Annotated in this window: 93 protein-coding genes and 1 tRNA gene (1 of these 94 running past the window's edge); 40 read left to right on the top strand and 54 right to left on the bottom strand. The window is 35.9% G+C overall.

Features of this window, described 5'->3' with window-relative positions; genetic code table 11:
* Window positions 1–17 precede the first annotated feature (17 nt).
* Window positions 18–90 (top strand) — tRNA-Met (locus ACL9RH_RS07105).
* Window positions 91–205: 115 nt separating this feature from the next.
* Here the strand turns inward: ACL9RH_RS07105 and ACL9RH_RS07100 are convergent.
* Complete coding sequence (locus ACL9RH_RS07100; RefSeq protein ID WP_422692641.1) at window positions 206–457, bottom strand: Ada metal-binding domain-containing protein; 252 nt, start codon at window positions 455–457, stop codon at window positions 206–208.
* 39 nt (window positions 458–496) lie between these two features.
* Window positions 497–1210: a 2OG-Fe(II) oxygenase gene (locus ACL9RH_RS07095; RefSeq protein ID WP_422692640.1), complete on the bottom strand. Its 714-nt coding sequence runs from the start codon at window positions 1208–1210 to the stop codon at window positions 497–499.
* 179 nt (window positions 1211–1389) lie between these two features.
* Here ACL9RH_RS07095 and ACL9RH_RS07090 point away from each other — a divergent pair, with 179 nt between their 5' ends.
* Window positions 1390–1836 (top strand): GNAT family N-acetyltransferase, encoded by a 447-nt coding sequence (locus ACL9RH_RS07090; protein ID WP_422692639.1) that lies wholly within the window; start codon window positions 1390–1392, stop codon window positions 1834–1836.
* Window positions 1837–2152: 316 nt separating this feature from the next.
* On the opposite strand, the gene ACL9RH_RS07085 is transcribed toward ACL9RH_RS07090, so the two are convergent.
* Complete coding sequence (locus ACL9RH_RS07085; protein WP_422692638.1) at window positions 2153–2737, bottom strand: hypothetical protein; 585 nt, start codon at window positions 2735–2737, stop codon at window positions 2153–2155.
* Between the two features lie 333 nt (window positions 2738–3070).
* Between ACL9RH_RS07085 and ACL9RH_RS07080 the strand changes: the two genes are divergently transcribed.
* The 5 genes from ACL9RH_RS07080 to ACL9RH_RS07060 all read left to right on the top strand — a co-directional run bounded on the left by ACL9RH_RS07080 (window position 3071) and on the right by ACL9RH_RS07060 (window position 7958).
* Window positions 3071–3436 (top strand): BlaI/MecI/CopY family transcriptional regulator, encoded by a 366-nt coding sequence (locus ACL9RH_RS07080; RefSeq protein ID WP_089692384.1) that lies wholly within the window; start codon window positions 3071–3073, stop codon window positions 3434–3436.
* A 6-nt stretch (window positions 3437–3442) separates the two neighbouring features.
* On the top strand, window positions 3443–5380 hold the full coding sequence (locus tag ACL9RH_RS07075; protein ID WP_422692637.1) for a M56 family metallopeptidase: 1938 nt from the start codon (window positions 3443–3445) through the stop codon (window positions 5378–5380).
* Window positions 5381–5435: 55 nt separating this feature from the next.
* Window positions 5436–6338, top strand: coding sequence for a GLPGLI family protein (locus tag ACL9RH_RS07070; protein ID WP_422692636.1), 903 nt, complete (start codon window positions 5436–5438; stop codon window positions 6336–6338).
* Window positions 6339–6507: 169 nt separating this feature from the next.
* Window positions 6508–7074, top strand: coding sequence for a sugar O-acetyltransferase (locus tag ACL9RH_RS07065; protein WP_422692635.1), 567 nt, complete (start codon window positions 6508–6510; stop codon window positions 7072–7074).
* Window positions 7075–7094: 20 nt separating this feature from the next.
* Window positions 7095–7958: a GLPGLI family protein gene (locus tag ACL9RH_RS07060; RefSeq protein ID WP_422692634.1), complete on the top strand. Its 864-nt coding sequence runs from the start codon at window positions 7095–7097 to the stop codon at window positions 7956–7958.
* Between the two features lie 60 nt (window positions 7959–8018).
* Here the strand turns inward: ACL9RH_RS07060 and ACL9RH_RS07055 are convergent, their stop codons facing one another.
* Window positions 8019–9011: a serine hydrolase domain-containing protein gene (locus ACL9RH_RS07055; RefSeq protein ID WP_422692633.1), complete on the bottom strand. Its 993-nt coding sequence runs from the start codon at window positions 9009–9011 to the stop codon at window positions 8019–8021.
* A gap of 147 nt (window positions 9012–9158) precedes the next feature.
* A complete protein-coding gene (fsa, locus tag ACL9RH_RS07050) occupies window positions 9159–9812 on the bottom strand; it encodes a fructose-6-phosphate aldolase (RefSeq protein ID WP_047374243.1) in 654 nt (217 codons plus the stop codon).
* Window positions 9813–10032: 220 nt separating this feature from the next.
* Here fsa and ACL9RH_RS07045 point away from each other — a divergent pair, with 220 nt between their 5' ends.
* On the top strand, window positions 10033–10521 hold the full coding sequence (locus ACL9RH_RS07045; protein WP_422692632.1) for a YdeI/OmpD-associated family protein: 489 nt from the start codon (window positions 10033–10035) through the stop codon (window positions 10519–10521).
* A 69-nt stretch (window positions 10522–10590) separates the two neighbouring features.
* Here ACL9RH_RS07045 and ACL9RH_RS07040 read toward each other — a convergent pair whose 3' ends face one another.
* Window positions 10591–11133 carry a tetratricopeptide repeat protein gene (locus tag ACL9RH_RS07040; RefSeq protein ID WP_422692631.1) on the bottom strand — a complete coding sequence of 181 codons (543 nt, stop codon included), beginning with the start codon at window positions 11131–11133 and terminating at the stop codon, window positions 10591–10593.
* 197 nt (window positions 11134–11330) lie between these two features.
* On the opposite strand from ACL9RH_RS07040, the gene pepE reads away from it, so the two are divergent.
* The 4 genes from pepE to ACL9RH_RS07020 all read left to right on the top strand — a co-directional run bounded on the left by pepE (window position 11331) and on the right by ACL9RH_RS07020 (window position 15545).
* Window positions 11331–12023: a dipeptidase PepE gene (gene pepE / locus ACL9RH_RS07035; RefSeq protein ID WP_422692630.1), complete on the top strand. Its 693-nt coding sequence runs from the start codon at window positions 11331–11333 to the stop codon at window positions 12021–12023.
* A gap of 89 nt (window positions 12024–12112) precedes the next feature.
* Window positions 12113–12889 (top strand): hypothetical protein, encoded by a 777-nt coding sequence (locus ACL9RH_RS07030; RefSeq protein ID WP_422692629.1) that lies wholly within the window; start codon window positions 12113–12115, stop codon window positions 12887–12889.
* Between the two features lie 109 nt (window positions 12890–12998).
* Window positions 12999–14372, top strand: a complete 1374-nt coding sequence (dacB, locus tag ACL9RH_RS07025; RefSeq protein WP_422692628.1) for a D-alanyl-D-alanine carboxypeptidase/D-alanyl-D-alanine endopeptidase — start codon at window positions 12999–13001, stop codon at window positions 14370–14372.
* A 6-nt stretch (window positions 14373–14378) separates the two neighbouring features.
* Complete coding sequence (locus ACL9RH_RS07020; protein ID WP_422692626.1) at window positions 14379–15545, top strand: sensor histidine kinase; 1167 nt, start codon at window positions 14379–14381, stop codon at window positions 15543–15545.
* A 123-nt stretch (window positions 15546–15668) separates the two neighbouring features.
* Here ACL9RH_RS07020 and ACL9RH_RS07015 read toward each other — a convergent pair whose 3' ends face one another.
* The 4 genes from ACL9RH_RS07015 to ACL9RH_RS07000 form a co-directional block, all read right to left on the bottom strand.
* On the bottom strand, window positions 15669–17525 hold the full coding sequence (locus ACL9RH_RS07015) for a PDZ domain-containing protein (protein WP_422692624.1): 1857 nt from the start codon (window positions 17523–17525) through the stop codon (window positions 15669–15671).
* 86 nt (window positions 17526–17611) lie between these two features.
* Window positions 17612–19243, bottom strand: coding sequence for a M1 family metallopeptidase (locus tag ACL9RH_RS07010; RefSeq protein WP_422692623.1), 1632 nt, complete (start codon window positions 19241–19243; stop codon window positions 17612–17614).
* A 183-nt stretch (window positions 19244–19426) separates the two neighbouring features.
* Window positions 19427–20254, bottom strand: coding sequence for a twin-arginine translocase subunit TatC (gene tatC / locus ACL9RH_RS07005; RefSeq protein ID WP_422692622.1), 828 nt, complete (start codon window positions 20252–20254; stop codon window positions 19427–19429).
* A 268-nt stretch (window positions 20255–20522) separates the two neighbouring features.
* Window positions 20523–21482, bottom strand: a complete 960-nt coding sequence (locus ACL9RH_RS07000; RefSeq protein WP_422692621.1) for a KpsF/GutQ family sugar-phosphate isomerase — start codon at window positions 21480–21482, stop codon at window positions 20523–20525.
* 158 nt (window positions 21483–21640) lie between these two features.
* On the opposite strand from ACL9RH_RS07000, the gene recQ reads away from it, so the two are divergent.
* From recQ to ACL9RH_RS06950, 10 genes are all read left to right on the top strand, one after another.
* Window positions 21641–23845 (top strand): DNA helicase RecQ, encoded by a 2205-nt coding sequence (recQ, locus tag ACL9RH_RS06995; RefSeq protein ID WP_422692620.1) that lies wholly within the window; start codon window positions 21641–21643, stop codon window positions 23843–23845.
* A gap of 187 nt (window positions 23846–24032) precedes the next feature.
* On the top strand, window positions 24033–25121 hold the full coding sequence (locus tag ACL9RH_RS06990) for a glycosyltransferase (RefSeq protein ID WP_422692619.1): 1089 nt from the start codon (window positions 24033–24035) through the stop codon (window positions 25119–25121).
* 183 nt (window positions 25122–25304) lie between these two features.
* Window positions 25305–25655: a hypothetical protein gene (locus ACL9RH_RS06985; RefSeq protein WP_422692617.1), complete on the top strand. Its 351-nt coding sequence runs from the start codon at window positions 25305–25307 to the stop codon at window positions 25653–25655.
* Window positions 25656–25778: 123 nt separating this feature from the next.
* Window positions 25779–27182, top strand: a complete 1404-nt coding sequence (gene lpdA, locus ACL9RH_RS06980) for a dihydrolipoyl dehydrogenase (RefSeq protein WP_422692616.1) — start codon at window positions 25779–25781, stop codon at window positions 27180–27182.
* A gap of 266 nt (window positions 27183–27448) precedes the next feature.
* Window positions 27449–29677 carry a reprolysin-like metallopeptidase gene (locus ACL9RH_RS06975; RefSeq protein WP_422692615.1) on the top strand — a complete coding sequence of 743 codons (2229 nt, stop codon included), beginning with the start codon at window positions 27449–27451 and terminating at the stop codon, window positions 29675–29677.
* Between the two features lie 194 nt (window positions 29678–29871).
* On the top strand, window positions 29872–30699 hold the full coding sequence (locus ACL9RH_RS06970) for a CvfB family protein (protein WP_422692614.1): 828 nt from the start codon (window positions 29872–29874) through the stop codon (window positions 30697–30699).
* Window positions 30700–30982: 283 nt separating this feature from the next.
* Complete coding sequence (locus ACL9RH_RS06965; RefSeq protein WP_422692613.1) at window positions 30983–31576, top strand: TetR/AcrR family transcriptional regulator; 594 nt, start codon at window positions 30983–30985, stop codon at window positions 31574–31576.
* A 91-nt stretch (window positions 31577–31667) separates the two neighbouring features.
* Entirely contained in the window at window positions 31668–33035 is a 1368-nt protein-coding gene (locus tag ACL9RH_RS06960; RefSeq protein ID WP_422692612.1) for a TolC family protein, read from the top strand.
* A 6-nt stretch (window positions 33036–33041) separates the two neighbouring features.
* Entirely contained in the window at window positions 33042–34103 is a 1062-nt protein-coding gene (locus tag ACL9RH_RS06955; RefSeq protein WP_422692611.1) for an efflux RND transporter periplasmic adaptor subunit, read from the top strand.
* A 7-nt stretch (window positions 34104–34110) separates the two neighbouring features.
* Window positions 34111–37296, top strand: a complete 3186-nt coding sequence (locus ACL9RH_RS06950; protein ID WP_422692610.1) for an efflux RND transporter permease subunit — start codon at window positions 34111–34113, stop codon at window positions 37294–37296.
* Window positions 37297–37719: 423 nt separating this feature from the next.
* On the opposite strand, the gene ACL9RH_RS06945 is transcribed toward ACL9RH_RS06950, so the two are convergent.
* The 18 genes from ACL9RH_RS06945 to ACL9RH_RS06860 all read right to left on the bottom strand — a co-directional run bounded on the left by ACL9RH_RS06945 (window position 37720) and on the right by ACL9RH_RS06860 (window position 52045).
* Window positions 37720–38166, bottom strand: coding sequence for a KTSC domain-containing protein (locus ACL9RH_RS06945; protein WP_422692609.1), 447 nt, complete (start codon window positions 38164–38166; stop codon window positions 37720–37722).
* Window positions 38167–38310: 144 nt separating this feature from the next.
* Window positions 38311–39360, bottom strand: coding sequence for a hypothetical protein (locus ACL9RH_RS06940; protein ID WP_422692608.1), 1050 nt, complete (start codon window positions 39358–39360; stop codon window positions 38311–38313).
* 109 nt (window positions 39361–39469) lie between these two features.
* Window positions 39470–40366: a retropepsin-like aspartic protease gene (locus tag ACL9RH_RS06935; protein ID WP_422692607.1), complete on the bottom strand. Its 897-nt coding sequence runs from the start codon at window positions 40364–40366 to the stop codon at window positions 39470–39472.
* 244 nt (window positions 40367–40610) lie between these two features.
* On the bottom strand, window positions 40611–41375 hold the full coding sequence (locus ACL9RH_RS06930) for a hypothetical protein (RefSeq protein ID WP_422692606.1): 765 nt from the start codon (window positions 41373–41375) through the stop codon (window positions 40611–40613).
* Between the two features lie 394 nt (window positions 41376–41769).
* The gene (locus ACL9RH_RS06925) at window positions 41770–42153 is read right to left on the bottom strand and encodes a VOC family protein (protein WP_422692605.1); all 384 of its coding nucleotides are present in this window, start codon (window positions 42151–42153) and stop codon (window positions 41770–41772) included.
* 536 nt (window positions 42154–42689) lie between these two features.
* Entirely contained in the window at window positions 42690–43370 is a 681-nt protein-coding gene (locus tag ACL9RH_RS06920; RefSeq protein ID WP_422692604.1) for a DUF2306 domain-containing protein, read from the bottom strand.
* A gap of 11 nt (window positions 43371–43381) precedes the next feature.
* Window positions 43382–43840 (bottom strand): DUF2750 domain-containing protein, encoded by a 459-nt coding sequence (locus ACL9RH_RS06915; protein ID WP_422692603.1) that lies wholly within the window; start codon window positions 43838–43840, stop codon window positions 43382–43384.
* 39 nt (window positions 43841–43879) lie between these two features.
* The gene (locus ACL9RH_RS06910) at window positions 43880–44527 is read right to left on the bottom strand and encodes a DUF4279 domain-containing protein (RefSeq protein WP_422692602.1); all 648 of its coding nucleotides are present in this window, start codon (window positions 44525–44527) and stop codon (window positions 43880–43882) included.
* A gap of 39 nt (window positions 44528–44566) precedes the next feature.
* The gene (gene nudK, locus ACL9RH_RS06905; protein ID WP_422692601.1) at window positions 44567–45148 is read right to left on the bottom strand and encodes a GDP-mannose pyrophosphatase NudK; all 582 of its coding nucleotides are present in this window, start codon (window positions 45146–45148) and stop codon (window positions 44567–44569) included.
* Window positions 45141–45494 (bottom strand): DUF4406 domain-containing protein, encoded by a 354-nt coding sequence (locus tag ACL9RH_RS06900; RefSeq protein WP_422692600.1) that lies wholly within the window; start codon window positions 45492–45494, stop codon window positions 45141–45143. The genes nudK and ACL9RH_RS06900 overlap by 8 nt, the downstream gene beginning before the upstream one ends.
* 53 nt (window positions 45495–45547) lie before the next feature.
* The gene (locus ACL9RH_RS06895; RefSeq protein WP_422692599.1) at window positions 45548–46135 is read right to left on the bottom strand and encodes a Crp/Fnr family transcriptional regulator; all 588 of its coding nucleotides are present in this window, start codon (window positions 46133–46135) and stop codon (window positions 45548–45550) included.
* 28 nt (window positions 46136–46163) lie between these two features.
* Window positions 46164–47069: a TIGR01777 family oxidoreductase gene (locus tag ACL9RH_RS06890; RefSeq protein WP_422692598.1), complete on the bottom strand. Its 906-nt coding sequence runs from the start codon at window positions 47067–47069 to the stop codon at window positions 46164–46166.
* A gap of 28 nt (window positions 47070–47097) precedes the next feature.
* The gene (locus ACL9RH_RS06885) at window positions 47098–47445 is read right to left on the bottom strand and encodes a hypothetical protein (protein ID WP_422692660.1); all 348 of its coding nucleotides are present in this window, start codon (window positions 47443–47445) and stop codon (window positions 47098–47100) included.
* Window positions 47446–47449: 4 nt separating this feature from the next.
* A complete protein-coding gene (locus ACL9RH_RS06880) occupies window positions 47450–48043 on the bottom strand; it encodes an HPP family protein (RefSeq protein ID WP_422692597.1) in 594 nt (197 codons plus the stop codon).
* On the bottom strand, window positions 48044–48946 hold the full coding sequence (locus ACL9RH_RS06875; protein WP_422692596.1) for an arginase family protein: 903 nt from the start codon (window positions 48944–48946) through the stop codon (window positions 48044–48046). It lies immediately after the preceding gene.
* 103 nt (window positions 48947–49049) lie between these two features.
* Window positions 49050–49775, bottom strand: coding sequence for a polysaccharide lyase family 7 protein (locus ACL9RH_RS06870; protein ID WP_422692595.1), 726 nt, complete (start codon window positions 49773–49775; stop codon window positions 49050–49052).
* Window positions 49776–49935: 160 nt separating this feature from the next.
* On the bottom strand, window positions 49936–51102 hold the full coding sequence (locus ACL9RH_RS06865; RefSeq protein WP_422692594.1) for an iron-containing alcohol dehydrogenase: 1167 nt from the start codon (window positions 51100–51102) through the stop codon (window positions 49936–49938).
* Window positions 51103–51169: 67 nt separating this feature from the next.
* Window positions 51170–52045, bottom strand: coding sequence for an AraC family transcriptional regulator (locus ACL9RH_RS06860; RefSeq protein ID WP_422692593.1), 876 nt, complete (start codon window positions 52043–52045; stop codon window positions 51170–51172).
* A 352-nt stretch (window positions 52046–52397) separates the two neighbouring features.
* Here ACL9RH_RS06860 and ACL9RH_RS06855 point away from each other — a divergent pair, with 352 nt between their 5' ends.
* From ACL9RH_RS06855 to ACL9RH_RS06820, 8 genes are all read left to right on the top strand, one after another.
* A complete protein-coding gene (locus tag ACL9RH_RS06855) occupies window positions 52398–52730 on the top strand; it encodes a single-stranded DNA-binding protein (protein ID WP_422692592.1) in 333 nt (110 codons plus the stop codon).
* Window positions 52731–52744: 14 nt separating this feature from the next.
* On the top strand, window positions 52745–53200 hold the full coding sequence (locus ACL9RH_RS06850) for an HRDC domain-containing protein (RefSeq protein ID WP_422692591.1): 456 nt from the start codon (window positions 52745–52747) through the stop codon (window positions 53198–53200).
* Window positions 53201–53326: 126 nt separating this feature from the next.
* Complete coding sequence (hisS, locus tag ACL9RH_RS06845) at window positions 53327–54676, top strand: histidine--tRNA ligase (protein ID WP_422692590.1); 1350 nt, start codon at window positions 53327–53329, stop codon at window positions 54674–54676.
* Window positions 54677–54870: 194 nt separating this feature from the next.
* Entirely contained in the window at window positions 54871–55731 is an 861-nt protein-coding gene (locus ACL9RH_RS06840) for a PH domain-containing protein (protein ID WP_422692589.1), read from the top strand.
* A gap of 27 nt (window positions 55732–55758) precedes the next feature.
* The gene (locus ACL9RH_RS06835) at window positions 55759–56637 is read left to right on the top strand and encodes a PH domain-containing protein (protein ID WP_422692588.1); all 879 of its coding nucleotides are present in this window, start codon (window positions 55759–55761) and stop codon (window positions 56635–56637) included.
* Between the two features lie 53 nt (window positions 56638–56690).
* A complete protein-coding gene (locus ACL9RH_RS06830; RefSeq protein ID WP_422692587.1) occupies window positions 56691–57488 on the top strand; it encodes a PH domain-containing protein in 798 nt (265 codons plus the stop codon).
* 116 nt (window positions 57489–57604) lie between these two features.
* Window positions 57605–58345: a hypothetical protein gene (locus ACL9RH_RS06825; RefSeq protein ID WP_422692586.1), complete on the top strand. Its 741-nt coding sequence runs from the start codon at window positions 57605–57607 to the stop codon at window positions 58343–58345.
* Window positions 58346–58365: 20 nt separating this feature from the next.
* On the top strand, window positions 58366–59154 hold the full coding sequence (locus ACL9RH_RS06820; protein ID WP_422692585.1) for a class I SAM-dependent methyltransferase: 789 nt from the start codon (window positions 58366–58368) through the stop codon (window positions 59152–59154).
* Between the two features lie 95 nt (window positions 59155–59249).
* Here ACL9RH_RS06820 and ACL9RH_RS06815 read toward each other — a convergent pair whose 3' ends face one another.
* The 3 genes from ACL9RH_RS06815 to ACL9RH_RS06805 all read right to left on the bottom strand — a co-directional run bounded on the left by ACL9RH_RS06815 (window position 59250) and on the right by ACL9RH_RS06805 (window position 61484).
* On the bottom strand, window positions 59250–59486 hold the full coding sequence (locus ACL9RH_RS06815; RefSeq protein WP_047095751.1) for a YtxH domain-containing protein: 237 nt from the start codon (window positions 59484–59486) through the stop codon (window positions 59250–59252).
* A 100-nt stretch (window positions 59487–59586) separates the two neighbouring features.
* The gene (locus ACL9RH_RS06810) at window positions 59587–60429 is read right to left on the bottom strand and encodes an isoaspartyl peptidase/L-asparaginase (protein WP_422692584.1); all 843 of its coding nucleotides are present in this window, start codon (window positions 60427–60429) and stop codon (window positions 59587–59589) included.
* Between the two features lie 164 nt (window positions 60430–60593).
* Window positions 60594–61484 carry a cyanophycinase gene (locus ACL9RH_RS06805; RefSeq protein ID WP_422692583.1) on the bottom strand — a complete coding sequence of 297 codons (891 nt, stop codon included), beginning with the start codon at window positions 61482–61484 and terminating at the stop codon, window positions 60594–60596.
* 198 nt (window positions 61485–61682) lie between these two features.
* Here ACL9RH_RS06805 and cphA point away from each other — a divergent pair, with 198 nt between their 5' ends.
* Window positions 61683–64313, top strand: a complete 2631-nt coding sequence (gene cphA, locus ACL9RH_RS06800; protein WP_422692582.1) for a cyanophycin synthetase — start codon at window positions 61683–61685, stop codon at window positions 64311–64313.
* A 69-nt stretch (window positions 64314–64382) separates the two neighbouring features.
* Here the strand turns inward: cphA and ACL9RH_RS06795 are convergent, their stop codons facing one another.
* The 9 genes from ACL9RH_RS06795 to ACL9RH_RS06755 form a co-directional block, all read right to left on the bottom strand.
* Window positions 64383–64841, bottom strand: coding sequence for a hypothetical protein (locus tag ACL9RH_RS06795; protein ID WP_422692581.1), 459 nt, complete (start codon window positions 64839–64841; stop codon window positions 64383–64385).
* Between the two features lie 38 nt (window positions 64842–64879).
* Window positions 64880–66064 carry a hypothetical protein gene (locus ACL9RH_RS06790; RefSeq protein ID WP_422692580.1) on the bottom strand — a complete coding sequence of 395 codons (1185 nt, stop codon included), beginning with the start codon at window positions 66062–66064 and terminating at the stop codon, window positions 64880–64882.
* A 185-nt stretch (window positions 66065–66249) separates the two neighbouring features.
* The gene (locus ACL9RH_RS06785) at window positions 66250–67083 is read right to left on the bottom strand and encodes a type 1 glutamine amidotransferase (protein ID WP_422692579.1); all 834 of its coding nucleotides are present in this window, start codon (window positions 67081–67083) and stop codon (window positions 66250–66252) included.
* Window positions 67084–67116: 33 nt separating this feature from the next.
* Window positions 67117–68235, bottom strand: coding sequence for a carboxylate-amine ligase (locus ACL9RH_RS06780; RefSeq protein ID WP_422692578.1), 1119 nt, complete (start codon window positions 68233–68235; stop codon window positions 67117–67119).
* A 32-nt stretch (window positions 68236–68267) separates the two neighbouring features.
* On the bottom strand, window positions 68268–69221 hold the full coding sequence (locus ACL9RH_RS06775; protein ID WP_422692577.1) for an ATP-grasp domain-containing protein: 954 nt from the start codon (window positions 69219–69221) through the stop codon (window positions 68268–68270).
* Window positions 69222–69297: 76 nt separating this feature from the next.
* Window positions 69298–70011: an alpha/beta hydrolase-fold protein gene (locus ACL9RH_RS06770; protein ID WP_422692576.1), complete on the bottom strand. Its 714-nt coding sequence runs from the start codon at window positions 70009–70011 to the stop codon at window positions 69298–69300.
* Between the two features lie 29 nt (window positions 70012–70040).
* Window positions 70041–71255 carry an ATP-grasp domain-containing protein gene (locus tag ACL9RH_RS06765; RefSeq protein WP_422692575.1) on the bottom strand — a complete coding sequence of 405 codons (1215 nt, stop codon included), beginning with the start codon at window positions 71253–71255 and terminating at the stop codon, window positions 70041–70043.
* A 141-nt stretch (window positions 71256–71396) separates the two neighbouring features.
* Window positions 71397–72812, bottom strand: a complete 1416-nt coding sequence (locus ACL9RH_RS06760; RefSeq protein ID WP_422692574.1) for a M17 family metallopeptidase — start codon at window positions 72810–72812, stop codon at window positions 71397–71399.
* Window positions 72813–72817: 5 nt separating this feature from the next.
* Window positions 72818–73939: an alpha/beta hydrolase gene (locus ACL9RH_RS06755; protein ID WP_422692573.1), complete on the bottom strand. Its 1122-nt coding sequence runs from the start codon at window positions 73937–73939 to the stop codon at window positions 72818–72820.
* 198 nt (window positions 73940–74137) lie between these two features.
* Between ACL9RH_RS06755 and glgB the strand changes: the two genes are divergently transcribed.
* The 7 genes from glgB to apaG all read left to right on the top strand — a co-directional run bounded on the left by glgB (window position 74138) and on the right by apaG (window position 84727).
* Complete coding sequence (gene glgB, locus ACL9RH_RS06750) at window positions 74138–76084, top strand: 1,4-alpha-glucan branching protein GlgB (protein WP_422692572.1); 1947 nt, start codon at window positions 74138–74140, stop codon at window positions 76082–76084.
* Between the two features lie 3 nt (window positions 76085–76087).
* Window positions 76088–77494 carry a glycogen synthase gene (locus tag ACL9RH_RS06745; protein ID WP_422692571.1) on the top strand — a complete coding sequence of 469 codons (1407 nt, stop codon included), beginning with the start codon at window positions 76088–76090 and terminating at the stop codon, window positions 77492–77494.
* 139 nt (window positions 77495–77633) lie between these two features.
* Complete coding sequence (locus ACL9RH_RS06740) at window positions 77634–78902, top strand: glucose-1-phosphate adenylyltransferase (protein ID WP_422692570.1); 1269 nt, start codon at window positions 77634–77636, stop codon at window positions 78900–78902.
* A gap of 82 nt (window positions 78903–78984) precedes the next feature.
* A complete protein-coding gene (locus ACL9RH_RS06735; RefSeq protein ID WP_422692569.1) occupies window positions 78985–80025 on the top strand; it encodes an SRPBCC domain-containing protein in 1041 nt (346 codons plus the stop codon).
* 125 nt (window positions 80026–80150) lie between these two features.
* Window positions 80151–82964: a 2-oxoglutarate dehydrogenase E1 component gene (locus tag ACL9RH_RS06730; RefSeq protein WP_422692568.1), complete on the top strand. Its 2814-nt coding sequence runs from the start codon at window positions 80151–80153 to the stop codon at window positions 82962–82964.
* 39 nt (window positions 82965–83003) lie between these two features.
* Complete coding sequence (gene odhB / locus ACL9RH_RS06725) at window positions 83004–84257, top strand: 2-oxoglutarate dehydrogenase complex dihydrolipoyllysine-residue succinyltransferase (RefSeq protein WP_422692567.1); 1254 nt, start codon at window positions 83004–83006, stop codon at window positions 84255–84257.
* An 80-nt stretch (window positions 84258–84337) separates the two neighbouring features.
* Complete coding sequence (apaG, locus tag ACL9RH_RS06720) at window positions 84338–84727, top strand: Co2+/Mg2+ efflux protein ApaG (protein WP_422692566.1); 390 nt, start codon at window positions 84338–84340, stop codon at window positions 84725–84727.
* A 107-nt stretch (window positions 84728–84834) separates the two neighbouring features.
* On the opposite strand, the gene ACL9RH_RS06715 is transcribed toward apaG, so the two are convergent.
* The 3 genes from ACL9RH_RS06715 to ACL9RH_RS06705 all read right to left on the bottom strand — a co-directional run bounded on the left by ACL9RH_RS06715 (window position 84835) and on the right by ACL9RH_RS06705 (window position 87427).
* Window positions 84835–85389: a 3'-5' exonuclease gene (locus tag ACL9RH_RS06715; protein WP_422692565.1), complete on the bottom strand. Its 555-nt coding sequence runs from the start codon at window positions 85387–85389 to the stop codon at window positions 84835–84837.
* A gap of 169 nt (window positions 85390–85558) precedes the next feature.
* A complete protein-coding gene (locus tag ACL9RH_RS06710; RefSeq protein WP_422692564.1) occupies window positions 85559–86536 on the bottom strand; it encodes a glycosyltransferase family 2 protein in 978 nt (325 codons plus the stop codon).
* Between the two features lie 6 nt (window positions 86537–86542).
* Window positions 86543–87427: a lysophospholipid acyltransferase family protein gene (locus tag ACL9RH_RS06705; RefSeq protein WP_422692563.1), complete on the bottom strand. Its 885-nt coding sequence runs from the start codon at window positions 87425–87427 to the stop codon at window positions 86543–86545.
* A gap of 80 nt (window positions 87428–87507) precedes the next feature.
* On the opposite strand from ACL9RH_RS06705, the gene ACL9RH_RS06700 reads away from it, so the two are divergent.
* Window positions 87508–88071, top strand: coding sequence for a thioredoxin family protein (locus ACL9RH_RS06700; RefSeq protein WP_422692562.1), 564 nt, complete (start codon window positions 87508–87510; stop codon window positions 88069–88071).
* 47 nt (window positions 88072–88118) lie between these two features.
* Here ACL9RH_RS06700 and ACL9RH_RS06695 read toward each other — a convergent pair whose 3' ends face one another.
* From ACL9RH_RS06695 to ACL9RH_RS06675, 5 genes are all read right to left on the bottom strand, one after another.
* Window positions 88119–88310, bottom strand: a complete 192-nt coding sequence (locus tag ACL9RH_RS06695; protein ID WP_422692561.1) for a bacteriocin-like protein — start codon at window positions 88308–88310, stop codon at window positions 88119–88121.
* 70 nt (window positions 88311–88380) lie between these two features.
* Window positions 88381–89742, bottom strand: a complete 1362-nt coding sequence (locus ACL9RH_RS06690) for an aldehyde dehydrogenase (protein ID WP_422692560.1) — start codon at window positions 89740–89742, stop codon at window positions 88381–88383.
* Between the two features lie 98 nt (window positions 89743–89840).
* The gene (locus ACL9RH_RS06685) at window positions 89841–91403 is read right to left on the bottom strand and encodes a hypothetical protein (protein ID WP_422692559.1); all 1563 of its coding nucleotides are present in this window, start codon (window positions 91401–91403) and stop codon (window positions 89841–89843) included.
* A 268-nt stretch (window positions 91404–91671) separates the two neighbouring features.
* Window positions 91672–92718, bottom strand: a complete 1047-nt coding sequence (locus ACL9RH_RS06680) for an HlyD family secretion protein (protein WP_422692558.1) — start codon at window positions 92716–92718, stop codon at window positions 91672–91674.
* 5 nt (window positions 92719–92723) lie between these two features.
* Complete coding sequence (locus ACL9RH_RS06675; protein WP_422692557.1) at window positions 92724–94058, bottom strand: TolC family protein; 1335 nt, start codon at window positions 94056–94058, stop codon at window positions 92724–92726.
* A gap of 136 nt (window positions 94059–94194) precedes the next feature.
* Between ACL9RH_RS06675 and ACL9RH_RS06670 the strand changes: the two genes are divergently transcribed.
* The gene (locus ACL9RH_RS06670; protein ID WP_422692556.1) at window positions 94195–94998 is read left to right on the top strand and encodes a helix-turn-helix domain-containing protein; all 804 of its coding nucleotides are present in this window, start codon (window positions 94195–94197) and stop codon (window positions 94996–94998) included.
* A 321-nt stretch (window positions 94999–95319) separates the two neighbouring features.
* Here the strand turns inward: ACL9RH_RS06670 and rplI are convergent, their stop codons facing one another.
* From rplI to ACL9RH_RS06640, 6 genes are all read right to left on the bottom strand, one after another.
* The gene (rplI, locus tag ACL9RH_RS06665; protein WP_422692555.1) at window positions 95320–95817 is read right to left on the bottom strand and encodes a 50S ribosomal protein L9; all 498 of its coding nucleotides are present in this window, start codon (window positions 95815–95817) and stop codon (window positions 95320–95322) included.
* Between the two features lie 112 nt (window positions 95818–95929).
* Window positions 95930–96232 (bottom strand): 30S ribosomal protein S18, encoded by a 303-nt coding sequence (gene rpsR / locus ACL9RH_RS06660; RefSeq protein ID WP_002979091.1) that lies wholly within the window; start codon window positions 96230–96232, stop codon window positions 95930–95932.
* A 32-nt stretch (window positions 96233–96264) separates the two neighbouring features.
* Window positions 96265–96606, bottom strand: a complete 342-nt coding sequence (gene rpsF / locus ACL9RH_RS06655) for a 30S ribosomal protein S6 (RefSeq protein ID WP_047429790.1) — start codon at window positions 96604–96606, stop codon at window positions 96265–96267.
* Window positions 96607–96807: 201 nt separating this feature from the next.
* On the bottom strand, window positions 96808–98163 hold the full coding sequence (locus tag ACL9RH_RS06650; protein WP_422692554.1) for a chloride channel protein: 1356 nt from the start codon (window positions 98161–98163) through the stop codon (window positions 96808–96810).
* A 42-nt stretch (window positions 98164–98205) separates the two neighbouring features.
* Window positions 98206–98814: a hypothetical protein gene (locus tag ACL9RH_RS06645; RefSeq protein WP_422692553.1), complete on the bottom strand. Its 609-nt coding sequence runs from the start codon at window positions 98812–98814 to the stop codon at window positions 98206–98208.
* A gap of 260 nt (window positions 98815–99074) precedes the next feature.
* Window positions 99075–99705, bottom strand: the 3' end of a protein-coding gene (locus tag ACL9RH_RS06640; protein ID WP_422692552.1) for a serine hydrolase. Its footprint extends 803 nt past the window's final position; 631 of the gene's 1434 nt are visible here — the last part of the coding sequence; the start codon falls outside the window, past its right edge — the gene reads right to left on this strand; it ends in the stop codon at window positions 99075–99077.

Below are 99705 nucleotides of genomic sequence, written 5' to 3'. Positions count from 1 at the left end.
GCACTCTAAAAATACACCGCGGGATGGAGCAGTAGGTAGCTCGTCGGGCTCATAACCCGAAGGTCATCGGTTCGAGTCCGGTTCCCGCTACTCAACGAGAGAAGCAATATTATATTGCTTCTCTTTTTTTATTGAATAAACTTTATAAAAATATTGGATCAGGTAAAGTTTTTTATTTCCCACCAGCTTTTGAGACTGATCCTTTCTAGCCTTTCTGCTGCATATTTTTCCATTGTTTATAGGCTTCTTTCATACAATGCCCACAAGGACGGTAATTATTCTGCAAGGCTTCTTTTTCATTTTTAAAAAATATTCTGTTTTCTATGTTCATTCTCTTTCCAGAGCAGCAGTTGAGCAATCCATAGATTTTCAGTTTTTTATTACCTCCCAATAATAAGGTTTGATGGTGGATTTCAGACCTTAGCTGTTCGGGTGATATTTGGGAATGAAGTATCATATTTAATGATTAAAAATGTAACAAAATTTGAATCTATTTTTAGCTTATTGCATCATGAAAGATAATCCCTAAGGCATAGCGGTTTCCTGTTTTTACTTCACTTACCCCGTGTTTCATATTGACTCTGTAATATCCTTTGGTGCCTTTTTCGGGTTTGAAATGAGTGGTGAAAATAAGAACATCCCCTTTTCTAGGTTGTAGAACAATCGCTTTTGATTGGGCTCTCGGAACATGTTGGGTAAGAACAAACTCTCCTCCTGTAAAATCCTGATCCGGCTCACTGAGCATTAAAACAATTTGAATGGGAAAATAAAGATCTCCATACAAATCCTGATGTAACGTATTGAAACCTCCTTTTCCATATTTTAAGATTAAAGGAGTTGCTTTTTGTTGCCCATTAAAATGACATTGCTTTAAAAATTCTGAATGATCTAAAGGGAAATTAATATCAGTATGTAACGCTTTGAACCATGCATTTGCAATGGGAGCCAAATTCGGATAAATATGCGTTCGTACTGACTCAATCAATGAGGGAAGTGGATAATTGAAATATTTGTATTCTCCTAAGCCAAATCGATGACGGGCCATGACGACTGTTTTGCGATACAGATCAGTATTGTTGTATGTTGATTTCAGGCTCTCGCATTCATCATTGGATAGTAACTGTAGAATTACAGCGTATCCTTTTTGATGCATTTCTTCTGTAATATTCTGCCAGTCAAGGTTTTTTATCTTTTTAATTAAATCTATCATTACTTTCAATTTTATTCTACAAAGTTCCAAAGCCTTATATACATATGAAATCCGAAACGTGTGGTATTTTATTTTTATGAGGAAGAAGATATCTCTGGACCATCTGTATAACTGGAATCTGGATGATATGTACAGTTCTGTTTAAAGGTAATTTTGCGCTGTTAATAAAAAATAGAACAATGAATTACACAATTAAAAAAGCAAGCCTTGAGGATCTTGATGAAACAGCCGTATTATTTAATCTTTACCGAATTTTTTACAGACAGGAATCTGATCTCGAAAAAGGGAAAGCATTTCTTAAAGAAAGATTTCTCAACAGTGAGTCAGATATTTTTCTTGCTTTGGCAGATGGGAAAGCAGTGGGTTTTGTACAGCTTTACAAACTGTTTCATTATACTAAATTACAGAAACAATGGCTGCTAAGTGATTTGTTCGTTCATCCCGATTATAGAGGAAAAGGACTTTCTGTAGCTTTAATAGACCGCAGCAAACAATGGTGTGAAGAAACAGGGGCCTGTGGACTGATGCTTGAAACAGAGAAGACAAACGATATAGGAAATACTTTATACCCTCGTTGTGGATTTGAATATGATGGATTGCACAACTATTACCATTGGTGGAAGTAAAAAAAGTACTTTAGAATAACCATTTTTAGTTTTCTGAGTAGAATTATTTCTACAATTCTTACTATTTAATTCTACAATGATTCTTTTACAGGAGAACCGCATACCTTTATTTTTGTAAAGCTCTTATAGGTCAAGGGTAGGACAAATTGTTCCTATAGAGTGTTGCAATAAAATCTCCGTCTTAATTTTCTACTTTTTCCCCTCAAGTTTTATGATTAGTACCACAAAACTGTTTTTTCCGACGGAGATTTTTTGCTTTAAATAAAAAGAGAACTGCATTTGCAGTTCTCTTTTTTATATTTTAAATGTCGTTCAATTATTGAGCCAGTTGAGCGTAAGGAGTCAGTTTGTTGTCATCATCCATTGTTTGCCCTAGGAAATCTCTCTTTTGATCAGCTTTCATTCTTCCTGCTGCATCATTAGCATTAGAATATGCTTCACTAAGTTTAGTCGCAATTTCTGCAGGTTTAAAATCAAATTTCGTGTCACCTTCTACGCCCAGATATCCATTTTTTCTGGTAAGGTTAGAGATGTAGTTCCCGTAATTGATAAGGGTATTTCTCAGATATTGAGTATGGTACTCCATACATTTTTTAGCTTTCTTTGAAGAATTGTTCAGAATGCAGTTTTTCATGTTATTTCTGTACAGAAACCATTCAGATTCCAGAATGCCATATTCTTTACCTACTGCAATTTTCCCATTGTTTACAATATTATTGTCACCTTCTTTTGTGGCAATAGTCTGCAAATGTTGGATTACCAATGGAACTGTTGCTTCAATTTTTGATTTTGTATCTTTTAATATACTAAGGTCAGCAGCAGGAGACTTACTTTTTTTTTGCGCTGTCGTAATGTTAAAAACAAGCAGTAATAGTACAATCAATAAATTATATCTTTTCATGAGAAATTTTTAAGGCACTAAAATAAATATATTTTCCCGGTTAATACAAATTCATTTTAATTTTATTTAATAAAATTTAACAAGTTTTAAGAATTTACTGCGGAAACACCTCTTTTTCTGTTAATTAAATAGGTGATAATTTCCCATCGTTAAAAAATTAATATATTTGATTTAATTTTATATATTTGATTTACAGTGTATTATGTTTAAATTATGTTTTATCACTAAAAAAATAGTTGTTATAATCAATTTTATTTCTACATTTGTATAACTAATTTCTTAGTGATATAAGATTAAACTCTTTTTATTGCTTAATAAGTAAACGTACATCATATGAAAATTCAGACCTTAACAAAAGCAGAGGAGCAGGTAATGCAGTATCTATGGAAACTTGAAAAAGGATTTCTTAAAGACGTTCTTGATCTTTTTCCGGAGCCCAAGCCACACACCAATACTGTTTCCACCATTTTAAAAGTATTGAAGGACAAAGAATTTGTAGACTATCATGTACACGGAAGGCAACATGAGTATTTTCCTCTGGTTTCCAAGGAACAGTATTCCGGGAAAACGATGAAAAGCCTTGTGAAAAATTATTTTAAAGGATCTTACAAAAGCGCCGTTTCTTTTCTGGTAGAAAAAAATGAGATGACTGTAGAAGATCTTGAAATGCTTTTAGATGAACTTAAAAAGAAAGACTAAACGCCTATGGAAGCTATACTTTTATATTTTGGAAAAATAATTTTGTGTTCCGGTGTAATGTTTCTGTATTATCAGTTGTCTTTAAAAGACAAGACATTTCATCATTATAACCGATTTTATTTATTGTCTGCCATTCTGATACCGCTGCTGCTGCCGCTTATCAAAGTAGAAGATTTTACAATAGAAGTAAGTCATGAGATGTATCTGCTTCTTGATAAAGTTCAAAATTTTAATACAGAAAAAAACATCAACAATGGTAACCTTTATTTTAACATTATTTTTTCAGCTCTGGGACTGGTTTCTTTCTATTTTTTAGGAAAGCTAGCCATAGGGATTTTTAGAATCCAACAGTTTAAAAAAAAGTTTCAGAAAGAAAGTTTTGACGGGATCAACTTTTACCGTACAGACCTTACCGAAGCCCCTTTTTCATATTTTAAGAACCTTTTCTGGAAGAATACAATTACTTTGAATTCAGAAATTGGAAAGCAAATCTTAAAGCATGAAATGGTACATATTGAGCAGAAACACTCGTTTGATAAGATTCTTATCGAAATTGTGACCTCTATTTTCTGGTTCAATCCGTTTTTTCATCTCATTAAAAAAGAAATTAATCTAATCCACGAATATCTGGCTGATAAAAAAGCCGTGAAGCATTCGGACACCAAAGCATTTGCGCAGATGCTTTTAGCAAGCCACTTTTCCGGAACACAGTTGCCTGCTGCCAGTCCGTTTCTAAGTTCAAACCTTAAAAAAAGACTTAAGATGTTACAAAAACCTAAAACCAAGTTCGGATATGCGCGAAGAATTTTTGCACTGCCGGTTCTATTCTCAGTGGCGTTTGCTTACCTAGTCAATGCAAAGAACAGAGAAATTGAAGAAACCAATCTTACAATTAAAAAAGCCGTTTCTCAAATTCAGAGAGATACCGTACGTCCTGAAAAAACACAACAGCCTGAAAAAACAGAATTATCCAACTTTAATAATGATGAATCTAATAAGAAGCTGGCTGAACTTCAAAAGAAGATAAATAAAAAACAAAAGGAATTGGGTAAACTGGATCCTGGAAGTAAAGCCTTCGAAAAGAAGATGGATGAAATAAACGATCTGGTTTCTAGCATGACTGAAATTACAGACGAAACGACCCAAAAGATGAATGAATATTTCAATTCTCCAGCATGGAAACGCCAGATGAGCGAATTAGAGAACATGGAAATTGAAATTCCTGAAATTCCCGAAGCGCCTGAAGCCCCAGAGCTTAATACAGAGTCTCCTAAAGCTCCATCTGCAGCTCCAAAAGTTCCAAAAGCACCTAAGAATGCTATCTATATAAGAAATAATAGGGTAGAATATAAAGATCTGAGTCCTGAAGATAAAGCAGAAGTGCGTAAAGCTTTAAAAGAAGCTCAAAAAGCTATTAGAGAAGGAGCCAAGGCAAGAATGGAGGGTGAAAAAGCCAGAATACAGGGCGAGGTAGCCAGAGCTATAGGAGCGAAAGCAAGAATAGAAGGTGAAACAGCCAGAATTATAGGAGATAAAGCCAGACTGGAAGGAGAGAGAATGCGAAAAGAAGGGGAAAGAATCCGAATAGATGGCGACAGGATAAGAAAACAAGCAGATATAGCCCGTGCAGAAGCTGAAAAAAGAGCGCTAAGTTTTAAAGATGGCACTTTTATCAAAATTACCAACGCCTCACCTGATGTTATCGTAATGAACGCAGATTTTATTAAAAAAGACGGCAACGGAAACATAGTAATGAACGGAGTGAAAAAGTTCAGAGTAAGCGGTAATGATGATGTAAATTACAAATATTATATTGATGGTAAAGAAGCTTCTAAGAATGATGTGAATTCATTGGATACCAAGGATATCTCAAGAGTGAATGTCAACACTCAGAAAAAAGGAGATGTTAAGCAGGGAGAAGTAAGAATCGAAACCAAGAAATAAAGTTTAATCAGGCTTTGTTAATTATAGATTGGCAAAGCCTTTTTTATGATATATTATGAAAAGCAAAATTCTATTTTTTATATTGATCGGAGTGCTTACCAATGCTCAGGTCAACAGGTTCTTTTATGAATATAAATTCATTCCCGATTCCAACAATAAAGAAGATGTGAAAAAAGAAATGATGCTGTTGGATATAGACAAAAGTGGCTCTAGCTATTACAGCCACGATAAATTTGTTTCAGATTCCATTGGAAGAGCAGAACTTGAAAAACAACTGAAAGCCGGAGGAGGAAATATCAGCATCAGCAGAAGAGAAAAACCAGGACAGGTTTCTTTTAAAGTAACCAAAGAGTATCCGGATTTTAAAACCTATCTTTTCAGAAGTATTTCTACAGATAAATATAAAATAAAAGAAGACAAAAAGCCGGAGTGGAAAATATTACCGGAAAAACAAAAAATCGGAAACTATGATGCTCAAAAAGCGGTTACCAGCTTTGGCGGAAGAGAATGGACAGCCTGGTTTACAACAGATTTGCCTTTTCAGGATGGTCCTTATATTTTTTATGGACTGCCAGGTCTTATTGTAAAGCTTGAGGACGCCACAGGATCTCATAGTATGACCATGATAGGAAATAAAACAATTAATGCTTCGGCTGCAGAAACAGAAATGCAGTTGCCGGATAACGTTAGAGTTTTGGGACTGGGCGGAAAAGAGCTGGAAGTTACAAAAGATCAGTTCAAGAAGGTGTGGAAAGCTTATGCAAATGATCCTACCAAAAATATGAGAGAAATGATGATGAAAAATGGGGATGGTAATACCAAGGTAAGTTTCAAATTTAAAACCGGCGATGGTAAAGAAATTTCAGATCCTAATCAAGTATTCAGAGAAATGGAGAAATCTACAAAAGAAGCCCTTAAAAAAGATAACAATCCGATAGAACCGGATTTGTTGAATTAATCTTATATATTTTCTAATATTAACGGGATGGCAAGAGTGTCATCCCGTTTTGTTTTTTAGCTGTATCCAAATACCATAGGCTCCGGTGAATGATAAATATCAATTAACTTATCAAAACATATTTCTTATCTTTCAATAAACAATAAGTAATCACGATTAACGTTATCTCATGACAGAAAAAGAAAAATGTGCAGCCGGACTTTTATACAATGCCAATTATGATAAAGAATTAATTCAGGAACGGATACAATGTAAAGATCTGTGCCAAGAGTATAACGGATTGAAAAACTCTGATGCAGAAAACAGATACAGACTTCTTCAGAAAATTTTGAGCAGTACAAAAGAAAATATTTGCATAGAACCCAATTTCTGGTGCGATTACGGCTATAATATAACAGTAGGAGAGAATTTCTATGCCAATCATAACCTTGTTATTTTAGACTGCGCCAAAGTGAGCTTTGGAGATAACGTCTTTATTGGCCCTAACTGTAGCTTTTACACAGCGGGACATCCACTGGATGTACAACAGAGAAACGAAGGATTGGAATATGCCCATCCTATTACCATAGGAGATAATGTATGGCTGGGAGGTAATGTAGTGGTTCTTCCGGGAGTTTCTATAGGAAATAATTCCGTAATTGGAGCAGGAAGTGTAGTTACTAAAGATATTCCGGAGAATGTAGTCGCGGTAGGCAATCCGTGTAGGGTTGTTAAAAACATTGATCAAAAAAATTAAAGCAAACAATAAAAAAACTAATGAACAAACTAATTACCATGACCCTTGCTTTATTGCTAGGGGCCTTTATGCAAGCTCAGAATCAACGCTTTATTTATGAATACAAATACATTATAGATTCTACAGCTAAAGACAAAATTGAGACTGAAATTATGCTGCTGGATGTTGCCCCAAAAGGTTCTAAATTTTATAGCAAAGATTATTTCGAATCAGACTCTACCATGAGAGCAATTATAGAGAAACAGTCTAAAGCCGGGGATTTAAACTTTACAGGAATTAAATTTAAAGGAAAAATACGTTATAGCATTGAAAAAATGTACCCAGAGTATTCCGTCAATTTCTTTACAACTCTTTCTTCCGAAGAATATCATGTACAGGAAAGCCGAAAACAGGATTGGAAAATACTTTCTGAAAAAGAAAAGATAGGAGAATTTAATGCCCAAAAAGCCGTTTGTGATTTTGCTGGTAGAAGATGGACCGCATGGTTTACAACAGATCTTCCGATTCAGGATGGTCCGTATAAATTTCATGGACTCCCAGGGTTGATCGTCAAACTGGAAGACAGTACCCATTCTCATATATTTGAGCTAAAAGGAAGTAAAAAGCTTCCTGACGGATATGAATGGACAAGTACCAAAGAGAAACATCGGTACAACCCTCTTATTGCCCTTAATGAAACAAAGTATAAAAAAGCATTTAAAGACTATCGTAATGACCCTATGAAGAGCGAAAGACAGATGATGGCACAAGGAACTATTATAGAAATGAGAGATGATTCCGGAAAAGTTATTGATCCGGAAAAAGCCAGAAAAGAACAGGAAGCCAGAATGAAAGCCAATATTAAAAAGCAAAATAATATTCTTGAATTGGATATGCTGAAATAATCTGATAATTGACTAAGAACGGTCTCAAAAATGTAATTCCTTTACTTTTGAGACCGTTTTTTATTTCAGAATTTTCTCCCATAACTCTCTGTGAAATTTCATCATATTGCTATATACACCAGGGTTTTCTCCCATTCTGAGAATGATAAGGGTTTGACTGGGAACAATGTCGAGTATCTGTCCGTTTTTGCCCAATGCACAAAACATATCTTTAGGAGCATCAGGAACTAATGATTGATTGGAAGTGGCTTCAAACCCAGGAACTTTTATACTGTTTTTTCCGTTCAGCCACCATAAGTAACCATAGGAAAGGTTGAGATCCTGTGAAGTATTGGTCATCTGCTGAAAATAATCATCATATTGATAGTAGGCTTTTCCATTCAGGCTTCCTTTACTTAAAATAAGTTTCCCGAATTGTAAAAAACTCTCGGCTATACTTGAGAATACCAGACCGTTTTCATAAGGAACCCATTTCCCTGAAATTCCTGAACCGGAAAGCTTTTCAGCAGTATATTGATCTATACTTTTACCACTTGCTTTTTCAATTACTTTTGCCAGTTGAGAATAGGCCGAAGTGTCATAATACCAGAAACTTCCTGCAGCATTTTTTAAAGCAAAGCAATCACCGGATTTACATTGTTGATCCTTCTGATAATCAAGTCCAGAGGTCATTGTCAGTAGATTTTTGATCGTTATCTTATTCTCCTCTTTCTGATCCATTCCCGTCCATTTTCCTAAATACTTTGATACAGGATCATTTATATTCAGTAAATTTTCCTGTTGAGCGATTCCAATCAGAGTGGCTGTCAAGGATTTTCCTGCAGAAGCCCAATACCAAGTTGAGTTTTTATCAAAAGGCTGTTTATCAATGATTTTTGTTCCGAAATATTTTTCATTGATGACTTTTCCATCCTGATAAATAATAAAAGCGCGGCTCTTATTTTCGAGATTGAACTGATTCAGCAAATCAAGCTTTTCCTTTGAAAAAACGATATTTTGGGCCAATCCAAAAACAAAGGAAAATAGTGCGATGAAAAGAATAGTACGTTTCATGATCTTTTATTTTTTTGATTCAAATAAGATCATAGAGTTAAATGAAAAAATGATGATCGAGGTGAATACTATTCAGGAATCAGGAATTTAGAAATAAAAAGCCCCCGGAAAGAATTTCCGAGGGCGTATTTTAATAAAAGCCGGTTATTATGCTAATTTCTGAGAATCTGCAATAAACTGAGCTAATCCGCTGTCTGTTAATGGGTGCTTCAATAAGCTCAAGATTGGAGGAAGTGGAGATGTAATAACATCAGCACCAATCTTAGCACAGTCAATAATATGCATTGAATGACGGATAGAAGCCGCTAAGATTTCAGTTTCAAACATATAGTTATCGAAAATCAATCTGATTTCCTGGATAAGGTTCAGACCGTCTGTAGAAATATCATCTAGTCTTCCTAAGAACGGAGAAACATAAGTTGCTCCTGCTTTTGCTGCCAAAAGAGCCTGTCCTGCAGAGAAGATAAGAGTACAGTTGGTTTTGATTCCTTTATCAGAAAAATATTTTAAAGCCTTGATCCCGTCTTTAATCATTGGGATCTTTACAACGATATTGGGATGGATAGCAGCCAATTCGTCACCTTCTTTGATCATTTCCTCATAAGTAGTAGAAAGTACTTCTGCAGAAATATCTCCATCTACAAGCTCGCAGATCGTTTTGTAGTGGTTTTTGATCGCTTCTGCTCCCTGGATACCTTCTTTAGCCATTAACGAAGGGTTAGTGGTAACACCATCTAAAATTCCAAGGTCTCTTGCTTCTTTGATTTGCTCTAAATTAGCTGTGTCAATAAAAAATTTCATTGTGATAAATAGATTTATTCTGACAAAGATAGGGAATTAATGTAGGAGTTGAAAGATGAAAAGAGAAAGTTCAGCATTGAAAATGTAAGTTGAAGAAGAAGGCGAGAGCAGCAGGGAGTCGTTGGGTGTATTATCATGAATTAAAAAAAGAAATTGAAACAGATTTAGAATCTAATAAGTAATTTTGTTATCAATTGTCAATCTCTAATTCCAGTCTTTCATGAAAAAAGAATCTTTCAGTACAACGTTAGAAATTATTGGGATCAATCCGTTTGTTTTTATTCCTGAAGAAATTTTAAGCAACATTTTTAACGATTCTGGTAAAAATAAAAGCCCAATTCCTGTAAAAGGAACGATAAACGGAAAAGAATATCAGCAGAATTTAATGAAATATTTAGGAGAATGGAGATTGTACATCAATTTTACAATGCTTAAGAATTCTCCTAAAAGAATAGGAGAGACCATTGAGGTTACTGTGGAATATGATGCTTCCGACAGAAGTATAACCATTCATCCTCAATTGGAAAAAGCCATCAGTGAAAGTAGTATTGCTTTGGCGAATTTTGAAAATCTTACTCCTTCAAGAAAAAATGAATTAATCCGTTACATCAATAACCTGAAAACACAGACAAGCATCCAACGGAATATTGAGAAGATCATACGTCACCTGCATGGAGAAACCGATTTTTTTGGAAAAATGATAGAATAGAACATAAAGATATAACGATCAATAGAATCAATACAGCAAAAAGGCCGGAAATATTTCCGACCTTTATTATTAAGAATTTAATGCTTTACTCAATTTTACAGCATCCTGGTTGCTTGGGTCATATTGTATTGATTTTGCAATATGTTCTTTCGCTTTGGCAGGATCACTTTGCTGTTCTGCAAAGGCGATGTAAAAGTAAGCATATGCCAGATTTTTCTTATTCTGTTCCACTTCCTCAGGCTTTACAGTGGCAATATACTTTTCATAAGCCATCTTTGCATTGGCATCATCCTTAGCAGATTGATAAGCGTAGGCCTGACTGTAATATGACGGAGCCCAGTCCGGTAATAAAGCAGAAATCTTTTTCCATGTATCAACCGCATTAGGCCAGTCTGAAGCTTCCTGATAAGCTGCCGCTAGTTTTGCCAGTGATTCGGTATCCTTTGGATTTGCCTCAATTTGTTTTTTAAGACCTTCAATAGAGTTGTCTGCCTGACTTGTAGCTGTCGTATTGGCAGTGGTGCCCGACTGTGTAGTCTGAGCGTTTGCAAAACTTACACCTCCTACAAGTATTAAACCTAAAAATAGATTTTTAATTTTAATCTTAGCCATTTTCATAATCTTATATTTTAAAGTTCTGTAGTCTAAAATTCAATAATAATTCCATAAAAGCCCAAATTTTAGAAGCTTTAAGCTTTTTTAGAAAATATTAACGGGTTCAAGTATTTTTTTAGTTTAATTTTTGATTCGTTGATCTTTGAGTTTATCTTTGTATTCAATTATTTTTTTAATACCTATAATTTTCTCGTATGAATATCATATTAGCCTCAACGTCCACTATTTTCAGTGGAGAATATCTGGAATACCTAAGAGAAGAATTGATTCAGCTATATAAAGGAATTGACGAAATCGTATTTATTCCCTTTGCCAGACCTGGCGGTATTTCTCATGATGAATATACAGCCAAGGCACGTTCTTTCTTTGAAACCATCAATATCAAAGTAAAAGGACTTCATGAATTTCAGGATAAACTGGAAGCAATACAGCAGGCAAAAGGATATTTTACAGGAGGTGGAAATACATTCTTATTGGTAAAAACACTTCACGAAGAAGGGCTTATGTATGTCTTAAAAGATAACATATCTAACGGAAAAGCTTACCTTGGCTGCAGTGCCGGAAGTAATATCGGAGGACAGAATATGAAAACAACGAATGATATGCCTATTGTATATCCTCCAAGTTTTGACTGTATGGGACTTGTTCCTTTCAATCTCAATCCGCATTACCTGGATCCGAATCCGGAGCTGAAACATAACGGTGAAACCAGAGAAACCCGCATCAAAGAATTTCTTACTCAAAATGATATTAAAGTAGTAGGATTACGAGAAGGGAACTGGATCCGAAGAATTGGCGAAAATATTACTGTGGAAGGAAGCGAACTGACCCGAATTTTTGAAAAAGGTAAAGAACCTTACGAAATAGAATCAGGAAGCTCATTATAATGCATCAAGATGATATTAACCGTTTTATAGAACGTAATCTTAAAAATTTTTCTGTTAGCAGCACTGGTTGGAATGAAATAATCCGCCAGATGCTGTTTGAATTGGCTATCGCTGGCTGGAATCTCGAAAAAGATGTTTTCGGAACAGAAAAAAACGGAGAACTGAGATGTCATATCTACTCCGAAAATCCGGAACTTAATGCAGTTATTAAAACGATTACCGGTAAATATATGGCTTTATCTGCCACCATTTGTGAGATTTGTGGAAGCGAAGGTAAAAAAAGAGAAGAAGATTCCTGGGAAACAACTTTATGTCTGAATCATTATTTGGAAAGAAAACCCGTTATTAATATTGATAACGGACTGAATATTAAACTGAAAAATAAAATCATTCTTAATATCAGAGAAATTGCCAAAGCAGAAGCGGATCACGACCTTCAGACTTTATGGTTATTTAGAAATGAAGAATCTTCGGACAAAATGGAAGCCGATTGTTTTTCATGGCAGCAGCCTAATTACTATCTTCTTTTGAAAACCATTCCTCTTTATTTGTTTCCCGAGGATCAACAGCAGGGAATTTTTGATTTGTTTGAACATCTTGAAGGTTGTGAGATCTGTGGGAACCGATCTGTTTACAGAAAATGGTGTCTGAGATGCCATCATGAACCATGGAATGAATCCAAAATCAATCTGGAAGGCTATCAAGATAAGTCCGAATATATAAAATACTGTCAGATGGATCGGTTTCTGGATGAGGATGATTACGAAAAATACTTTAAGCATGACATCTCCTTCGAAAGAGTTAAAGACCATAAAATTCTTTTTAATCATCATGATCTCAGAGAATATGAAAAGTTACATTTTTAACTATCTTTGATAAGCTGTAAAGAATTTTATCTACTAAAAAGGCATTAATACTTTAGAACGTGTAAGAAGATAAACTCTTTAGTAAGGTCACGAACCCAAATACAATATAATGAAAAAAACACTCGCGGTACTCACGCTGACTATACAAATGATCTCTGCCCAGAATATGACTCAAAAACTGGACAAAGCCACTAAAGATCTTATGGATTCCTCGGGGGCGATCTCTTCGGGATTATCGTTTTATGTTTCCGATGAAAATGGGAGCCTTATCTACGAATATCAGGGAAATAAAGGTCTTTCTACCGCTTCTACACAGAAAATTTTCACTGCCGGGGCTGCTCTGGAAACTCTCGGTAAAAACTATACTTTTACAACTACTTCAAGCTATTCCGGGAAGATTACAGGAGGAACTTTAAATGGAAATCTTTTCATTTCTTCCAATGGAGATCCTACTTTGGGAAGCTGGAGGTATGACGCTTATAAACCCGAAAACTTTAAAAAGAAATTAATAGAAGCGATTAAAAATTCTGGGATTACGAAAATATCAGGTGATCTGGTGATTGATGATTCTTATTTTGATCATCAGACCATTCCGGGAGGATGGCCTTGGGATGATTTGGGAAACTATTACGGAGCCGGGGTCTGGGGAGTCAATTGGAAGGAAAATCAGTTTGATATTAATATCAGCGGAACCGATTTTAAAAGTTTCTCTTATCCACTGGAAGGGGTACAATGGCTGAATGACCTTAAAGCAGGTGGAAGTTCAGACCAAAGTCTGATTTTCACAGCGCCACATTCCAATGTTGCTTTGATTAACGGGATGCTGCCGGCTGGAAAAACGGTTACTGTTTCCGGTGCTACTCCCAATCCGCCTTTACAATTGGCAGCTGAAGTGAAACAATGGCTGAAGGAATCCGGAATTGAACTTTCGGGAAAAGCGGTGACCAACTCCCAACTTGAAATTGAAGGTAAAAAGGCGATAGAAGCCCCAAAAAATAATACTATTCTGACATACCAGTCTCCAAGTTTAGATAAAATCGTTTATTGGTTTTTACGAAAAAGTATCAATCTTTATGGGGAAACGCTGATTAAAACTTTAGGAAAAGAGAAAAAAGGAGATCCGAGCTTCAAGAGCGGAGTTACTTATCTGAAAGAATTCTGGAAGTCTAAAGGCATCAACCCGAATATGATCAACTTTGCAGACGGAAGTGGATTGTCTCCTCAAAATTATGTAGCGGCGAAGGCTGAAGTACAGGCTTTATTATATGCTAAAAAGCAGCCCTGGTTTGAATTCTACTATGATGGTTTTCCAATGCAGGATAATGGCATGAAGATAAAAAGCGGAACAATGAGAGATACCAAGTCTTTTGCAGGATACCATACTGCCAAAGATGGTAAAAAATATGTATTTTCGATTATTATTAACAATTATCAGGGAAGCGGAAGCGCGGAGCTGCAGAAAATTCTGAATGTTTTAAAATAGAAAAGCTTGAGAAAATCAATACTCACCAGACTGAATAACTGGATCATCTTTGTTGTGATGACTACTTTGGTTATTGCGATCGTCGTAGCATCAACATCGCTTATTAATTTTCTCAGAAAAGAGGAGATCAAAAGGATCAGTCTGCTTTCCAAGGCGATACGTATACAACAGGAAGTGAAGACACCGGATACGGATGTTCTGGATCTTCTGCCGGATATTTTGAATATCAACAATACCATTCCGTTTATTGTAACGGATAAGTATAAAAATCCAATTCTTGATCTTGGTTATTACAGGAATATTCCGGAAAGCACAATAAAAGATCCCGCGAAGCTTAATGATTTGATTATCAATATGGAAAAGAACTACGATCCGATAGAGATCAAAGTTCCGGATGGCAATAATCAGTTTGTGTATTATGATAATTCCCGTCTACTCAATAATTTACGGTATTCTCCCTATATTCTAGGACTTTTCATTTTGCTGTATTTTGGTTTTACCTTTTGGTTTTTTCGAACCATCAAAAAGACTGATGAAGGATATCTTTGGGCAGGTTTGGCTAAAGAAACAGCCCATCAGATCGGAACTCCACTGTCTTCAATGATCGGCTGGATGGAGATCATGAAACTGGATAATCCCGAATCTGAAGGCGTACACGAAATTGAAAAAGATATTGAAAGGCTAAGAACGATTTCCGAACGATTTTCAAAAATAGGTTCTATTCCTGAGCTGAATGATATGAACCTTAATGAAACGATTAAGGAGAATTTTGATTATTTGAAGACCAGAATCTCCAGAAAGGTAGATTTTACCCTGCATCTGCCAACGTACACTCTTTTGGTTCCGCATAATAAGATCCTGATGAGCTGGGTGATTGAAAACCTCGTGAAAAATGCTGTGGATGCCATGAAAGGAGCAGGAGCCATTACGATGTCTGTATTTGAAAGGAATAAAAATATTCTGATTGAAGTAAAAGATAACGGAAGCGGAATGACAAAACAACAAGCCAGAAATGCTTTTAATCCTGGATATTCTACTAAAAAAAGAGGTTGGGGACTAGGATTGTCACTGGCCAGAAGGGTGATCCACGAATATCATAATGGCGACATTAAAATTTCTCAGACCGAAGTAGGTAAGGGAAGTACTTTTAGAATAACCATTAAGAAATCGTAATGATGTTTCTCAGTCAAGTCAATTGAAGTTAGAAATACTTTAATCTATAGAAATAATAAAGCACGAATATTATATTCGTGCTTTATTGTTATAAAAAGGCTGGATTATACAGCTGTTTATTTTCTATTTTTTACCCGTTAGCCATTGGGTTTGTAATTTCAGCTCCTCAGGAGTTGGATTAGCCTTAAATGTAGGAGTTTCCATCGTCATTTTATCAAGGATGGCTTTTCCTGAAAGCGTCATTTTTTCCTTTTTCCCGGCGTTGTCTCTCAAAATAGTTACAGTAACCGGTTGACCTTCCTTAATGGTTTGGGTATAGCTGATGAAATCCTGAATCTTTTTAACATCTACAGTTTTTCCGTCTAACGCAAGAATCTGGTCTGTGATTTTAAATCCTATACTTTTTGCAAAAGGTGAAAGCGCTGAGTTTTCATCAAAAGCGAAAGCATTGTTTTTTTCGTCAAAACCAGTTTGGTTCGGATCTTTGATAAACCAGAATAGAGGTCGGCTTTCCTGTTTCTTTACATCTACACCTACCATTTTCAGGTATTCTGCATAAGGAGTAGGCTGGTTTCCTGCAATATATTTGTTATAAAAATCTTTTACCTGAGGATATCCGGTTACAGTAACCAGTTCGTCAATAAGTTTATCATCTTTGAAAGGTTTATTTTCCCCGAATCTTTGTGATAATTTTCTGATCATATCACGATATCCCATTTCTCCGTTGGAAAGTTTTCTCAATTCAATATCCAGACACATCGCCAAAAGAGCTCCTTTTTCATATACATTTCTGTACTGATCTTTGTAAGGCTCCTTCAATATGTTTTTACTCATTACCGTAAAAGGCATTGTATCGTCATAGTTCTTGGAGTTTGCGATTTTCTCTCCAATTCTTTGAAGGAAATGTTCCTTGTCGATAAGACCTTCCTGAACCTGGAATAGATTGGCGAAATATTCTGTTCCCCCTTCATACATCCATAAGTGTTGAGACATTTTAGGATCTGCATAGTCGAAATAGTGAATTTCTTCAGAATGAGTCTTCAAAGGATTCACAGTATGGAAAAACTCGTGGGAAACTACATCTGTAATGGTATTGTCGATCGCGTCTTTTGGCATTGCCTCAGGAAGTACTACGCTGGTAGATTCATGATGTTCTAATGCTCCAAATCCTTTGATCTTTGGTCCGTCGCCACCTGCAAGATAAAGCATGATCGCATACTTTTTATTGGTATTCATATCTCCCAGAAATTTCTTTTGGGCAATCACCATTTTCTCCAGATTATCTTTGAAGTCTGCAGCTTTGTACTTTCCTGTTGGGGAATATACTCCAAGAACCAATTCCATTCCTCCTGCATTGAAAGTGATGAAATCAGGCTTTGTATACATTAATGGAGAATCTGTTACTTTCGCATAATTGGCAAGGGTATAGGTATCTGTAGCATCAGATTTGTCCTGATCTACCAATGCGGTTGTACCGTAAAAATCTGTTGGCTTTTTAATAACCAGCTGATAAGGGACATCCTGCATATTGTCGATATATCCAATAAATCCGTGGGTATTGATCATATACACTTTTCCTTCTTCAATATCTGTTCCCGATGGAGAAAATACCGCTTTATGCTTTGAGGTATCCATTTCATCATCAAAACTGTCGTTGACCAGATAGGAAATTTTACTCAGACCCTGCGCATTTTTCAGGGAATATGTATTGTCGCCTACTTTGGTATAGGTAAGTTCTTTGCCTTTGTTGTCGTAGAATTTGATTCCTTCTATAAACCTTCCGTAATCATCTTCAGAATAGGTACCGGGAACTGTTTTAGGAAAATGGAATTTTACATCGCCAGACTTCATTTTTGGCAATTCCATGGTCACCGCAACCTTGTCGTCTTTTACATTCACAAGGTCGATGGTGGTTTTTATAGATTGTGCATTCGCCAAAAAAGCAACGAAAAGCCCCAAACTTAGTGTTATTTTTTTCATTATGCTTATAAATTGTAATTAATAAATAGTAGCATTTTTTTTCATTATGTTACGAACCAAAGTCTTAAACTTTTCTTAAATTTAATTTATTGAACATTGTTATAATGAATATAATAGTTGGGATTAAACTCAACCGGAGTATTTTTCTTAAGCGTTACGGTCTGCCAGTTTTCAGTAGGAGTGATGGTTTGATTTCCATTGATGATGACAGGCAATTTCAGATTTTTTACAACATCTGTATAACGGTATTTTAATGTATTTCCGTTTTGAGAATACTCAAGCGTAGGGATCATTATCGTTCTAAGATACTGGTCAAAAACGGTTGAAAAGTCAATTCCGGATTTTGAAGAGATATAATTTTCAATCTGTTGGGTGGTAACCGTCTGATGGTAAAAATCTTTCCCCAATCCTCTTAAGATCTTTCTGAATTTCTCATCATTGTTGATGACCTGTCTTATAGTATGGATCATGCTTGCTCCTTTCGGATACATATCTCCACTTCCTTCATTTCTTACTCCATATTTTCCAATAATGGGCACATCGTTCTGGATTTTTGAGCGAATTCCTATAGCGTAGGTATCAGCCGATTTTTTATCCATATACTTTTCGGTAAACAGAACTTCAGAATACATGGTGAAACTTTCATGAATCCACATATCCGCCTGATCTTTTGCGGTAATATTATTGGCAAACCACTCATGACCACTTTCATGAATAATAATGTAATCCCAGTTTAAACCTACTCCTGTTCCCGAAAAATCGGTTCCGCGATAACCGTTCTGGTAACCGTTTCCATAAGCCACATTACTCTGATGCTCCATTCCTAAATAAGGCGAGTCCACCAGTTTATAAGAATCCTCATAGAAAGGATAGGGGCCGAACCAATATTCAAAAGCAGAAAGCATCGGTTTTACCTGTTGAAACTGTTTCTTGGCTTTTTCCAAATTATAATCCAATACCCAGTAATCTAGATCCAACTTCCCTTTTTCGCCATTGAAAGTATCTTTAAAATTGACATACTTTCCAATATTTGGAATAATAGAATACGCATTGATTGGGTTTTTTACCTGCCAGGTATAAGTAGTTTTGCCGCCCTCGGTTTTCTTGTCAATCAGTCTTCCGTTTCCTACGCCTACGAGATCGTTGGGTGTAATGATTTTCATAATGATTCCATTATCAGGCTCATCACTCCAAATATCTTTGGTTGGAAGCCAGATCGAAGCGCCAATTCCTTCATCGGCAACACTCATCCACGGATTTCCATTGTTATCTTTGGTAAAAACCCATCCGCCATCCCAAGGGGCATTTTTAGCGATTGTTGGTTTTCCGGAATAGGTAACATCTATGGTGTATTTTTCTCCTTTTTTAAACTTTTTATTGGTAGTAATAAAGATAAAATCACCGTTCTGTTTGTAGTTGGCTATAGGGAAATCAGCCGTTACCTGGTCCGCTTTCATCGGTTGCTGCAAATCGATCTGGAACACAGGATTGGTTGCATCTTTAATAATTTCAAAGCTTATTTTGTTAGTGCCCTTAATACTTTTCTCTTTAAAATCCGGCTCTACAGAAAGGTCGTATTTCTTTACATCCCAAAAATCCCGGAATGCGGTGTTGGAACCTTTTAAAGTATCCTGTTTGGTGAAGACTTTATCTTTTTCGAAGAACTGGCCGAAAGCCAATCCTGATGCAAATAGAAGGGTATATGATAGCTTTTTCATTTTTAGCTTTATTAATATCTATTCAAAAATATAAAATTAAATTCAATGCGGCGGGGTAAATAAAAATTCCATACCTGATGTTCAAAAGACATACCAAAAACTGAGCATTGATCGTATACGAAAAGAAAACAGGCGTATTTTCATCAATGAAAATACGCCTGTTTATTTATCTTGAAGTGAAACTTACTTCTGTACTGCCGGAAGATTTCCGTTGCTTTTCTGTACCTTTTTATACGTGAAGGTACACATCATAATACTGAATTCGTATAAGATAAGTAATGGGAATGCTGCCATCATCATACTCAAAACATCTGCCGGAGTGATAATTGCCGCAACCACCATGATTAAAACAATCGCATGGCGACGGTAAGTCTTCATGAAGGTTGGAGTCAGAATTCCTATGCTTGTAAGGAAATAGATCAGAATAGGGAAAAGGAAAATAACACCCATTCCCAAAACCACCTGTAAAAATAAAGTGGTATAATCACTCAAATCATACAGAGGAACAATGATATCTGAAATTTTGAAAATGACTCCAAAATTAACCGCAAACGGAAGAATTAAAAAATACCCACATAAAACACCGGTCATAAAAAGCATCCAAACTGCATTGATGATATAAATAGAATTCTTTCTCTCTTTAGGATGTAATGCAGGACCAATAAAACGCCACAATTCCCATACAATATACGGAAATGCCACTACCATCCCTCCAAAAACAGAAACTGCCATCATCACATTAAATTGTTGATATAACCTCTGTACACGAACCGGGAAGTCTTTAGGAAGATGAATACTGTCTTCTCCTAAAATCATTCTCGAAAAATGGTTAACAACCTTAAACGTAGGGAAATCATTTCTTGTAGGACCAAAAAAGATATGGTCCATAATCCAGTTAATATTGAAACCCACTATAAAAGCAGCAACAACGATAGCAATCATCGAACGGATCAGATGTCCTCTTAGCTCTCCAATATGCCCGAGAAAGGACATGTCTTTTTTATTGTCCATATAATAGAATCTATCAAAATGCCACCGTATGAGGATAGCAGATTAAGTCTGCGAAATTATGAAATAATAATCAGTATTTAGAATTTATTAGTCATGATTTTGTTCAAGTTTATAAACGGGATCACTGATGCTATTTTAAAACGATTGTTTATATGATAAAAACATCAACAATTACAAATTTTGGCAACTTCTGCTGCGTTCTGCTTCTTGAAATAACATTGTTTTAAATACATTCTGAATATCTGGTTAAAAAAATGACTCAATATCATTAGTTTATTCCCTCATCAAGTAACTTGTGAAGATCAATAATTCCAAAATATTTTCCGTTTTCGGTAACCACAAGCTGCCCGATATTGTTTTCTTTAAGAATTTTCATTGCTTCTTTAGCCAGAGCTTCTTTCTCAATAGTTCTTGGATGGGCAGACATGATGTCTTTCGCCAATACTTTAGTGATATCTTCTCCTTTCATCAGCATTCTTCTTAAATCTCCATCCGTAATCACTCCAATGATCTGGTTTTCGTTTGTAACCACTGTAATTCCGTGGCTTGAGGCACTGATAGAAATAATAACATCTCTTATCGGAGCATCTTCAGCAACCTGAGGTTTTTGTGAAGATAAAAACTGTTCTACCTTAGCTGTAAGGTTTTTACCTAAACTTCCTCCTGGATGGAATTTGGCAAAATCATTCGCTTTGAAATCATTAAGTTCCATTAAAGCAACAGCCAGCGCATCACCCAGTGCCATTTGAATGGTTGTAGAACTGGTGGGCGCCAGTTTATTAGGGCAGGCTTCTACATCTACATGGGTGTCCAGAATTACTTCAGAAAACTCAGCCAGTTTGCTGGATCTGTTTCCTGTCATTCCTATTAAAGCAGAAGAATAATCCTTTAAATAAGGAACAAGATTGGCTATTTCAGGAGAGTTTCCGGAATTGGAAATGCATAATACCACATCCTGTTTCTGGATAACTCCCAAATCTCCATGGATAGCCTCCGAAGCATGTAAAAACTGAGATGGTGTACCAGTAGAATTCAATGTTGCAACAATTTTATTACCGACATGGGCAGATTTTCCTATTCCTACTACAATAAGTTTACCTTTTGCGGAATGAATAATCTCTACTGCCTGGGCAAATTCTTCATCAATTCTGTTTTTTAATTTTTCAAGTTCAGAAATTTCTATTTCTAAAGTGCTTTTAGCAATTGATATAATGTTGGTTCTATCCATTTTATGATGATAAGGTATACAAAAAAGTTCTTAAAAAACGTTATATTTTAAAAAGAATATTTAATATAAATTTTATTTTTTATAAATTCGTTCGCTTTTATTTTAAGCAGAATTTTTATAACTTTGGGTGACATGCAAATTTAGCAATAGAAAATTAGATGAGCGCAAAAAAAGCCAATTTATCAGGCGAATTGAAAAAGTATTTTGGGTTTTCTACATTTAAGGGACAGCAGGAACAGATTATAGACAACCTATTGAATGGAAAGGATATATTTGTTTTGATGCCTACTGGAGGTGGAAAATCATTATGTTATCAGCTTCCGGCACTTATTTCGGAAGGTACGGCAATAGTCGTTTCGCCCCTAATCGCGTTGATGAAAAACCAGGTAGATGCCGTTAATGGTCTTTCATCCGATGATGGAGTAGCACACGTACTGAATTCATCATTAAACAAAACGCAGACCAAACAGGTTTTTGACGATATTAAAAACGGAAAAACCAAGCTTCTGTATGTAGCTCCTGAATCATTGATCAAAGATGATTATCTGGACTTTTTAAAAGATGTGAAGATCTCCTTCTTCGCTATCGATGAGGCACACTGTATTTCAGAATGGGGACATGATTTCAGACCGGAATACAGAAATCTTAAACAGATTATAGACAAGATCGCGAATGTACCGGTGATTGCTTTAACGGCAACAGCAACGCCTAAAGTTCAGGACGATATCCAGAAAACTTTAGGAATGACCAATGCATTGGTGTTTAAAGAAAGTTTTAACCGTCCTAATCTCTATTATGAGGTATGTCCGAAGATCAATGTAGATAAGGAAATCGTTAAATTTATCAATCAGCATAAAGGAAAATCGGGGATTGTATATTGTCTTAGCCGAAGAAAAGTTGAAGAATTTGCTCAGCTTTTACAGGTAAACGGCATCAATGCCCTTCCTTATCATGCGGGTCTTGATCAAAAAATAAGGGTCGCCAATCAGGATAAATTCCTGATGGAAGAAGTAGATGTGATTGTTGCAACCATTGCCTTTGGAATGGGAATTGACAAGCCGGACGTTCGTTTTGTTATTCATTACGACTTTCCAAAATCTCTTGAAAGCTACTACCAGGAAACGGGGAGAGCGGGAAGAGATGGTGGAGAAGGGCATTGTTTGGCATTTTACGATCCGAAAGACATCGAGAAACTGGAGAAATTCCTGGCACAGAAACCTGTTTCAGAAAGAGAAATTGGGTTACAGCTTTTGAACGAAGTCGTAGGATACGCTGAAACGTCTATGAGCCGAAGACAGTATATTTTGTACTATTTTGGAGAAAATTTTGATCCTGTAAAAGGAGATGGAGCCAATATGTGCGATAATTCGTCCAATCCTCCAAAACTAAAAGATGCTACTGCGGATCTGAAAAAATCTCTGGAACTGATTAATGATACCGGAGAGAAATTCAAAGCTAAAGATTTGATTTCTGTAATCGTTGGAAAAGAAACAGCTGTTACAAAATCATATAAACTGGAACAGTCTTCTCATTTTGCCTTCGGAAAAGATGAAAAAGATAATTACTGGAAAACGATTCTAAGACAGGCAACGGTTCAGAACTTCCTACAAAAAGATATTGAAACCTACGGTGTTTTAAAAATTACCGAAAAGGGAAGAAAAGTACTGAGTGGCAAATCTAAAGAAACCTTCTTAATAGCTGAAGATAGAGAATTTGATCTTACTCAGGCAAAAGCAGAAAGCGACCAGGTACAGCAACAGGCTAGTGGAGGTCTGGATCAAAACCTTTTTAATCTCTTAAAAGAATTAAGAAAAAAAGTAGCCAAAAAACATGGCATTCCACCATATACGGTCTTTATGGATCCAAGTTTGGAAGATATGACCGTTCAGTATCCGATCTCAGTAGATGAAATCAATAAAATCTATGGAGTAGGAGAAGGAAAAGCAAAAAAATACGGGAAAGAGTTTGCCGATTATATCAAAACATATGTTGAAGATAATAATATAGAACGCACTCAGGATATGGTATTGAAACAGGTGGCCAACAAGTCGAGCCATAAAGTTTTCATTATCCAGAGTACCGATAAAAAAATTGACCTTGAAGACATTGCTAGAGCCAAAAATCTTTCAATGGACGAACTTCTCAAAGAAATGGAGAGAATCGTTTATCAGGGAACAAAATTGAATATTGATTATTATATCGAAGATAATTTTGATGAAGATATCGTAGACGGATTCATGGAGTTTATGAATGAATCGGAAAGTGACAGCATGAAAGTTTTACTGGATGAATTCGGGGACGAACTCTCTGACGAAGAAGTAAGAATGCTGAGAATCAAATTTATAAGTGACGTAGCGAATTAATTTTTCAAAACATAAAAAATAGAAAGTAAGTTCTTTTACAAAAGAGCTTACTTTTTTATTAGATAAGTCCTGCAAAAGTTCAATATATTTTAAAGGATAGTTAATTTCTGTTAATAACCATCATTACAGTAATCTTCAGCGTACCAATATTTGACACGTAACGAAACTTTTTAGTAACTTTGATAAGATGAAAAAAATATCTGTCATATTTATTCTGCCGGACTTAGAAACCGGGGGCGCAGAAAGAATAGTTACTACTATAGCGAATCATCTCTCCAGAGATAGGTTTGAACCTAAGATTTTGCTTTTACGTAAACAGGGCGGATATCTTAATTTTCTGAAAAAAGATGTCGAAATTATCGATATCAATACCGAAAGAATAAGACATTCTTTAAAACCTATTTTAGGAGAAATCTACAGAAGAAAACCTGACATTGTGTTCTCCGGTTTTGGAGAAGTAAATGCTTATTTGTCTTTGTTTATCAAACTTTTTCCAAGAACTAAATTTATTGCGAGAGAAACTAATGTGGTTACCGAGCACGTTACCCGAAAAGAAATAAAATTCTTCTATAACTTTTACAATAACTATCAGAAAATTATTGCTCAGAGTGATGATATGATGAAAGACCTTGTCAATAATTTTAATATTAAAAAGAAGAAAATTGTCAAGATCAACAATCCTGTAGATTTTGATTTTATTGATGATAAACTTGCTATTTCTCTGAAACCCGAATGTTTTAAATACAACTATAAAAACGTTGTTGCCATTGGAAATCTATCAGCCAGAAAAGGGTTTGACAATCTGTTGAAAGTTTTTTCAAGACTTAAAAATGATAATATTCTGCTCCATATTCTGGGAGATGGAAAAGACAAAGATGTTTTGCTTCAGACAAAAGAGTTTTTAGGACTCAAAAATGTTATTTTTCATGGCAGACAGGAAAATCCTTATCAGTTTTTGAAATATGCGGATCTTTTTATTCTTTCCTCAAGATATGAAGGCTTTCCAAACGTTCTTTTGGAGGCAGGCGCTTGTGGAACTTATTCACTGGCCAATAACTGCCCCGGAGGGATTAACGAGATTATCCAGCATAACGTGAATGGAGAAGTTTCTAATATTGAAAACTATGAAAACTTTGCCCAGCAAATTGTAAAAGTATTGCACAGTCAATATAATCGGGATGCTATTAAAAATTCTATCAGATCAAGATTTTCAAAAAATATTATTCTTGATGAATATGAAAGAGTTTTATTAGAGCTTGTAAAACGAGACCGATAGAAGACCATCATGAGAAATTTTCATCCGGAAATATCATAAATACTTTTTTTAATCATTACATTGTAATGTATTCTTATTGCCTATTCCTCCAAAAAAGAAAAAGACATTTGGATTATTCTCTCATGTTCCTATGAAGAGAAAAAGCACTAATTTCGCGTAAAATATTATTTAAAATTAAAATTTATGAAAATTATCCATAGAATAGGATGTGCTTGTGAAAAACCTGACGCCAGCTATACGGAATTTAGAAGCTCGGAATTGGGGATAGATCATACTAACGGAAGATATGGAGAAGTGAAGATCCAACAATGCAAACTATGCCAAAGAATATGGATTCATTATTTTGTTGAATACGAGGCCTTTTCCAAATCAGGAAGATGGTATAAAGGTATTGTTTCAAAAAAAGACCGCTCACAGATAACCCCGGAAAATGCAGTAGAATATCTGGAAAGTTTGGAATGGTATGTATATGGCGGTTCTTATTTTGAAAGCACCGGTACTATCGGAAGCGGTAAAGTGAACGTAGATTTGTAAAGGCTATAATTTATTTAAAATTTTTCGATTGTAAAATTGATAAAACTCACTTTGGTGCTTGGTAATTTATACGTAAATTTGTGAGAATAAAGATAGATAATAATAAAAAATTCATAAAATAACATGAGTCAATTCGATGTTACCGTAATAGGTTCTGGTCCTGGAGGATATGTAGCTGCGATCCGTGCAGCTCAGTTAGGTTTCAAAACAGCAATTATTGAAAAATATTCAACTTTAGGCGGAACTTGTCTTAACGTTGGATGTATTCCGTCAAAAGCGCTTCTTGACAGCTCTGAGCATTTCGAAAATGCAAAACACAATTTTGCAGGTCACGGAATTATCATCAACGAGCCTCAGGCAGATATTGCCAGAATGATTGAGCGTAAAAACGAAGTGGTAAAACAGAATACAGACGGGATCAATTACCTGATGAACAAAAACAAAATCACTGTTTTTGAAGGATTAGGAAGCTTTGAGTCTGCTACTCAGATCAAAATTACAAAAAATGATGGTTCTTCAGAAACCATAGAATCTAAATATACAATCATTGCGACAGGTTCTAAGCCGTCTTCTTTACCTTTCATCTCTTTAGACAAAGAAAGAGTGATTACTTCTACAGAAGCTTTAAATCTTAAAGAAATTCCTAAGCATTTAGTAGTAATCGGAGGTGGAGTAATCGGTCTTGAGCTAGGTTCAGTATACCTAAGACTAGGAGCTCAGGTAACTGTTGTTGAATTTATGGATAAAATCATCCCTGGAATGGATGGAGCTTTAAGCAAGGAATTGACTAAAGTTCTTAAAAAACAAGGTATGAAATTTATGCTTTCTACCGCTGTTTCTGCTGTTGAAAGAAATGGAGATACTGTAAAGATCACTGCAAAAGATAAAAAAGGAGAAGAAGTAGTAGTTGAAGGTGACTATTGTTTAGTTTCTGTAGGAAGAAGACCTTATACAGATGGTTTAGCTCTCGAAAAAGCAGGCGTTGAACTTGATGAAAGAGGAAGAGTAAAAGTAAACGATCACTTACAGACTAATGTTTCAAACATTTACGCGATCGGAGACGTTATCAAAGGAGCAATGTTAGCTCACAAAGCGGAAGAAGAAGGAGTTCTTGTTGCTGAAATATTAGCAGGACAAAAACCACATATCAACTATAACCTAATCCCAGGTGTAGTGTATACATGGCCGGAAGTTGCAGGAGTTGGTAAAACTGAAGAGCAGCTGAAGGAAGAAGGTGTAGCTTACAAAGTAGGTTCTTTCCCAATGAGAGCATTAGGAAGAAGCCGTGCAAGTGGTGATATCGATGGTCTTGTTAAGATTATTGCAGACGAAAAAACAGATGAAGTTCTTGGTATGCACATCATCGGTGCAAGGGCAGCCGACCTTATTGCTGAAGGGGTAATTGCAATGGAATTCCGTGCAAGTGCTGAAGATATTGCAAGAAGCTCTCACGCTCACCCAACTTACGCTGAAGCAATCAAAGAAGCAGCGTTGGATGCTACTGCGAAGAGACCTATCCACATGTAAGATAAAAATATCTGAAGTTTATCTTTATAAGGTTTTAAACTTCTAATAATAAATATAAGCGCCATACTTTAAGTGTGGTGCTTTTTTATTTTTAAAAACTTTTTATTATATTTGTGAAGTGGTTTAACTGTCAGTAAATCAGTAAGTTGAAATTATTATTCAAACTATTCGAAAAGAAATAAAAAAATCAAATAGATTGTTAAATTGATATAATTCAACCTGAAATATTTTGATTATGTAGAAAATTATTTTAAACACATATTATGATGAAAACACGTTTATTGTATTCAGCGTTGTTTGTTCTCTCTTTTTCCTTAGGGAAAGCTCAGGATTTCTTTACAGAAGCTAATGAAAGAAGTATTAAAACTGAACTTACGAAGAGAACGGTACAACCTGAAAAATTTCTTACTTACACATTGAACGTAGGTAAAATGAAAAGCTATTTTAATTCTGTTCCTGAATTAAAAGACAATGATTCCAAAGATAACGCTCGAATTATTATTCTCCCGATGCCTGATGGAACAAAAGCCAAATTCAAAATCTGGAAATCTTCTATAATGGATAGCGAACTGGCTGCAAAATTTCCAGAGCTCGTAACATTTACAGGGCAAGGAATTGATGATAAATACGCTACTGTAAAGCTGGATTTCACAGAATTAGGGTTTCACGCTCAGATACAGTCTGCGGTAACAGGTGACTTGTATATTGATCCTTATGCAAAAGGTGATATTGATAATTATGTAGTGTACAGAAAAGAAGACTTAATTAACAATAAGATAACAAGTTGTGGACTGGGAAATACATTGCCAACAGAAGCAAAAGCTGCACAAAAAAGTGTAACTGCCAGTATCGGTAATCAAATCAGAATTTTCAGATTGGCAGTAGCTTGCACCGGTGAATATGCTGTTGCGGCCACTGGCTCTTCTTCACCTACTGTTGCTCAGACTCTTTCTGCTATTGTAACTACTGTAAACAGGGTAAATGGTATATATGAGAAAGAACTGGCCGTAAGACTGGTACTTATAGCAAATGAAAACAGCATTATTTTTACAAATGCTTCTACAGATCCTTTTAGTGGTAATAATAATTCTGATGTATTAATTGACGAAAGTCAATCCGAGATTAACACCAGAATAGGTGCTGCAAACTATGATGTAGGGCATACATTCAGTACTGGTGGCGGCGGATTGGCAGATATAGGTGGAATATGTATAAATAAAAGAAAAGCCAGCGGAATTACGGGCTCATCCAATCCTGTTGGAGATCCTTATGATGTAGATTATGTAGCCCATGAGCTGGGGCATCAATTCGGAGGGCCTCATACCTTTAATGCTACAACTGGTGATTGTAATGGTAATCGCGAAGCAGATAATGCTGTAGAGCCAGGAAGTGGTATTACTATTATGGGATATGCGGGAATTTGTGATAGTGTAAATGATTTGGCATCAAACAGTATTGCGATGTTTCATACCAATTCTTTTGAGTCTATAACTTCAACAGTGAAGTCTAAAATATGCCAAACGACTACGAATGTCTCCAATACAGCACCTGTTGTTAATGCTGGGAATAATTATACCATTCCTCTAAATACTCCTTTTAAACTAACGGGTTCCGCTACAGATGCACAAGGAAATGCACTTACTTACTCTTGGGAACAAAATGATATTGGTCCTGCCGGAGATTGGAATGCAGCAACAGGTAATGCCCCTTTATTCAGATCATATTTACCGGTAACGGTTCCTTATAGATATTTTCCGAGACTTCAGGATGTATTAAGTAATAGTGTAACGAAAGGTGAAGTTTGGCCTACCTATGCCAGAACTTTAAATTTTAGACTAACCGTAAGAGACAACAATGCAGGTTGTGGAGGAGTTGCCAATGATGATGTTGCCATAACAGTAAATGGAGGTTCGGGGCCATTCAGAGTAACAGCACCTGCTTCAGCAGTTACATGGGTTGGAGGCAGTACGCAGACCGTAAGCTGGAATGTTGCCAATACAACGGCTTCACCTGTAAGTTGTGCCAATGTAAGTATTTTACTTTCTACAGACGGAGGTCTTACTTATCCAACTACACTTTTAGCATCTACTCCCAATGACGGTTCGCAAGTGATAACAGTTCCTAATGTTACGACTTCAAAAGCAAGAATTATGGTCGCGAGTGTAGGAAATGTTTTCTATCATATCAATCCATCAGATTTTAATATTGCTGGTCAAACGTTAGCAGTAAATGAATTAACTAAAGATAATGATGCATTTTTAATCTATCCTAATCCCGGTAAAGGTATATTGAATATTAAATTTACTAAGGCAAATAATACACATGATATTAGGATCTATGATGCCAGTGGAAGATTAGTATTCAGCAAACTTAACAATAAACTGGATGGTGGAAAAGTGACTTCTCATAATGTAGAACAACTGATTAGAGGAGAATATTTGATTCATATTAAATCTGAAACTATAGATAAAACGATTAAATGGATTAAAGAATAATAGCTTTTATTAAGATGAATATTGATCTCATAGATTAATAATTCCCATAAAACTACTCATAATAGAGTCTGTCTTACAACAAATATAAAGACAGGCTCTATTTGTTTTTTCACGATACCCGAAATCTGATTTTTATGATGCCTTTCTGAATCTTGACTTTATTTCCGTACCTTTGTCAGCTAATTTTATCATCAATGCAACTCGGAAAAACTCAGACTTTAAAAATTTCAGAAAAAATTAACTCAGGATGGATCTTAACAGATGAAGAATCCGCTGAAAAAGCTTTTCTTCCTAAAATCTTCATTCGTGATGAGCAGGAAGTGGGAGAATATGTTGAGGTTTTTGTATATCAGGATGATGATAAATTAAAAGCGACTACCGAAATTCCTTTGGCAGAAGTTGGCGAATTTGCTGTTATGAGCTGCGTACAGAGTCTTCCAAGTGGAGCATTTATGGATTGGGGAATCATTAAAGATTTATTTATTCCTTACAAGCAGCAGAAAACAAAAATTATTGAAGGGAAAAGATATCTGGTTCATGTATACGTTGAAGAAGATATGGAACTGATCACCGGAACTACAAAATTCAAGAGAAATCCACAATATCAGGATCTTCCATTTAAAAAAGGAGATAAAGTAGACCTGATCATGATGAATGAAAGTGAATTGGGCTGGAATGTAATCATCAATAAAAAATATATCGGACTGATCTACACTTCCGATGTTTTCAAAAAACTATATCCATTATCTGAAGAAACAGGTTATATCAAAGCAATTCGTGAGGATGGTAAAATAGATGTTTCTCTGCAACTGGAAGGTTTTGAAAATATTGATGAATTCAAACAGAAAATCCTGAACAAACTGGAAGAAAATTACGGTCTTCTATATGTATCAGACAAATCCACTCCTGAAGAGATTAAAGATGAACTTCAGATGAGTAAGAAAAATTTCAAAAAAGCGATCGGCGGACTTTATAAAGATAAGATTATCGATATTGAGGAAGATAAGATCAAATTACTATAAAATACAAAACGGGCAGAATTTTCTGCCCGTTTTTTTTGCTTTTCATTGACCATTTTTTTAGGAATGGTCTTTTTTGTATAATAGTTTCAGTTTCTATTAAAGTTCTAATTTTCTATCATTATTTCTTAAAGGATGTACTTTCAATCAATTATAAAGTAGAATTTCATTTGTTTTCTTTTCAAAAATATGATGGATGTCATAACAATTCTGTTTAATTTTTTTGTTTAACAATTTTGTCAAAAATATTTTTTACTATAAATTTGCACAAATTTGTTTAACAAAAATGTCAAATCAAGCAAAAAAAGACCAAACACAGGAATTGATCAAGGAGACAGCGAAGAATTTATTCTTTGTGAAAGGAAAATTTGATGCTACTACGCAGGAGATTGCCGATGCCGCAGGAGTAAACAGAACCTTAATTAACTATTACTTCAGATCAAGAGATAAGCTGTTACAGATCATCTTTGATGAAGCTCAGAAAGTAGAGCAGGAGAAATCAAAGATTATTCAGAATGCAGATCTGCCTTTTAAAGAGAAGATCAGTAAATTCATAGAAAGTAGCCTTGCTACAAGCCTTCAATACCCTTATCTGGAAACTTACATCGTTTCACAGATCAATAAAGGAACCTGTCATCAGAGAGAAATTGAAGAAGATGTTCTGAACCAGATGTATAGCGACATCGAAAAAGAAATGGAATTGGGAAATATTGAAAAAATGGCTCCCGTTCAGTTTATCCTGAATATGGTATCTCTATTGGTTTTCCCAAGTGCCATAAGACCATTATTTATGGAGAATCTTATGATAAACGACGAAGAATATGATAAGATTATTTCTGAACGTAAAGAGATTATTATCAATATGTTGTTTAAAAATTAAAAAAATCTAAAGTATTTCCCACAATGGTTCGTCCTTTAGAAATAAAATAATGATTGAAAATTAAATTAAAAAATAAACGAAGTATAAAATTATGAAAAGAAAACGTATAACTGCTAAAAAGCTAAAGATTGGGATAGCTGCAGCATTTATGATTTTCGGCTTTTCATCCGTGTCTGCCCAACAGCAGGTTTCTCTGCAGGAAGCAATAAAGCAGGCACTCCAAAATAAGGCAGAAGCTAAAAAAGCTGCTTTGCAGGTCAAAAAAGCCGAATATAAAATTGATGAGGCCAGAGCCGGAGCTTTACCCCAGATCAGTGCAACGATAAACAATACCTACAATCCAATTTTGCAGAAATCTGTGCTTCCAGGAGAGATTTTAGGCAGACCAGGAGAACTTATTCCGGTAGCTTTTGGAACAAAATGGCAATCTGTAAACGTAGTAACCCTGAATCAGAATATTTTTGATCAAAGAGTTTTTATCGGTCTTAAAGCGGCAAAATCTACAAGAGAATTCTATCTTCTGAATTCTGAACTGACAAATGAGCAGATCATCGAAAATGTTGCTACAGCATATTATCAGGTATTTGTTCAGGAAGAGAACCTAAAAACGGTAGAAGAAAGCTACGCTAATACAGAGCGTACAAGAAACGTCATCAAAAGTTTAGTGGATAACGGATTGGCAAAACCAATTGATTTGGATCGTACCAACGTTCAGCTTACCAATATCAAATCTAATAAACAACAGTTGATCAACTCTGTTGAGGTTTCGAAAAACTCATTGAAGTTCTACATGGGAATTCCTATTGATAACGCGATTGAGCTTGAAGAAAAAACGATAGTGCCGAATCCTCAACTTCTGGAAACTAACGTTAACCTGGAAACCCGTTCTGAAATAAAAGTTTTAAATAAACAAAAAGAGCTTTTACAATTCAGCAAAAAAGCAACAGAGGCTAATCTTTATCCTACTGTAGGCCTTTCAGCAAACTATGGTTGGCAAGGGCTGGGAAATAAATTTCCTTACGCTACAGGATCTAGTCAGGGAACCAATTGGGGAGACTATGCTTCAATAGGGGTGGCTATCAAAATTCCAATTTTTATGGGTGGAGCTACCAAAGCTCAGATCCAACAGGCGGAAATTGATATTCAGGATCTGGATCAGGATATTCAAAACAAGAAACTGAATTTGAGTTTAGATTATAAAAACGCAATTACCAATATGGAGAATGCGATAATCAATATTCAAAGCATGAAAGATAATGTGGACCTGGCAGAAAAAGTACAGAAAAATACTCAGTCTAACTACCAATACGGTTTAGCAACACTTACTGAAGTACTGGATACAGAAAATGCTCTTACACAGGCCAAACAAAACTATGCAAATGCATTGCTTGACTATAAACAGGCTGAGATAAAAGTAATAAAAGCAAAAGGAGAGTTAAACACATTACAAAACCCATAATAAACAATGAAAAAAACTTTAATATATATCATCGTAGCAGCTGTACTCGTAGGTTTAGCCGCTTATAAGATTGCCGGGAACAAAGAAAAACAGACGAAAGAAGTAGCAGAGGTTGCCAAGCAGGTAGATAAAGTCAATGTTAATATCGTTACCGTAGCAAGAGAAAATATTGATACAGATTACTCTGCCAACGGAACTTTCCTTCCTAAGCAGGAAATGAATCAGTCTTCTGAAATTTCAGGACGTATCGTTAATGTGTTGGTAAAAGAAGGATCAAGAGTAGGAGCAGGACAGGTTTTAGCTACCATTAAAAGAGATGCTATCGAAGTAGACGTTACTCAGGCTCAGAATAACCTTCAAAATGCCATTATCGATAACCAACGTTATGAAAATGCATACAAAACAGGAGGAGTAACCAAACAACAGCTTGATAACTCAAGATTACAGCTGAAAAACATGCAGGCTGCCGTTAAAGCGCAGAGTGTAAAAGTAAATGATACAAGCATCCGTGCAGGAATCAGCGGTACTATTAACAAGAAAATGGTAGAACCGGGAACTGTAGTTTCTCCAGGAACAGCTATGTTTGAGATTGTTAATATCAACAGCTTAAAACTTTCAGTTTTAGTAGACGAAAGCCAGATCGGAAAAATCCAGTTAGGTCAGGAAGTTCCTATTAAAGTAAACGTTTTACCGGAAGATTCTTTCGTAGGAAGAATTACATTCATTGCTCCTAAAAGTGATGCTTCTTTGAACTTCCCAGTAGAAATTGAAGTACAGAATAGAGGAAACCTAAAAGCAGGGATGTACGCAACCGCTAAATTCAGTACAAACAATGGGGCTGAAACCAAAAATATGCTGACAGTTCCTGCAGAAGCCTTTGTAAATGGAGTAAGTTCAGGACAATTATTCGTTGTTCAGAATGGTGTTGCTAAATTGATTAAAGTAACCATCGGAAAAGTTTACGGAGATAAAGTTCAGGTATTAAGCGGATTGAATGGAGGAGAGCAGGTAGTAACAAGCGGACAGATCAACCTGGACAACGGATCTAAAGTGAACATTATAAAGTAGCAGATCTATGAAGTTAGCAGAAATATCGATTAAAAGACCCTCGCTGGTAATTGTATTATTTACAATTCTGACGTTGGGAGGTATCCTGAGTTATACGCTCATGGGATACGAATTGATTCCGAAGTTTGAAACCAACATGGTAACCATTTCCACGGTATATCCGGGAGCTTCACCGGCAGAGGTGGAAACCTCCGTTACCCGGAAGATTGAGGATGCCGTAGGATCTTTGGAAAACGTAAAAAAAGTAGAATCTTCCTCATACGAAAGTTTATCCATCATCATGGTTCAGCTGAACGATGGAGCAGATGTAAACTATGCTTTGAACGATGCACAGCGTAAGGTAAATGCAATCTTGGCAGACCTTCCGGATGACGTAAAAGCACCGTCCCTGAATAAATTCTCCTTAGATGATTTACCCATTATTACCATGAGTATCTCATCAGATAAACTGAACAGTAAGGACCTTTATGACCTTTTAGATAAAAAAATAGAACCTATCTTCTCCCGTGTAAACGGTGTGGCTCAGGTAGATCTTGTAGGAGGCCAGGAAAGAGAAATTCAGGTAAACCTTGATGAGAAAAAACTACAGGGGTATGGCCTTTCAATAGCAGATGTACAACAGTCTATCTTATCTTCCAACCTGGATTTCCCAACAGGAAGTCTGAAAACGAGAACCACAAAATCTACGATCAGACTATCAGGAAAATATAAATCGATTGAAGATATGAACAACCTTGTCGTTTCCAATAAAAATGGAGCTCAGGTTCGTTTATCAGACATTGCCACTGTTTTTGACTCTCAGAAGGATGTTGAAAAAGTAGCAAGATTCAATCAGTTTCCAACCATCTTAATGCAGGTTAAAAAACAGTCGGATGCCAACGCGGTGGCTGTATCGGAAAGCGTTCAGAAAACCATTAAATCAGTAGAAGAAGCCTATAAAGTTCAGGGTATAAAAGTGAAAGTTGTAAACGACACTACAGAATTTACCCTTGAATCTGCCAACCACGTTATTTTCGACTTGTTCTTGGCGATTATCCTCGTAGCTATTGTAATGCTACTATTCCTTCACAGTATCAGAAACGCATTTATCGTAATGGTTTCTATCCCGGCTTCCCTTGTGGCAGCGTTCATTGGGATGAACTTGATGGGATATACTTTGAACTTGATGAGTTTACTTGGGCTATCGCTCGTGGTAGGTATCTTGGTGGATGATGCGATCGTAGTACTGGAGAATATTTACCGTCACATGGAGATGGGGAAAAGCAAGATCAGAGCTGCCTATGATGGAGCTTCTGAGATTGGATTTACCGTTGCAGCAATTACCCTGGTAATCGTTGTGGTATTCTTACCTATTGCCATGAGTTCAGGACTTGTAGCAAACATTCTGGCACAGTTTTGCGTCACGGTAGTTATTGCGACCTTACTGTCATTATTGGCTTCATTTACCATCATTCCTTGGTTATCATCAAGATTCGGTAAACTGGAACATTTAACAGGTAAAAACTGGTTTGAGAAATTCATCCTTTGGTTTGAAGGGCTGATCGACAAATTCACGCACTGGATCACAGGAGTTCTTGAATGGTGTCTTAAAACTACGTTAAGAAGAATCTCAACTGTAGTGATCACATTCGTCCTTCTAATAAGTTCATTCATGTTGGCTAAATTCGGTTTCATCGGAACTGAATTCTTCCCACCGATTGACCGTGGTCAGTTCTTAGTACAAATGGAACTTTCAAAAGATGCAACCGTTGAGAAAACCAACCAATTGACATTAGACGTTGAGAAGTTCCTAAGAAACGACCATGATGTTGTAGACCTTATTACTACAGTAGGGCAACAGTCTACCGGTTTTGGTGGGGCTCAGGCAACAACATACCAGTCGGAAGTTCAGGTAAACTTAACAGACAAATCTAACCGTTCTGAAAGTACCAACATCAAAGCAGCGAAAATAAAAAGACAGCTGGAAGAGAAATTCACAGGGGTTGAATTCAAAACTGCTCCAATCGGTATCATGGGGGCTGAAAATGCTCCAATCGAAATGGTAGTAACCGGACCGGATAACGCGACTGCTGTAAAAGAAGCAACCCGACTTCTTGAATTATTGAAGAAGGTTCCAGGAGCCGTAGACGCAGAATTATCTACAGATACAGGAAGCCCGGAAGTTCAGGTAAGCATCGACAGAGATAAAATGTCTTCTTTAGGATTGAATCTTTCCAGTGTAGGACAAACGATGCAGACTGCATTCAATGGAAATACAGATGGAAAATTCAGAGCTGGAGAATATGAATATGATATTAATATCCGTTTTGGAGACGTCAACAGACAATCTATTGATGATGTTAAAAACCTAATGTTTACAAACCCTCAGGGGCAGCAGATTCGTCTGAGCCAGTTTGCAGATGTAAAAATGGGTTCAGGGCCAAGCTTACTTGAGCGTAGAGACAAATCTCCTTCTGTAAAAGTAAGAGCAAAAGCAGTAGGGAGACCAGTAGGAGACGTTGCCGATGAATGGTCTAAACAGTTCATGGATGGTAAGAATAAACCTGTAGGGGTAGATTACATCTGGAGTGGTGATATGGAGAACCAGCAGGAAGGTTTCGGTACGTTGGGAATTGCCTTATTGGCAGCTATCGTATTGGTATACCTGGTAATGGTTTCATTGTATGACAGTTTCGTGTATCCGTTTGTGGTATTGTTCTCAATTCCGTTGGCGATGATCGGGGTAATGGTAATTCTTGCCTTAACAGCCAACTCATTGAACATCTTCACCATGCTAGGGATGATCATGTTGATTGGTTTGGTTGCGAAGAATGCGATCCTTATCGTTGACTTTACGAATGCCAGAAAAGCTGCGGGAGCTAATACTCACGACGCGTTAGTACAGGCAAACCACGCACGTCTTCGTCCGATCCTGATGACTACCATTGCGATGATTTTCGGTATGTTACCGATCGCATTGGCAACAGGAGCGGGAGCTGAAATGAACAAAGGTCTTGCATGGGTAGTAATCGGTGGTTTGACATCGTCACTATTCCTTACCTTGATCATTGTACCGGTAGTATACTCTCTATTCGATTCGATCTTAAGAAGAATGGGTAAAGATACCAAAGTAGACTATGAAGCTGAAATGAAGGCCGATTATGAGCACAGAGAACTAAGTGAAGACGGATATACTCCTAAACACTTAGATTAATATAACACAACCTTTAATTAACCAAAAGCGCCTCAGAATTTCTGAGGCGCTTTTTTATTTTAAATCATCTGATAAGATCCTGAAGCCTAATAAACCTTTATTATACCTATCCTATAAGGTTCTGAACTGGTCTGACGGGGTAAAAGACCTCTCCGGATAGGTTCCCAGACCCCAAAAATGATGTTCAGAACCGAAAATTTGGTATTTGGAACCCCAAGCTTGGGCTTACGAACCCCGTGCTTTAGATACATAACGGCGGCAGATGGGTAAAGGGACCGGGATGGAGTACTTAATAACCGCAAAAGATCATTATAAAAGGGTGAGGGGCATATGGAAAGCTGCTCATATAATGGTATACGCTGGTCAGAAAAAAAGACCTTCGAAATTATTCGAAGGTTCTTTTATATATCGTTACTGAAAAAATTAGTCTGCCATAGCCTCTCCGGACTTTCTGTAAACGAAATTCCCATAGATGTGTCTTCTTGCAAAACGGCTTGGTGAATCGGCATTGATCATCTTGATGTACGTGTTTTTAGGTACTCCTATATACTCATACATATTTCCGTTCAGGTGCTGAACCGTTAGAATAGATTTCTCCAGATAAAAATCCTGAATGTTGGATTTTGTAATGGTTTCAGTATATTCTTCTTTATATTTCTCCTGTGTTTCAGCATTGATACTTACCAAAAAGTGATACGCTTCAATCACAGACTTGCTTTTTTCTTCAGCTTCCAGTTTTCCGGCTTCATCATTAATGAATTTATCAGGGTGCGTGTCTTTCATCACGTTTCTGTAAATAGTCTTTAATTCTTTTAGAGTAACATTTTTATCTACTCCAAGAAGCGTTCTGTGCTCACCAATTTTTTTCATATATCTAATCCTTATTTTCGGGGTGCAAAATTAAGCAATTAAATTTGAAAAATCATAACGTATTCATTATTAATTTATTCAATTGTTTTTTCGGGGTTGGGAATAATGGCAATCAAAGCATTAACCTAATCGTTTTTTTTCATGTTAATGAATATATCGATCCCAACGGTCATGCTTTGATACAACGGAATCCATTTTAACTTTATTTATTTTAGGAGATATGGCGTTGCTAATCTCAGAAAAATAGTTTGAAGAATCATATTTCTTTAAAAGAAAATAAAGATGCTCATTGATGGCAGTACCGCTTTCTTCCGGCTTATAGGTGGTGTGGAAAGCAATATTTTTTAGCAATTGCCTAGCTTTTTCTGTTTTATACTGAAGTGTGGCAATAGTAAGATCTTCAAGCTCGAAAAAAGAATCATAAGCACTGAATGCTTTTCCTTTAACCTGTTTATTGTAAAATTCCTCTAAAATGGGAAAATAGGAAGGCTTTGGATGATTTTTGATAAAATCGACGGCGGGATTCATGTGAGTAGGAGCATTCATACTTCCATTCGCAGTTTGATAGAGGAAATCTTTGATCAGAAGGCTGTCTTGCGGTTTGTTGTAGTTAGCCATATAATTCAACAACGTACTATTTCCGTACAGTCTGTTGTCTCTTTTCTTCTCCATCAGTTTTCTGAGCGGTTGATAATATTGTGGATCAGGAGTGTTTTTGTGATCATCAAGGTATAAAAACAGATAGCCTTCCAGATGAGATTGCTGTTCAAAATTGTTGATGATGATCCCGAAAAGCTTTTCTTTCTGCTCTTTGGTGAAAATATCCTTTTTGCTGATGCTATAAAACATCATGGCATCCGGAACGGTAAGCTCTTCAATGGTATCGTAGCTTGTGTGTACATCAAGTGTTTTTTTGTTGTTCAGATTTTTGATTAAAACTTCGAAACATGCTTCTGGATATTTCTCTACAAGAATCCTGAAAAAATAGAGTGCAACTTTCTGGTTTTCATGGGAAGAGAGCTGAACGATATCTCTCTTAGAAAGTTCTACAAGAAGATTCTTTCTGAATGCGTTTTCATAAATGGCATTACTGGATGTTGCAATCTGCTGAATCATCTTCTGTTGTTTCTCACTGTACTGACAGGAGGTAAGCAATAGAGACAGGGAAAGAATAATTACGACTCTGATCTTCATGAATACTCAAGTTTTAAGGTTATTTTGATACGGAATCTTAATAGCAAAAAATATTCCTCAAAAGAGCAATTAACAATAATAATTGTGTTTTGTGAGTAAAATTGTTCGATTATTTGAATTCAGAGTAAAGATTTTTGTTCAGTTTAAAATAGATAAACTGATTTTTGAAATCGATGATGGTATTGAATCTTTTGAGAAACTGATTTCCAAAGAATCCCGCCATTTTTTCGGTTGCATCAATTCCTTCTGTAGAACTTGAAAGAGTGACAGGAACATTATAAAGGTATTTTTGAGCAAATTGTATGGATGGACAAACGACTACCGGCATTTCATATACGGAACCATCTGACCCTTGGGCTGTCGCTTTTCCTATTTTTTTCATGAACTTAGCCAATTCATTCTTTTTTGCAAACGGAGCGGCAATGGTAAGGGCATCATCAGCTCCGCTGTCGAGTCCGAAAATCCCGGAATATTCCTTGCCGTTTACGGTAATCGTACTTTCTATAGCCGGATAATTATCAATGAGGTGAAGTTTCATTTTTTCATACCCGGAAAGGTCTAAAGTGGTTGTATTTTCTTCATAAAAGCGAATTTCATTCTTATGATAGTCTATTTCAACAATTTTTCCCTTCATCAGATCTGTACCGAAAACACCGTCAAAATTTGCAGAGTTATAAGGAATAAGGGTAAGAAGAACATCTTTTTTGTCTATGTTTCCAAATTGCACGGTATTATGGCTGCTGTATTCCACGGTGTTTGTTCCGTTAGAGCCTCGGTTTTCAGATGTTCCATCTACTTTCAGATTCAATTTTTTCTTTGAATTGATATTGATCACCGAACCGTCTGCCCCTGTATCAAAAAGAAATTTAACATGAGCGGAATCATTCACCTTACAATACATATAAATGGAGTGATTTTCTAAAGAGAAAGGAACAACAGTGGGCGACTTTTGAGCTGAAATCCCGATACTGATGATTACCGAAAATAAATAATAAATAAAATCCATGGTTGATTAAGCCTTTTAGAACAACGAAAGTAAAAGGATTTCCCATGTTGACAAAGAAACAGAAGGTTGTTAACCTTCCTTTAACCGTTCATTAACTGTTCTCACAAATTCGAACCTGCTATTTTCATTAAAGAGAAAAAATGAAACCTGGGCTGGATTATATTTTAAATCTGATTCCATAAAAAAGCAGCACCCATAAATGAGTGCTGCATTATTATTTTTTAGATATTCAGTATCTTGATTATTACGGCATGTCGCAATTTTTCTTCAACTTAGTAAAGATCTTGTCAAAATCTTTGTAGGCAGTTCCTTCATCATCACGTCTCTGTCTGAAGCTGCTGTTGGCGCAGTTGTGGAAACTGAGACCAATCAGGTCAATGAGTGCGTAATCTTCACTTTGAGGATCATTCAGTTTTGCATTGAAGCGGTTCATTACTCCCTGCGGATCAGAATTATTTTTGCTTTTTAACTCTGTATAAGCTTTCCAAGTGGCAAACATTTTTTCTCTGTCAGGAGTTGAGATGGCATCAATAGGTTCTCTGCAGGTTTCGTAGAATTTGCTGTTTTTAAGAGTGGAAGGGTCGGAAAATGCAAGAATTTCTTCTTTATTCAGTTCATATTCGTTTTCAAAAGTGTAGATGGCATCTTCATGCATCTTTTTCCACATAGGAAGATCAATCACTTTAAGATTGTAAAGTTCTGCTTTCTTTTCCTGGTATTGTTTTTCCAAATCTTGCAGATGAGCCTCCTTATTTTTACGGACTTCTTCCAGACTGGATAATTTAAAAATAGGACGGGTATCAAAATGAACCCCGTTGAATTTATATAAAAGCTTATTAACGCCGTCTATTTCTTCTTTTTCGTATTTGGTTGCATCAAAATATCCCTTGTTGTCACAATTGAATGTTTGATAGCTGTAAGGGGTAAGATTAGTTGTCTTAGAAGGTTTTTTCTGCCCCCAAACAATAACAGATAGAGCCAAACAAAGCCCGATCATCATTTTTTTCATGCGCATAGTTGTTGAAGAATCTGAATGTTCTGAATTTTCCGCTTCAAAATTAAGGCTTTAAATTTGAAAATTAAAGAATTAGATCAATTTTATGTGATTATTTTTTGAACTTGGTCATTATTTTAATTCGCGCTTATATTTTGATGTATTTTTTTAGACAAATTTGATTTGTTTTATGAAATAAATTTGCTGCTAATGGTTTGTTTTTCAAGATGTTTTGTGTTTATTGCTGAGTTTGAAGGCTAAGTTATAAAGGATTTCAAACATGATGGACGTTATTTACCCATAATCGAGATTAATTGATAAGTAAAAACCACAAAACTCACCTTATATTTTTTACCAGATAATATGTCTGATCTTTTGTGAATTTTGTGGTTTGTATTTATAATAGACTTTACTCGTAATAGTTGCTTACTTCAATAAGGTTTTGATCCGGATCACGGAAGTAAACAGATTTTATTTTTCCTACAGCGCCAGTTCTGTCTACAATTCCTTCAATGATGGGTACATTTTTCTGCTTAAGTTCTTCCAGAACCTCCTGAATATTGGTTTTGGCAATAAAACAAAGATCAGCAGACCCGCAGGTAGGACTTTCTGCTTTGGGTTCGAATTCCTTTCCTTTTTGATGCAGATTGATTTTTTGATTTCCAAAAATAAGCGCTTTTCTGTTGTCTCCGAAAGTAACGACTTCAAATCCCATGATTTGAGTATAAAACTCAATGGTTTTATCAATATCCGCAACGGTTAGTACAAGATGATCCAGATTTTTAATTTCCATATTCTATTTTTTGTTTTTAAACATAAATATTCATCTAAATTAGTAGTATTTGAAGGGATGATGCTATATTCTTCATTGTTTTTGTAAATTTAAAATAATAGATTTACAAAAATTAATACTATGCCGACTGTTTATCTTGCGATCATTTTTATTGTCGCTGTTTTTGGAGGGATTTCCTATTTGATCATGCGTTTTTTCAACCGTTGGACCCGAGGACATCAATATGAGGTACTTTTTAATACTCTGATATTTATAGGATCATTTTTTGTGATTTCATCCTTAAGTGTTTATATTTTTCTTGCAAATCTCAATTTTGCCAGATAAGAATATTATTTTAAATTATTATAACTTTATCAATTAACGATATGTATTTCGACTGGCTTTATTTGTTTTTACTTGTTGTTTTTCTTTCTATTTTGGCTATATTTTCAGGAATATCTTATGTGGTTATGCGTTTTTTCAATCGCTGGACTCAAAATAGCAGGTATAAAAAACTTTTTAATGTTTTAATATTCATCGTAGCATTTCTGATTGTTTCATCTGTCAGTATTTATCTTTTCGTTACGAATGCTTCTTTTGAACGATAACGGAGATCTTTTTTTTCTAAGGATTATATAGGCGATGGAAAGATTGATAAAGAGTGCTGCCCAGACATTTAGTCCATAAAAAAGTTCATAATCATGCTGCGCTTTGTTATAAAACAGGTTCTTGATGATTCTGAAAGTAATGGCCGTGGTAGTAATGGAGTAGCTGAGAATCATATCATTTTTATGCTTGATAATGTTCCCTTTTTTTATGGAAAATACAGCCATGATGGTAAAATAAGCCCAAAGGATATCTTGCAAAATAAATCCGGTGATTCCTATAATTCCACCATTTGAAAAGAGTCCAAGTACAAAACATGCCGGAGCATTGATGATGAGAATATTATACACATACATTTTTCCAATGATCCTGTGCAGCTTTCTGTTTTCTGCTAAAAACTGAGTCGAAAACTGAGTTAAACCCGCCAAAAGGCAAAGAGTAATGGAAAAGATATGAATATAGAAAAAGGCCATCCAATAAGGATTACCGACGACCTGTTGTTTGAAGGCCAGAAAACCCGTGGTTTTTTCAAAGGTCAGATATTGGGAAATCGTTTTCAGCATAAGAAGACTGAAAATAACCACTGCCAATAGGGCAATGATTGAAATGATTTTGAGCCCTAAATTCTTCACTCTGATGTATTTTAGTCTTCTAAGACTTCTTTTACCTGCTTTTCAAGATCGTCCATATTTTTGAACTTTCTCAATTCTAGAGTTTTTCCTGTATTTTTTAATTCTGTGATAATATCGAGAATAACTTCCAGAGGTTCTGCTTCGTATCCAAAAAGATTGCTGTCGAAATCAGCACCTACAATAAGCCCGTCACTGTTCATTCCCAGACACCAGTTTTCTACAAATTCAGCGAGAGGTACGGATGATACTTCGTAATGATTCCATTCCTGTTCTACACAGGATTTTGCTCTTGCGGCATCCGACCAGAAGCACAGGATTTGTGCAGGTTCGCCATCTTCATATTCTATTTCGTTGGAGTAGGAGGTGGCGTATCCTGTTTCATCTTTTAAAGCGAATAATGTTTGTATTTCACAGATTTGTTTTATAAAACTTTTATAACGGTTTTGAACGGTAATGTGGTCTTGAAGCATTGAATATCTAATTTTAAAATAATGTTTTGTGTTTTATGATCAGTTAATATACTGTTTTCCGGAGACGTAGAGATCAAAATCAATAGAAAGATTGAGTTCTGAAAGCTTTTTGATATGGTCTTTTGATAAGAATGGACTGCCAATCATTCCATTATCGTTATGAAAATCAATATGAACGTGAATGGTAGTTTTTGCAACTTCGGAGAGTTTTAGGATTCCGTTTTTATCTTTTTGAAGTTCAGAAAGAAGGAAATTTAGTTTTCGTTCAAAAGTATCAGGATTTTTATCAATTTCTATGATAATCCCACTGATATCATAACTTCCGGTTTTAATTTGTTTTTGTTCGCCTTTATTCCAGCTTTCCGTAGTTTGCAGTTGAATCATCTGCTCAAGTTCTGTACTGTTGATCTTGTCAGACGTTGCTTTGAAATAAACGGATACATTAGGTTCGGTAGAAATTCCTGTAATCTCTTTACTTTCTAAATTGATATAGAATGTAAGATAAAAAGGCTCATTCATAATGGGAATATAGGCTGCTATTTCCTTATCACTCTCTGTTATATTTCCAATAGAAATGTTATCATTCTGATATACTGGAGAATGTATTTCCAGTATCTGTTCGGTAAATCCCCAGTTTTTGTCGGTTAATTCGTGTTGAATGATTTCTGCAATTTCTTTCTTTGTCATTAGTTTTGGTGATCTCTGTTCTATGATCGCAGATATTGATTATAAAATTCCTTTTATTCTTAAGTGTTGTAGTAACATTATTGTTTTGGCATCCTTTATTTCTCCGGAATCGATCATGGCAAGGGTTTCTTCAAAAGATAATTCCAGAACTTCTATATTTTCGCCTTCTTCTTCCAATCCGCCCCCTTCATTAATTTTCATTTCAGCAGAATATTCGGCAACAAAAAAGTGGAGAATTTCTGTTACAGAACCGGGAGACATATAGGCTTCAAATATTTTCTGTACTTTGGAAATTTTGTACCCTGTTTCTTCTTCTGTTTCTCTTTTTATACAGTCTTCAGGATTATCATTATCCAGCAGTCCGGCACAGGCTTCAATCAGCATTCCTGTAGTATTTCCGTTGATGTAGGTAGGAAGACGGAACTGTCTTGTTAAAATGACGTTTTTTGTACTTGGATTATAAAGTAAGATTACGGCACCATTTCCGCGGTCATAAGCTTCTCTACTCTGAGTTTCCTCGGTACCGTCTTTTTTGTGAAGCGTAAAAGTAACTTTGTTTAACGTATACCAGTTGTCTGAGAGAATTTCTGTTTTCTGTATTGTAATGTCTGGGTTATGCATTGGGGATATCTTCTATGTTATAATAAATTTTAAGGCCTTTTTCTCTGGCAATTCTTACATCTTCATCGGCTCCTTTTGAGGCTCCTTCTATGCGAAGTATGGCGTCACATTTCTCGAGGAGACGGTGGGCTGCAGGGTATTGTATTTCCTGCCAAATTTCATCTCCCACTTTTGTAGAGCCAGCAAGATGCATGAGAGGCAGAGCCACCCATTCTCCGATAATAGGAATATGTCCTTTTTTGAAAATAGGCAGAGCCATGGCTTCAAGGTTGTCCAGGTTTTGCTGAATAAGTTTCGGATCATCATTCGTTCCGCTGCGGTAAGGACCTGCAATAAGTATAAGCATAATTTTTTTTGAGTAAAGTAAAAGAACTTATAAAATTAAAAAAATAATGTAGTTTAAGAGAAACTGTTTTTTTGTTTTCCGGTTTTAATAATGCTTAAAAACTCAGGAGTGATCCCAAGATATGAGGCAATTTGTTTTTGTTTAATACGTTTTACGGCTTCCGGATATTTGTTTATGAAATTGTAATAGCGTTCTTCTGCCGGAAGAGAAAGGTTCTCAATAGTACGAAGCTGCTCTCGGATGTAGGCATTTTGCATAATGATTCTGAAAAACCTTTCAAATTTAGGGACTTTAAGGTAAAGTTCTTCCAAATGGTCTTTAGATAACTGTAGAATAGAGCTATCTTCCAGTGCTTCAATGTTGAGCATGGCAGGTTTTTGATTGATAAAACAATACATATCAGTAATCCACCAATCCGAAACGGCAAACATAATGGTAGATTCTTTTCCCGAAGAATCCATGTAAAAAGCTCTAAGAATCCCTGACTGTACAAAATGAATGTAATTGCAGGTTTGCTGATGCTCTAAGATCAGTTCTTTTTTGATTACTTTTTTTTCCTTCAACAAAGAAAGAAAATAGGATTCTTCCTGACAATCCAGGGAAATATGTTTGGAAATATTTTTCAGAATAAGATCTTTCATAAAAAACGGCTGAAGAATTGATTGGGAATCATTTTTTTAATAAATCATTCAACGCAGGTTTCAACTCCGGGAACTTAAACTGAAATCCTGATTCCTGTACTTTTTTGCATGAAGCTCTTGAACCTTCCAATATAGCCGTTGCAAGTTCTCCGAACATCAGTTTTAGTATAAAAGCCGGAACGTTAGGCATAAATAGGGGCTTTTCCAGGACCTCAGCAATTGCTTTCGTCAGATCCTTATTGGTAATATGTTGTGGAGCTACTGCGTTGTAAGCACCGTCAATAGTCGTGTTTTTTAGGGCAAATTCGTAGAGTGAGCAGATATCCTCAATGTGAATCCAGGGCATATACTGTTTTCCGCTTCCCAAAGGAGATCCTATATAATATTTGATAGGAGGAATCATCTTTTTGAGTGCCCCATCTTTTTCAGAAAGAACGACTGCCGTTCGGATTTTTACCACTCTTTCTGCAAAACTTTCCTTTTTAAAATCATCAGCTGCTTTTTCCCACAATATAACAACTTCACTTAGAAAGTCATTTCCGGGAGGATCTGTTTCCGTATAGATTTTTTCAGTGGTTTTGGTACCGTAAAAGTTAATACCCGATGCTGAAATAAAGGATTTAAGCTTCACATTTTTGTTTTGTAAAGCGTTTTTTAGCAGAGATGCAGAACTAACTCTGCTCGAGATCAGTTCTTTTTTTCTTTCAGGAGTCCATCTTTTTTCAGAAATATTGGCCCCTGCAAGATGAATGATATGAGAAACATTTTCTACAGCATGTTCATCTATTATTCCATTGATAATGTCCCATTCGTACTCGTTAGCATGTTTTTTATGCCGGGTAAGAAATCTCAGGTCAAAATCTTTTTCGAGTTTTTTGGAAAGTTCATGGGCAATCATGCCACTGGCTCCGGTAATGAGAACTATTTCTTTCATAATAATATATTTAGTAGATGTATTGGGGCTATGCCTGATTTTTTACAATCAGCACAAAATCCTCTTCCAGAAGTTTATAGCCGTAATCATAAATAAATTTGTATTCTGAACCGTTTTTATAAACTTTTATATTGGTGAAATAATCAAAATCGAAGCCAAGACTTTCCAATTTGGCTCTGGTTGCTTTAGTTTTACCATCGGTATTGATTTCAACAAGGATACGATAATTTTTACGCAGCTTGTTGTTGATGTTCCGCATAAGATTGGTAGAATCTTTGTTCTGCTTATTGTTGTAGGCGTTGCGGCAGGCATCATTACAGAACTTTTTATCAGCCCTTCCGATTATTTTTTCGCCACATTCGAGGCAATTCATTATTTTATCATTTGGTGTGGTGTGTATGTCTTTTCTTTAATAACTTTTTGAACCTATTGTGAGAAGGATAGCTTCTGTTGGCAGTAATATTATTGAAAAATAAAGCGACAACAAGCAGAATAATACATCCTGAAAGAACAGGGGAAATAACGTACCAATATCCCAATTCCGGAATTTTCCCTGTAGAACTCACAGCAATCAATGCGGTGGCTCCTCCGGGCGGATGCAAAGTTTTGGTATACTGCATAAGGACAATAGAAAAAGCTACAGCCAATGGTGCAGAAAGCCATATGATATCCGGAACAATCTTGTACACGGTAACTCCTACAATAGCAGAGAGAACGTGCCCGCCTATAAGATTTCTGGGTTGTGCCAATGGACTTTGAATGGCTCCATAAATAAGGACACTGGACGCTCCAAAAGAACCGATCAGAAATATATTTTCTGTTTCTGCCAAAGAGTGAGACTGGATAAAGGCAATGAGCCCAATCCCGAAAAAAGCGCCTAAGAATGACCAGAAATGCTCTTTGTAATCAACAAGCGTTTCTTTATATATCACATATTTTGAGACTCTGAACGTTCTTTTTATAGCCTTCTTCATTTAATCTTCTTTATTTATTATTTGAATTATATTTTCTATGAAAATTTTGGTGTAGATCCCATCTTTATCATAATCCGGATCTAGGATGGTAATTTCTATCCCGAAGCATTGCTGATGGTGGATTAATGGGGTCAGTATTTCTTTCAAATCTGCATAGCCTATCCCATCTTCCATTCTGCAGTCGACAGCGGGCATAATTTCGTCTTTCAATATATCCACATCGAGATGAATCAAAAAACCATCGAGATTTTTTTTATGTACGATATGTAAGAAATCTTCGGCTGTTTTTTTAAAGCCATTCTTTCTTAGATTATGAATATCAAAGTAATGGACCTGAGAATTGATAATTTGGTTTACATAGTCTTCATCTTCTGTTTCAGCATTTCCACAACAGAAGATATTTTCTTCAGAGAAATAAGGTTTTAATCCGTTAATGTCGGTCAGTTTTTTGTGGCCGGTTCCGGAAACTATAGCAAGATCCATTCCTGCAGCTCCTCCTGTTTCAGAAAGTTCTGCCGGAATAAAGTCTGTATGGCCGTCAAGGTAAAAAAGGCCGTAAGTTCCAAGCTTTTTTAATGCTAAAGCATTGCCTATGAGAATACTGCAGTCCCCACCAAGAAAAATGTTGAACGAATTTTTATCGTAATGATTCAGGACTGTTTCAGATTGTTTCTTAGCATATTTGATAATTTCATTGGCATTTCGGACATTTGAATCTTCATCAAGATCCATAGAATATGCCGGAGCTTCCAGTCTAAAAATATGTGTAGGTTGAATTTTTTTATGAAAACTAAACTTTCTGAGCCAGTCCGGAAGCTTTTTAACTCCGGGTTCTGTCTCATGTATCTTTTTTACAAGCCCCAGATTGAGAGGAAACTCAAAAATTTTGATGTCCCTTTTCATACATGAATTTTCACAAATATACGGAATTATCCGTTTGTAAATGGATAATACTAGAGATATCCCCTGATAATTTCAGAATATAGCTGAAAAATAATCCGATAGTTTATTCTACAATTTTAATATGATAAATGGCCACTAAACCAGAAGTTACCGGAAGTTTATTATCCTGTAGGTAGTTTCCGGCTTTGAAATACACTGCTTCCGACTTCCAGCTGTCTCCCAATGTATAGGAAGTTGTTTTCTGATTGATCTTTACCTGTACATTTAAACCATCCTGTTGGATACTGTATTCAAAAATCTGACCCAGAGAAATATTTTTCAGAAGGGTGATACGTTCTTCTTTGCCATTAACTTCCTTTTTAAAACCGGCCTGAAGATCTCCATTATTCCACCACAGTTTTACGGCTTCTGTGCCTTTGGAACTTCCGTGAATTTGTCCAATGATAATTTTCCCGGAAGCTGGCTGCTGCAAAACAGACATTTTAACCTGTAAATTATGTTGGTTTTCAAAATGCCAATCATCTGCCTGACGCAATTCTGTTCTGGGATAATGAGATCCTTGGGTAGTAACTCCGTCCGAAGAACAATAAAAACGAATACTTTTATCCTCTTTAGAATAATAAAAATTGGGCGACGAAAACTGGGCTATTTCCGGACCTTTAATGATGGTAATAGAATTATTTTTCGGAATGGGAAGCTGAAGGTTAAAGCCCGTCAGATCAAACTGGGTTTGAGGAGCGGCGGTATAACTGCTTTTTTGTGCATGAAAAAGAATAGGGCATAATACAAGTAATCCATATTTAGCTGAGGCTGAAAATAGGTTTTTCATAGCAGGTTGGTTTGGGTTGAAAAATAGATACTAATTTATGTATTTTACCTGATAGAGATTGCACGTTATGCATCTTTTTTTTATGTTATGAATGTAAAATAAAACCAGAAAGTCAATCTGACTTTCTGGTTCTCTTTAGTGCTGAAATTTAAATATCAAATTATCCAGTAACTAATTCCTCGGAATAAACCAATCCTTCATAGCAGGCATTATAAATTGCTTTCAATTCATCTAAAGAAGGAACTCTAGGATTGAAACCTGTACAAGGATCCACTAATGCATTGTTGGCGATATAATCAAGGTTTTTGTCCCAATCTTCTCTTGAAATTCCAAATTCTTTTATTGCAGACTGATTGTTGACCTCGGAACGCAAGGTTTCAATGGCCTGAGCAAGATCTTCTGCTGTTTCTTTACCGATTACTTTAGCGAGATCAGGAAAACGTTCTGTTGCCTGAGCATTGTAACGGATAACATTCGGAAGGAAAATAGCATTGGATGCTCCATGAGGAATTCCATACAAAGCTCCCACCTGGTGAGATAATGAGTGTACAATTCCCAACCACGCATTGTTGAATGCCAGACCGGCCATAAAAGAGGCATCATGCATATTCTGACGGGCTATAATATTATTCGGGTTTTCAACCGCTTCTTTTAAATTATTAAAAACGATCTCTAGACCACCTTTTGAAAGTGCATCGGCAATATTGTTGTCAATATTCGAAACATACGCTTCCACACAGTGAGTTAAAGCATCAAGACCTGTATTTGAAGTAACATGAGCAGGCATTGAAGCACAGATTTCGCCATCCACAATGGCAATATCCGGAGTCAATTCATAAGAAACGATAGGATATTTTACTCCTTTTTCTCTGTCAGTAATAACGGCTAGACCTGTTGTTTCAGTTCCTGTTCCGCTGGTAGAAGGAATAGCTATAAACTTTGCTTTATTTCTTAAAATCGGAACAGTGAAAGGTTTGATCATGGCATCAAAATCTGCATCCGGATATTCATAAAATACCCACATGATTTTTGCTGCATCAATGGCAGAACAACCTCCTAAACCTATAATCCAGTCCGGTTCAAATGTTTTCATAACCTCAGTTCCTTTCATACATGTTGCAGACGATGGGTCTTCTTCTACACCTTCGAAAATCTGAGTTTCTATTCCGGCCTCTGTAAGATAAGCAATAGCTTTGTCCAAAGTGCCACTCTTTCTCATCGAGCCTCCTCCTGTTACGATTACTGCTTTTTTACCTTTAATATTTGCCAGTTCTGAAAGGCTTCCCGCACCGTGAAAAACTTCCCCAGCAATAAATAATTTGCTCATTTTTTGACTAAATTTTTAATGAGACAAAATTAGATCTGCCAAAACAGACGATGCTATACAAACAAGATTATGTGTTATACATTTGCGCCAATTCTTGCTGGAGTTCTGTTGGAGTTTCTTTCAGTTTTGCTTTTACAAACTTGTTGAGAGCAGAAGGAGAATTGAATCCCAAGTCAAAGGCAATTTCCTTATGAGAAAGATCTGAAAACATCAATTGTCGCTTTATTTCAATTAAAATTCTGTTATGGATAGCCTGAATCGCCGTTTCTCCACAATGTTTTTTGGTAATTGAGTTTAATTTTTTAGGAGTAATTGCCAGTTCATCGGCATAATACTGAACAGTTCTGTGTTGTTTATAGTGCTCGTTCAATAACTTTTTGAACCGTACATAAACAGGTTTGTCAGCTGTTTCTTTATGTAAAACAGGGTGTAAGCCATGGATTGACTCAATTAAGCCCAACAGAAATATTTTAATCTGAAATCTTGCCTGTTCTTTTTTTATAAGACTAGGGTTTTGATAAATTCCTTGAATGATGGAAATCGTATATAAGCTTTGCTGAAACTCTTGCTGAGATAAAATAGTACAGTGAAGCTGTGTGGAAAGGTTAACGTTATAAGTACTCAGCTCATTCTTTAAAATATCTGAACAAAACAGTATTTCTTCAAACAAAATAATTTTCCCTTTCAGGTCATTACTGATGTCAGAAATAAAATGTACCTGCTCAGGAAATACTACAGAGATTTTTCCGGGTTTCAAAAAGTGAATTTTGTCCTCAATATGAAGTTGTAGTGTTCCACTTTCAATAATAATGATCATAAAATGGTCTTTTTTATGAGGTTTAAAATATTCCTTTAAATATTCTTCTGTTAAATCAAAAGCCCTAAACGAAAGATTTTTGTCTTCTTCCTTTTGAATATTCTTTTTAATCTCAAGCTTCTTCATGTTTTTCATTTCTTTATATCGACCAAAATTTTTTATGATGTCTATTTTTAGAAAAATAGGATACAAAAATAATTAATTTTTATCCTAAAAGTAAAGAAACTGTGAATTCTATATTTTGTTTATGCAATAAGATATTAATCATAATTACGAACTTGATCTATTCTTTTATTCTGATGAATTCGTTTTTGAGATCATTTTTTACTATTTAATATCCGACTATAAACGACTACAAACGAATTTAAATAGTTTATTACCGACTAAAGCTTCTCAGGTAATGAATCTTTGTAACAGAGATTTGAGAAAGCAGTGAACGTCTCTTATCTATATTATTAATATTTAAAATCTAAAAGTTATGTCACTAAGAAACAAGGTAACCCTAATTGGTTACACAGGTAAAGAAGTTGAAATGTTAAATTTCGAAAATGGAAACCTTAAAGCAAGTGTATCATTAGCAACAAGCGATCATTACACCAATGCTAGAGGTGAAAAAGTAGAAGAAACACAATGGCACAATCTGATTGCCTTCGGGAAAACTGCAGAGATTTTTGAGAAATACGTTCCCAAAGGAAAAGAAATTGCCATAGAAGGAAAGCTTACCTACAGATCATATGATGATAAAGAGGGAGTGAAGCGCTATATTACAGAAATACGGGTTGATGAAATCCTTTTACTGGGAGGAAAATAATTCTAAAAACACAAATGATGAAAGTAAAAGTTTTTAAAATAAGACTTCCTGAAGAATTCTTATACAGAGATCAGAAAATGCTGGATGATTTTCTGGAAGCCAACGAAATTATGAAAGTAGAAACAGCTTTTGTAAACGAAGAAAAGTATTGGTCTGTTATTCTGTATTTTGAAGAACAGAGAATTGTGAAAAATACAGTGAAAGAACCAAAAGCTGTAAAATATTCCGCAGAAAATGATTCTTTAAGCTACGATGAAGAGCAGATCCTGAATGCTTTGAAGCTATGGAGGTCGGAAAAGGCCAAAGAACAGAACTTACCCACTTACTTTATTGCAAGCAACAAAGAGCTGATGTCTGTTGCCAAATACAAACCTGCTAAGAAAGAAGAATTGCTTGAGATTAAAGGATTTGGAAAACATAAGATTGAAAATTATGGTGAAGAAATTCTGGAAATACTGGAGAATGTCTGATTTTTCGAATAATTAAATGATCAAAAAACATCAAAAGCTGAAGAAGATTATAGCTTCAGCTTTTTATGCTGTGTGAAATTCCATTCAATTCCGTACTTTTGCATCTATCAAAATGACATACAAGAAATGAAGCCAAGTTTAGCAAAAGGAACGAGAGATTTTACGGCACAGGAAGTTTCCAGAAGAAAATATATCATTACTATTTTACAGAATAATTTTGAGTTATTTGGATTTCAGCCTTTGGAAACCCCAAGCTTTGAAAATCTTTCCACGTTGACAGGAAAATACGGAGAAGAAGGAGACCGTTTGATTTTTAAGATTTTAAATTCTGGAGATTATACCTCAAAAGTAAATACTGAAGATTGGGAAAATAAAAGCCATCAAAAACTTACTTCACAAATTTCAGATAAAGCCCTTCGTTATGACCTTACTGTACCTTTTGCAAGATTTGTAGCAATGAATCATGGGAAACTGACATTTCCATTCAAACGTTATCAGATACAGCCGGTTTGGAGAGCAGACAGACCTCAGAAAGGAAGATTCAGAGAGTTTTACCAGTGTGATGCAGATGTTGTAGGAAGCGAAAGCTTATTACAGGAAGTAGAACTGGTTCAGCTATATCTAAAATCATTTTCAGATCTGAAAGTTCCTGTAACCATTCATATGAACAACCGAAAAATTCTTTTCGGATTAGCTGAGTATGCAGGAATCACAGATAAACTGATTGACTTTACTGTAGCTTTAGATAAACTTGACAAAATTGGAAAAGACGGAGTTGTTAAAGAATTGTTGGAAAGAGAAATCTCTCAGGAATCTATTGATAAATTGGACTTCCTTTTCGAACAGTCTGACGATGCACTAGAAAACCTTCTTCAGTTGAAAGAAAAATTTGCAGGCAATGAAATTGGTCTGAAAGGAGTAGAAGAACTGGAATTTGTTCTTACACAATCTTTGAATCTTGGGGTTGATATGCAGAATTTAGTTTTCAATATTACCTTAGCGAGAGGACTTGACTATTATACTGGAGCCATCTTTGAGGTAAAAGCTGATGAAGTGGCGATGGGTTCTATCGGAGGAGGAGGTAGATATGATAACCTGACCGAAGTTTTTGGAGTAAAAAATATCCCGGGAATCGGAATTTCATTCGGGCTAGACAGAATCTATCTTGTAATGGAAGAGTTGAATCTTTTCCCTGAAGAAGCTTCTGCTAAAATAGAATATCTTTTTGCCAATTTCGGAGGAGAAGGAATAACAGAAGCTTTAAAGTTGATCATGCAACTAAGAGCAAAAGGTGTTTCTGCAGAATTATATCCCGAAAACTCAAAGATCAACAAACAGTTTACCTACGCAGAAAAGAAAGGTATTAAGAATCTTGTTTTTCTGGGTGAGGAAGAAATAAAAAATAATACAGTTACTTATAAAGATCTTGAAGCTGGAGAACAAAAAACTGTTTCTTTAGAAGAATTTTTAGGGTAATACCATTTTACATACATTAAAAATAAATCAACCACAAAAGTAATTTTTGTGGTTGATTTATTTGGAGGATGATAAGATTTAAATATTTTTGAAGTCTACATTCGATTTAGAATTTGTAATTTGGAGTCGATGTTATAAAACAGGGAAGTATTTCTTCTCTAAAATCAATAAAAACTTTTAAACATAAAAACCAAATGAATACTATTTGTGCATTATGCGGAAGCGCTCTCACGTCTACAGATATGTTGGTAGGGAAAAATAAATTGGCAGATGGCGGATATTTGTGTACGGGTTGTTTTACCAAAGCGGTCAATATTAACAGGGATTTTCTTCATACGTTGGATCAGTTTTACTTTGCAGAAATTACAGGAATGTTTCTGAAAAGTAAAATTGACGCAGGCCAAACTCAAAATGATTCTTTCTATACAGGAAACACCTATCAATACGATGCTCCAACAAGACTGGATGAAATCAAAGATCAGATTGTAGCCCTTAAGGCGAGACTCAGTGTGCTTGCCAATGAAGAAGTAAAGGAACTTGCCAATATTTTGGATAGAGATGAGAAACTTTATGCGATTGCAGAAGGAATAGATCTTCAGACTAAAAGAGAAGGAATTATTTTTTCAACCCAAAAGAGGCTTGCTTTTATTGATAAGAAATTTCTGGGCGGAGTTGTAAAGAATGAATTCTCTCTTCAGAGCATTTCTTCTATTGATCATATTGAAAATCTTTTGTACTCCATATTGAAAATCAATACCAATCGGGGAACCGCAGAATTTAAGCTGCACACTAAAAATGATGCAAGAGCTTTCACAAATATTCTTAATCGAAATTACAGTGATGCTGTAAGACCTTCCAGTCAGGATTCCAGACCGTTGCAGGCATTTACTCAAGTAATTCCGGACTTTGCTCAGGAAAACGTTTTCAATACAGGAAATGAAGACTCTTCAGCGATTTTTGAACAGCTGGAAAAACTTGGTAAACTAAAAGAAATGGGCATTCTGACAGACACAGAATTTTCCGAACAAAAGAAAAAGCTTCTGGAAAAACTTTAAAAAAATAAAACCAACACAAAATTAAAAATGAACACAGATTGTGCTCTATGTGGATTACCATTAACGTCAATGGACACGCTGTTAGGAGAAAACAAACTCTCTGATGGAGGGGTCTTGTGCAATAAATGTCTTAATAAAGCAACTAATATTGATAAAGATTTGGTATCAGATCTTGCCAGCTATAGTCTGCTACAGATAAGAGATATTGTATTACACGGCAGTATAGAAGAAGAGGAACCTGTAGAAACGGATATTCCGAATCTTAGAGTGGCTACAGAAGTCTCTCAACCTATTCAAACGGGTTATACTACAGAAACGCCCAATAGACTGGACGAGATTAAAGGACAAATTGCTTCATTGAATGCCAACCTCAGTATTTTTGTAAACAGTGAGGTGAAAGAGCTGGTGAATGTGCTTGAAAAAGATGAAAAAATTATTGCCATTGCTGAAGGAAAATATTTATATAACAATCTTGAGGGAATTTTAGTTTCTACGCAGAACAGAATTGTTTTTGTAGACAAAAAATTTTTTGGTGGCGTCTCCGAAAATGAATTTCCACACTATAAAATCACTTCTATGCAACATAGTAATGGGATGCTTTCTTCTGAGTTAAAGCTTTTTACAGATGGTCCAAAAGCTGAGTTCAAACTGTACAATAGAAATGCAGCGAAAACTTTTTATGATGCCATACAGGCCAATATATACAGTTCACAGAATCAAGAGAGAGTAGAAAAGGAGATTTCGCAGGTAAAAGATATTGAAAAGCCACAACAAACCCCAGTTAAAAAAGAAGATCCATCAGTTATTTTTGATAAGCTTGAAAAATTAGGCAAACTAAGAGAAAGCGGTATTCTGACAGATGAAGAATTTACAGAACAGAAAAAAAAGCTGCTGGATAAATTATAATATTAGAAAAGATGAATAATAATTGTTCGTTATGTAATACGGAATTAAACTCTATGGATACCCTTTTGGGAGCAAATAAGCTGTCAGATGAGAGTATCTTATGTAATAAATGTTTAGACAAAATAAGCCATATCAATCAGGAATTGCTGTATAATCTTAATAATTTCAGTATTGATGATATCCACCATCTTTTAGAAAATGGAAAAACGGAACCGGAGCAAAAGCTGGTAAAAGTAGAGCAGAATCTTCCTGTTTCTGTAAACTATGAATCAAGGAATATTTCGAATGAAGCTTATAAAATCAGAAAAAGAAAAATAAAATACGAATTGGAAAAGCTGAATACCAATCTTTCAGTCTTTACCAAAGGAGAGATCAAAGAACTTCCTTATTTAATTTCTGAAGATGAAAAAATTCTTGCGATCACAGACGCTCAGTTTATTAATACTTTAGATGCTGGAGTACTTGTTGCAACTCCTTTAAGAATGCTTTCTGTATCAAAGTCAATGTTTGGTTCTGCAAAAATCAATACATATCCTAATGAAACAATCAAATCGGTAAGTTTTGTGACAGATCCCAGGTCTCCGATTATTAAGCTGCATCTGGATGAAAGAGTAGTAGAGTTTGAATGTTATAGGGATAAGGAAGATGCAGAAAAATTTTACGATATCATAAAAGTAATCTATAATGCTCCTATCACTCAGACTCAGCAGGAAGGTACTGAGGTAAAAGGAAAAACCTCAGAAGATATTTTTGAACAGCTTGAACAATTGGGAAGACTAAGAGAAAATGGCATTTTAACAGATGCTGAATTTGGAGAACAGAAAAAGAAACTGTTGGAACAGTTGGGATAGAATAATTTTTTTATGAGTATCAGTTAGGAATGATATACAAGACCGATGAATAAAACAATTCAGTTGAAAAACCATAGGTGAATTTTTGAAATAAACGTAAAAAACCATACATCATTATGATAAAAGAAATAATTTTTAGAGCATTCAATTGGAGGTGGTATTTCACTTCCTTTATTGCATTATTTTTTGGCTTTTTCTGCTGGTTGCTTATCCTTATTTTGCCAATCAGTAGTTTTACATGGAATTTTTTCTCAATTCTTCCATTTTTAATCATTGCTTTGGGCTTTATACTGGGGATTTCCAGACTTTTTCAGAAAGATGAATTTAAAAATGGTATTTTACAGTGTATTTTCAGTGTGGTTGTATTCTTTATAGTCGGTGCTATATTTGCTTATTGCCCGCCAAAAAGTCCCTATAAGCCTTATAACAACGATATCAAGAATCCTGGTAATGCCAAATTTTCAATGCCTTTAAAAATATACCCGAATCGTGATAAGCAGTTGGTTCAAGTTACCCAGCCGGATATACTTTTGTATGATTATTTACAGCCTGGTTCTTATAAATATGATGTTTTCCTTAACAAAATAGAAAAAGGGAAAGTCTATTTAAAAGTGTATGATTTTAATACCAATAGAATTCTTTCCGAAGAGGAAATAAAGAGACAATCCATAAGGGAAGTCTTCAATCCTAATGATGAACTGAGAGAATTTTCAAGTGATAAGAAAGACTTTACGGTGAAAGAAGGAAGTTGGGGAGATTATTACGGAAGTCGTGTTGAGGTTTGGTTTCAACCCGATGACTCAACCCTGCCCGAAAGGAAACTAATGACCAAAAACTATATTATTCAAGGAGATTAAACTATTTAAACACCAAAAAAATGAAAAATTATCTGGAAATAAATAAAAATTCATGGAACGCGAAGGTAGAACCTCATCTGAAGTCAGATTTCTACTTTGTAGATGAGTTTTTAAAAGGGAGAAGTTCACTCAATTCCATAGAACTGGAGTTGTTAGGAGATATAAAAGGAAAGAGCATTCTGCATTTGCAGTGTCATTTTGGTCAGGATTCTATCTCACTTTCAAGAATGGGAGCAAAAGTTACTGGAATCGATCTTTCCGACAAAGCTATAGAAGCGGCTAGAGATCTGGCGCAGAAATGTGGTACAGATACAGAATTTATATGCTCTGATGTGTATAATTTGCCCAATGTTTTAGATCAGAATTTTGATATCGTGTATACAAGTTATGGTACAATTGGCTGGCTGCCTGACCTTGAGAAATGGGCTGGGGTGATCGATCACTTTCTAAAACCTGGCGGACGCTTCATCATGGCTGAATTTCATCCCGTAGTCTGGATGTTTGATGATGATTTTACGAAAGTTGCCTATCATTATTTTAACGAAAAACCCATCGTCGAAACTTACGAAGGAACGTATGCTGATCAGTCTGCGCCTATTGTACAGGAATATGTGATGTGGAACCATTCTTTGGCTGAAGTTCTTGATAATCTGATAAAAAAAGAAATGAAACTGGAAACATTTCGGGAGTTTGACTGGTCACCATATCCCTCTTTCAGACATGTAGAAGAATTTGAAAAAGGAAAATGGAGAATTCCTCAGTTTGGAAATAAAATTCCACTGGTTTACGGGCTGGTTGCTGTTAAATAATTCCTTTTAATCATAGAAGATAAAACAAAAAAAAGTCATCGTAAATATTACGATGACTTTTCCTATATATGAATGTTAAAAAAAACTGTCTGTATTTAGCTTAAAGAATCTTCAGCTTTGGTCTTTACTTCGTCCACTTTATTCTGAACTTGGGAAGCAACATCATTAGCTTTACTTTTAAGATCATTTCCCCACTTGTTAAGATTATCTTTTGCTGTATTTAGCTTATCTTTAACCGCTTGTTGATCTTCCGGACTTGAATTCTTATATTTCCAATAAGCTAAAGCTCCTAAACCTAATAACGCTAATAAGCCTTTTGTCTTGTTTCCCATGATTTCTATTTTTTTAAGGTATTAATATTAAAATTTGTTATTAATACATATGTAAAATACGTGCCAAAAAATTGAATAGGATTATAAAAAAATGTTAAAATTAAGAAAATACCTCGAAATTTTCGCCGTCAAAACTGGCAAAAACCATAGTAGGATAGGAGTCTTGATGATAGATATTTCCCTCTTTATCAATAGCGATGGCTCCGGCAAATCCATCAATTACTTTAAGCTCTTCAAAGGTCTTATTGAAAGCGGCTTCAAGAGTCATTCCGTCTGTTACTCTGGTTACAATTTTGGCAGCTGTAGCATTGCTCACAATATCTTCTCCAACCCCTGTACAGCTGACAGCACAGAAAGTATTCGCGTAATTTCCTGCCACGGTGGCCGAATCTGAAATTCTTCCCGGAATCTCAAATCCTTTTCCTCCGGTAGACGTTGCGACAGCCAATTTGCCCTCTTTATCTATTGCTACACAACCCACAGTCCCTTTGCCCCCATTTTGAAGTTTTTCTTCATATTCGCTTCTTCTTTGAGGTATTTCTGTAGAGAAGTTTTCAAAACCATGTTCGGTTGCGTAATTTTTAGCTCCTTGTCCTCCTAAAACCCGGTCGTCTTCACCAATTAGATCTTTAGCTACAAAAATCGGATTCTTAACATCCTGAATATTAATGACACCACTTAATTTTTGGGTTTCACCATCCATAATAGCAGCACTCATACGAATGATACCATCACTTTGAATTTGCGAACCAATGCCTGCATTATATAAAGGATCGTCTTCCAATAGAGACACTGCATAAGCTGTTGTATCAAAAGCAGAGTGGGTTTGGAGATATTCAAATGCCTTTTGAGCAATTGCTTTTAAAGAATTTTGTTTTGCTGTTTTTATTTCATGGCTTTGGCCGCTTTCCGAGAAAAAGCCTCCGTGGATGATGATTTTCATAAAAAATATAATAATTGATATTCTTTACGAAGGTAATTGATAAATTTTAATTAGCTCTAACGTTTCCATGTAAAAATAACCAACCATTTTAAACAAAAAAAATGAAACCGTAGTTCCATTTTTATATTCAGAAAGAATGTTTTTGAGTAATAAACGATCAAAAATTATTTATCCTGTGGTATCGGATTAAACTGGGAATTTTCAATGGTCAGTGCTTTGGTTGTTAAGTCGTAATGATCATTCATCGACATTACATGAACCGTTAGATTATCAATAGATATAGGTTCTCCTAAATTAATGTTGGTAAGATTGGTATCTTTTATAAATCTTCCGTCAACCAAAATCACCAGGCCTGAACCTACAGCAGTCATCACATCATTATGAATAAAAAGCCCGGTATCTTCCCCAAGACCAATTCCTAAAGTTCTCGGATTGTTAACAACCGCCTGGAAAAGACGTCCGATTCTGCCTCGCTGCACGAAATGGGTATCTATAATTACATTATCTATAAGGCCTAATCCCTGTGTTGTTTTGATTTCACCTTTTAGAAGAGCTTCAGAGCTGCTTCCCTGGTAGATCATATTTTCGGAAGCGGCGGCGGCCCCTGCAGAAGTTCCGGAATAGATGAAATCCTGTTCCTGATACTTTAATAATATAGTATCATGAAACCTTGTTCCTCCAAGAATGGATGTCAGTCTCAATTGATCTCCTCCGGTGAACATCATGACATCAGCTGCATTCGCTCTGGCTACCATGGCATCAGAGTTCGCTTCCTCACGATTGTGTATATCAAGAATGTTGACATTTTTAGCACCCAGAAATTCAAATGCTTTTTTGTATTCTGAACCTACAATTTGTGGAATTTGAGAAGCTGTTGTTACGATTTCAATAACAGAATCTTCCTTGTGCTTCGATTCGTTGATGATCTTTCGCAAGATCCCGCGTTCAAAAAAGTTAAGATTCTTTTCGATATTCTGATCATAATCGGTTTCTGCAAAACTCCCTTTGTTTACAGCCCCTCCAATCACTATTAATTTTCCAACAGGTTTTGTCATGGTACAAAATTAAAAAATAATTAACATTATTTGATGAATTTCGTGTCATCTTTCATTGATTTTTAATGATTTATAAATGTGAATAAAAATTAATATTTTTTTAATAAATCTTTAAACGTGGTATGGTTTTGTTTAGGGTTTTACATTATCTTTGACTATACAATGTGTTTTTATTAACTGTTTAAATGCCAATAGACTATGAAAATCGAAAAGATTCAGGCACTACGAGGTCCTAATATCTGGAGCATCAGAAGAAAGAAACTGATACAGATGAGATTAGACCTTGAAGAAATGGAAAATTATCCTACCAATAAAATCGAGGGATTCAGGGAAAGGATTGAAAAATTAATCCCTTCATTGATTACCCATCGATGTTCCGAAGGAGTGGAAGGAGGTTTTTTTCACCGGGTAGAAACGGGAACCTGGATGGGCCATGTCATTGAGCATATAGCTTTAGAAATCCAGACTCTGGCGGGGATGGATGTAGGATTTGGAAGAACTCGTGAAACAAAATCTCCGGGAGTATATAATGTAGTGTTTAATTATATTGAAGAAAATGCAGGAATTTACGCTGCTGAAGAATCAGTCAAAATTGCAGAAGCGCTGATTGAGGGAAAAGATTATGATTTAAATGCCTGTATTCATAGATTAAAAGAGATCAGAGAGCGTGTTCGTCTGGGACCTTCTACAGGAAGTATTGTGGAAGAAGCTGCTTCCAGGAGAATTCCATGGATAAGACTTGGAACCAACTCTTTGGTACAGCTTGGATACGGTGTAAATCAGCAGAGATTTCAGGCTACGATTACCGGAAAAACCAGTTCTATTGCTGTGGATATTGCCTGTAATAAAGAATTGACTAAAAGAATGCTTCATGATGCTGCTATTCCGGTTCCCATTGGAGATCTTGTAGTAGACGAAGAAGATTTGAATAATGTAATCAGGAAGATCAATTATCCTATCGTACTGAAACCTTTGGATGGAAATCATGGCAAAGGATCTTCTATTAATGTCAACGACTGGGAGTCTGCAAAAATCGGTCTGGAGCACGCACAAAAATATTCCAGAAAAGTAATTGTTGAAAAATATATTACGGGTTATGACTTCCGTGTTTTGGTTATTGATAACAAGATGGTTGCGGCCGCAAGAAGGGTTCCTGCTCATGTTGTTGGCGATGGGGAACATAATGTTCAACAGCTTATAGAAAAAGAAAATAAAGACCCAAGGAGAGGGTACGGACATGAAAATGTTCTTACTGAGATTGAAGTAGATAAAGACACTCTTGAACTGCTTGATAAACTTCATTATACACTTGAGACTGTTCCTCAAAGAGGAGAAGTGGTTTATTTGAAATCAACCGCCAATCTTTCAACGGGAGGAACCTCCATTGATGTTACCGATATGGTACATCCGGAAAATATTACGATGGCAGAAAGAATATCCAAGATTATTGGTCTGGATGTCTGCGGTATCGATATTATGGCCGAAAATTTGACACAGCCATTAAAAGAAAGTGGTGGAGCGATCATTGAAGTAAATGCGGCTCCGGGTTTCAGAATGCACCTTGCTCCAAGTGAAGGACTGCCAAGAAACGTTGCTGCACCCGTAGTAGACATGCTTTATCCACAGGGAAAACCATTTACCATTCCTATTATTGCAGTAACAGGGACGAACGGAAAAACGACTACTACAAGACTTATCTCTCATATTGTGAAAAGCAATGGTTATAGAGTAGGATTCACGACTTCGGATGGTATTTATATTCAAAATACAATGCTTTCCAAAGGAGATACTACAGGTCCTCTTTCCGCAGAGTTTATTCTGAAAGATCCGACCGTAGAATTTGCTGTTCTTGAAACTGCACGAGGTGGAATTCTCCGCTCTGGACTTGGTTTTTCACAATGTGATATTGGCGTTCTGACAAACATCGAAGAAGATCATTTAGGAATGAATGATATTCATACATTGAAAGACCTTACTAAAGTAAAAAGAGTAGTCCTGGACAGTGTAAAGAAAAGCGGATGGAGTGTATTGAATGCTGATAACGAATTTTCTATGAAAATTGTTAATGATCTGGATTCCAATGTTGCGATTTTCAGTATGGATGAAAACAATCCTCATATTGTCAAATTTGCCAAAGAAGGAAAGACGACCTGTGTGTATGAAGAAGGTTTTGTAACCATCAAAAAAGGTGATTGGAAAATCAGAATAGGAAAAGCGAAAGATTTCCCTATTACGATGGAAGGAAAAGCAAGATTCATGATTGAAAACGTACTGGCTGCCAGTTTGGCGAGTTATCTTCATGGTTTTGGAATTGAAGATATTTCAAACTCTTTGAGAACATTTATACCAAGCGCACAGCTGACACCGGGAAGGCTGAATGTTTTTAAATTTAAAAACTTTAAAGTTTTGATCGATTTTGCCCATAACCCTTCAGGATATGAAGCGATTGAAGATTATTTGAAAAATGTTGAATCTACCAAGAAAATAGGAATTATTTCCGGCGTTGGAGACAGAAGAGACAATGATATCCGAGAATGTGGAAAGATTGCGGGAAGAATGTTCGATTATATCATCATCCGAAACGAGAAACATCTCCGTGGGAGAACAGAAGATGAAATTAATGGCTTGATCATTGACGGAATTAATTCCGCAGGAAAAGATGTAAGCTATGAAATCATTCCTAAAGAAATTGAAGCATTGAAACACGCCATTGGAATGGCAGAAGAAGGAACCTTTATCACGGCTTTAAGTGACGTGATTTCCAATGCGATCGATCTGGTACAGGAATATCAGGCGAAAGAACTTTTGGAAGACGATAAGAATCTTTAATAGATCCAGATATATTTTCGGCGGAACCAAAGGTTCCGCCGAAATCTTATTTAATAATAGAAATATCAATTATACTTTCTCAGAACTGGCGGAGATATCAATGATGCTTAGGTTCTCATATGCTTTTAAAAGGTCTTCATTTGTTTTGTATTGCTCTTCGTCTTTTTTGTAAATTCTTTTGAATCCCGAAGGCGTACTGAGAAATAAGGAGTTAGTTTTATGGTCGCGTTCCTTAACAAAAAGAGTGAGTTTAGCAGATTTTGCATTAACTTCAGGATTGTTGGTATTGTCAATAAATCTTATTGCAATAAAATTGTTTTCTTCAACAGTTCCTCCTCCTAAAATAATGAGTTGAATATCTACTTTTAAATCACTCAATACATCCTTAACTTTTTTACCTAAATAATATTTTTTGTTAATCTCAAACTTACCAATATCATTTTTTGAGTATATTTTTTCCTGTGCATTGATCTGTGAAAAATGACTTATGACGATGATCAAAAGAGAAACAGATAATTTTTTTATCATTTTTAAAGAGAAATTTTTTTACACGTAATGACCATACTTTATCCTTCCGCGAAAAAAGCATTAGAACTTCCGATCCAAATCGCATCTTTTTTATTAAAATCTACATTTACCATCGCTGCTTTGGTCATTCTTCCTAAATTTTCCAGTAGAATAGGGCGTTCATCATTTTCTCTCCAAATATATAATAAACGGATTTCAGCTTTTGAAAATTCTCCTTTGATATCTTCAAAAATGGGTTCATAAGTTACTTTTCTCTGCAAAATATAGTTTTCTTTATCCTGAATAGCTTCTGTGATCTCTTTTGTCGGATTTAGATTTACTCCGCTTCCTGCAAATGAAAATAAAGGCTTCAATACAAAATGGTCAAGGTTTTCATGCTCCGGAAATTCATGAAGGAAATAACTTTTCGGTACAAATTGATGCTTTAACAACGGTAATAGGAACTTTGAAATTTTAAAGAACCAGTTGGGATGGGTAATCCACTTTACATCAACTTCTTCACGGAAATCAAACTCCGTTATAAGATCTGGAATATTGTCTAATTCATCAAATATGACGCGGTTATAAATTCTTTTAATCTCAATCAGCTTTCCATCATGTTCGTAGAAAAGTTTTTTGCCCTGTTTTTTCACTTTTGTCAGACAAACAGTCTTTATTCCCAATAATTTTTCAGTTAAAGCAAAATCAATAGCTGTTTTTTGTTGTTCGGGAAAAATTTCAAGAAGAATGACATGATCAGGATGTTCATCACCAACAATTAATTCCTTTAAATAATTTGTAAAAGCCTCATGAGGCATATGATTTTTGATAGCATCAAGGAACGGATATACTTCGCAAAACGTCTCTTCATATGTTTTTTGAAAAGCATATAATGAAGGAAATGCCTGAAGCTCTATCAACTGAGGTTCTATTTCTCCATTTTCGCTTCTACAGATACCGAAATCTATAGTAAAAAAATGAGGTTTATCTGTATCATTGGGAACTCTACAGTTGTCAGGGACTGCTTTTTGAATTGTTTCAGCGGGAAGATTTTTGATTTGAGTAATGATGCTTTCACTGGCTTCAATAAGTTTGTTTTCAAAATCTTTGGTAAGAAATAACGGACTTTCTGAAATTCTAAAAGTGGGTTCTACGCCTCCTTTCTGCTTTAAAATATCCTTAAGTTTCTGATACTTTTCCTGTGAAAATTCCTGATTGAACTGTTTTCTGTATTTTGGAATCATATTTTTTGTGTGATGTTAAAAAATCGAGCATTTCTGCCCGATTTGATTTTACCACAAAAGGCACAAAAGTTTTTAGAACATAAAAATTTAAAGTACACTTTTTATAGCTAAGCTTTTATAATTCTTACTAGACTAATTTTCTAAACCGCTTTTGTGGCTTTTGTGGTTTATATTAAGTTAAACTTTTAAACCAAAGATTCAGCTTCTTTCAAAATGTTTTTTTTTGCAAACTGAAGAAATCTTGGAAGAATCTGATTTCTGGTGAGGATGATTTTGTCTTCATCATCTATTCTATCCATCGTTTCAAGATATTTTTCCATTCCGAAATTTTCAATCATGGCTTCTCTGTTTTTTTCGTCTTTCAGATTTTCAATAAGACCTTCGGGACTGGCTTCCGGATGAAACTGGGTTCCAAATATCTCTTCCGAAAAACGAACAGCCATTACAGCTCTTTCCAGATTGATATGAGGACGGAATTTTTCAATCGCCATGATTTCCATTCCTAATTCTTTGAAACGATCCGTATCGGGCTCTATAAATTGGTACGCTCTGGAATCAACGGCGTAGAAGGGATCCTGAAGATTTTCAAATAAAAATTCACTTTTACCTTCCTTGGTTTTATGAACGGGCATTACTCCAAAAGAGTACGATTTTCTTTTGCAGATATTTCCCAGCTTCCAGTGAATGCTTGCTAATTGGAATGAATGGCAGATTAGAAACAGATATTTCTTATCATCATTATATTGATTGTGCTCAAATACAGAATCTAAAAAACCGGAAAATTTGTTTTCCCATTCAAAGCCTTCTCTGTGTGGATTTCCTGGGCCTCCGGAAGAAATAAAGATATCAAAGTCTCCAATTTCCGGCATTTCATCTTTAAATCTTACATCAAATGTTTCGATGATTACATTTTCTTCAGAGTTCTGCTGAAATGCCTCCGAAATCTCTTTAATGTTTCTAAAGCCTTGATTGACATGATTATTGTTCATGTCTAACAGAGCAATTCGAATATCTTTCATTACATCATATTTTTTGTAAAGTTACCAAAAATATTATGAAGCGGTTTCTCCATGTGTTATTCCATACTCTGTCTCTGAGATCATATAATCAACGACTTTTGTAAGATCTCCGGTTTCTTTGAAGATCTGAAGTTGGCGGTCTGCACCGGTTCCATTTTCAAGAATTTTCCATGCATATTCAACTTCCTGTCGACATCCCAGATCATCTACAACGTCATCAATAAACTCCAACAGTTCTTTTAATAAATGAGGATAGGGTACAGATTCTTCTTTCCCAAAATCAATCAAATGAGCTTCAATACCGCTTTTGGAAGCCCGCCATTTATTTTCGTTCAATAATAGTCTTCTATAGCTTCTGAAGCTGAGATTTTGTTGGTGGAGTTTATAAATTTTGGCAACGAGACTTTGCATAATGGCGGCAAGACAGACTGTTTCGTCAATTCTTAATGGCATATCACATATCCTGAACTCAATAGTAGGATAGAATGGATGAACGCGTAAATCCCACCAGATTTTCTTGGCATTGTCGATGGTTCCGGTTTTCACCAGCAGATCAACGTAGCTGTCAAATTCAGCAAGAGAGTTAAAATAGCTTGGAATACCGGTTCTGGGAAATTTCACAAAAATTTCCTGTCTGTAGGATTTAAAACCTGTATATCTTCCGATCCAAAATGGAGAATTGGTAGAAAGAGCATACACGTGAGGCAGGAAGTAGCGCATAACATTCTGAATTCGGACTCCTTCTTCACGATTAGGGATTCCGATGTGTACGTGAAGTCCGAAAATAAGATTTTCCCGGGCAACATCTCCCATGTCGTCTACAATTTTGATATACCTTTCTCCCTGTGTGATATTGTTGTCAGACCAGTGAGAAAAAGGATGGGTTCCTCCTCCGGAAACGCGAAGTCCCTGTTCATGAGCAATATTGATAAGATGTCTTCTTAAATTGGTTAATTCTGCTCTGGCTTCCTGAATATTCTGACAGATTCCTGTTTCCATTTCAATCATTGATTCGTGCATTTCGTGCTTTAAGTTTTCACTTAAAACCGCTTTTCCGCCTTCAATGATTTTTGAAACGTGAGAGACAAGATCTCTGCTTTCAACATCGATAATCTGGTACTCTTCTTCAATTCCAATAGTAAACTGATGCATTTTTCTTGTGTTTTTTATTTCTTTTTCGATGATTATTTTATGGAGTCTTTCACAAAGGTTCCCCAGGCTACATTAGGTTTTCCCGGAACATATTCTTTGGCTTTCTCTACTGCTAGTTTGGCAGCGTGCTCTATAATCCAAGCAAAATTTTCTTCTCCCACAGAATTTCTGTCTGCATCCGGAGCTGGGTTACAGAAGTCAATAGCATAAGGGATACCATCTCTTACAGCAAATTCTACTGTATTGAAATCATATCCTAAAGCCTCATTCATGGTAATAGTATAATCATGAATGGTTTTCAATAGTTTTTCAAGTTCTTTACCTTGCGTCTGATGGGTGGTAGCATATCTTAGATGAGGAGCGTTCCTTGGCTCGTAAGGCATTATATGAACATATTTTCTTCCCAGACAGTACACTCTGTAATAGTCGTCAAAAATAATTTCTTCCTGTACCATCATGACCAATTGTTCTGTTTCACCGAGTTTATTCCAAAGATCATCTGGATTTTCTACTCTGTAGACATTTCTCCATCCACCACCGTCATGAGGTTTCATGTAAGCCGGGAATCCAACGTAATCGAATATGTAGTCCCAATCATGAGGGAATTTCAGGTTTCTGAAAGACGTTTCTGAGGTATTATCCGGTCTTTCATGAGATGGCAATAATACCGTTTTTGGAAGAGGAATTCCAAGTTTAGACATTAGAGCATTGTTGAAGAACTTTTCGTCTGCACTCCACCAAAAAGGATTATTAATGACATAGGTGCCATTCAATGCTGCATTTTTCAGATAAGCTCTGTAGAAGGGAACGTCCTGCGAAATTCTGTCGATGATCACTGCATATCCATAATCTGCACCTTGTTCCAATTTATCAATGGTTACCGGTTCTGCTATGATATCTCCGCCTCCCAATTCATTTACTTTTTCGATAAATGCCCAGGGAAATGTATCTTCCATACCGAATAGAATTCCAACTTTTTTTGTCATAATTTCTGTTTTTTAAATTGATGTATCTTTTTTATTTTCTATAATTCAAGAATTCTTATTAATCATTGATAGAGTATTAAGAGAAATAGGCTCCTATAAATGTAGGAAATACCATTCTCCATAGCGGCCAGTCGTGACCAATCCATTTTCGTTCATCATACCAGAAGTCTATGCCTTTTATATTTAGAATTTCTGCCATTTCAACATTTTTATCTTTGCAGATGTCCTGATCGGAAGTGCTCAACACAATATGCATATGTTTGTATTTCCAGGCTTCATCATTTCTTACAAATTCTCTTGGACAGTTAAAATACACTGTCTCATCAGAATAACCGTCCATGAAGTTTCTTATACTGAATGCGCCTGAAAGGCAAAACAAATGGGAAACAACATCAGGAAACCTAAATGCAAAATTGGCGGCATGGTATCCTCCAAAACTCGCACCGGCAACCGCAACACGATGGGTTTTATGAAGCTTTTGGATATAAGGAACAAATTCCTTAATCAAAAACTGTACATAGCGCTCATAGTTTCGAATTCTTTGCTGTGGAGATATTTTTTCATCATAGAAGCTCCAGCTGTCAATGGTCTGAATATTATAAAGCTTCACTTTTCCCTGTTCTATAAACCAATTGATACTTCCGTTGAGATGAAAGTCATGGTTTTGGGTATATTGCCCTTGTGAGGTAGGAAACATAATAATAGGATGACCATAATGTCCGGTCACTTCTACCTTTAAACTTGTTCCTAATATATTTGAATAATATTCTGTATGTTCTATTTGAGGCATTGAGATCTTATTTTGTTGATGGTGTAATTTTAGCTGCTTAGTTTAGTACTTTTAGGTGGTAAAATATTCAGCATTTCTGTATGAATTTTTTCTGCAGCAGTATCTAATCTGGTTTGTACAATATCTGCATCATTAGATTTGTAAACAATTCCCACATGATAATCAATAGGAAGGAACTTTACGACCTCATCACATTCAAAATGGCTATAATCTGGTTCTTTATCTTTGATCAGAGCTACAATCAATCCTGAATAATAGCCTGTAGGAGGAGAAATAGCATATTGCTTTCCTCTCAAAAGGGCATCTTCAATCTTGGCCCATTCGCGCCAGATATTGATCCCACTTGATGCTTCAACGAGATCGGGAATATGAGCCCCGCCAACTCTTGAGGAGGTTTCCAGGAAATACCATTTTCCGTCTTCTTTTCCACGGATAAATTCTGTATGAGTAGCCCCGTTGATCAATCCGAAATTTGAAAGAACTTTTGCATTGATTTCCTCTAATCCCGTAAATTCATCAGAATATCTTCCCAGCGTTTTGGATCTGAAAACACCTCCTTCATGAGAAACCTGCATAGGAGGAGCGAGATATTTGGATGCGGATGTGAATATAATTTCTTTATTAAAAGTAAGGCTGTCAACATGATAAACGTCTCCAGGCTTGAAGCTTTCCAGTAAAAAAAGATGGCGTTCTTCTCCAAGAGTTTCCAAAGCTTCATGAAGCTGTTCTTTGGATGTTATTTTTTTTATTCCTGAGGCTGAGGCTTCAGATCTGGGCTTCAATACCCAGGGAGCAGGAACTTTATCTACAAAGTTATTCACCTCATCATCATTGAAAACGGCTGTAAATTCGGGAACGTTAATTCCTGAATCTTTTGCCTTTTGGCGCATAGCCAGTTTATCTCTAAAATAACGGTGAGTGGTTTGCCCCATTCCGGGAATACGGAATGTTTCTCGGATTAATGCTGCTTTTTCTACATCATAATCATCTAAGGCTACTACAGCATCTACTTTTCGGGTTTTCATAAGGTGCGAAAAACCCTGAATAAGATGTTCCAGATTCCATACAGATGGTTTTACTTCAGACATATAAAAAATCTCATCAATAGCTTCCCAGGGCCAGTTTTTTTCTTTAAGATTTTCTGAGGTGACTAAGATAATTTTGTTGCCGAGTTTCTTCATCTCGTCCATAAAATCATAGCCCTTGTAATAGCACGAAATGCATACAATAGTTTTCTTCTCCATATAATGTTTTTTAAAATTTAGTGAATTATCAAAAATAAAATTAATTATTTGTTAATTTATTAATATTAAAAAATCAAATATCATGTACTTTTGAAAATTCACTAATCAAGTATACAGAGAATTTTTCTAAAAAACTAATTTTTAATGATAATTTTCGATTAAATCCACGAGCAGTTGAACACCAAAACCAGTAGCTGCTTTTTCCTTGGCATATCCTACACTTCCGAACGCTACTCCTGCGATGTCAAGATGGGCCCATTTAGGATGATTTTCAATGAATTGCTCAAGAAATTTTGCAGCAACAATACAATCTCCTATAGGTTTCATAGAGATATTTTTAAGGTCGGCAACATCGGATTGTATATCATCTTTCCAGATGTCCCACAGAGGAAGATTCCAAAGTCTTTGGTTGGTATGATCTCCGGTTTTTATTAAGTTGTTTTTTAGCTCTTCATTATTGGAGAAAATTGCTGCACAGGTGTCTCCGAACATTCTTACAGAGCTTCCCGTTAAGGTGGCGAGATCAATAAGGAAATCTGTTTTGTAATTTTTGGAAAGATAGGAGAGTGAGTCTGCCAGAATCAGCCTGCCTTCCGCATCGGTATCAAGTACTTCAATGGTTTTTCCATTGTACGCTGTAATGACGTCGCTTGGAAGCAGTGCCTTTTCAGAAATTGCATTATCAGTTATGGGTAATATGGCTACAATATTAATGGGAAGTTCCATTTCAGCAGCATAAATCAAAGTTCCCAGAACCGCAGTAGCTCCTCCCATATCAGACTTCATATAATGTAAGTTGGTTGAGTTTTTTATGGATATACCACCCGTATCGAACAGAACACATTTGCCTACCAAACCATAGGTTTTAGCATTTTTGACGGATGTTTTATATTCTAAAATCGTAAAGGCAGCATCATAAGCACTTCCTTGGTTTACGGCAAGATAAGCACCCAAGCCGAGCTCTTCACATTTTTTTCTGTTGAAAGCAGTGTATTTTAAATCATATTTTTTTGCCAGGTTTTTAAGGTAGGTGCTAAATATCTCAGGCTTTTTAAGATTAGCAGGTTTGTTGAGCCATTCCTGACATGCTGTTTGTCCATTACTCAATGCTTCAGCTTTTTGGCTGATATGATCCAGTTTTTTCTGGCTCAGGTTTTCAAAATGAAGTTCGAATTTAGGGTTCCAAAAAGGGTGCTTCTTTTCGAAAGGGTAGTTATATGTTCCTATTAATAAGCCTTTGGCGAATTCTTCAAATTGTTTTTCGTTCATAAAATCTGCCAATGCCAAGGTAGGAGCAGGTTGAAGCTTTTCTTTGTGGGTCTGTGAAAACTTTAAAGCTACTTGCTGGATTTCAAAATTTTGTAAAGTAGATTTGCCCAATCCAATGAAATAAGTAATTCCTTCTTCGTGAGCGTTGACGAAAAACTCATACTTCTTTCCGGTAAAAAAAGTGGAAATATTCTTATTGAAATTTTTACTTGTTTTGGCCCATTCTTCTTCGGTGAATAAATGGAAGACCTGGGTGTAGTTTTTGTTTTTTTTATTGATTAGTTTCATACAATTTATTTCTTAATGCTTTGTTGTTGTGGTTTCACTTCTACAGGGTTTTCGGTGTTATCATAGAACAGCCATTCAATAGCTCTGGGAAACTCCTGCGACCAGTAAAATTCATTGTGAGTGCCTTCCGGATTGATATTGGTTCTGAATTCAAAATCAAAAAGATTCTTTTTTTCCCATCTTTTCAGATATTCTTCGAAAATATGAATTCTTTTAACCATTTTAGATCCTTCTTGTCCTCCGCCATATAAATAGATTTTTGTTTTAAAAGGAATTCTAAAGTTCATCATCGGAAAGTTATTGTTCGGTTCTACCCAAAGAGAAGGAGAGAAAATCAATAATTTCGAATAGACTTCAGGATATAGAAAACCGCTGTAAATACTTATTAATGCTCCTAATGAACTTCCTCCAATACCTGTGTTATCCCGATCTTTCTTGGTTCGGTAATTTTGATCCACAAAAGGTTTCAGAGTATCTGTGATAAAGCGGATGTATTTTTTTCCCTCAGAACCGTTGGCAATATTGTCGTTATCAAAAATATATTCTTTGATTCGGTCTTCGCTTCCGTGTTCTATAGCAATTACAATAACATCTCCACGTCCATATTCTGCAAGTATAGAGAGCTTCTTGTCTATTTCCCAGTTCCCGAATCCGCTTCCTTCATTGAACAGGTTTTGCGCGTCCTGAAGGTATAGAACGGGGTAGTTTTTTTCAGAAGTATAATAATCATAAGGAAGTACTGCCCATATTTTACGATAGCGGTCAAGCTGTGGGATGTAAAATTCTTCAGAAATAACTTCTGCAATGGGAAAGAATTCTTTTTTGAAAGGCCCCCAGTTCAATCTCCACTTTTCTATAGTATCAAATACTTTTCCTTCAGATTTTTTCACCTTTCGGTTAGGAGTGATATTTCCATATTTGTCCAGTTCTACATTTTCCCAACCTCCTTTTGAAAACTTGTATTCTATAAGATCAGGAAGAATATTATTCTCGATTTCTATGAAATAATTACAGGGATCTTTTTGTTTAAGTTGATAATTATAATCTTTTGGATTCCAATTGTTAAAATTCCCTGTGATAAATACGGGTCTGTTGTCTTTTTCTTCTGTGTAAAGTTCAAATATCATCCTGTGTGTTTACTGTTATTATGTGCTAAATTTATAAAAAAGATTGTTTTTAAATCATAAAATTTTAAGGTAAAAAATGATATATTTGATAGAGATACAAAAAGTGGAATTAACTTGACAATTATTTGAAGAATAATTCATCGCTGTTATCAGTATTTTTCGTAGTTTCAAAAAAAATATAAATACAAACTGATCTTGATGAATTCTGTTAAAACCTATACGCTTTTCAGTGATCATGATGTGTACCTTTTCAAAGAAGGTAGGCACTATAAGCTGTATGGTAAGTTTGGAGCGCATTCCGCGGAAAAAGATGGAGTAAAAGGAATTTATTTTTCAGTATGGGCGCCTCACGCAAAGAAAGTTTCTGTAATAGGAAGCTTCAATAACTGGAATCCTAAAGATCATATTTTATTTCCAAGGTGGGACGAATCCGGCATTTGGGAAGGCTTTATTGAAGGGCTGACCTGGGGAACTTTATATAAATATGCCATTGAAACTCCAAGAGGAGAAATTCTGGAGAAAAGTGATCCTTATGCTTTAAGTTGGGAACAGAATATTCAGGCGGCTTCATTGGTTTCTACAACATGGTACGAATGGAATGATAAGGATTGGATGGAGAACCGTTGGGAGAAGAATAACCTGAATGCACCCATATCCGTATACGAATTACATCTTGGCTCATGGGTTAGAGAAGAAAAAGCTCCCGATCAGTATTTGAATTATCGGGATATTGCCAAAAAGCTGGTTCCATATATTAAAGAAATGGGGTTTACTCACGTAGAATTCATGCCCGTGATGGAATATCCGTATGATCCAAGCTGGGGATATCAGATTACAGGGTTTTATGCAGCCACTTCGCGCTTTGGATCGCCACAGGATCTGATGTTTCTGATTGATGAACTTCATAAAAATAATATTGGAGTAATTCTCGATTGGGTTCCCTCTCATTTTCCCGGAGATGCTAATGGTCTTCACCGTTTTGACGGTTCCTATTTATATGAACATGAAGATCCCAGAAAAGGATTTCATCCCGATTGGAAGTCACATATTTTCAACTACGGAAGAAATGAAGTGAAATCTTTTTTAATTTCCAATGCTATGTTCTGGCTGGATCGTTATCATGCTGACGGATTACGGGTAGATGCTGTAACATCCATGCTTCATCTGGATTATTCAAGAAAAGAAGGAGAATGGGAGCCTAATATCTATGGCGAAAATGTAAACCTGGAAGCAAAAGCTTTTCTTCAGGAATTTAATACCGCCGTTTACAAAGAATTTGGAAACAGCATCATGACTATTGCGGAAGAAAGCTCAGACTTTCCTATGCTTACTAAACCTGTTCATGACGGAGGGGTAGGTTTTGGAATGAAATGGATGATGGGATGGATGCATGATACCTTAAATTATTTTAAAGAAGATTTTTCCAACAGAAAATACAATCATCATAAACTGACGTTTGCTTCTATGTATATGTATAATGAAAATTATATGATGCCTTTATCACATGATGAAGTAGTGCATGGAAAAGCAAGCCTGATCTATAAGATGAAAGGCGATGAATGGCAGAAGTTTGCCAATTTGCGAACCTTATATGTTTATATGTATACCCATCCTGGCGCAAAGCTGCTCTTTATGGGAGATGAATTCGGACAGACCAGCGAGTGGAACTTTACCCGAAGTCTAGACTGGCATTTGCTGAAATATCCGGTTCATAAAGGACTTCAGGAGCTGGTGAAAGATCTTAATCATCTATATAGAGAAGAAACCAGTCTTTATGAGAATCAGTTTGATAAAATCGGGTTCGAATGGGTAGAAGCCGACGATCTTGAAAACTCGGTCTATGCCTATCTCAGAAAAGGAAAAAGAAGAGAAGATGTTCTTATGGTCATTCTGAATCTCTCGCCAAAAACATTTGAATATAAAGTAGGTATTCCTTCTGGAACTCATTGGGAAGTTATTTTTAATTCCGATGATGATGAATACAGTGGAAGCGGGGTTGAGTCTGAAGTAATAGAAGAGAAATATGAAGAATGGAGAGGACATCAGAAAACCATGGTTCTTAATCTGCCGCCATTGGCAGGAATTATTTTAAGACAGAGAAAAGATAAAAAGTATAAATTACACAGAATTAAACATAAAAGATAAAGGATGATTATTTATCATTTAAGTACAGAATGTTACCCCGTGGCAAAAGTGGGCGGACTTGCAGATGTCGTGGGAGCATTACCTAAATACCAGAATAAAATAAAAGGAATTGAAGCCAAGGTCGTAATGCCCTGGTACAACAAACCATTTGTGTTTGACCATGAATTTGATGTAGTTTTTGATGGATTTATCCATCAGGGACCCAATATGCTGCAGGTTCAGGTAATGAAAGAAAAGACAGATGCTTTGGGGTTTGAATTATATATGGTGAGAATTCCCGGATTGCTGGATAGAGATAATCCGTACGGATATCAGGATGAAAGCTTTCAGTTTCTTGCTTTTCAGCATGGAGTTTTGCATTGGCTTTGCGCCATGGAAATAAGACCCGATGTATTGCATTGCCACGATTATCATACAGGATTGGTTCCTTTTATGGTTGAACATTGCCCGGAATTTGGATTTCTTAAGGGAGTTAAAACCATTGGAACCATTCACAACGGAGAATATCAGGGAATGATGAGCTGGAGTATGGCCCATTATATGCCATCTTTTGATTCCTATAAGTGGGGATTGATGGATTGGAATGGTTTCATGAATCCATTAGCCAGTATGATTAAATGTGCAAGCGCCTTTACCACGGTTTCAGAAGGATATCTTGAAGAACTTTTTGTAAGCTTCAGAGGACTGGAAAGTCTTGTAAGGCAGGAATTCGGAAAAGCATACGGGATTATCAACGGAATTGATACGGAAGTATGGGACCCTGAAACTGATCCGATGCTTGATTTTAATTTTACCATTGAAAATGCCGTAGCTCAAAAGAAAAAGAATAAAGAAAAGCTGTGTAAAGAGTATGGTTTAAAGCCCGAACTTCCTTTATTTGCCTTCATTGGTAGATTTGCCACAGAAAAAGGAGCCGATCTTCTTCCGGATGTGGTCTGGAAAAGTATTAAGCAAAGCTATGGTGCTTTAAATATGATGATTCTCGGTTCAGGAAACACTTATATTGAGAATAAACTGAAAGAATACGATTATACCTACACCAATTTCGCGTTGGATCTAGGATACAAAGAACATCTTTCTCATAAGATCTATGCTTCTGCAGACTTTTTACTCATGCCATCGCGTGTAGAGCCGTGTGGTTTGAACCAAATGTATTCTATGAGATATGGTACAGTTCCTGTGGTAAGATATACAGGAGGTCTTAGAGATACCGTAGAAGATATTTCAACAGGTGGAGCAGGATTAAACTTTACCTACCCGGGTGTAGATGATATTGTTCACACCATGAACAGAGCGCTGGCTATTTATAATCAAAAAGGAATGATGGAAGATCTCATCCATGCGAACATGAATTTTGATTTTGCATGGGAGAAATCTGCAGAAAAATACATAGCTTTATACAATAGCTGATTAAAATGAAGAATATTACGTCTTTAATATCAATGACAAGGCTTGTTTCTTGTACAATGAAAAAAACTACGGTATATTCCACACACAGACACCAAAATAAAACAATACATTTAATAAAATAAAAAAACGCAATATATCTATGAACAGAAACGTAATCTCAATTGTATTGGGAGGAGGAAGAGGAACAAGATTATTCCCTTTAACGTATACAAGATCAAAACCTGCCGTACCTATTGCAGGAAAATACAGATTGGTAGACATTCCTATCTCAAATTGTCTGAATTCAGGGCTGAATAAAATTTTGGTTTTAACACAGTTCAATTCAGCTTCTTTAAATTCGCATATCAAGAATTCTTACCATTTTGATATCTTCAGTAAAGGTTTTGTTGATATTTTGGCCGCGGAGCAGAATGTAGAAAACGATAGCTGGTACCAGGGGACCGCAGATGCTGTACGCCAGTCTATGAAACATCTTGAAAAGTACGATTATGATTATATCTTAATTCTTTCAGGTGATCAGCTTTATCAGATGGATTTTGGAGAAATGTTAGACTTTCACATCGAGAATGGAGGAGATCTTACCATTGCCACTATCCCAGTTAATGCTAAAGACGCAACCGGATTTGGGATCTTAAAATCTGATGATGAAGGAAATATAACTTCTTTCTACGAAAAACCAGATTATAATATGCTGGAAGGCCTTAAATCTGAAGTTTCTGATGAGAATAAACATAAGGAAAAAGAATACCTGGCTTCAATGGGAATCTATATCTTCACAAAAAATATTCTTAAAAAGATGTTTGAAGAAGGAGCTGGTGACGATTTCGGGAAAGATATCATCCCAAGCTCTATTGGAAAATACAAAACATTGAGCTATCAGTATGAAGGATATTGGACAGATATTGGTACCATAGAATCTTTCTACGAAGCCAATCTGGATCTGTGCCTGGATCTTCCGCAATTCAATCTTTTCTCTTCTTCTCCAATTTATACAAGAGCAAGAATGCTTCCACCCTCAAAAATTAATGGTTCTTACGTTAGTAAAGCCGTATTTGGTGACGGATGTATCATTATGGCCGATAAAATAGAAAATTCGGTGATCGGAAACAGAACCAGAATAGATAAAGGAAGTACCATTGTTAACTCGTATGTTATGGGAGCTGACTTCTATCAAAATACGACAGAAATAGTAATCAATGACAGAGGAGGTCGTCCTAATATGGGAATCGGGAAATACTGTTACATAGAAAAAGCAATTCTTGATAAAAACTGTTACATCGGAGATAATGTAAAAATCATCGGCGGAAAACATATCCCGGATGGAGATTACGGAACCTATTCTGTACAGGATGGAATTGTAGTGGTGAAAAAAGGAGCTGTTATAGCCCCTGGAACACATATAGGATAGAAACTTGGTTAATTATTGTTAAACATAAAACTAGAGTGATCAGCATATTGTTCACTCTTTTTATTTGTATTATTTTTGTGCGATGCGTATTTTTAAGATATTAACGGTAATTATAATCCTGCTGGGGGGAGCTTATGCTGCTTCCATGTATTATTTTGTAGATGAAAGTAAAAACTTTACCATTGAAAAAGAGATTGATTATCCCGTGGATAAAGTGTTTGCTCAGTTCAATAATCTTCAGAATTTTACAAGATGGAATAATTTCTTTACCAGTTCGCCGTCTATCGACATAGACTACTATACGCCTTATGAAGGACAGGGAAGTTCCATCAGTTATGTAGACCCTAAAAATGATACCGATGGAGAAATGTTTATCAGATACGAAAACCTGAATAAAACCTTAAAATATCAACTTTTCGAGGATGAAAATGAAAATCCAACCTTGGTTGATGTGAAGTTTAAACCTGTTTCTGCAGAAAAAACAAAAATTATCTGGTACGTACATACCCCAAAACTTGCCGTTTGGAAGAGAGTGGAAAATTTCTGGACCGAAGACCGCTTTGCTGAAAACATCAACAAAAGTATGGTTAATCTTAAAAATTCCCTTGGTAATAAAGTTGAAAAAGACAATCAGATGGCTGCTATTAAGTACGACAGTCTGATGGTGGAAAATGAAGAAGACAAACTTCTCCTGGGAATCAATGTAAGTACTTCCAATAAAAAAGATGCCCTTTACAAAAACATTGTTATGAATTATAACAAAGTGTACAACTTTGTGACGATGGATCTTGGGAAAAGAGACGATGAATTCGGGTATCCAATCCTAATGACAGACGCTGATAATTATAAAGACAAAGAGGTCTCTTACTTCCTCGGAATTCCACTTTCCAAGAAAATTGGAGTATCGGATAATAATTTCAGTTTTAGGTCCGTAAATCCCTCCCAAAATTACGTGATGTACTACAAAGGGAGCTATGAGGGACGAATTCGGGCAATTCAGCAACTGATTCAGAAAGCCAAAAAAGACGAGATGCGCTTCGGAGATATCCGCCAGACCTTTATAGAGCGTCCAATGGAAGGACAGGACGTGAATGTTAAGCTCTCATTATCAGTGTATAAGTAATTTTTTTTTAATTATTTTTTTCTTAAGTTTTTTTAACGGTTTCAGACTGTTCTAACTCGGTTTTTTTTATTAAATTTGAAGATTAATTCTACAAATAAATTTTAATAAATAGATAAACTGTAATAATGGACAGATTTTCATTCCTAAACGCAGCTCATTCTCAGTTAATTGAGGATTTATACCAACAGTACTTAAAATTCCCAGACTCTCTAGAACCATCATGGAAAGCTTTCTTTCAAGGCTTTGATTTTGCTTTGGAGAACTATGGAGATGACGATAACATTCAATTTATTCAGGCTCCGGCCAACGCTGCTCCAGCAGTACAGCAGATCTCTCAGGCAGTAACTAACGGGGAGGTTCCTGAGCACATCAAGAAAGAATTCAAGGTAGTAAACCTTATCGAGGCTTACAGAACAAGAGGGCACCTGTTTACAAAAACAAACCCAATCAGAGAAAGAAGACACTATACACCTACTTTAGATATCGAAAACTTCGGTCTATCTAAAGAAGATTTAAATACAAAATTCAACTGTGCTGTAGAAACAGGAATGAAAGAACCTGCTACATTAGCAGATTTAATCACACACCTGGAAAATATCTACTGTGATTCTATCGGGGTAGAATACATGCACATCAACAACGTTGAAGAAAAAGATTTCATCAAAAGATGGCTTCAGGTTAACGAAAACCACCCAAGCCTTTCTGCCAATGAAAAAACAGAAATCTTATTAAAATTAAACCAGGCAGTTGCTTTTGAAAACTACCTTCACACAAAATTTGTAGGACAGAAAAGATTCTCATTAGAAGGAGGGGAAACATTAATTCCGGCTTTAGATCAGTTGATCTCAAGATCTTCTCAGTTAGGAGTAGATGAAGTTGTATTAGGAATGGCTCACAGAGGAAGATTGAACGTTCTTACCAATATTTTCGGGAAATCTTACAAGCAGATCTTTTCAGAATTTGAAGGTAAAGAATTCGAAGAAGATGTATTCTCTGGTGATGTTAAATATCACTTAGGATCGTCTAAAAAGATCAAAACAGCTTCAGGAGAAGAAGTTTGTATCAACCTTACTCCAAACCCGTCTCACCTTGAAACAGTAGCTGCCCTTGTAGAAGGTATCTGCCGTGCAAAAGTAGATGACAAATACAAAGATTACTCTAAAGTATTGCCAATCATCATTCACGGTGATGGAGCTATTGCTGGACAGGGTATTGCTTACGAAGTTGCTCAAATGATGACGCTGGAAGGATACAGAACTGGAGGTACCGTTCATATCGTTGTAAACAACCAGGTTTCATTTACAACCAACTATATGGATGCAAGGTCTTCAACATACTGTACAGACATCGCAAAAGTTACAGAATCTCCTGTAATGCACGTAAACGCAGATGATGCTGAAGCAGTAGTTCATGCAATCCACTTTGCTGCTGATTTCAGAGCGAAATTCGGAAAAGATGTTTATATCGACCTTTTAGGATATAGAAAATATGGTCACAACGAAGGTGATGAGCCAAGATTCACTCAACCAAACCTTTACAAAGCGATTTCTAAGCACCAAAACCCAAGAGAAATTTATAAAGATAAATTACTTAAGGACAGCGTTACTTCCAATGATGTAATTGCAAAAATGGAAACAGAATTCAAAGCTCTTCTTGATAAAGACTTTGATGCTTCTAAAGAAATTGAGAAAAACGTGATGGATCTGTTTATGTCTGAGGACTGGACCAACTATCCAATCGGAAAAAGAGGAGCTGTTCAGTTACCTGTTGATACAAAATATGATGCGGCTCAATTGAAAGAGCTAGCCCTTAAAATGTCAACACTTCCTGCAGATAAAAAATTCATCAACAAGATTACAAGACTTTTCGAAAACCGTATCAAAGCTATTGAAGGAAATTCATTAGACTGGGCGTTAGGAGAGTGGTTGGCTTATGCTACATTGCTTGTAGAAGGTCACAACGTAAGAATCTCTGGGGAAGATGTAGAAAGAGGAACTTTCTCTCACAGACATGCTGTGGTAAAAACAGAAGATACAGAAGAAGAATATATTCCATTAAGACACGTATCAGAAAGCAGATTTGATGTATTCAACTCTCACCTTTCAGAATATGGTGTTCTAGGTTTCGACTATGGATATGCAATGTCTTCTCCAAATACATTAACAATCTGGGAAGCTCAGTTTGGAGATTTCGTAAACGGAGCTCAGATCATTGTAGACCAGTATTTAGCGGCTGCGGAAGAAAAATGGAAAATCCAGAACGGATTGGTAATGTTGTTGCCTCACGGTTCAGAAGGTCAAGGAGCAGAACACTCTTCAGCAAGACTGGAAAGATTCCTTACTCTTTGTGCAAATGAAAATATGGTGGTAGCGAACATTACTTCACCAGCCAACTATTTCCATTTACTAAGAAGACAGCTGAAATGGGCATTCAGAAAACCATTGATCGTAATGAGCCCTAAATCTTTATTGAGACACCCTAAAGTGGTTTCTCCGTTTGAAGATTTTGCAACAGGTTCATTCCAGCCAATCTTAGACGATCCAACTGCAGATCCTAAAAAAGTTGAAAAATTAGTTCTTTGTTCAGGTAAACTGTACTTCGAATTATTAGCGAAAAAAGAAGAATTAAACTGTGAAAACATTGCTTTGGTAAGATTCGAGCAGTTATATCCGCTTCAGGCAGATGCTATTGAAGCGATCTTCAACAAATACGAGAACAAAAAACAATTGGTTTGGGCTCAGGAAGAACCTGAAAACATGGGAGCTTGGTCTTATATCCTAAGAAACTTCAGAGATACAGGAATTCAGGTTGTTGCTCCGGTACCAAGCGGTGCTCCAGCTCCAGGTAGCCACAAAATGTTCGAAAAAAATCAGAACGCAGTAATCAACAGAGTTTTCGACAGAGATGATGCTCCGGTAAAAAGACCTGTTACAGCTTAATTTAAATAATAATCAGTTAAAAAATAAAAAATACTCGATATGTCAGTTTTAGAAATGAAAGTTCCTTCACCGGGCGAATCAATCACAGAAGTTGAAATCGCAACTTGGCTTGTAAAAGATGGTGATTATGTAGAAAAAGATCAACCTATCGCTGAAGTAGATTCAGATAAAGCAACGCTTGAATTGCCAGCAGAACAAAGTGGTATTATCACTTTAAAAGCAGAAGAAGGTGATGTGGTACAAGTAGGTCAGGTAGTTTGTTTAATTGATATGGATGCTGCAAAACCAGAAGGTGCTGCACCTGCTGCTGAGGCTCCAAAACAAGAAGAAGCTCCAAAAGCTGCTGAGCCAGTAAAACAGGAAGCTCCAAAACCAGCTGCTCCGGTTGCTGCTCCACAAACTTACGCTACAGGAGCTCCATCTCCAGCTGCTAAGAAAATTCTTGACGAGAAAGGGATGGATGCAGGACAGGTTTCTGGTACAGGAAGAGACGGTAGAATCACTAAAACTGATGCTGAATTAGCTGCCGTTCCTGCTCTAGGTGGAAGCCCTCTTACTGCAACAGGTTCAAGATCTACAACAACAACTAAACTTTCAGTTTTAAGAAGAAAAATCGCTCAAAGATTGGTTTCTGTAAAGAACGAAACTGCGATGTTAACGACTTTCAACGAAGTGGATATGTCTGAAATTTTCAGATTAAGAAAACAATATAAAGAAGAATTCGCTCAGAAGCACGGAGTAGGACTTGGTTTCATGTCTTTCTTTACAAAAGCGGTTACAAGAGCATTAGCAATGTATCCGGACGTAAATGCTTCTATTGATGGAGACTTCAAAGTAAACTACGATTTCTGCGATATTTCAATCGCTGTTTCGGGTCCTAAAGGATTAATGGTTCCTGTATTGAGAAATGCAGAAAACATGTCTTTCAGCGCTGTTGAAGCAAACATCAAAGATCTTGCTACAAAAGTAAGAGACGGTAAAATTACTGTTGATGAAATGACTGGTGGTACTTTCACTATTACTAACGGTGGTACTTTCGGATCTATGCTATCTACACCAATCATCAACCCTCCACAATCTGCAATCCTTGGAATGCACAATATCATCCAGAGACCAGTTGCGGTTGACGGACAGGTAGTAATCAGACCAATGATGTATGTTGCAATGTCTTATGACCACAGAATTATCGACGGAAAAGAGTCTGTAGGATTCCTTGTAGCGGTAAAAGAAGGTATCGACAACCCTGTTGAAATACTAATGGGTGGTGACGAAAGAAAAGGCCTAGGATTATAGTTTTAATGAAATTATAATATAATTATATAATCTCGCCTCAAAAAAGGCGAGATTTTTGTATCTATTAAGAAAATACTACAATGATGTTTTCAAAAATGACTTCCAATATCAAAGTTTCAGTTATACCTGAATATGATAGTAAAAACAGTTATCCTTCCGAAAACCGTTATGTTTTTAAATACAATATTACTATAGAAAATGACGGAAGCTTTCCTATAAAAGTATTGAAAAGAAAATGGTTAATCTTCGATGTCGGATTTGGATACACAGAGATTATAGGTGATGGCGTAATCGGCCTTACTCCGGAAATAGGAACCCATGAAAATTTCGCTTACTTTTCAAATGTAATGCTTCGCTCTGGCGTTGGCAATATGAGCGGAAAATACCTGGTTAAAAACATGGAAACACAGGAAACTTTTGAAATAGACATTCCGAAGTTCAACCTGCTGTCTGAAGTGTTGAGTAATTAATATTCCTATAAAGTAAAATATATAGGATGTTAATTACTAATTTTAGAAAATATTGAGAATAAAATATAGATACAGAATAAAGAACCCGGGTTCAATATTCTGTGCTATTAAAGTTTCTTGATTTTCGCTTTCATATACTCTTGCACTTCATCATTACTGGTGAGGAAGAGTTTCTCAAATGCCAGCAAAGATATCTTGGCACATACTTCTGCATCGGCTCCGGCTCTGTGATGATTGAACTCAATCTGATGGTATTCTGCAAGTGGCTTCAAACCATATTTTGGAAGATAATTCCAGGATTTTTTAGCAAGCTGAATGCTGCACAGGTAGTTTAAATTGGGGGTAAACATTCCATAATGTTGCAGACATCCTCGCAATACGGAAGCATCAAAACCGGCATTGTGAGCAATCATAAGGCTTCCATACATCATTTCTTGAGCTTCGTACCATATTTCATCAAAAGTAGGCGCTTCTTTCACATCTTCGGGGTGGATACCATGTACGGCTATATTGAACTTATTGAAATATGGAAAACTCGGAGGTTTAATAAGCCAAGTTTTTGTTTCTACAATTTTAGAATCCTGTACCACACAGATACCCATCTCACACGCAGAATTTTTCTCGTGTGTGGCCGTTTCAAAATCTATTGCACAGAAATCCATTGTTTTAAATTATAAATTGTTGGGTTGATTACTGTTGGTTACTAATTCTCTGATTTAGAGTTGAAGGTGAGTTGAAGTTATAAAGTTTTACTCTAATGAATCCTAGTTCATGATAAGTAAAGAAAGTTGTAATTTTTCTTAATCCTTATTACCTGTAACCTACAATCTGTTATTTTCCTCCCAAAAAATGTTTAAAAATCAACCATTTTGATTGATAAAATTGACTTTTTTGTTGGCTCTGACGGCGTTTCCATGTTCCCGGAAGTTGTCCATAGAAACCGAAATGAGCTCTTAATACAGCCCAAAGGTGTGGAAAACCGTTCTTTAATCCGAAATAAATTCCTGCAACTCCATCCAGGCAAAGTCTGAAAAAGATCAGCCGTATCAGTTGAGGAAACGGAAGGTTTTTAAGCATCATCGAAAGGTTATTTCTGATGTTTAAAAATGTTTTTTGCGCGCTTTGCTTATTAAGTGTTCCGCCACCAACATGGTATACGGCAGATTTTCCGGTATAGAATACTTTTTTCCCAGAATTGATCAGCCTCCAGCATAAATCAATTTCTTCCTGATGAGCAAAAAAGCGTTCATCAAAGCCTTTTTGCTCCCAAAAATCTTCAGAACGGATAAAAAAACAGCAACCTGATGCCCAGAATATTTCTGTCTCATCATTATACTGTCCTTTGTCTTCTTCCAGATCATCAAAAACTCTTCCGCGGCAGTAAGGATATCCAAGATTATCAATCAAACCACCGGCAGCTCCAGCAAATTCAAAATAGTTCTTACGGTCATAAGACAAAATTTTGGGTTGTACAGCAACAATACTTTTATCTTTTTCGAAGAGTTCCAAGACGGGATCTATCCAGTTTTCAGTCACTTCTACATCAGAATTCAGAAGGCAGTAATATTCATTGTTTATACCTTTTAACCCTTCATTATAACCTCCTGCAAATCCATGGTTTTTATCATTTTTAATGATTTTTACCATAGGGAAATTATTGTTTATAAATGCTACAGAATCATCTGTAGAAAGATTGTCTATAACATAAATATCTGCATTCTGAGAAAACTGAACTACACTTGGAAGAAATTTTTCAAGCCAGTTTTTCCCATTCCAGTTTAAGATGGCAACAGCCAGTTTTTTCTGCATGTAAAGCTATTTTTTTTCAGAATCAAAATTTTTGATAGAGTTTTGGTACTTCCATTTTCTGTGAGACCAAAGGTAGTTGTCCGGATGCTTGTGTAGAGTATTTTCCAGAAGCTTGTGAAACTTTCTTACCACTTCATTTTCTACAAACTTTTCCCCGTCAGGATATATTCTGTGATAATTGACCTGATAATATCCTCTTTTCACCTTTTTCATTTCGCAATAGATGAAAACAAGGTCCATTCTTGTTGCCAGCTTATCATATCCTATAAAAGCAGGAGTTCTTTGATTTAAAAACTCTAATCCATAGGTGACGTGGGCAAAGTGAGGCGTTTGATCGGCCACAAACATATAGGCAGAATCGCCATTATTTTTAGATCTGAAAATATTGAGAATAACTTCATTCGCTTCCAGAGCTTCATTTCCGAATTTATTTCGGACTTTCTTCATCTGGTTTTCCCAGAAATCATTATTTACCTTTCTATATACAGGATGGCAGTGTGCCTGAGGAATAATTCTAGCCAGGGCATTGATCCATTCCCAATTGAAAACGTGTCCTGCAAGTAAGATAATGTTTTTACCTTCTGCTTTGGCTTCGTGAAACAAATGCTGATTGATGTGCTGCATTCTGACTCTGGATTCATTCTCAGAAATGCTGAAAGATTTGATGGTTTCTAACAGGTAGTCCGAAAAATTGAGATAGAATTTTTTTCTGATCTCTTTTATTTCTTCTTCCGACTTGTTTGGAAATGAGTTTTTTAGGTTTTGGGTGATGACCTCTTTTCTGTATCCTACAATATAGTAGTTCAGAAAGAAGATAACATCCGAAAAAATATACAATATTTTAAGCGGAAGTTTAGAGATCAGATATAATATTTTGATTAGGAAATTCATAAAACACGCAAATTTAGTGATAATAAAATTATGGTTCTATTTTTGCAGAGGGATATATATTATTTTTTTACTTTTATGTTATGAAAAAATTGACAATATTAGCTTTACTGGGACTGGGTACATTTGCTTTTTCTCAGAATATGAAGAACGAACCTGACAATGGTAAGAAGAAAACGGCTTTAATAGTATCTACTAATCAGGCAGAACTTGACGCAAAGAAAAAGTCTGCGGAGGAAAAAGCTAAGCTTCCTAAACCTTATAACCCAAAGGCCGATGCTCAGGCAGATATCAATAAATTGATTGCGCAGGCTAAGAAGGAAGGGAAGAATATCATTATTCAGTCTGGTGGAAATTGGTGCATATGGTGTCTTCGTTTTAATAATTTCGTACAATCTACTCCAGAACTGAAGGAAATTGTAGACAAAAATTATTTATATTACCACCTGAATTATTCGCCTGAAAATAAAAACGAGAAAGTTTTTGCACAATATATCAATGTTAAAGAACAGCAATCTTATCCATTCTTTATTGTTTTAGATAAAGATGGTAAAAAGATTCATGTTCAGCAGAGTGAAGTTTTGGAAGAAGGAAAAGGATATAGTAAAGAAAAAGTAAAAGAATTTTTACAAAAAGGAAAAATATGATAAAAAATAAAACCTTTCTAGATAAAGAAAGGTTTTATTTTACAATATTATGCACAGTTTTCAACACGTATAGCTCCTTTTGCGTTAGCATCATAACACGCAACTCCACCAGAATATTGAATGCATGAGGAACAAGAGTTTATAAAAACTATACCCCCATCAGAACAAGAAGATGCACAAGATTTTCCTCCAGAAATTGATTTTAAATTTTCACGAGATAATTTTTTTAAATTTTTCATATTGTAATTTTTTGTATTAATAATTATAATACTACAAAATAAATTTTAAAATTCTCCATTTCGGGATTAATTACATCAACTTCTTGATCCAGCTTAATTTTTTTTCAGAATAAGGAGGATATTTGATGCTAGGCTCGCCCCACGTTGCTTTTTCAAGAATAGGTTTCAGGTGCGAAAAAGCTTCAAATCCATATTGACCATGGTAGCTTCCCATTCCGGAATGACCAACTCCACCAAATGGAAGGTTTTCATTTCCTAAATGCATGATGGTATCATTGATGCATCCGCCACCAAAAGAAAGTTTGCGGGTGAAAACCTCTTTTTCTTCGGAATTGTTGGTGAAAAGATAGGCTGCAAGTGGTTTTTCGTGTTCCAGAACTGTATTTATGGCAAGATTATAATTGTTAAAGCTGATGACAGGGAGAATAGGGCCAAAAATTTCTTCCTGCATAATAGAATCCTGCCAATCCACATGGTGAAGAATGGTGGGTTCTATGTATAGTTTTTCTTCATTTATATTTCCTCCAAAATAAATTTTCTCTTTCTCAATAAGCTGTTCCAGCCGTTGAAAGTTTTTTTTGTTGATGATTCTTGTGTATTGTTCCGAACCCTCATAATATTTGAATTCCTGGATATATTTTCTAAGCATTTCCAAAAACTGTTCCTGGATGGTTTCTTCTATTAAAAGATAATCTGGTGCCACACAGGTTTGGCCAGCGTTGAGGAATTTCCCCCATACAATTCTCCTGGCTGCAACTTCGAGATTGGCATCTTTGGTAACGATAGCGGGAGATTTTCCACCAAGTTCAAGAACTACAGGAGTGAGGTGTTCTGCCGCTGCTTTATAGACAATCTTTCCGACTTTTGTACTTCCTGTAAAGAATATTTTATCAAATCTTAGTTTCAATATTTCTGTAGTTTCATCAATGCCTCCTTCGTATACATATATATAATCGGATGGAAAGTTATTGTTGATTAGTTCCGACATGGCTTTCATTGTATTTCCCGCAATTTCACTGGGTTTCAGAATGCAGCAGTTTCCGGCAGCGATAGCCGCAATAAGAGGAGACAGGGAGAGTTGATAAGGGTAGTTCCATGCTCCTATGACCAGAGTGCAACCCAAAGGTTCTGGATAAATTCTGCTTTTCCCGGGCAGATTAACAAGATTGGTGCTGACTTTTCTAGGTTTTGAAAGTGATTTTAAGTTTTTTATATAATAATCAATATCATGAAGAACAAAAGAGAGTTCTGTGGTAAGCGTATCAAACTTTGATTTTCCAAAATCTTTATGAATAGCTTCATAGAGTGTATTCTCATGATCAATGATCAGATTTCTCAGTTTTTCAAGATACATTTTACGGAAAGCAATACTTTTAGTTTGCTGGGTTTTGAAGAAGTCTCTCTGGCTTTGTACAATTCTTTCAATTTCCATAGATGAGATTTTGTATTAAACATTGATGTTACGAAATTTATTAACAATAACTATGCAATTAATGGAATTGTTTGAGTATTTTACCGAGAAAATAACTGTTACATAATATTTCTCACCGCTATTTTTACCGGATGATAAAGCAATAGAAGAAGAGCTGTAATAAACGCCAGCCAAAAAAGACCTGTGAAGATTTCCATGTTGGAAAGTAGAGTAGACTGTGCTGCTATTTTAGCCTTAAATGCTCCTGCTGTTATTGATAATGATTCATTTACAGGAAGTTTTGAAATGTTAGCGCCGAAAATCTGGTTCCACTGATTGTAAAAAACGGGATTGGTATCCGTAAGATTGAAACTCAGAGTATCGGAATGTTTTAATGTTAAAAATAACATCAGATTCTGCATCAGAGCATATCCGATGGCTGTAGTCCAGAAACGGGTTGTTGTTCCTAATGTGGTGGCATTGGCTACGTATTCTTCGGGCATTCCGGAAATCAGAAAGAAAACTAATGGTGTAAATAATAATCCCTGCGCTACTCCCTGCAAAAACAAAGGAGGACAAATCGTAGAAAGGGTAGTGTCGGGATAGAAGGTATAGGTGAACCAAGCGCAATCTACAGCCAGCAAAAGAAATCCTGCAAAAAATACAATTCTTGAAGAAACTCCTTTTACAAGGCATATTCCAGATAGAAAAACGCCCAGTAATGTTCCTGCAACATTCCAGTACTGGATGTTCACAATATAATCCCATGGCCATTTCCATACAGTGGCCATGATACTGTAAACGTTGTTCAATCCTGACCGGATCAGGTAGAAAATAAAGAATAAGATCATTCCTGCGATCACATTTTTAGAGCTGAAAACTTCAAAGTGAAAAAGGGGTCTTTTGGAATTTCTCTGTTTCAGCATAAATAATCCTCCGGAAAGAAGGAAAACAAAGAGACAGATGATAATGGTATCGGACTCAAACCACATCAGACGCTTACCGTAAATAATAGCATAACCGCCCGCCTGAAGACATACCCAAAGTAAGAACCAACTGGTAATATCTAGCTGATACAAAGGTTTTTTAGGGAAAAATCTGTTTCTGTTGAAAATGGTAATCCCAATAATTAATATAAAAACATGAAAATACACCATCATTAGAACCATATGCTGAAAATTGTAATTTTCGATGCTGGATTTTAATAATGATGTGGTTACTGTACCACCTGTCAGCATAATGGAATACATGAGAAGATAAGATAGGACCTTGGCGTGCTTTGTTTTAAGTTCTGCTATGATCAATGGAAGGAAGATAGCTCCCTCCAACAGTCCAAAAATACCTTCTAAAAACCGGATCACCAAAATGACATGATAATCGTTGGTGACGGCCAGCACATAGAGAATAATCACAGAAACGGAAGCCATCAGCAGTACATAATATTTCACACTGAAATACGCCATAAACCGCTGTAAAACCAAAAGGGTAACCACAAATGTCCCATACATCAAAATCATTAAGTATTGGATGTCATCTGAATCTACATCCATAAAAGAAGATGTGAAGGCGCTGTTTGAATGCAAAAGCGACAACAACATCAAATGGGGAAACAGAGCAAGCGTAAGAAGCGGCAGTTTCAGCCATTGTGGTACCCATTTATGATAAACTGTATTGTGTTGCATAGTGTTTTGTCAACATTAAGCCAAGAAAGCTAATAATCATTTTCTTGTTGAAATTCAATATAAAAAATGCGAAAAGACAAAAGAGCAAAGGGGTAAATGTAAAAGGTAAATGACAAATATGCTTAAGAAAAAATTGAGCAGATTTGCGGTTTTGCGGTTTTGCCTTTTCGCTAAAAAAATAATTTAATCGTAAAATCTGAAATATGCTTATTGGAGGTAATTTTGTACTCTAAAACTCTAAAACCAAAATTCCCTCCCATTTTCAAACTCATATCTTCTTTGCACTCACCAGAACATTCATCCCGGAAAGCAGCTTTTCGTTGTCTTTATTGTTATCCAGAATAATTTTCACGGGAAATCTCTGTTCAATTTTCACGAAATTTCCTGTGGCGTTGTCTGGTTTTACCAATGAAAACTGAGATCCTGAAGCGGGAGAAACAGAAAGTATTTTTCCTTTAAATTCAGTTCCCGGATAAGCGTCCGCTGTAATGGTTACTTCCTGCTTCTGATCAATCTGTCCCAGTTGCGTTTCTTTATAATTGGCAATGATCCATTTTTCTTTGCTTACGATTTGTACCAAAGCCTGACCTTCTTTAATCAACTGACCTTCCTGAATCGTTTTTTTGCCTACCCAGCCATCATAAGGTGCCGTAATAATCGTATATGAAAGGAAGAGTTTAGCATTATTCAAATTGGCAGAACTTTGCTGGATCTGGCTTTTTACGGGAGCAACCTTCGTATGCTGTTCACTGGCTCCTGCCTTTACAGCATTTTTTTGCTGTTCCAATGCCATAAGATTGGCTTTAGACTGTTCATAAGAGGCTTTTATATTTTCAAATTCCTGTTCTGTAGCAGCATCTTCTGAAAGAAGGTTTTTATATCTTTTAAAATCCTGTTCTGTTCTCCAGATATCAATTCTTGCAGAGGCTATTTTTGCATCGATAATTTTCGTATCACTCTGTTTGGTATTCACACCACTTTCAATGGTTGCAATAGTGGCTGTATTGGCATTAAGATTGGCTTCGGCCATGTGTACCTGATTGACATATTCTCTGTTGTCTATAACAATCAGCGTATCCCCTTTATGTACAAACTGGTTCTCATTAAATCGTATGGTTTTAATGAACCCTGAGACTTTGCTGGATACCGGAGTGATATACTGTTCGATCTGCGCGTCATTAGTAGTGACATTACTTCTTGAAAAAAGATAAAAGCTTACCATTCCTGTGATTCCGCTGATGATCAGAATCCAAGCCAGTAAAGTAATCGTTTTGTTGATTCTTTTCTCTTTTTGTGTCAGTTGTTTCTGTGCCATAGTTTTTATAAGTTTCCAATCGTATATTGGAGTTGATAGTATTTGAGTTGTCGGTTAATTTTTACTGAAATAAGGTTAGATTCGGCTTCCAGGTAAGTATTGTCGGCATCTATCAGTTCCGTGATAAGACTTAGTTTATTCGCGTATTTTGTTCTTACAATACGGTAGTTTTCTTTAGCCTGATTAATCGCTTCTTCTGCAATTTTTACCTTTTGATCGGTTTCTTCAAACTTTTTATAAGCTTCATACACATTATGTCTGATCTTTTCCTCGTTTTCTTCAATCTGAAGTTTGGCAAGATCAATATTTTCCTTTGCTTCCTGCATTCTGTATTTGTTTTTGTACAGATTTTCTATTGGATAAGTAAGATTTACACCCATCATTCCTAATCGATAAGCATAAGGCTCCGGAGGGAAGAACATCATATTCGGATACTTTAAAAAATATTCTCCACCTGCTGTGATTCTAGGTAAATAATTAGCTTTTGTGATCTTTTGATCTAATTCTTTTAATGAAAGATTTTTATGAGTGATCTCTACAGATTCATTTTGGATTAAAGCTGTTTGGGTAAGCTCGTCGATATAAGGAACCGATGCTTTGTCTGAAATAAGATCTTCCGTATTCACATGCATTTCCTGGTTTTCCGGTAATGCAAGGATCGTTTTCAGCTTATGTTCTGCAATCTGAATATCGTTATCCAGTTCCGTCCAGCTCATTTGATGATTAGACAGTTGTAAAGATGTTCTCAGAACTTCATTTACCGTAACGACTCCATTCGCTTTTAGGATTTTTACCTGCTTGATGTTCACAGAGTCTTCTTTCATCTTATCATTGATCAGGCTTTGCTGCTCTTTTAAATGATGAATCTGAAGAAATGCGGTGATGATTTCCATGGTAAGCTGTCTCTCATCCAAATGGGTTCTTAAAGCTGAAATTTCAGTGTCTATAGCGGCTTTTTTCTCCGTATTTTTGATCTTTCCACCCATATATAAGGGAATTGAAGCCGATAAGGTAAAATCATACATTCCGTTGATGGCATCATATTTTGTCGCTTTATTGAATACGCCATCCTGATACTGAAAAAGATTGGTAACCTGTGTATAGCTTGTATGAAACTCGATGTCCGGTAATTTTTCCATTTTGAGATCTTTCTCTTTGGTAACAGACATTTCTTTTTTTAAATGGCTGATCTGTATGTTTTTGTTGCTTTTTAACCCAATCTCTATAGCCTGTTGTAAGCCAAGATGCTGGTAATCTATCATCTGTGAGTATAAAAAATTGCTCAATAATAAGCACAACGCAATGCACAGAGATCTGCCTGCGTTCAATATGATATTCATAAATTAATTAAAGGATTTTTGCTAAAATGATTTTGATGCAGCAAAGTTACGAAGGTAAGCATAGGATTCTATTTGTGAAAACAGAAAAAGATTTGCTCATTTACGCCAATTTGAAAAATCTTCATATCTTTAACTTATGAATAACGATCATTTCATAGAAGTTGAAGAAAAAGATACCGAGTTTTATATCTATCATGTGCTTACCGGTAATATTACAACAGAGATACATTACCACAGCTCTGCTCAGTTAGTGTATGCAGAAGGCGGTATTGTTCATATATTTACGGATCTTAAGCATTGGTATCTTCCTGCAAGATGCTTTATGTGGATTCCGGCCGGAACTCCTCATTATATCTTTTCTCCCAGTCCAAAAGTTGATTTATATAATTTTTACTGCAAAAAAGAAGAAGGCGAAAGTGGCTTTTTTGATGAAATTAATATTTATTCTGTTAACAATCTGCTTAGAGAGATGATTTTACATACAAAATACTGGGATGGGAAAATCACAAAAAATGATGGTTCAAAATATTATTTTCTCAAAGCTTTAAAAGGAATTTTACCTGAAAAAAGAGACAAGCAACTGGCGTTTCCCGTGGAGCAGCCTTTTCCCAAAGATGAAACCTTACTCAAGATTGCGAGATACATTCATGCCAACCTCGAAAAGCCACTTACCATTGAATCTACGGCAAAAGAATTCGGAATGAGTACAAGAACCCTTTCCAGAAAATTTAAAGAAATTTTGGGCATGAACTACGTCCGTTTTTTAAGATCATTAAGAATTACCCGCTCTCTCGAACTGATGCTGGAAGATAAATACAATATGTACGAAATTGCAATGATGGTAGGATACAACAGTCTGTCATCTTTCAGCAATATTTTTAAAAAGGTAATTGGAGTAGCTCCTTCGGAATATCAGCAGAAATTAAGAAGGGATAGGTAATTAGGTTGGAGGGTTAGAGGGTTAGAGGGTTTGAGATCCCTGATTTGGGTTGCGGATTTGGTGGTGACGGCTTTTATAACGCTGGATAGGATTTCTCTACTATCATTTACTTCCGAACTAAATGAGGATAAGAAAAAGCCATTTAACAAGTAATAATAGTTAAGATTTCCTATATTCCCATTCTCTGAAGGGGTGGATTTTTGCAAAGCAAAAAGACGGGGTAGTTAAGAATAGCATTATCAATTGTTAGGAATCAATAAAAAAACCACCTCAAATTGAATTGAAGTGGTTCTTATATTGTGAGAAATTCTCAGTCGCTTATTAAGCTTCTTCAGTTTTAGCTTCCTCTTTTTTAGCAGGAACTTCTACTGGAGCGTCAGAAACGATGTCGAATTCGAAGTTGTACTCAACATTTCTGTGAAGTCTGATAAGAGCAGCAAATTTACCAGTTCTCTTGATAGTGTTACCAGGAATTTTGATATATTTTTTCTCTACAGAAACTCCAGCTTTTTCTAAAGCAGCAGATAGATCAGCATTGTTGATAGATCCGAATAGTTTATCACCGCTACCTACTTTTGCAGGAATAGTGATAGAAGTTTTCTTCAATTGCTCAACTACAGCAGTAGCAGTAGCGATTAATTTAGCTTCTTCTTCTTTTCTAGCTTCTAATGTAGCTTCTAAAGCAGCTTTGTTTTTAGGTGTAGCTAAAAGAGCAATTCCTTGAGGAATTAAGAAGTTTCTAGCATAACCTGGCTTTACGTTTACTGTATCAAACTCAAGTCCTAAGTTTTCTACGTCTTTTTTTAGGATAATTTCCATTGTTGTTGTCCTTTTTTAGATTTTAGTTTTATGATCTAAAATCAAGTTAGAATTAATAATGTATTCAGCAACAAAAGAAGAGGTTACCCTCTTCTTTTATTTATTTTTTGTCTTATTTCAATAAGTCAGCTACGTAAGGTAGTAACGCAAGGTGTCTTGCTCTTTTGATAGCAGCAGAAACTTTTCTTTGGTATTTTAAAGAAGTTCCAGTGTATCTTCTTGGTAAGATTTTACCTTGCTCGTTAACGAACTGTAATAAGAAATCAGCATCTTTGTAATCAACGTGCTTAATTCCGTATTTTTTGAATCTACAATATTTCTTTTCAGATTTTGTATTGATATCAAGTGGAGTAAGGAATTTTACTTCTGATTCTCCTCCAGCTGAGGCTTGTTTAGCCATTTCATCTATTGCCATGTCTTGTCTTTTTTAAAAAATAGGGTTAATAATTAAGCTTTAGCCGCTTTTACTTTAGTTCTTCTAGTTACAGCGTACTCAACAGCATGCTTGTCAAGTTTTGTAGTAAGGTAACGGATTACTCTCTCGTCACGCTTAAATGCTAATTCTAAGTCAGCTACTACAGTACCTTCACCTTTGAATTCGATTAAAGTGTAGAACCCATTCTTTTTCAATTGGATAGGGTAAGCTAATTTTTTTAATCCCCAGTTTTCTTTAGCAACGATTTCGCAGTTCTTTTCTTTGATAAGATCTACATACTTGTTCACTGCTTCCTCTACCTGTGACTCAGATAGAACGGGAGTTAAAATGAAAACAGTTTCGTAATTGTTCATAATGTTAAATGAATTTGTTAATTATTTCGAGGTGCAAAAGTAGAAAATATATTTCTTATATGCAATAGTAGAAGCTAAATTGTTAGGAATTATGGGACGATACTTGAAAGATGTTGGTTGACGTTTATACTTTCCTGGTGAAATTTTCACAAAAAGGATTTGTATATCATCCCGAAAAAAGATTAAATACCGGATAACCGATCAAAGATCTTTTTCTCTGATTTCTTTCAGAAAGTTCACTTTCAACAAATCATACAAAGAATGTCTGCTTACCAGAATAGAAGCAATAGAAGAAACCATACCGGCAAGCATCAGATGAAATATCAAAGAATGTCTGTCGGTCATTTCCAGAACAATAATAGCGGAAGTAAACGGAGCCCGGGTGATTCCGGTAAGAAAAGCAACCATTCCGGCAAGAATCACCACATTGGTTTCATTAGGCGTTAAATGAATCGCCCCGGAAATCACAGAACCAATACTGGCCCCTGCAGTAAGAGCCGGAGCAAAAATACCTCCTGCACCTCCAGAAGTAAAAGATAGGGCAGGACCAAGCATTCTTAAAATAGGAACATACCAGTCTTCATGTTTGTCTTTGGTAAAAAGAACCCGTTCCATAATCTCCTTTCCGGAACCCAGAATTTCTCTGTTGATAAAGTAAGCAATTGAAGCAATAAACAGAGCACAAACCACTAGGAATACAACATTTGCTCTATCTGTTTTCAGTGTTTTCTTTTTCCAGGTGTTGATTTTGAGCATCATCACAGAAAGCTGACTGGCGAGAATACCAGCCACCCCAGCAACAAGAATAATAGGAAACATTACCGTTAATGCAACATCATTTGTCTTGGGATATCCTAAATATAAATAAGATCCGGCTAAAGTCTGTGCTGTTAACCCCGCAATAATCACAGCCGTAAATAAAGCTGTTTTGAAATAATTGATATGTGTTTTTGAAAGTTCCTCCACAGCGAAAACAATCCCCCCAAGCGGAGTATTGAATGCTGCTGCAAGTCCGGCGGCAGCACCCGTCATGATCATATTTTTCTTCGAAATCTTCGGCCACCATTCAGGAAGGTACTCATTCACTTTTCTGAAAACCGAACCAGCAATCTGAATCGTGGGACCTTCACGCCCTACAGCGCCACCTCCAATGACCAGAATAACGGAAGAAAGAATTTTGAAAAAGATGATTTTAATGCTTAAAAGGCTTCGGATTTTTCGGTGTTCCTTTGGATTGGCGAGTTCTACCGCTGCCATCACCTGTGGAATTCCACTTCCTTTAGCGTTAGGTGCAAACTCTTTCACCAGCCACCAGGATACTACAAACCCGATAGGTGCAATAATGAAAATCATCCAGGCGTGCCAATCAAAAATAAAATTCATCAAATGCTCTCCCCAGGCAAATACCTGCGCATACATAACAGCAAAAAAGCCTGTGATCACAGATCCTATCCAAAAGGGAATAGCCTGAAGAAGATTGTTCTTCAGTTGTTCGTTCCGGATATTATCGAAGGAATTTTTGAGGGATTGTTTAATAAAGGTGATAATTTTCAGCATTTGTTAATTTAGGAGTGTAAAAATACGAGGTTTTTGCAGAATTTATATTTCTTTCAGGAACTTTGATACTATTTCAGCATTTTCAACGGTAAGTTCTTTGGGTAAACCAAAACTGATAATATTGTTTTTAACGCGAAGTTTAAAATCTTCATCAGGAAAGGACTTTATCAGGCCTTTTCTTCTATTGTCTAAAAATGACATGGTTTTGTACGGATCGCTTCCCAATACATAAAAATCTTTAAAATCCCGATTTTCTTTAAAGTTGATATTAAAATTACTGAAAATCCCGGCAACTTTATCTGCAAGACTCTTTTTGTTGACAGAAATGAATCCAAAATCATCTTCCAGCATTTTTAATCCCCAAATCTGCAGAATATCAAGTTTGTTATCTGCACGCGCTCCTCTGAAAGTGGTTCCTCCTTTATTGACAATGAAAAGATAAAAAGAATAGGTCTTATTTTTATCTGTTATAAAATAACAAATCTTAGGCGTAAATAACGGTGATAAATCATCCTGCTCCGATTTGAACTGGTTATAAGGGGAGTTTTCAATATCAATCACAGAAATATCATACATTTCAAAGAGTTTATCATACACTTTGGAAATTAATTTCTCCTCTTCATTCGAAAAATCAAAAAGCTTGGTTATCATATCTTACTATAAGTCGGGTTGGAATAAATAGTTTGTTTTAAAATTAATACTAATAAATCAAACTTCCAAGAAAGTTATGATCAGGTAAAATTAATTTATTTAAATTATGAATTTTTTAACAAATAATCAGTTTGTTTGATTTATTTATAAATTTAAAAATTGAATAATGTTAATTTTAACTATAATAGCATGGTGTTTAAACAAAATACTAAAATCCCGACTTTTGCCAGGATTTTAGTATTGAATTGAAATGTTTTTAATTAATCTTTCTGAGCTATCAGATTTTCAATTTTAATGATCATATTGGATGCATTCATATTTTGCGGATTCAGTTCGAGAGACTTTTTATAATTCTTTAATGCCAAAGGATAATTTTTGGCATTGAAATAGACTTCTCCCAAACTGTCAAATGCATTTCCGGATTGTGGATGTTCTTTCACGTTGAGTTCAAATACTTTAATCGCTTCGTCAGTTCTTGAGTTTCTCATTAAAATATAACCAAGATTATTTAATGTTCCTTCAAAGTCCCATTTCGGATTTTTTGCTCTGATCGTAAAGTAATTTTTTTCTGCATTTGGATTGTTGGCTTTAGCAAAGGCAGCAATAATGGATTCTTCAGCGATGGAATAGGCATCGGTAAGATTTTTATCCATGATAGAAGCAATATGATTGACCATATGGTACTGTGCAGGGAAAAAATTATATCCGTTTGACATCAAAATAATAGCCATGTTATTCTGGGGGAAAATCCTGTAAGCACTAACGTTTCCACCGGAAAATCCATACGACAGAATGCCATTCGATTTATTGATCTCCCAACCGTAAGCAAAAACATCTTTTTTGTTTCCATAATCAAACGGTTTCCACATCATTTCTTTCGTTTTTTGAGTC

The sequence above is a fragment of the Chryseobacterium sp. Mn2064 genome (assembly GCF_049319685.1).
GTDB lineage: Bacteria > Bacteroidota > Bacteroidia > Flavobacteriales > Weeksellaceae > Chryseobacterium.
Note: the sequence above shows the minus strand (reverse complement) of the source record. Positions and strands in the feature narration are given on the sequence as shown.

Excerpts from the sequence above, each read along its gene's own strand:
- ACL9RH_RS07100 (WP_422692641.1), bottom strand. The coding sequence starts at position 457 with ATGATACTTCATTCCCAAATATCACCCGAACAGCTAAGGTCTGAAATC.
- ACL9RH_RS07095 (WP_422692640.1), bottom strand. The coding sequence starts at position 1,210 with ATGATAGATTTAATTAAAAAGATAAAAAACCTTGACTGGCAGAATATT.
- ACL9RH_RS07090 (WP_422692639.1), top strand. The coding sequence starts at position 1,390 with ATGAATTACACAATTAAAAAAGCAAGCCTTGAGGATCTTGATGAAACA.
- ACL9RH_RS07085 (WP_422692638.1), bottom strand. The coding sequence starts at position 2,737 with ATGAAAAGATATAATTTATTGATTGTACTATTACTGCTTGTTTTTAAC.
- ACL9RH_RS07080 (WP_089692384.1), top strand. The coding sequence starts at position 3,071 with ATGAAAATTCAGACCTTAACAAAAGCAGAGGAGCAGGTAATGCAGTAT.
- ACL9RH_RS07075 (WP_422692637.1), top strand. The coding sequence starts at position 3,443 with ATGGAAGCTATACTTTTATATTTTGGAAAAATAATTTTGTGTTCCGGT.
- ACL9RH_RS07070 (WP_422692636.1), top strand. The coding sequence starts at position 5,436 with ATGAAAAGCAAAATTCTATTTTTTATATTGATCGGAGTGCTTACCAAT.
- ACL9RH_RS07065 (WP_422692635.1), top strand. The coding sequence starts at position 6,508 with ATGACAGAAAAAGAAAAATGTGCAGCCGGACTTTTATACAATGCCAAT.
- ACL9RH_RS07060 (WP_422692634.1), top strand. The coding sequence starts at position 7,095 with ATGAACAAACTAATTACCATGACCCTTGCTTTATTGCTAGGGGCCTTT.
- ACL9RH_RS07055 (WP_422692633.1), bottom strand. The coding sequence starts at position 9,011 with ATGAAACGTACTATTCTTTTCATCGCACTATTTTCCTTTGTTTTTGGA.
- fsa (WP_047374243.1), bottom strand. The coding sequence starts at position 9,812 with ATGAAATTTTTTATTGACACAGCTAATTTAGAGCAAATCAAAGAAGCA.
- ACL9RH_RS07045 (WP_422692632.1), top strand. The coding sequence starts at position 10,033 with ATGAAAAAAGAATCTTTCAGTACAACGTTAGAAATTATTGGGATCAAT.
- ACL9RH_RS07040 (WP_422692631.1), bottom strand. The coding sequence starts at position 11,133 with ATGGCTAAGATTAAAATTAAAAATCTATTTTTAGGTTTAATACTTGTA.
- pepE (WP_422692630.1), top strand. The coding sequence starts at position 11,331 with ATGAATATCATATTAGCCTCAACGTCCACTATTTTCAGTGGAGAATAT.
- ACL9RH_RS07030 (WP_422692629.1), top strand. The coding sequence starts at position 12,113 with ATGCTGTTTGAATTGGCTATCGCTGGCTGGAATCTCGAAAAAGATGTT.
- dacB (WP_422692628.1), top strand. The coding sequence starts at position 12,999 with ATGAAAAAAACACTCGCGGTACTCACGCTGACTATACAAATGATCTCT.
- ACL9RH_RS07015 (WP_422692624.1), bottom strand. The coding sequence starts at position 17,525 with ATGAAAAAAATAACACTAAGTTTGGGGCTTTTCGTTGCTTTTTTGGCG.
- ACL9RH_RS07010 (WP_422692623.1), bottom strand. The coding sequence starts at position 19,243 with ATGAAAAAGCTATCATATACCCTTCTATTTGCATCAGGATTGGCTTTC.
- tatC (WP_422692622.1), bottom strand. The coding sequence starts at position 20,254 with ATGGACAATAAAAAAGACATGTCCTTTCTCGGGCATATTGGAGAGCTA.
- ACL9RH_RS07000 (WP_422692621.1), bottom strand. The coding sequence starts at position 21,482 with ATGGATAGAACCAACATTATATCAATTGCTAAAAGCACTTTAGAAATA.
- recQ (WP_422692620.1), top strand. The coding sequence starts at position 21,641 with ATGAGCGCAAAAAAAGCCAATTTATCAGGCGAATTGAAAAAGTATTTT.
- ACL9RH_RS06990 (WP_422692619.1), top strand. The coding sequence starts at position 24,033 with ATGAAAAAAATATCTGTCATATTTATTCTGCCGGACTTAGAAACCGGG.
- ACL9RH_RS06985 (WP_422692617.1), top strand. The coding sequence starts at position 25,305 with ATGAAAATTATCCATAGAATAGGATGTGCTTGTGAAAAACCTGACGCC.
- lpdA (WP_422692616.1), top strand. The coding sequence starts at position 25,779 with ATGAGTCAATTCGATGTTACCGTAATAGGTTCTGGTCCTGGAGGATAT.
- ACL9RH_RS06975 (WP_422692615.1), top strand. The coding sequence starts at position 27,449 with ATGAAAACACGTTTATTGTATTCAGCGTTGTTTGTTCTCTCTTTTTCC.
- ACL9RH_RS06970 (WP_422692614.1), top strand. The coding sequence starts at position 29,872 with ATGCAACTCGGAAAAACTCAGACTTTAAAAATTTCAGAAAAAATTAAC.
- ACL9RH_RS06965 (WP_422692613.1), top strand. The coding sequence starts at position 30,983 with ATGTCAAATCAAGCAAAAAAAGACCAAACACAGGAATTGATCAAGGAG.
- ACL9RH_RS06960 (WP_422692612.1), top strand. The coding sequence starts at position 31,668 with ATGAAAAGAAAACGTATAACTGCTAAAAAGCTAAAGATTGGGATAGCT.
- ACL9RH_RS06955 (WP_422692611.1), top strand. The coding sequence starts at position 33,042 with ATGAAAAAAACTTTAATATATATCATCGTAGCAGCTGTACTCGTAGGT.
- ACL9RH_RS06950 (WP_422692610.1), top strand. The coding sequence starts at position 34,111 with ATGAAGTTAGCAGAAATATCGATTAAAAGACCCTCGCTGGTAATTGTA.
- ACL9RH_RS06945 (WP_422692609.1), bottom strand. The coding sequence starts at position 38,166 with ATGAAAAAAATTGGTGAGCACAGAACGCTTCTTGGAGTAGATAAAAAT.
- ACL9RH_RS06940 (WP_422692608.1), bottom strand. The coding sequence starts at position 39,360 with ATGAAGATCAGAGTCGTAATTATTCTTTCCCTGTCTCTATTGCTTACC.
- ACL9RH_RS06935 (WP_422692607.1), bottom strand. The coding sequence starts at position 40,366 with ATGGATTTTATTTATTATTTATTTTCGGTAATCATCAGTATCGGGATT.
- ACL9RH_RS06930 (WP_422692606.1), bottom strand. The coding sequence starts at position 41,375 with ATGAAAAAAATGATGATCGGGCTTTGTTTGGCTCTATCTGTTATTGTT.
- ACL9RH_RS06925 (WP_422692605.1), bottom strand. The coding sequence starts at position 42,153 with ATGGAAATTAAAAATCTGGATCATCTTGTACTAACCGTTGCGGATATT.
- ACL9RH_RS06915 (WP_422692603.1), bottom strand. The coding sequence starts at position 43,840 with ATGCTTCAAGACCACATTACCGTTCAAAACCGTTATAAAAGTTTTATA.
- ACL9RH_RS06910 (WP_422692602.1), bottom strand. The coding sequence starts at position 44,527 with ATGACAAAGAAAGAAATTGCAGAAATCATTCAACACGAATTAACCGAC.
- nudK (WP_422692601.1), bottom strand. The coding sequence starts at position 45,148 with ATGCATAACCCAGACATTACAATACAGAAAACAGAAATTCTCTCAGAC.
- ACL9RH_RS06900 (WP_422692600.1), bottom strand. The coding sequence starts at position 45,494 with ATGCTTATACTTATTGCAGGTCCTTACCGCAGCGGAACGAATGATGAT.
- ACL9RH_RS06895 (WP_422692599.1), bottom strand. The coding sequence starts at position 46,135 with ATGAAAGATCTTATTCTGAAAAATATTTCCAAACATATTTCCCTGGAT.
- ACL9RH_RS06890 (WP_422692598.1), bottom strand. The coding sequence starts at position 47,069 with ATGAAAGAAATAGTTCTCATTACCGGAGCCAGTGGCATGATTGCCCAT.
- ACL9RH_RS06880 (WP_422692597.1), bottom strand. The coding sequence starts at position 48,043 with ATGAAGAAGGCTATAAAAAGAACGTTCAGAGTCTCAAAATATGTGATA.
- ACL9RH_RS06875 (WP_422692596.1), bottom strand. The coding sequence starts at position 48,946 with ATGAAAAGGGACATCAAAATTTTTGAGTTTCCTCTCAATCTGGGGCTT.
- ACL9RH_RS06870 (WP_422692595.1), bottom strand. The coding sequence starts at position 49,775 with ATGAAAAACCTATTTTCAGCCTCAGCTAAATATGGATTACTTGTATTA.
- ACL9RH_RS06865 (WP_422692594.1), bottom strand. The coding sequence starts at position 51,102 with ATGAGCAAATTATTTATTGCTGGGGAAGTTTTTCACGGTGCGGGAAGC.
- ACL9RH_RS06860 (WP_422692593.1), bottom strand. The coding sequence starts at position 52,045 with ATGAAGAAGCTTGAGATTAAAAAGAATATTCAAAAGGAAGAAGACAAA.
- ACL9RH_RS06855 (WP_422692592.1), top strand. The coding sequence starts at position 52,398 with ATGTCACTAAGAAACAAGGTAACCCTAATTGGTTACACAGGTAAAGAA.
- ACL9RH_RS06850 (WP_422692591.1), top strand. The coding sequence starts at position 52,745 with ATGATGAAAGTAAAAGTTTTTAAAATAAGACTTCCTGAAGAATTCTTA.
- hisS (WP_422692590.1), top strand. The coding sequence starts at position 53,327 with ATGAAGCCAAGTTTAGCAAAAGGAACGAGAGATTTTACGGCACAGGAA.
- ACL9RH_RS06840 (WP_422692589.1), top strand. The coding sequence starts at position 54,871 with ATGAATACTATTTGTGCATTATGCGGAAGCGCTCTCACGTCTACAGAT.
- ACL9RH_RS06835 (WP_422692588.1), top strand. The coding sequence starts at position 55,759 with ATGAACACAGATTGTGCTCTATGTGGATTACCATTAACGTCAATGGAC.
- ACL9RH_RS06830 (WP_422692587.1), top strand. The coding sequence starts at position 56,691 with ATGGATACCCTTTTGGGAGCAAATAAGCTGTCAGATGAGAGTATCTTA.
- ACL9RH_RS06825 (WP_422692586.1), top strand. The coding sequence starts at position 57,605 with ATGATAAAAGAAATAATTTTTAGAGCATTCAATTGGAGGTGGTATTTC.
- ACL9RH_RS06820 (WP_422692585.1), top strand. The coding sequence starts at position 58,366 with ATGAAAAATTATCTGGAAATAAATAAAAATTCATGGAACGCGAAGGTA.
- ACL9RH_RS06815 (WP_047095751.1), bottom strand. The coding sequence starts at position 59,486 with ATGGGAAACAAGACAAAAGGCTTATTAGCGTTATTAGGTTTAGGAGCT.
- ACL9RH_RS06810 (WP_422692584.1), bottom strand. The coding sequence starts at position 60,429 with ATGAAAATCATCATCCACGGAGGCTTTTTCTCGGAAAGCGGCCAAAGC.
- ACL9RH_RS06805 (WP_422692583.1), bottom strand. The coding sequence starts at position 61,484 with ATGACAAAACCTGTTGGAAAATTAATAGTGATTGGAGGGGCTGTAAAC.
- cphA (WP_422692582.1), top strand. The coding sequence starts at position 61,683 with ATGAAAATCGAAAAGATTCAGGCACTACGAGGTCCTAATATCTGGAGC.
- ACL9RH_RS06795 (WP_422692581.1), bottom strand. The coding sequence starts at position 64,841 with ATGATAAAAAAATTATCTGTTTCTCTTTTGATCATCGTCATAAGTCAT.
- ACL9RH_RS06790 (WP_422692580.1), bottom strand. The coding sequence starts at position 66,064 with ATGATTCCAAAATACAGAAAACAGTTCAATCAGGAATTTTCACAGGAA.
- ACL9RH_RS06785 (WP_422692579.1), bottom strand. The coding sequence starts at position 67,083 with ATGAAAGATATTCGAATTGCTCTGTTAGACATGAACAATAATCATGTC.
- ACL9RH_RS06780 (WP_422692578.1), bottom strand. The coding sequence starts at position 68,235 with ATGCATCAGTTTACTATTGGAATTGAAGAAGAGTACCAGATTATCGAT.
- ACL9RH_RS06775 (WP_422692577.1), bottom strand. The coding sequence starts at position 69,221 with ATGACAAAAAAAGTTGGAATTCTATTCGGTATGGAAGATACATTTCCC.
- ACL9RH_RS06770 (WP_422692576.1), bottom strand. The coding sequence starts at position 70,011 with ATGCCTCAAATAGAACATACAGAATATTATTCAAATATATTAGGAACA.
- ACL9RH_RS06765 (WP_422692575.1), bottom strand. The coding sequence starts at position 71,255 with ATGGAGAAGAAAACTATTGTATGCATTTCGTGCTATTACAAGGGCTAT.
- ACL9RH_RS06760 (WP_422692574.1), bottom strand. The coding sequence starts at position 72,812 with ATGAAACTAATCAATAAAAAAAACAAAAACTACACCCAGGTCTTCCAT.
- ACL9RH_RS06755 (WP_422692573.1), bottom strand. The coding sequence starts at position 73,939 with ATGATATTTGAACTTTACACAGAAGAAAAAGACAACAGACCCGTATTT.
- glgB (WP_422692572.1), top strand. The coding sequence starts at position 74,138 with ATGAATTCTGTTAAAACCTATACGCTTTTCAGTGATCATGATGTGTAC.
- ACL9RH_RS06745 (WP_422692571.1), top strand. The coding sequence starts at position 76,088 with ATGATTATTTATCATTTAAGTACAGAATGTTACCCCGTGGCAAAAGTG.
- ACL9RH_RS06740 (WP_422692570.1), top strand. The coding sequence starts at position 77,634 with ATGAACAGAAACGTAATCTCAATTGTATTGGGAGGAGGAAGAGGAACA.
- ACL9RH_RS06735 (WP_422692569.1), top strand. The coding sequence starts at position 78,985 with ATGCGTATTTTTAAGATATTAACGGTAATTATAATCCTGCTGGGGGGA.
- ACL9RH_RS06730 (WP_422692568.1), top strand. The coding sequence starts at position 80,151 with ATGGACAGATTTTCATTCCTAAACGCAGCTCATTCTCAGTTAATTGAG.
- odhB (WP_422692567.1), top strand. The coding sequence starts at position 83,004 with ATGTCAGTTTTAGAAATGAAAGTTCCTTCACCGGGCGAATCAATCACA.
- apaG (WP_422692566.1), top strand. The coding sequence starts at position 84,338 with ATGATGTTTTCAAAAATGACTTCCAATATCAAAGTTTCAGTTATACCT.
- ACL9RH_RS06715 (WP_422692565.1), bottom strand. The coding sequence starts at position 85,389 with ATGGATTTCTGTGCAATAGATTTTGAAACGGCCACACACGAGAAAAAT.
- ACL9RH_RS06710 (WP_422692564.1), bottom strand. The coding sequence starts at position 86,536 with ATGCAGAAAAAACTGGCTGTTGCCATCTTAAACTGGAATGGGAAAAAC.
- ACL9RH_RS06705 (WP_422692563.1), bottom strand. The coding sequence starts at position 87,427 with ATGAATTTCCTAATCAAAATATTATATCTGATCTCTAAACTTCCGCTT.
- ACL9RH_RS06700 (WP_422692562.1), top strand. The coding sequence starts at position 87,508 with ATGAAAAAATTGACAATATTAGCTTTACTGGGACTGGGTACATTTGCT.
- ACL9RH_RS06695 (WP_422692561.1), bottom strand. The coding sequence starts at position 88,310 with ATGAAAAATTTAAAAAAATTATCTCGTGAAAATTTAAAATCAATTTCT.
- ACL9RH_RS06690 (WP_422692560.1), bottom strand. The coding sequence starts at position 89,742 with ATGGAAATTGAAAGAATTGTACAAAGCCAGAGAGACTTCTTCAAAACC.
- ACL9RH_RS06685 (WP_422692559.1), bottom strand. The coding sequence starts at position 91,403 with ATGCAACACAATACAGTTTATCATAAATGGGTACCACAATGGCTGAAA.
- ACL9RH_RS06680 (WP_422692558.1), bottom strand. The coding sequence starts at position 92,718 with ATGGCACAGAAACAACTGACACAAAAAGAGAAAAGAATCAACAAAACG.
- ACL9RH_RS06675 (WP_422692557.1), bottom strand. The coding sequence starts at position 94,058 with ATGAATATCATATTGAACGCAGGCAGATCTCTGTGCATTGCGTTGTGC.
- ACL9RH_RS06670 (WP_422692556.1), top strand. The coding sequence starts at position 94,195 with ATGAATAACGATCATTTCATAGAAGTTGAAGAAAAAGATACCGAGTTT.
- rplI (WP_422692555.1), bottom strand. The coding sequence starts at position 95,817 with ATGGAAATTATCCTAAAAAAAGACGTAGAAAACTTAGGACTTGAGTTT.
- rpsR (WP_002979091.1), bottom strand. The coding sequence starts at position 96,232 with ATGGCAATAGATGAAATGGCTAAACAAGCCTCAGCTGGAGGAGAATCA.
- rpsF (WP_047429790.1), bottom strand. The coding sequence starts at position 96,606 with ATGAACAATTACGAAACTGTTTTCATTTTAACTCCCGTTCTATCTGAG.
- ACL9RH_RS06650 (WP_422692554.1), bottom strand. The coding sequence starts at position 98,163 with ATGCTGAAAATTATCACCTTTATTAAACAATCCCTCAAAAATTCCTTC.
- ACL9RH_RS06645 (WP_422692553.1), bottom strand. The coding sequence starts at position 98,814 with ATGATAACCAAGCTTTTTGATTTTTCGAATGAAGAGGAGAAATTAATT.